Source organism: Hydrogenophaga luteola (genome assembly GCF_042648585.1).
GTDB classification, from domain to species: Bacteria; Pseudomonadota; Gammaproteobacteria; order Burkholderiales; family Burkholderiaceae_C; genus Hydrogenophaga; species Hydrogenophaga luteola.
Window position 1 is genome coordinate 1 of sequence record NZ_JBHRXX010000010.1, and the last position, 111,816, is coordinate 111,816.

A 111,816-nucleotide genomic window follows, 5' to 3' on the forward strand; every position below is an offset into this window, starting at 1 on the left:
GCGCCGATGATAGTGCGGATTCCCGTGTGAAAGTAGGTCATCGTCAGGCTATTATTGAGAAGGCCCCAAGTAGAGATACTTGGGGCCTTTGTTTTTTCGCCGCCGGCAACAACATCGCTTGTCTCGCTAGAGATCAAAGATCATTTCACCTCTGCGCTCGACGGCACGGCTGCGTTCAAGATCTCGAATCAGTTCTTCAAGCCATCTTTCAGATGCGGGCGCTTCGGACGGTGCAGCCTTGGCGACATATGGTGTTTGCTGAATCCATTGAAGCAAGTCCTGAAATGTCACGCTCTTGCGTTCAAGCAGCTTGAACTTGATGAGCACTTTGTGTGCGTGTCTCAGATGCTGTTCGGGGAACTCGACGAAGCGCTGCAGGCGGCCTCTCGCTCGCTCTAACGCCAGTTGAACGTCATCAAATGCACTGCCGTGACCAGGGAGGATGACTGCCGGCGAAAGGTCCTCGATACAGTCCAATGTCTGGCCGACTTCTTCAAACGCGGACAGGCCTTCCAGTTCCGGGAACACCACACCAAAGCCGTTTTGCCAGAGCGCATCAGCAGAAATCAGAACGCCGTTGTCGGGTTGAAAGAGCACGATGGCGTGTGGATCGTGACCCTTGGCGCCGTGAATGTCCCAAGTCCAGTCCCCTAGGCGCAAACTGTCTCCAGGGCGAAGAACGCCGTCGAATGCAAAGCGAGGACACTCCTGTCCTGTGTCTGCATAGCTGAGTGCTTCGGTGTCCCACTGACGGACAGCTTCTGCCAACCCCGAGGGGATCAGCGTATGAACACCCGGATGATTCTGCTGAAGCGCGGCATTCCCTCCGCAGTGATCGCTGTGTAGGTGTGTGTTCAGCAGCAATTCAAGGCGACGTCCTTCAAGCCCCGCTTCCACCAGATCCACGGTCTGGTCGGCGTGGGTGCAATAGCCGGAGTCGATGAGCGCTGTCGGTCCGTTGGAGCCGGTGATCAGGATGTTGTTGGATGAGAGCCAACCACGTTCAAACAGCGTGGCACCAACACGGTTGAGGCGCGCACGGGCCATTGATGAAAGCATGAGGGTCCTGAGTCAGTTGCGCAGGGCGCGGCGGAGGATCTTGCCCACATTGCTCTTTGGGAGCTCATCGCGAAACTCGACGTATTTTGGTCGCTTGTACCCGGTGAGGTTGTCGTGGCAGAACCGGGTCACATCCTCTTCCCGGAGTGTGGGATCGCTGCGAACGACAAACACCTTGACCGCTTCGCCCTGCTTGGCGTCCGCGACGCCCACTGCAGCGCATTCGAGCACGCCGGGGCACATCGAGATCACATTCTCGAGTTCGCTTGGAAAAACGTTGAAACCGGACACCAGAATCATGTCCTTCTTGCGGTCGACGATGCGGGTGTACCCGCGTTCGTCCATCACGCCAATGTCGCCGGTGCGCATAAAGCCGTCGGCCGTGAAGGCATGTGCGGTTTCCTCGGACTGTCGGTAGTAGCCGCGCATCACGTTCGGGCCACGGATGCAGATCTCGCCGGACTCGCCGACCGGCAGGCTCGCACCAGCCTCGTCCTTGATCGCGACGTCGATGCCAGGCAAGGGCAGGCCAATGGTCCCACTGAACTGTCGACTGGTCACCGGGTTGTTGGTGCCGATGGCGCAGGTTTCGCTCATCCCCCAGCCTTCGGTCATGGCGCAGCCAGTGATGGCCATCCAGTGCCGGGCCGTACCCTCGGATGCTGCCATGCCACCGGCTTGCGACATCAGCAGGGAAGAAAAATCCAACTGCCGAAAGCGCGGGTTCTGCAGCAGCGCATTGAACAGTGTGTTGACCGCCGGTAAGAGATGAAACGGTCGCTTCGACAGCGTTTCGACAAACTTCGACACGTCGCGCGGATTGGGAACCAGGGTCATGTGTGCACCCCAGCGGATCGTCAGAAGTGACAAGGTCAGCGCAAAAATGTGATAGAGGGGCAAGGCAGCAATGCCGTTGATGTTGCGTACATCGCCGATTCGACCGAGCGCTGGGCGGAACCAGGCCTCAGCCTGCAGAGTGGCGGCAATGACATTCCTGTGCGTCAGCTCAGCGCCCTTGGACAGTCCCGTGGTGCCGCCCGTGTACTGCAGGAAGGCCGTGCTCTCGTGGTTGGCCTGGCTCGCACGAAGGGATAGCCCGCCGCCCTCATCCAGAGCCTGACGGAAGCTGACGATGGTGCGCCTACCGTTGACACCGTTCAACGCTAGCCGGTAGGGCTTGACCATCTTGGAAAGGTGCCGCACGGCGAAACTGATCCAGCGCCCGTACCAGAATCCCAGCATGTCACCCATGCTCGCAACGACCACGTGGCGGATGGGGGTGTGCTCGATGACCTCCTCCAGTGTGGCCGCAAAGTTCTCCAGGATCACAATGGCTTCGGCGCCGGAGTCCTTGAGCTGGTGTTCCAGTTCCCGAGCCGTGTAGAGCGGGTTGACGTTCACCACGGTGAACCCCGCGCGGATGATCGCGGTCATCGCGACCAGAAACTGCGGAATGTTGGGCAGCATCACCGCGACGCGCGCATCGCCCGGTAGGCCGCGGGCCTGCAGCCACGCGCCCAGTGCGGCGCTGTGCTCATCGAGCTCGCCGTACGTCATCCAGCGCTCCATGCAGACACTGACCGAGCGCTGGGCGTTCTTTTTCAGGGACTCTTCAAGCAGTGCGGCCAGAGACCGGTACTGTGAGGGATCGATGTCGTGCGGAACGCCTTCTGGATAGTGGGCCAGCCAGGGGCGCGAGGAGATTTCCGGGGTAGCGAGGTCCATCCGGCGATTCTGATGGTCCCTCTCCCGTCGGGCCTCAGGGCCAGCCCTAGGGCCGTGTCGCACAAAGCTCAGCGTCTAGCGCGGCAGCGCAAGCCGAGAGGTCTTCGCCGAAGAGCGCGTCAATCCAGCGCCGTTCGCGCGTCGAGATGATCGAAAGGAAGGGCCGGGCGTCCCCCAGTTCGGCGAACGCGGCGAAACCGGCTTCGAGAAAGTGCTGCAGATCGGACAGCCCCGCTGCCTGAGCGGGGCGCCGCATCATCTTGAGCATCATCAGCAAGGATTTGCTGCGCGTGAGCCGCTGCAGTTCGAGTCCCATGTGCCCGACCACGCCCAGCTGCCGCTCACGGGCCTCTCGCCGCCCGGTCGCCCGCCAGGCTTGTACGTAGCGCTTTGCGGGGGATACCTGCGGGTCCTGCGCCAGCCAATGCACCGCCATTGAGTGATCGAGGGTCTCGGTCAGCGCGTGCATTTCGGCCAGGTCCACCGACAACTCGGCCACTGCATCCGGGAACACCCGTTCGATGGCTCCGGCGATTCGCCCGAACTGGGCATCGCGCTGGCGAAAATCGTGGTCACCGTACAGCTCGTCCAGGAAAAAGCGTGCTGCGGATCCCTGCACCCGGTGTGCGAGCACATCGGCGTAAGTGCCCTGGAAGCGCTGGGCCTGAAGGCGTTTCACCTCAGAAACCGCCGTGTGGATTCCTTTGCTGCTGGCTTGAGTACGCAGCGCGTCGACAGTGGCCAGGTGGGCACGGATGCGGTCGGCGGCGGAGGCTTGCGGCATGGTCGTTTGAGTCTATCGCCGGCGCGCATGACGCCCTAGTGACCGGTCTCTAGGGGGAGGGAGATCGTTCAGAGGACGGCCATGACATAGTGCAGTCCATGCAGCACCCACACCCTTCCGGCATGGCGGCGACGACCTCGAGCTCGATATTGGCCCGTTTGCAACAACTCATCGTGTTCGCCACCGTGGGACTGGTCGCCGGCTGGGTTGCGTGGAGCTGGGGGCGTCCGGGCTGGGTGGTGGCCGCCGGGGGTGCGCTGCTGCTGTTCGGCTATGCGCTTGTGCTGGGGCTGGAGTTCTTCGCGGTAGCCCATGTGAACCGCCGTGATCCTGCGCCCCGGGCGACCATCCGGACGCTGATGAACGCCTGGTGGCGCGAAGTGCTGGTGGCGCCGCGCGTGTTTTCCTGGCGTCAGCCGTTTCGATGGCGCGGCCTGCCGGACAACGATGCCGGGACATTGGCGGGGCAGCCTGCTGTGGTCTTCGTGCATGGCTTCGTCTGTAACCGCGGCTTCTGGCTGCCGTGGATGCGAACGCTGCGCTCACGCGGACTGCCCTACACCAGTGTCAACCTGGAACCGGTGTTTGGCTCGATCGACGACTACATCCCCCTGATTGACGACGCCGTGCGACGCGCCCATGCGCTGACCGGCGTGGCGCCGGTGCTGGTGTGCCACAGCATGGGCGGGCTGGCGGTGCGCGCCTGGCGCGTCGCGACCCCCGACGCCGACACCTTGGCGCGTCACATCGTCACCATCGGTTCGCCGCACCACGGCACCTGGCTGGCGCAGTTCAGCCACGTGCCGAACGGGCGGCAGATGCGGCAGAACGGCCCCTGGCTACGGGCGCTGCGGCAGAGCGAGGCGCAGCGCTGGCCCACGGACGCCTACGCACCGTTCACCTGCTGGTACTCCAGCGCCGACAACATCGTGTTCCCGGCCTCGACGGCCACACTGCCCGGGGCCGACAACCGCTTCGTTCACGGCCAGCCGCATGTCGCGATGGCCTTTGCGGACGAGGTGATGGAAGGGACGCTGTCCCTTCCCGCGTTCCAGGGACGGCTCAGTCTTTGAGCACGCCGCGGCGCACCTGGTCCAGCTCCATGGTCTCGAACAGTGCCTTGAAGTTGCCCTCACCAAAGCCCTGGTTGCCCTTGCGCTGGATGAACTCGAAGAAGATGGGGCCCAGCTGGTTCTCGCTGAAGATCTGCAGCAGCAGTTCGCCCGGTGCGCCGTCGACCAGGATGTTGCGCGTCTTCAGCGCCTCGATGTCCTCGCCATGGTCCGGGATGCGCTTGGGCAGCAGCTCGTAGTAGGTCTCGCTGGTGTTGAGCAGCTTCAAGCCCTCCATCTGCAGCGCGTCCACCGTGTCGTAGAGATTGGTCGAGGCCAGCGCGATGTGCTGGATGCCCTCGCCCTGGTAGCGGTCCAGGTACTCCTGGATCTGGCCGGCCTTCTCGTTGCCTTCCTCGTTGATCGGGATGCGGATCTTGCCGCAGGGGCTGGTCATGGCCTTGCTCTTGATGCCGGTCTGCTGTCCTTCCAAGTCGAAGTAGCGCACCTCGCGGAAGTTGAACAGGCGTTCGTAAAAGCTGGCCCACTCGGCCATGCGGCCGCGGTGCACGTTGTGTGTCAGGTGGTCGATCACCGTCAGACCGTGGCCCACCGGGTTCAGCTCAGCGCCCGGCAGCGGGTAGAAGTCGACGTCGTAGAAGCCGATATTGCCGATGTCGCCTTCTTTCGCACCGTTCTTGCCGCGCCAGCGGTCGATGAAATAGATGATGGAGTCGCCGATGCCCTTGATGGCCGGGATGTTCAGTTCGCCCGGGCCGGCGGCGTTGGCGTAGCCCCAGGCACCGAGCGAGATGGCGCGCTCGTAGGCGGCTTTGGCGTCCTGCACGCGGAAGGCGATGGCGCACACGCTGGGACCGTGCAGGCGCGCGAAGCGCTGCGCGAAGCTGTCGGGCTCGGCGTTGATGATGAAGTTGATACCACCCTGGCGGTACAGCGTCACGTTCTTATGGCGGTGTTTTGCAATTGGCTTGAAGCCCATGCGCTCGAACAATGCACCCATGGCCGCCGGGTCCGGTGCGGCGTATTCGATGAATTCAAAACCGTCGGTGCCCATGGGGTTGTCCCAGGTGCTCAATGCGGTCGTGGTGGATGCGGGCAGGCTGGCGTTCATGGTGGTCTCCTGTGTGGTCGGGCTGAGTGCACCACTGTAGAAGCGCAGGGTCGCACGATGGCTGCGAAATGGGGCGCACCATTGGTCCAGATTGCAATAATCCTGCAGAATCAGATGTATGCAAGCACTGGACAAGCTCGATCGTCACATTCTGCGCAGCCTTCAGATTGATGGCCGCGCCACCTACGACCAGATCGCCGAGGCGGTGGGCCTCTCGCCCAGTGCCGTGCTGCGCCGTGTGCGGCGGCTGGAAGAGACTGGCGTGATCGCCCGTTACGTCGCGCTGGTCAGACCGGAGGCAGTGGGTCTCGGCCTGACCGCCTGGGTGAATGTGCGGCTGGAAAAACACAGCGGTGCGGCCAAGCGCAACCCCATGGACGAGTTCCGCGCCAGTGTCATGGGCTGGCCCGAGGTGGTGGAATGCGCTGCGCTGACCGGAGAGATGGATTTCCTGCTGCGCCTGGTGGTGGCCGACATGGCCGCCTACTCGCGCTTCATGATGGACGTGCTGCTGCGCCACCCGTCGGTGCAGGACTGCAAGACCAGTTTCGTGATGGACCGGGTCAAGAGCACCACCGCGCTGCCCGTGTGACGCCGTTCATCGGGTATTTCCCGGTTTAGAGACGTGCGACCTTGTCGATATAGGGAAAACCCTTAAATTCCACGCCATGTCGAACGACGCCACCGCCACCCCTGCACCCGAGCGCACGCCGTCAGCCAGCAGCGCTGCGGTGCCGATCCGCTCCATTGGGCGCTCCCATGCGGCCAGCATCCTGGCGCACCTGCTGGCGCTGGAACCTCACGACCGCTACCTCCGCTTCGGCTATGCCGCCAACGACGAACAGATCGCCCGTTACGTGGACAAGCTCAACTTCAGGCGCGACGAACTGTTCGGCATCTTCAACCGCAAGCTGGAGCTGATCGCCATGGCGCACCTGGCCTACTCGGTCGATCCGAGCTGCGCCAGCTGTGCCGAATTCGGCGTGTCGGTATCGAAGTCGGCGCGTGGTCGGGGCTATGGCAGCCGCCTGTTCGAGCGCGCCGTCATGCACGCGCGCAATGAAGGCGTGAACCAGCTGTTCATTCACGCGCTGTCCGAGAACACCGCCATGCTGCGCATCGCGCGCAAGGCGGGCGCGTCAATCGAGCGCGACGGCCCTGAGGCCGAGGCGCATCTGCGCCTGCCACCGGCCGATTTCGACTCCCGCGTCACCGAGCTCATCGACGAGCAACTGGCCCTGACCAACTACCAGCTCAAGGCCCAGGCCAAGAATTTCTGGGACGCGCTGGCGCTGCTGCAGGAAATCCGCCAGGGCGTACGCGACTCGCGCGACCGGATGAAGTGACCCCCTGCGCCGCTGACGCGGCGTCTGGCTGGTGTCACGGCCTTGCGGTATCCTTTGCCGCTGTTTCAACCACCCCCTCTCCCCAGTGGCCGACAACCCCCCCAGTACGGGGCCGCAGCGCAGCCTGCGGCATGAAGACAAACGTGGATTCCTGCAGAAGCTCGCGGAATTCATCCACCCCGGGCCCGACTCCAAGGACGAGCTGATCGAGACGCTCGCCGAGGCCGAGGACAACGACATCATCAATGCCGAGTCGCGCGTCATGCTCGAAGGCGTGATCCGCATCGCCGATATGAGCGCGGGCGACGTGATGGTGGCGGCCCCGCGCATGGACGTGCTCGACATCGACGCACCGTTCGACGAGCTTCTGCATCTGGTCATCGACACCGCGCACTCGCGTTTCCCGGTCTACGAGGGCGAGCGCGAGAACATCATCGGAATCCTGCTGGCCAAGGACCTGCTCAAGCTGCAGCGGGCGCCCGAACTCAACATCCGTGCCCTGTTGCGCCCGGCCACTTTCGTTCCCGAGAGCAAGGGGTTGAACGACCTGCTGCGCGAATTCCGCGGCAACCGCAACCACCTGGCCATCGTCATCGACGAGTTCGGCCGCGTGGCGGGCCTCATCACCATCGAAGACGTGCTCGAAGAGATCGTCGGCGAGATCGAGGACGAATTCGATGTGGCCGAGGACGACGGCGACATCTTCGCACTGGCCGACGGCACCTGGCGCGTCAGCGGCGACACGGCCATCGAGCGCATCAACGAGTCCTTCGGCCTCAAGCTGGCTGAAGACGGCTTCGACACCATCGGCGGTCTGATCGCACACACCATGGGCCATGTGCCCAAGCGCGGCGAGACGCACGAACTCGACAGCCTGCGCTTTGTCGTGCTGCACACCAAGGGCGGTGCGGTGAAGTGGTTCAAGGTGATGCCGGTGCCCGCCGGCGCCTGAACACCCCCTCCGGCCCATGCGCAGCCTGTTCGGCAACCTGCACACGCCCTCGAGTCTGTCCCCGTTGACGGGCCTGCCGCCCGGTCGCCCGGCGCGGGGCTCGGGCGTGTTCTGGTTTCTGGTCTGTGTGCTGGGCGGTGCCCTGCAAGCGGCCTCGCTCGCCTGGCCCTGGCCGGCCTGGGTGCCGCCCGGTGTGGTGGCCGGGGCACCGTCGGGCTGGCTGCAGATCGTCTCGCTGGCGCTGCTGGTGTTTGCGCTGCGCCACGCCCACCGCAACGGCCAAGGCTTCTGGCGCGGCTGGGTGTTCGCCTGGGTCTGGCTGGCCGGCAGCCTCTGGTGGCTGTATGTCTCGATGCACACCTACGGTGGCCTGGCCTCGTGGATGGCGGTGCTCGCCGTGGCGGCGCTGTCCGGCGCGCTGGCCCTGTTCTACGGGCTGGCGGCGTGGGCGCTGTGCGCCTGGGCGCCGCGGCCGCGCTGGCTGCAGGCGCTGCTGTTCGCAGCGCTCTGGACCCTGGCCGAGCTGGTGCGCGGTCGCTGGCTCACCGGTCTGCCCTGGGGGGCTGGCGGCTATGCGCAGGCGGACCTGATGGCTGCGTGGGCACCCTGGGTCGGGGTCTACGGCATGGGACTGATCGCGGCGCTGCTGGCCTACGCGCTGGCGCTGCTGGTGCCGGCCGTGTGGGGCGGGCTGCTGCGGTGGCTGTTCCCCAATCTGCGCCGGATCGGCGGCCGCCTTCAGGCCCCGGTGCGCCACTGGACCACGACCCTGGGCCAGGTGGGCGCGGGCGTTGTCGCCCTGGCCTTGTTGCTCAGCGTGGTGCTGGGTGAGCACTGGCGCGACGCCGGCCTGCGAGGAACGGGCGACGCGGGGCCGCTGCGCGTCTGGCTGCTGCAAGGCAACATCCCGCAGAACGAGAAGTTCGAGACCGGCACCGGCGTCGCCACGGCCCTGTCCTGGTACCCGGCACAGATCGCGGAGGCCGCGCGCGCGAAATTGGCGGGTGCCGGGCCGAACTTGGTGGTGGCGCCCGAGACGGCCGTGCCGGTGCTGCCGCAGCAGCTGGGGCCCGAGTTCTGGGAGCCGCTGTTCGGCGTGATCGAGACGTCGGCACCGGTAGGGTCGTCGGGCCTGGGCGTCATGGTCGGCATTCCGCTGGGTTCCATGGAGTCGGGCTACACCAACTCGGCCTGGGGGGTGTCGGCCGACATGCTCAAGGGACGCGAGGACGGCTTCCCGGGCGAGCGCTTCTACCGCTACAGCAAACACCACCTGGTGCCCTTTGGGGAATTCATCCCACCGCTGTTCCGCTGGTTCACCGACCTGATGCACATCCCGCTGGGCGACTTTGCACGCGGTGAGCTGGTGCAGCCGGGCTGGGACTGGGCGGGCCAGCGCGTGGCGCCCAACATCTGCTACGAGGATCTGTTCGGCGAAGAGCTCGCGGCCTCGTTCCGCGATCCGGCCGTGGCGCCCACGGTGCTGGTCAACCTCAGCAACATCGGCTGGTTCGGCGACACAGTGGCGATCGACCAGCACCTGCAGATCTCACGCCTGCGGGCCATGGAGCTGGGGCGCCCGATGCTGCGCGCCACCAACACCGGCGCCACCGCCGCTATCGACCACCGCGGCGTGGTGACCGCGCGTCTGCCGCGGCTGGTGCGCGACCGGCTGGAGGCCTCGGTGCAGGGCCGCACGGGCCTCACGCCCTACGCCGCCTGGGCCTCGCGCTGGGGGCAGGGGCCGGTCTGGGTGCTGTGCCTGGCGGTGGTGGCGCTCGCGCTGCTGGTGCGCCGCGTGGGGACGCGCCGGCCGGTGCTCGTGGGCGGCGGCGACGCGCAGGCCGGCCCGTAAAATCCAGGGTTTTGCGCGGCCCGCCGTTGGGGCTGCCGCCGCGCCACACACCGCATCACCTTGCCGACCGACCCGCCGTCGGCACCCGACCATGTTGACCTTCCAGCAAATCATCCTGACCCTGCAGTCCTACTGGGACAAACAGGGCTGCGCCCTGCTCCAGCCCTACGACATGGAAGTCGGCGCCGGCACCAGCCACACCGCCACGTTCCTTCGTGCGATCGGCCCCGAGCCCTGGAAAGCCGCCTACGTGCAGCCCAGCCGCCGACCCAAGGACGGCCGCTACGGCGAGAACCCGAACCGCCTGCAGCACTACTACCAGTACCAGGTGGTGCTCAAGCCCGCGCCGGCCAACATCCTGGAGCTGTACCTGGGTTCGCTCGAAGCCCTGGGCTTCGACCTGAAGAAGAACGACATCCGCTTTGTCGAGGACGACTGGGAGAACCCCACGCTGGGCGCCTGGGGCCTGGGCTGGGAGGTCTGGCTCAACGGCATGGAAGTCACGCAGTTCACCTACTTCCAGCAGGTCGGCGGCATCGACTGCAAGCCCGCCACCGGCGAGATCACCTACGGCCTGGAGCGCCTGGCCATGTACCTGCAGGGCGTGGACAACGTCTACAACCTCAAGTGGACCGAGACCATGAGCTATGGCGACGTCTACCTTCAGAACGAGAAGGAGCAGTCGGCCTACAACTTCGAGCACAGCGACGCCGACTTCCTGTTCACCGCCTTCAATGCGCACGAGAAGCAGGCCAAGCACCTGATGGAGCAGCAACTGGCGCTGCCGGCGTACGAACAAGTCCTGAAGTGCGCGCACAGCTTCAACCTGCTGGACGCACGGGGTGCCATCAGCGTGACCGAGCGCGCCGCCTACATCGGCCGCATCCGCAACCTCGCGCGCAGCGTGGCGCAGAGCTATTACGAAAGCCGCGAACGCCTGGGCTTCCCCATGGCGCCGCGCGAGTGGGTGGCGCAGATCGAGAAGAAGGCCGCCTGAGCGGGAGAACACAAGAATGACAACGAAGAACCTCCTCGTCGAACTGTTTGTGGAAGAGCTGCCGCCCAAAGCGCTCAAGAAGCTGGGTGATGCGTTTGCCGGCGTGCTGGCCGAACAACTCAAGACCCAGGGCCTGGCCGCTGCCGATGCGGTGGTGACGCCGTTCGCCTCGCCGCGCCGCCTGGCAGCACACGTGACCGGCGTCGCGGCCAAGGCCGCCGACAAGGCCGTGTCGCAGAAGCTCATGCCCGTCAGCGTCGGTCTGGACGCCAGCGGTGCGCCCACGCCCGCGTTGCTCAAGCGCCTGGCCGGGCTGGGCGCCGACGCCTCGGCCGTGGCCGGTCTCAAGCGGGCCATGGACGGCAAGGCCGAAGCCCTGTTCTTCGACAGCGTGCAACCGGGTGTCGAGTTGGCCGCTGGTCTGCAGAAGGCGCTGGATGAGGCCATTGCCAGGCTGCCGATCCCGAAGGTGATGAGCTACCAGCTCGAAACCGACTGCGAGCTGCCCGGCTGGAGCAGCGTGAACTTCGTGCGCCCGGCGCACGGCCTGGTGGCGCTGCACGGCGCCGACGTGGTGCCGGTCAAGGCCCTCGGCCTGAAAGCCGGTAACGTGACGCACGGCCACCGCTTCGAGGCCGCCATGGACCCGGTGCCGCTGGCCGACGCCGACAGCTATGCCGCGACGATGGCGAAGGATGGCGCGGTGATCGCCTCATTCGCCGAGCGCAAGGATGAAATCAAGCAGCAGCTGGCCGCTGCGGCCGCGAAGGTCGGTGGTGGTTGCCAACCCATCGACGACGACGCGCTGCTGGAAGAGGTGACGGCGCTGGTCGAGCGCCCGAACGTGCTCATCTGCGAGTTCGAGAAGCAGTTCCTCGATGTGCCGCAGGAGTGCCTGATCCTCACGATGAAGGCCAACCAGAAGTACTTCCCGCTGCTGGACGCCCAGGGCAAGCTGACCAACAAATTTCTCGTGGTCAGCAACATCCGCCCCGACGACGCGAGCGCGGTGATCGGCGGCAACGAGCGCGTGGTGCGCCCGCGCCTGGCCGACGCCAAGTTCTTCTTCGACCAGGACCGCAAGAAGACCCTGGAGAGCCGCGTGCCGGCCCTGGCCAAGGTGGTCTACCACAACAAGCTGGGCACGCAGGGCGAGCGCATGGAGCGCGTCTGCGCCATCGCCGAGACGATTGGCCTGCAGCTGGGTGGCCCCGAACTGGCGGCGCGTTCGCTGCTGGCCGCGCGCCTGGCCAAGACCGACCTGGTGACCGACATGGTGGGCGAGTTCCCCGAGCTGCAAGGCATCATGGGCGGCTACTACGCGCGCCACGACGGCCTGTCCGAAGACATCGCCTTCTCCATCGAAGACCACTACAAGCCGCGCTTCGCGGGCGACGAACTGCCGCGCACGCAGACGGGTGTGGTGGTGGCGCTGGCGGACAAGCTGGAAACCTTGGTCGGCATGTTCGGCATCGGCAACCTGCCTACTGGCGACAAGGACCCGTTCGCGCTGCGCCGCCACGCGCTGGGCGTGATCCGCATGCTGGTCGAGAAGGACCTGCCGCTGGAACTCTCCGCGCTGCTGTCGGGTGCGGCACCTGCCTTCGGCGACAAGATCACGGACGCCACGCCGGCCCTGACCGACTTCATCTACGACCGCCTCGCCGGCGGCCTGCGCGAGCAGGGCGCCAGCGCACAGGAGGTCGACGCCGTGCTGGCCCTGCGCCCGCAGCGCCTGGCCGACGTGGCCCAGCGCCTGCAGGCCGTGCGAGCCTTCGCCGCACTGCCCGAAGCTCCCGCACTCGCGGCTGCGAACAAGCGCATCGGCAACATCCTCAAGAAGTCCGAAGGCGAGGGCGCGGCGGTCAACCCGGCGCTGTTCGTGGAGGCCGCCGAGAAGGATCTGTACGCTGCCATGCAGGCCACCGTGCCCGCCGCCAACACGAAGTTCGACGCGGGCGACTACACCGCCAGCCTGCAGGCATTGGCTGCGCTGCGCACGCCGGTGGACGCCTTCTTTGACGGCGTGATGGTCAACGCGGAAGACCCGGCGCTCAAGGCCAACCGTCTGGGGCTGCTGAAGTCGCTGCACGAGGCGATGAACCGCGTCGCGGACCTGTCGCGTCTCGCGGCCTAAGCCCTACGATCTGGCCGTCCCGGAACCCCGAAGGAAGCCCGCATGAAACTGCTGATCCTCGACCGCGACGGCACGCTCAACCGCAGCCGCGACGACCACGTGGCATCGCCCGACGAATGGGAGGCGCTGCCCGGCGCGCTCGAGGCCGTGGCGCGGCTGAACCATGGCGGCTGGCGCGTGGTGCTGGCGACCAACCAGTCGGGCATCGGCCGCGGCCTGTTCGACATGGCCTCGCTCAACGCCATCCACGCCAAGATGCACCGCGCGCTGGCCGCGGTGGGCGGGCGGGTCGAGGCGATCTTCTTCTGCCCCCACGCGCCCGAGGACGCCTGCCACTGCCGAAAGCCCGAGCCCGGCCTGTTCGAGCAGGTGGCGGAGCGCTTCGGCATCCCACCCGCCGAGGTGCCGGTGGCGGGCAACGCGCTGCGCCACGTGCAGGCCGGGGCAGCGGCGGGCTGTCCGACCCACCTGCTGCTGACCGGCAAATCCGGACATCTGCGCCGGGAAGTCGGCGTACCCGACTCGGCGCTGGTGCCCGGGCTGCCAACCGGCACCCTGCTGCACGACGACCTGGGGGCCTTTGCCGACTGGCTGCTGGCGCAGCCGGCGGCCACTTCATGACTTTGATTGCTCCATGATCCTGATCAACTTCCTGCGTTCGGTGCTCCACATGCTGTTCATGGTGGTGACCGTGGTGCCCTGGGCGCTGGCGGTGGTGATTGCCGCACCTTTCCTCAACAGCACGCAGATCTACTGGATGTGCGCGCGCTGGCTCAAGCTCGCGGTGGACGGAGGCACGGTGATCCTGGGCATCCGCAACAAGGTCATCGGGTATGAGAACCTGCCGGTCGGCACCACCGCGCCAGCGGTGCTGCTGGTCAAACACCAGTCGCTGTGGGAAACCTTCAGCATGGCGGCGCTGATGCCGCACCCGCTGGCCTTCGTGTTCAAGAAGGAGTTGTTGAAGGTGCCGTTCTTCGGCTGGGCCATGGCGCGCATGGACATGATCCACATCGACCGCGCGGACGGCGCGCGCGCCTTTGTGAAGGTTGTGCAGCAAGGCCAGCGCCTGCTCGACCAGGGCACCTGGGTGATCATGTTTCCCGAGGGCACGCGCATCGCCCGCGGCGAAAAGGGTATCTACAAGACCGGCGGCACCCGCCTGGCGATCCGCACCGGCGCGCCGGTGATCCCAATCGCCGTGACCTCGGCCAAGTGCTGGCCGCGCAAGGCCTTCATCAAGAAGCCGGGCACGGTGGAGTTCTCGATCGGCAAGCCGATCCCCAGCCAGGGGCGCGAAGCCGACGAGCTGATGAAAGAGGTCGAGGACTGGATCGAGGGCGAGATGCATCGCCTTGATCCCGAGGCCTACGCCAAGGGCTGACCCGACCCATGCAGCGCTTCGTCCAGCTGGCGCTTGATTTCCTGACCGGACCCGATCCGGTGGTCCCGCCGCCGCAAACGATGGAACCGGCGCCGCGCGACGACGCGCCCCCGGCCGAGCCGATGTCGGCGGTGTTCCAGCCGGGGACCTGGCACCACCCGCGCGCCAACCGCCGCGTGCGGCTGGCCGGTTGCGAGGTGGGCTACGAATTCAAGCGCGGCAAGCGCCGCACCATCGGCCTGTCGGTCGGGCCGGACGGGCTGAGCGTGCGCGCGCCGCGCTGGACCACGGTCGGTGAGGTGGAGGCCTTCATCCAGGAAAAATCGGGCTGGGTGCTCGACAAGCTGCGCGCCTCGCGCGAGCGCGCCGGGGCGCTGGAGCGCGCGAGGACCATCTGGGCCGACGGCGCGGAGTTCGACTTCCTGGGGCAGCGGGTGCGGCTGGTGCTGGACTCGGCCCATGCGTTTGCAAAGGCTGGAGCGGCGCTGGAACCAGGCGAGGGGGATGCCCTGCCGGTGCTGCGGCTGGGGCTGGCCCGGACCGCGACCGAAGTCCAGATCCGAGACGCCGCGCAGGCCTGGCTGATGCGGCAGGCGCAGCAGGTGTTCAGCGAAAGCCTGGACCGTTTTGCGCCGCAGCTGGGCGTGTCGTACAGCAGGCTGCGGCTGTCCAGCGCCGGCACCCGCTGGGGCAGCGCCAGCGCCGACGGCACCATCCGCCTGAACTGGCGGCTGATCCACCTCAAGCCCGAGATGATCGACTACGTGGTGGTGCACGAGCTGAGTCATCTGCGCCACATGGACCACAGCCCGCAGTTCTGGGACGTGGTCGCCAGCGTGATGCCCGACCACCTGGACCGGCGCCAGGCGCTCAAGCGGGTGGCTGTGCCGCTGGGCGACTGAGGTCAGCCGGCCGCAAAGCGCCAGACGCCTTCGGCATCCCGCGCGCGCTGCAGCCTGCCCTGAAACCACAGCCGGTGCAGGTGCGCCACCGATTCGCCCAATGCAAAGGTGCTCTGGTGCAGGTCCAGCGGCCGGGGGAACAGCACCGGGATCATTTCCCAGGCGCTGTGCGGCTCGCGGGCGCAGGCCGCCATCACCTCGGCCAACCGCTCGTCGTGGTGCTCCTGCAGCTGCCGGATGCGCTCGTGCAGGCCGGTGAAGGGCTTGCCGTGCGAGGGCAGCACCAGCGTGTCATGGGGCAGGGGCAGGTAGCACAGCAACGAGTCGAGGAACAGCGCCAGCGGGTCGCTCTCGGGCTCGACGTCGTAGACGCTGACATTGGTGCTGATGCGCGGCAGCACCATGTCGCCGCTGATCAGCACGCCCAGTGCCCCGCTGTGCAGCGCCATGTGTTCGGGCGCGTGACCGTAGCCCGCGATGCAGCGCCAGCCGTGGCCGCCGATGGTCACCTCCTGCCCGTCCATCAGGCGCCGGAACTGGGCGGGCACACCGGGCACCAGGCCGGGGTAGTAGCCGGCGCGGGCGCGGATCTTCTCCAGGGCGTCGGCGTCGAGCAGGCCGTTGGCGCGGAAGAAAGCTGCTGCGCCGTCGCCACCGAAGCCCGTGGTGCTGCGCGAGCCGATGCGGGCCATGTGGTAGTCGGTGCCGCTGATCCAGAGCCGGCAATCGTGACCGGGCGTGCTCCAGCGCTCGCACAGCCACTGCGCCAGCCCGATGTGGTCCGGGTGCATGTGGGTGACGATCACGCGCAGCACCGGCAGGCCGTCGAGTTCATGCGCGAAGATCTGCTCCCACTGCGCTTTCGCCTCGTCGCGTGCGATGCAGGTGTCCACCACGGTCCAGCCCTCGCGGCCGTCCAGCCGGTCGCGCAGCAGCCAGAGGTTGATGTGGTCCAGCGCGAAGGGCAGGGTCATGCGGACCCACTTCACGCCGGGCGCCACGGCGATGGCGCCGCCGGACGGGGGCAGGGCATCGCCCAGCGGGTAGTGCAGACGGGCTTCGAGCGCGTCCCTGGAGGGTGGGGTCACGGGTGTTTCCTGAAAAGCTTCCGTTAAACTGACGTTGACGTAAACGTCAAGATGCGAGGCATTCTAGGGAGCGATCCCCGCCGCCGCTGTCCGAAAGCCGACACCCCCTGCGACCACCATGGCGACCAACCCGACCTACTCCATCAGCGACCTCGCGCGCGAGTTCGACCTGACCACGCGCGCCATCCGCTTCTACGAAGACATGGGGCTGCTGCAGCCGCAGCGCGAAGGGCCGGGCGGCCGCAACCGGGTCTACAGCGCGCGCGACCGCACCCGTCTGAAACTTACGCTGCGCGCCAAGCGACTGGGGCTCTCGCTGACCGAGGCCAAGGACATCATCGACATGTACGACAGCCCGCGCGACACCGGGCCGCAGCTGCGCAAGTTCCTCACCGTGCTGGCTGACCACAAGCGCCAGCTCGAAGAGCAGCTGGCCGACCTGGTGGCCAACCTCGACGAGGTCAAGGTGCACGAGAAAGAGGCGCGGGCGCTGCTGGCCAAGGTGGAGAAGGCCGACAAGGCCTAGACTCGGCGGCTCCATCTGTTGCCGGAGTCGCTTCATGAGCCTCGTTGCCACCGCCATCATCGCCCTGCTGGCGCTGATCCACGTCTACATCCTGGTGCTGGAGATGTTCCTCTGGGACACGCCCAAGGGCCGCAAGGCCTTTGGCCTGACGCCGGAGTTTTCGGCCGCGAGCAAGGTGCTGGCGGCCAACCAGGGGCTGTACAACGGCTTTCTTGCGGCCGGCCTGTTCTGGGGGCTCTCGCTGGGCGACGAGGGCTTCGGCGTGAAGGTCTTCTTCCTCGCCTGCATTCTGGTGGCCGGCCTGTACGGCGCGGCCACCTCCAGCCGCAAGATCCTGTTTGTCCAGGCCGTGCCGGCGACGCTGGGGCTGATCGCGCTCTGGTTCAGCCGCTGAGTCCGGAGGCCGGTGGGGCCGCCGCCGCGCCGTCGGCGTACTGCGCCAGGAATTCGGGGCTCGGCGGGATCGGCTGGATCACGTCGATCAACACCCCGTTGGGATCGCGCACGATGAAGTGCCGCTGGCCGAAGGCCTCGTCGCGCAGGACCAGCTGCACGTCGAGCCCCGCGGACTGTGCGCGGGCGTATTCGGCATCGACGTCGGCCACCTCGAAGTTCAACAGCAGCCCGCCGGCCCGGCCACCACGTGCGCCCGCCGGGATGCTGCCGTGGTCGCCGTCGAGGATGGCGAGATTGACCGAGGGATCGTCGGCCGACTGCAGGTGCACGTACCAGTCGCTGCTGAACTGGCGCACAAAACGGAAATGCCGTTCATAGAACTGTGCCGTCGGTTCGACGCGGTCGGTCATGAGCACGGGGTAGTACTGGGTGATCTTCATGTCGCTGCTCCGGTTAGATACATACAATCTGCATGTATCTTCAATCTAACATACAGGCTGTATGTATGCAAAGACCCGCTGCTGCCGTTCGTCGCTCGCAGGCCGAGCGCACCGACACCACCCGTGCGGCCCTGCTGGCTGCGGCGCGCGAACTGTTTGTCAGCCGCGGCTACGCCGCCACGGGCACGCCGGACATCGTGGCGGCCGCCGGGCTGACGCGGGGGGCGCTCTACCACCACTTCGCCGACAAGACGGCGCTGTTCCTGGCGGTCGCCGAGCAGCTGGCGCAGGAGGTGGCGGACGATGTGGCTCGGGGCTCGGCCCACCACGAGCGCCCCATCGACGCACTGCTGGCGGGGGCGGAGGCCTATTTCTCCTCCATGGGGCAACCGGGCCGCGCCCGGCTGCTTTTGGTGGAGGCGCCCTCCGTGCTGTCGCCCGCGCAGGTGATGGCGCTGAGTGAGCGCGCCGGCGCGCTCGCCCTGAAGGAGGGGCTGAACCAGTTGCTCGGCGCGGCCCGTGAACCGGTGCCGCTGCACGAGCTGACCGTGTTGCTCTCCGCCGCATTCGACCGGGCGGCACTGGCCATCGCGCAGGGTGAGGCGCCCGGTCCTTACCGCGAAGCGTTCCGGCGGCTCTTCAACGGGCTGGCCCGGGGCTGACATCGTCCGAAGAACGCCTGCACTGCCCGTGTGGCCACCGCGGGCTTGCCGCCTTCCGGTGGTGTCGGTCATAATTGACGTTTACGTAAACGTAAATCAAAAACCATGAGCGAGACAACACCCGACCATGAGGCCCTGCGCCAGCGCGTACAGACCAGTCTGGACCGCCAGGGAATGATGCGGCAGCTGGGCGTGCGCCTGCTGGCCGTGGCGCCGGGCATGGTGACGCTGGCCCTGCCGTACTCCGACCGCGTGACGCAGCAGCAGGGCGGCTTCCATGGCGGCGCCATGGGCGCGCTGGCCGACATCGCGGGTGGCTACGCGGCCCTGACCGTGGCGCCCGAGGGCATGGAAGTCACGACCGTGGAATACAAGATCAACTTCCTCGCGGCCTTCCAGGGCGGCGAGCTGCAGGCCACCGGCCGCGTCGTGCGCGGCGGCAAACGCATCATCGTCACCACCGCCGAGGTGGTGCACGTGGCCCCCGACGGTCAGCGGACCGACTGCGCCGTGATGCAGCAGACCCTGGTGCCCGTGCCCAAGACCTACTGACCCCCTCAACGCATCTAACGTCCCACGGAGACCCTCATGACCAACCTGCCCGGCCTCAATTTCCAGCTCGGAGAAGACATCGACGCCCTGCGCGACGCGGTGCGCGACTTCGCACAGGCCGAGATCGCCCCGCGCGCGGCCGAGATCGACCGCAGCGACCAGTTCCCCATGGACTGCTGGCGCAAGATGGGCGAGCTGGGCGTGCTGGGCATCACCGTGCCCGAGCAGTACGGCGGCGCCAACATGGGCTACCTGGCCCACATGGTGGCCATGGAGGAAATCAGCCGCGCCAGCGCTTCGGTGGGCCTCTCCTACGGCGCGCACAGCAACCTGTGCGTGAACCAGATCAACCGCAATGGCACCGACGCGCAGAAGGCCAAGTACCTGCCGAAGCTGATCAGCGGCGAGCACGTGGGGGCGCTGGCCATGAGCGAGCCGGGTGCCGGTTCCGACGTCATCAGCATGAAGCTCAAGGCCGAGGACAAGGGCGGCTACTACCTGCTCAACGGCAGCAAGATGTGGATCACCAACGGCCCGGATGCCGACACCCTGGTGGTCTACGCCAAGACCGAACCGGAGATGGGCGCACGTGGCGTCACCGCCTTCCTGATCGAGAAGGGCATGAAGGGCTTTTCCATCGCGCAGAAGCTCGACAAGCTGGGCATGCGCGGCAGCCACACGGGCGAGCTGGTGTTCCAGGACGTCGAGGTACCGGCCGAGAACATCCTGGGCGGCCTGAACAATGGTGCCAAGGTGCTGATGAGCGGGCTGGACTACGAACGCGCGGTGCTGACCGGCGGGCCGCTGGGCATCATGCAGTCGGTCATGGACAACGTGATCCCCTACATCCACGACCGCAAGCAGTTCGGCCAGAGCATCGGCGAGTTCCAGCTGATCCAGGGCAAGGTGGCCGACATGTACACCGTGCTGCAGGCCGCGCGCAGCTTCGCCTACACCGTGGCCAAGAACCTCGATTTGCTGGGCACCGAGCACGTGCGCCAGGTGCGCAAAGACTGCGCCTCGGTCATCCTCTGGACCGCCGAGAAGGCGACCTGGATGGCGGGCGAGGGCGTGCAGATCTACGGTGGCAACGGCTACATCAACGAGTACCCGCTGGGTCGCCTGTGGCGCGACGCCAAGCTGTACGAGATCGGTGCCGGCACGTCGGAGATCCGCCGCATGCTGATCGGCCGCGAGCTGTTCGCCGAAACCTGCTGAGCTGTTTGGCCGTTCGGTTGAAAGTTCTATCCATTCGGCGGGTTTGATGTTGTTATTTAAGGGTTAACCCTTGGTTTTCGCTACGATTCCTCCACAAGGGTGCCGTCGGCACCCAGATGGAGATTTTTTTGTCGATCGAAAACGGTCGTCCGCTGAATGCCGGACGACGCAAAACCCTTGGCTGGATGGCCGCGTGTGCGACAACGACCGCATGGCCTATAAACGCTTTGGCCAACAATCCCCTGGTGGTCGGTCAGGTGGCCCCCTTCAGTGGACCGCAGGCGGTGTCCGGCAAGGCCATTCACGCGGGGATCAAGCTGTGCTTCGAGGCTGTGAACGCGCGTGGTGGTATCAATGGACGCCCCCTGAAACTGGTGACTCGCGACGACGGGCAGAAACCGGAAGAAACCGTGCGGCTGACCAGGGAGCTGATCGCCGCCGAATCCCCGGTGGCCTTGATGGGCACCATCGGCACGGCCAATCTGGAGGCTCTGCACAAGGACGGCGTGTTGCAGTCGGCGCGACTGTCGGTGGTGGGGGCGAGTTCTGGGGCCAACAGCATCGTGCAGGCGTCCAACATCCACGTTGTGAAGGCCAGCTACCACGACGAAGTCGGACACCTGTTCAAGCAACTGTCCACCAACGGGCTCACGCGTGTTGGTTTGATGTTCCAGGACGACACCTTCGGTCAAGACGTGATTGCCGGTGCGGAGGCTGCCGCTCGGAAGCATGGCATCGACATCGCGGCGCGCAGTGGTTATGCACGCAACACGGTTGCTGTGGAGAGGGCGGTCTCGGAGCTCGTGGCTGCGAATGTTCAGGCGGTGTTGCTGGCCGCGACCACGGCTCCAGCCATTGCATTTGTTCGCCAGTACAAGGCAGCTGGTGGCAAGGGCACGCTGTACGGCCTCTCGGTGATCGATACAGACGCGGTGCTCGGCGAGTTGGGGCCAGACCGTGCCAGGGGCTATGCCTTTTCGGTGGTGACGCCGCTCGCCCAGAGCACCACCTTGTCGGTGGTTCGGGAGTATCAGCAGCTCAAGGCCGCCAGCAAGGATGCCGACATCCGCTCCCGCTCGATGGAGGGCTTTATCGCGGCGAAGGCACTGGTCCGGGTGCTGCAAGGCATCGGAGATCCGACACCGGGTCGCGTGACGGATGCTCTGAATGCGGCCCGGTCGGTGGATGTTGGCGGCTTTGTGCTCGACTTCAGCGACAACAAGCGTGCGGCGTCGAGCTATGTGGACTTCGCCATGTTCGGGGCGGGCGGGCGCATTTTTCAGTAGGCGATCGCTTCGCGAACAGGGTGGCGTGCGAAGCGGTGATGGGTAACATCGCCGCATGAGTACATCCATCCAGACCCTCATCGAGAACAACCGCCGCTGGGCCGCCGAAACCGAGCGCCTGCGCCCTGGCTATTTCCAGGAGCTGGCGCAGCAGCAGACCCCCAAGTATTTGTGGATCGGCTGCTCCGACAGCCGCGTGCCGGCCAACCAGATCACGGGTCTGGAGCCGGGCGAGGTGTTCGTGCACCGCAACGTGGCCAACGTGGTGGTGCACTCCGACCTCAACGCGCTCTCGGTGATCCAGTTCGCTGTCGAGTACCTCAAGGTCGAGCACATCCTCGTGGTGGGGCACTACGGCTGCGGCGGTGTGCTGGCCACGCTGCGTGGCGCGCGTGTGGGCCTGGCCGACAACTGGCTGCGCCATGTGCACGACGTGAAGATGCGCCACCGCAAGCGCCTGGACCACCTGCCCGTGGCGGTGCAGGAAGACGTGCTGTGCGAGATGAACGTGATCGAGCAGGTGGGCAATGTGGCGCTGACGAACGTGCTGCAGGACGCCTGGGCGCGCGGCCAGAACGTGTCGGTGCACGGCTGGTGCTACGGCCTCAAGGACGGTCTGGTCAAGGACCTGGGCGTGAGCATGAGCAATCGTGAGGAGGTCATGCCCATCTTCCGCTCGGCGCTCAAGCGATACCCGCGCGCCGAAACCTGAGGCGCCTGCAGGCCATGTTCCCCCAGCGGCTGGACTCGACCGTGGCCTACGACATCGCGAAAGCGATGATGGACGGGTTCAACCGCCACTACCGCCTGTTCCGCGCTGAGTCCGCGCGCGCCAAGCACCGCTTCGAGTCGCGCGACTGGCCGGCCCAGCAGCGGGCGCAGCGCGACCGCATCGAGTTCTACGACTTGCGGGTGCGCGAGTGCCTGCAGCGCCTGGTCAAGGAGTTCAAGGCCGACCAACAGCCCATGGCGGTGTGGGAACAGGTCAAGCTGCACTACATCGGCCTGCTGGTGAACCATCACCAGCCCGAACTGGCCGAGACCTTCTTCAACTCGGTCACGACCAAGATCCTCAAGCGCGCCTACTTCCAGAACGACTTCATCTTCGTGCGGCCTGCGGTGTCCACCGAGTACATCGAGAACGACGAGCCGAAGGCGCTGCCCACCTACCGCAGCTACTACCCGACGCACGAGACCATGCGCGCCGAGGTGCGCCGCATGATCGAGGACTTCGACCTGCGCGTGCCCTTTGACGACCTCGGGCGCGACGCCGGCCTGGTGCTCGAAGCCATGCGCCAGCGCTTCGACCACTACAAGCTGCGCGCCAATTTCCAGATCCAGGCGCTGTCGGGCCTGTTCTATCGGAACAAGGGCGCCTACGTGGTCGGTCGGATCATCAACGGCTTCCAGGAGGTGCCGTTCGCGCTGCCGATCCTGCACGACCACAACGGCCGCCTGGTGATCGACGCCGCGCTGTTCGGCGAAGACGACCTGCTGATGCTGTTCAGCTTCGCGCGCGCCTACTTCATGGTCGACATGGAGGTGCCCAGCGCCTATGTGCAGTTTCTGCGCAGCCTGATGCCGCGCAAGCCGCGCGCCGAGTTCTACAACGCATTGGGCCTGGCCAAGCAGGGCAAGACCCTGTTCTACCGCGACTTCCTGGCCCACATGCGGCACAGCACGGACCAGTTCCGCATCGCGCCTGGCATCAAGGGCATGGTGATGCTGGTGTTCGACTTGCCGAGCTTTCCCTTCGTGTTCAAGGTCATCAAGGACTTCTACCCGGCGCAGAAGGACACCACGCGCGAACAGATCCGCGGCAAGTACCTGCTGGTGAAACAGCACGACCGCGTGGGGCGCATGGCCGACACGCTGGAGTTTTCCGAGGTCGGCTTCCCGCGCGACCGCTTCACCGACGAGCTGATCGCCGAGATCCAGAAATTCGCGCCCAGCCAGCTGGAGATCAGCGACCGCGACGGCGACGGCACCACCGAGGTCATCCTCAAGCACTGCTACATCGAGCGGCGCATGATCCCGCTCAACATCTACCTGCAGGAAGCCTTCGACGTATTGCAGACGCCTGACGTCCAGGATGTCTCTTTGCGGCGCGCGCGCGAACAGATCACCCGGGCCGTGGTTGAGTACGGCAACGCCATCAAGGACCTGGTGGCCGCCAACATCTTCCCGGGCGACATGCTGTGGAAGAACTTCGGCATCACGCGCCACGGCAAGGTGGTGTTCTACGACTACGACGAGATCGAGTACATCACCGACTGCAATTTCCGCCGCGTGCCGCCACCGCGCAACGAGGAAGACGAAATGTCGGGCGAGGTCTGGTATTCGGTCGGCCCGCACGACGTCTTCCCCGAGACCTTCGGACCCTTCCTGCTGGGCAACCCGCTGGTGCGCGAAGACTTCATGAAGCACCACGCCGACCTGCTGGACCCGGCGTTCTGGCAGGCACACAAGGAACGCATCGCCGCCGGACACGTCTACGACGTGTTCCCCTACGAACGTGCCCGGCGTTTCCGCGCGCAGGCGCACAAAGAGCTTCTGGACTGACTTTTCAAAGGAGATTTACATGAGCAACACCGATCCTGTCGTCATCGTCGGCGCCGCCCGCACCCCCATGGGCTCGTTCCAGAGCGACTTCGCCAGCCTGTCCGCCCACGACCTGGGCGGCGTGGCCATCAAGGCCGCGGTCGAACGCAGCGGCGTGGACAAGGCCCTTGTCGACGAAGTGCTGTTTGGCAACTGCCTGATGGCCGGCCAGGGCCAGGCGCCCGCGCGCCAGGCCGCGCTCAAGGGCGGTCTGCCGCTGTCGGCCGGCGCCGTCACGCTGTCCAAGATGTGCGGCTCTGGCATGAAGGCCACCATGCTCGCGCACGACATGCTGCTGGCCGGCAGCGCGACCGTGATGGTCTCGGGCGGCATGGAGAGCATGACCAACGCGCCCTACCTGATGCTCAAGGGCCGTGGCGGCTACCGCATGGGCCACGACAAGATCTACGACCACATGATGCTCGACGGTCTGGAAGACGCCTACGAACCCGGCCGCAGCATGGGTACCTTCGGAGAAGACTGCGCCGCCAAGTACAGCTTCACCCGCGAGCAGCAGGACGCCTTCGCCATTGCCTCGGTGACGCGCGCCAAGGCCGCCACCGAGAGCGGTGCCTTCGCCAAGGAAATCGCCCCCGTGACGGTCAAGGACCGCAGCGGCGAGCGCGTGGTCTCGGTGGACGAAGGCCCGGGCAAGGTCAAGCTCGACAAGGTCACCTCGCTCAAGCCTGCCTTCAAGAAGGACGGCACCATCACCGCCGCATCGTCGTCGTCCATCAACGACGGCGCCGCCGCGCTGGTGCTGATGCGCGAATCCACCGCCAAGGCCCAGGGCCTCAAGCCGCTGGCCCGCATCGTGGCCCATGCCACCCACGCGCAGGAACCCAACTGGTTCGCCACCGCGCCCGTGGGCGCCACGCAGAAGCTGCTGGCCAAGACCGGCTGGTCCGTGGGCGACGTGGACCTGTGGGAAATCAACGAAGCCTTCGCTGTAGTGCCCATGGCGCTGATGACCGAGCTGGACATTTCGCACGACAAGGTCAACGTCAACGGCGGCGCCTGCGCGCTGGGCCACCCCATCGGCGCCTCGGGCGCGCGCATTCTGGTGACGCTGCTGCACGCGCTGCAGGCGCGCGGCGGCAAGAAGGGCGTGGCGACGCTGTGCATTGGCGGCGGTGAAGCCACGGCGATGGCGGTCGAGCTGCTCTGATGGCCACTGTCCTCGTCATCGGCGCCTCGCGCGGTCTCGGCCTGGAATTCGTTCGGCAGTACCGCGCGGCGGGCGAGCGCGTGATCGCTACGGTGCGTGACGACGAGGGGCTGGCGCGCTTGCGGGATCTGGGGGCCGAAGCACTGCGTGTGGATGTGGCCGACCCCGCCAGCGTGAGCGGCCTGTCCTGGCAGCTCGATGGCGAGGAGATCGATGTGGCGTTGTACGTGGCCGGCGTGATCGACCGCGGCAACGCGACCTCGCCGCCCACGCAGCAGGCCTTCGACCACCTCATGCACACCAATGTGCTGGGCCTGATGCAGGTGCTGCCGCAAGTCATGCCCATGGTCGAGGCGGCGGGCGGTGCGTTCGGTGCCCTTTCCTCTGCCATGAGCCAGATCGGCCCGGTGCCGGGAAGCAACAGCTGGCTCTACCGCGTGAGCAAGGCGGCGCTGAACATGGCCGTGAGCAGCGCGCGCTTCGACTACCCGAAGGCCACCCTGGTGGCGCTGGACCCGGGCTGGGTGCAGACCGACATGGGCGGTGGCGCGGCGCCGCTGACCGCCGAGGCCAGCGTGCGTGGCCTGCGCGCCGTGCTCGCCAGCCTGACGCCCAAGGACAACGGACAACTCATCCACCACGACGGGCGCCGCGCCACGTCCTGGTGAGCTTTTTTCGATACGCATTCACCCGAAGAGACAAGCCATGCTGCTGACCCAAGACCAGGAGATGATTCGCGACGCCGTGCGCAGCTTTGCACAGGAAGAGCTGTGGCCGAACGCCGCGCGGTGGGACAAGGAACACCACTTCCCGAAGGACGTGCACCAGGGCCTGGCCGAGCTTGGCGCCTACGGCATCTGTGTGCCCGAGGAGCTGGGCGGCGCCGGGCTGGACTACCTGACGTTGGCCCTGGTGCTGGAAGAGATCGCGGCTGGCGACGGCGGCACCAGCACGGCCATCAGCGTGACCAACTGCCCCTACAACGCCATCCTGATGAAGTACGGCACACCCGCGCAGCAACAGCAGTGGCTGGTGCCCGCGGCACGCGGCGACATCCTGGGCGCCTTCTGCCTGACCGAGCCGCACGTGGGTTCCGACGCGTCGGGCCTGCGGACCACGGCGGTGCGCGAGGGCGACGAGTACGTGATCAACGGCGTCAAGCAGTTCATCACCTCGGGCAAGAACGGCCAGGCGGCGGTGGTCATCGCCGTGACCGACAAGGGCGCGGGCAAGAAGGGCATGAGCGCCTTCATGGTGCCCACGGACAACCCGGGCTACGTGGTCGCGCGGCTGGAAGACAAGGTCGGCCAGCACAGCAGCGATACCGCGCAGATCAACTTCGACAACTGCCGCATCCCGGCCGAGAACCTGATTGGCCAGGAAGGCGAGGGCTACAAGATCGCGCTCTCCGCACTGGAAGGCGGGCGCATCGGCATCGCAGCGCAGAGCGTGGGCATGGCGCGCAGCGCGCTGGACGTGGCGATCGCCTACGCCAAGGAGCGCCAGAGCTTTGGCACGGCTATCTTCAACCACCAGGCCGTGGGCTTCCGCCTGGCCGAGTGCGCCACGAAGCTGGAGGCTGCCCGCCAGCTCATCTGGCACGCCGCCGCCCTGCGCGACGCCGGCCGGCCCTGCCTGAAGGAAGCCGCCATGGCCAAGCTGTTCGCCAGCGAGACCGCCGAACAGGTGTGTTCCGCGGCCATCCAGACGCTGGGCGGCTACGGGTACGTGAACGATTTCCCGGTCGAGCGCATCTGGCGCGACGTGCGCGTGTGCCAGATCTACGAAGGCACCAGCGACGTTCAAAAAATCATCATCCAGCGAGCGCTGTAGGCGCGAGCCTCCTCCGGCGCGAAGTGCCTGATCCAGGGCTCCCGTGGAACCGGCTTCGCCGGGCCACAGGGAGCGTCCCCCTCCGGGGGGAAGCCGCGAAGCGGCGCAGGGGGGCTACCATCGGAATATGAAGATCATCATTTTGGGCGCCGGCCGCGTCGGTGAAAGCGTGGCCGAGAGCCTGGTGTCCGAGCAGAACGACATCACCGTCATCGACCAGGACCCTGTCCGGCTGCGCCTGCTCGAAGAGAAGCTCGACCTGCGCGGCGTGGTGGGCAACGGCATCCAGCCCTCCGTGTTGCAGGAAGCGGGCGCGCGCGACGCCGACATGGTGATCGCCTGCGCCGCGGCCGACGAGTCCAACCTGGTGGTCTGCAAGGTGGCGCACGACGTGTTCAACGTGCCCACCACCATCGCCCGCCTGCGTTCGCCCGAGTTTGTCGAGGGCGACGCGCTGCTGGGCAAGAACGGCTTCTCGGTGGACAACGTGATCTGCCCGGAGGAGTCGGTCACGCGCTACATCCACCAGCTCATCAGCTACCCCGAAGCCCTGCAGGTGCTGGAGTTCGCCGACGGCCGCGCCAGCCTGATCGTGGTCCGCGCCACGACGGGCAGCGCGCTGGTCAACCACAGCATCGCCGAGTTCCGTGGTCGTTTCCCGCAGGCCGAGATGCGGGTGGTGGCCATCTACCGGCAGGACACCGAGATCGAGGCGACGCCCGCGACCCGTATCCTGGCCGGGGATGAGGTCTTCGTGCTCGCCGACACGCACAAGATCCGCTTTGTGCTGGGCGCGATCCACAACATCGACAAACCGGTGCAGCGCCTGATGATCGCCGGTGGTGGCAGGGTCGGACTGCGCCTGGCGCGCAGCCTGGTCGGCCAGTGCGAGGTGAAGATCATCGAACGCGACAAGCGCCGTTGCGAGTACCTTGCCAGCCAGCTGCCGTCGAACATGCTGATCCTCCAGGGCGACGGCGCCGACGAGGACCTGCTGCTGGAAGAGAACGTGGGCGACATGGACCTGTTCCTGGCGCTGACCAGCGACGACGAGGACAACATCATGTCGGCCATGCTGGCCAAGCGGCTGGGGGCCAACCGGGTGCTGTCGCTGATCAACCGGCGGGCCTATGCCGACATGATGCAGGGCAGCACCATCGACATCGCGGTCTCGCCCTCGCACGCCGTCATCGGCGAGCTGCTGACCCATCTGCGCCGGGGCGACGTGGTGGCGGTGCACAGCCTGCGCCGGGGCTCGGCCGAAGCGCTCGAAGGCGTCGCGCGCGGTGACATCAAGACCTCCAAACTGGTAGGGCGGCGGGTTGACGAGGTCCGCCTGCCCAAGGGCACCCGCTTCGGCGCCATCGTGCGCGGCGAGGGCCGGAGCTCGCAGGTGCTGATGCCGCACCACGACACGGTGATCGAGGCCGACGACCATGTGATCATCTTCATCCCGAACAAGCGCCTGGTGCGCGAAGTGGAAAAGCTGTTCCAGGTCAGCGCCACGTTCTTCGGCTGAGGCGGTGCCATGTTGCTGCCGGTCCTCAACATCTTCTCGCGCATCCTGTTCGCGTTCTCCTTCACCTTCCTGGTGCCGCTGGCCTGGGCCTGGTTCCTGGATGCGCACCACCACACCCTGGTCTGGGAGGGGGGCTTCGCGCTGACGGCGGTCAGTGGTTTGCTGGTCTGGGCGGTCTCCCGCCGCCATCGGCGCGAGCTTCAGGCGCGCGATGGCTTCCTGCTGGTGAACCTGGTCTGGATGGTGCTGCCGGTCTACGCCGCCGTGCCGCTGATGTACACCGTGCCCGACATCACCTGGACCAAGGCCTACTTCGAGGCCATGAGCGCGCTGACAGCCACCGGCGCGACGGCGCTGTCGGGGCTGGACGCACTGCCTGTCTCGGCCAATGTCTGGCGCTGCTTCCTGCAGCTGGTGGGCGGGCTGGGCATCATGCTGCTGGTGGTGGCGGTGCTGCCCATGCTGGGGCTGGGCGGCTACCAGGTCTACAAGGCCGAAACCCCGGGGCCGATGAAGGAAGCCAAGTTCACGCCCCGCATCTCGGAGACCGCGCGCGGCCTGTGGGGCGTGTACTTCGGGTTTTCCGTGGCCTGCCTGCTGGCCTACCGCTGGGCCGGCATGGGTTGGGCCGACGCCTTCATGCACATGTGCACCACCATGGGGTTGGGCGGCCTGTCGTCGCACGACGCCAGCATCGGGTACTTCCAGTCGCCTGCGGTCGAGTGGGTGGCGACGCTGTTCATGACGCTCGCAGGCATCAACTTCCTGCGCTACTTCATCGTCATCCGCAGCCGCTCGCTGCGCCCCATCGTCAACGATCGCGAAATCCGCACCTACCTGGGAGTGCTGCTGGTGTCGATCGCAGTCCTCACCGCCATGCTGCTGGCGCACGGGGTCATTGGCGATGCGGGTGAGGCGCTGCGCACCAGCGCTTTCCATGTCCTGTCGCTGGCCACCACCACCGGCTACGCCACCACCGACTACTCGGCCTGGCCGGTGTTCGCGCCGGTGATGCTGATGTTCCTGGGCACCTTCGTGTCCTGCGCCGGGTCGACCGGGGGCGGCATCAAGATGGTCCGCATGGTGCTGCTGATCAAGCAGGCGCGGCGCGAGCTGGTGCGCATCATCCATCCGCGCGTGGTCAACCCGGTGACGCTGGGCGGCGCGGTGCTGCCACCGTCGGTGATGAACGCCACCTTCGGCTTCATGCTGATCTACGGGGCGGTGACCATGGGCCTGACCATGGTCCTGCTGTTCACCGGGCTGGACATCGTGACCGCGTTTTCGGCCGTGGTCGCCACCGTCAACAACATCGGCCCGGGGCTGGGCCTGGTGGGGCCGGCCAGCAACTTTGGTGTGCTCTCGGATGTGCAGATCTGGGTGCTGAGCTTCGCGATGCTGCTGGGCCGGCTGGAACTGCTGACGGTGCTGGTGCTGTTCACCGGCGCCTTCTGGAGGAAGTGAAGCCGGCGCCACCGGCTTCACTTCCGGCGCTCAGTTCGGCGCTGGCGGAATCGCCAGGCCCCTGGCCACGGCAGGCCGGGCCACGAAGGCGGCCAGCACGCGCTGCACCTCGGTGAATTCGCTGTAGCCCACCAGTTCGCCCGCCTTGTAGCGCTCCACCAGGTTGCGCACCCAGGGCAGGATGGCCATGTCGGCGATGGTGTACTCGTCGCCCATGATCCAGCTGCGGCCCTTCAGGCGCTGGTTCAGCACGCCCAGCAGGCGCTTGGTTTCTCCGGTGTAGCGGTCGCGCGGGCGTTTGTCTTCGTAGTCCTTGCCGCCGAAGACGGTGAAGAAACCGACCTGGCCGAACATCGGGCCGACGCCGCCCATCTGGAACATCAGCCACTGCAAGGTCTCGTAGCGGCGCGCCGGGTCGGAAGGCAGGAACTTTCCGGTCTTCTCGGCCAGGTACACCAGGATCGCGCCCGACTCCCACAGCGCCAGCGGCTGGCCGCCGGGGCCGTTCGGGTCCAGGATGGCCGGGATCTTGTTGTTCGGGTTGAGTGACAGGAACTCGGGCGTGAACTGGTCGTTGGTATCGAAGCTCACGCGGTGCACCTCGTAGGGCAGGCCGCACTCCTCCAGCATGATGGAGATCTTCACGCCGTTGGGCGTGGGCAGGCTGTAGAGCTGCAGGCGGTCGGGGTGCTCTGCGGGCCACTTGCGGGTGATGGGAAAAGCGGACAGATCGGGCATGACAATCTCCTTTGCGGCCCACACCCTAGCAGCTTGAGGGCCACCGTGCACGCCGCGCTACGATGGCCTTTTCGCACCCACCGGACAGGAGACAGCACCATGCCGATCACCAAGGGGTTTCGCGCCCTCGTCGACGAAGCCAACGCGCAGATCACCACCTACAGCGTCGAACAGGTGCGCGCCCGCATGGGCAGCGACCCGACGCTGCAGATCGTCGACATCCGCGACCCGCGCGAGCTGGAGCGCGAAGGCACGGTGCCCGGCTGCGTGCACGCGCCGCGCGGCATGCTGGAGTTCTGGGTCGACCCCGAATCGCCGTACTTCAAGCCGGTGTTCGGCGACGAGAGCAAGGAGTTCGTGCTGTTCTGCGGCGCCGGCTGGCGCAGTGCGCTGGCGACCAAGGCACTGAAAGACATGGGCATGACCAACGTGGCGCACATCGATGGCGGCTTCAGTGCCTGGGTGAAGGCCGGCGCGCCCACCGAAACGCTGGAGGCCCACAAGGCCGCGAGCAAGGCGGCGCGCGGATGAACGTGACGCAGACCGAGGTTTGCCCCTGCGGTCGCACCGATGCGCGCGGCAAGGTGCTCGTCTACGCGCAGTGCTGCGGCCGTTACCTTGACCACGACACCCCGGCGCCCGACGCCGAGAGCCTGATGCGCTCGCGCTACAGCGCCTTCGTGCTCGGCCGCGTGGCCTACCTCGAAGCCAGCTGGCACGCCAGCACCCGGCCCGCCCGGCTCGCGCTGGAGCAGGGGCAGAAGTGGCTGGGGCTGGAGGTGAAGCGGCACCGCGTGATCGACGCCGACCACGCCGAGGTTGAGTTCGTCGCCCGTTCACGCGTGGGTGGCCGCGGTGTGCGCCTGCACGAGACCAGCCGCTTCGTGCGCGAGAGCGGGCGCTGGTATTACGTTGACGGAGAAATGCATTGATGAAACAGTTTGACGCGGTCCTGTTCGACTGCGACGGCGTGCTCGTGGACAGCGAGCCCATCACCAACGGCGTGCTGCGCCAGATGCTCAACGAGGCCGGCTGGGCGCTCACGCCCGCCGAATGCGAACACCACTTCATCGGCCGCGCGGTGCGCGACCAGCGCGCCCTCATCGAAGCAGAGACCGGCAAGCCGCTCACCGAAGAGTGGATGCGCGCGTTCTATGAGCGCCGAAACCAGCGACTGATGGCCGAGCTTCAGGCGGTGCAGGGTGCGCTGGACGCGGTCATTGCCGCGCACGGCCACACCGCGGGTCGCATCGCCTGCGCCTCCGGCGCCGACCGGCCCAAGGTGGTGATGCAGATCGGCATGGCCGGCATGGCGCGGTATTTCGAAGACCGCATCTTCAGCGGTCACGACCTGCCACGCTCCAAGCCGCACCCCGACGTCTACCTCGCCGCCGCCGCCCACCTGGGCGTGGACCCCACGCGCTGCCTCGTGATCGAAGACACCGCCACCGGCGCGCAGGCGGGCCTGACCGCCGGTGCCACCGTCTGGGGCTACTGCCAGTACGGCGACGGCCGAGCCTTCGACGGCATGCCGGTGGCACGGGTGCTGCACCACATGGGCGAGCTGGTGCAGCACCTCGCCCCGCTGCGGTAAAAACAGGCCATGTCCATCACCCGCCGACAACTCCTGCTCCGTTCCTCCGTCCTGCCCCTGGCCAGCCTGGGCCTGGCCGGTTGCGCCACCGTCGACAAACCCAGCGTGCAAGCGCGGCTGCAGGGCCGCTCGATCACCGTCATCAGCACCGTGGGCACCACGCTGCGCCTGTCCTGGCGCGGCACCACGCCGTTCAACAACGAGTTCGGCGAAGCCTTCGTGCCCGGCTGGGGGCTCAAGGAACAGCTGGAAAACAGCACGGTCGAACTGCTCAAGGCCTCGGGGCGCTTTTCCAGCGTGCAGCGCGTCACCATCACCTCGACCCGCCGCGAAGAAGCGCTCAAGGAGCTGAAGGAGCTCAAGACGCCCACCGACCACGTGCTGCTGCTCTCCGCCGCACCCTCTGGCGACAGCCTCTGGGCGACGAGGGAGGGCTTCAACGGTCTGGGCATCGCGCAGCGCAGCATCGTGCGGGTGAACACCGAATCCGCCGCCCACGTCTCGCTGCGCGCCGACCTGCTGGTGCCCAGCACCTTCGGCGCGGTGCTCGGCGAGGCCACGGTGCACACCGCCCAGCGCGTGCCCGCGCCCGCGCTGCTGACTGGTCCGCGGCTCAATGACGATGTGGCGGCCGCGGCGAGGGAATCGCTCAAGGTGCAGGTGGACGCGGCGCTGCAGAGCCTGGTGAGTCAACTGGGGCTGGGCAAGGCGGTGGTGCCGGCCGCGGCACCTGCTGCGGCGCCTGCGCCATCGGCGGCGCCCGCACCGGCTTCAGTCGCTCCCGCTGCACAGCCTGTCAAGCCTTCAGCGAGCGCCCATCCGGTGGCGCCGACGACGGTGGAGGGGCGGGGGATTCCGGGGCCTGCGGGAGGCGCTGACTCAAGGCCTTGAGGGTGGTGGCTCGTGTGCTTCGGTCTGGTCATTGGAGCGGATGAGACGGAACTGAAACCGGATATAGAGACGATGAAAAAACTGTTTGTGGCGATGTGTCTGGCTGCTTCTGCGATCCTCTCAGGGTGCGGGACTGTCGATCCCTTGCGGATACGGTCGCAAGTGGGTGACAAGGGCTTGGTCGTTTTGGTGAGGGTGCCCAATGAGCTGTCGCTGTCCTGGCTGGGGACGACGCTGTTGAACAATGAGTCGGCCGTTCATGCGAACCCGGATTGGGCCATCAAACACTGGGTCGAAGAGCGCAGCGTGGCCGTGCTGCGCCAGGCTGGTCGGAAGGCTCGTGCCCTTGTTCTTCAGCCTGGAGCACAGGTCGCCCTCGCCCAGATGATCGACACGACCAACGAGGTCGTGTTGGTCATCGCCCCAGGCTATGGGCCGGACAAGGTGTTCAACCGACCGCCTTACGTCAGCGGCATCGGGCTTCGTCAGCACACATGGTTCGGCATGGAGGCTGCATCGGCAACCTACGTCCAACTGGATGCCCGCATCCTGAACCCGTCTCACCCCAAAGAGGTTCAGATCGTGTCTTCTGAGAGCTTCCAGCGCCTTCCTTTTGCGGCGCTTGAGAAAGGGCCCATCCTCCCCCCCAGGGTGGAGGGCGCTGTTCGCGATGCGATACGTGCGCAGATTGATGGTGTGGTGTTGGACCTGATCGGTAGGTTGGGGCTGTTCGAGGGCCCCATTGACAGCACGTCTCCAAGGCTGCCGTCAGTGGAAACAGGTCCTAGGGGCTAGAGCGATCACCCCGTTCTTGCCAACCCCGCCCGCAGCATCTCCACCCGCTCCCGGTTCACGCCAAAGTCCTTGCGCCCCACGCGCGAGGCCGAGCGGACCTGCACCACCTGGTGGACCGGGTCGACCCAGAGTTCCAGGTCGTCGACGAACTTCATCCAGCGCGTGGTGCACTGCGCGTACAGGTAGCCGTCGCCGTTGTCCCGGACGATCTTCACGCCGGGCATGGCCTGCAGCAGCTGCCGGAGCCTGGCCAGGGTGGCGGGGCCATCGCCGTGGAGGGGCAGCGGCGCGATCTCGGCGTAGGCGCGCATGGGGTGGTCGGGGTAGAGGTTGGCCTGGCTGCTGACGCTGTTGGGTGTGGTGGACGGCGGCTTGAGCCGGCCGTCTTTCACACCGAGGTCGTCGGGCATGCGCCCGCTGAGCAGCCCCAGTTGTCCGGCCAGTGCCGTGGCGACGGCAAGAGCAAGCAGGACGATGACGATCCATCTGAGCAGGGCCATGGGCTTTCTCCGGGGGGGTGGGTTGATGGTGGCGTGTCGAATCGCGAGGGCTGCGGTGGGGCTCAGCGCTCCTTCGGCCCGAGCCGCGGCCTCCACACGGCGAGCAGCACGTTGATGGCGGCCAGCACGACCAGCAGCCACAGGGTGTTGCGCTCGGAGCGCAGCAGGGTGTCCAGTTGCGCGGAGTCGGCGTAGGCGGCGACGACGGCGGCCTGCTTCTCCTTCGAACCGACGACCACCAGCGTGGCCTCGAACACGCCCAGGCCCAGCAGCGCCTTGAGCCAGGCCCAGCCGGCGCCCATGTACGCCCGTGTGGCGGCCAGGGCCAGCAGGCCGCTGAGCACCACCACGGCCATGGATGGCACCAGCAGATACTGCGCGATGGCGGCGTGCAGCGTCCGCGCGGCGGCGAATTCGGCCAGCGTGTCGCGGGGCACCATCTGGTTGAGCACGATGCAGGCGACCAGCGCGCCGCCGAAGGTGATGGACGCAAGGTCGTGGACGGTTTTGGCGCCCAGCCGCACCCAGCGCCTGCGCTTGTTGCTGCGGGCGTTGGCGGCGTCGTGGTCGGGCGTCGTCATGGGCGCATTGTGGCGTGTCACGGTGGAAGTCCAGAATGCGGCCCATGAGCCCCCCGAAGAAGCACCGCTCTGCACTCACCCGGCGCAGCCCCCGCCAGGAGCGGGCGCACGAAACCGTGGCCGTGATCCTGGATGCGGCGTGGCTGTTGCTCCAGCAGGGGCTTTCAGGGTTCAACACCAACCGCATTGCCGAGCGGGCCGGCGTCAGCATCGGCACGCTCTATGGCTACTTCCCCAACAAGCAGTCCATTCTGGTGGCGCTGGCGCGCCGGCTGCTGCAGGCGGACCGGCTGGCGGTGTCGGATGCGCTGCAGACCGCCGCAGCGCAGAACAGCGACCCGGTGCGCTGCATTGTTCGTGCGCTGTTCGGGCGCCACCGGCAGGATGCGGGTCTGCGCAGAACCCTGTTGGGTGCCTACCTGGGCGCCGGCCTGGCGGCGGACGACGCCGAGCAGGTGCGAGCGCAGGTGGCCATGATGGCGGCCCATCCCGGCTGGCCGCTGGCCGGCCGGTCGCTCACCGATGCCCAGCTCTTTGTGATCTCGCGCGCCGTGCTGGGGGTCGCCCGGGCATTGACCGAAAACGCGGAGGCACTGCCCGCGTCCGACCAGGCGCTGGAGGACGAGGCGGTTCGACTGGTCCACGCTTACCTGGCCGTTGCCGCGGGTGGAGCCTCTCGGGCGGCGAGCGCCAGCAGCGAGGCAAAGACGCCGTCTTCGGCCGCCAGGATGTCGGGCGTGCCGTAGTCACCCGCCGTCATGACGACCACCAGGTCGAGCCCGGGCACCACGAACAGCCGCTGCCCTCCGTTGCCGATGGCTTGGATCACCGCCAGTGATCGTCCCGCCGTCGTGTGTTCGCTGGTCCACCACTGGTAGCCGTAGCCCAGGCGGTCGCTGGCCCGGACGTGGGTCGAGGTGGTGGCCTGGACCCAGGCCGACGGCACCACCTGCCGCCCCTGCCATTGCCCACCCTGCAACACCAGGGCGCCGATCTTCAGCAGGTCGCGCGGGCGCAGGCGCAGGCCGGCGTGCGCGAGCGGGCGCCCGCGCAGGTCGCGGCCCCAGGTCCAGGTCTGTATGCCGAGGGGCTGAAACAGCTCGGTGTCGACCACTTCGGTCCAAGGGCGGCCGGTGGAGCGTTCGATGACGTCGACCAGCAGCGAGGTCAGCCCCCCGCTGTAGACAAAGGCCTCGCCCGGGCGGGTCACGGCCTCGCGTCCGAAGACGGTGGAATAAAAGGAGCCGGTCCAGACCAGGGGCGTCTGGTCGTCGTCGGTCGTGCGCCGCACGGGGGACGGTTCGTCCCACGCCAGCCCGGCGCTCATCGTCAGCAGGTCCCGGATGCGGATCGTGTTCTTCGGCGGCTGGTCGAGCGCCGGATGCTCGGGGTACAGCGACGCGACCGGCGTGTCCAGCCCGGGCACTTGCTGGCGCGCCAGCAGCACGCCGTACACCAGGCCGACCACGCTCTTGCTGATGGACCGCATGTCATGCAGGTCGTCCGGTCCGAAGTGGCGACAGGACGACCAGAGGCTGTACAGCCCGCGGTCCTGCCCGCTGCGGTAGCGCTCGGCGACGACGCGGTCGCCGCGCATCACCAGCACGCTGTGCACGTTGAGTCTCTCGGCATCGATGCGGTCCAGCACCCGGTCCCAGTCCGCCTCGGACGCCTGCGCCGGCAGCAAGGTGGCCAGCATGACGAGGACCAGGGCGCCGAGCCAGGCGCGGAGGCAGAAGAGGTGAGGCTGTCGCATCGCACGATTGTCGGCAGCGGGTTTGCGTCCGACTACTCGCATGGTCGGCGGCGGACCGAATGCCCCGGCCGAGGAAAAATGCTCAGAGAATCAAGGGCTTGCGAGATGGTGGTTGGTTTGAGCGGAGGGACACCGGCAGGTCAACTCGGGTTTGCTGTGCTCATGGTCCACGCGCATCCCGCCACTCCCCCGGCGCCACCCCGGTCCAGGCCTTGAAGGCGCGGATGAAGCTCTTTTCGTTCTGGAACCCGGTGGCGGCGGCGATCTGCTTGATCGGGCGGCGGGTGCGCTGCAGCAGGTCGATGGCGCGCTCGCGCCGCACCTCGTCCTTGAGCGCCTGCAGCGTGGCGCCTTCTTCTTTCAGTTGACGGTGCAGGGTGCGCGCCGAGGTGTGCAGCAGCGCGGCCAGGTCGTCGGCGTTGTGGGCGTCCAGCGGCTGGTTCATCAGCACCTGGCGCACGCGTTGCACCAGCAGGCGGTCGCGCCGGTAGGGGCGCACCTGGATGGGCAGCGCGCGCTGCAGCATCTGGTTCATGGCGGCCTCGTCGCGCTTGATCGGCAACGCGAGGTAGCGGGCGTCGAATCGGATCGCCGTCTCGTCGGCGTCGAAGCGCGTGGGGCCGTCGAACAGCACGCCGTAGGCGTCGGCGTGCGGCGGCGCGGCGAACGGGAAGCTGGCGCCCAGCAGCGGGATGCGCGAGTCCACGAACCAGCAGGCCAGGCCGTGCACGTTGCGCAGCACCGAGACGAAGCAGAACTCGCGCAGCGAACCGTCCCCGCCGGGTGGTCGGTGTTCGGTGAGCACGATGCGGGCCTCGTCGCCATCGGTCTGGACGGCGAGCGTGATGTCGCGCGTGAGCAGGCCGTGGTGGCGGCACCAGCGCTTGAGCGCCACGCCCAGCGTCGGCGCCGAGAGCGAGGCGCGGGCGAGCATGCCGTAGCTGCCCCAGGGCAGGGGACGACTGAACCAGCCCAGGGCCTCGTCGTCGAGCGCCTGCATGGCGGCGGCCGACAGCCACTCCATCTGCAGCGCGGTGATGCGGCCATCGGGGCGGTGAGTGTCGGCTGGCGCGATTTGTGCGGCTTCGAGCGCCGCGTTCGCGGACAGCCCGCGCAGCGCCAAGGCGTGGGAAATTGCCTTGACGAAGGCCATGGGGGTGGCCGCCACCAGAGGCCGGCGGGCGGGGGCAGTGGGGCGCGGGGTGGGCATGGCCGGAGTCTGCCACGGATGGCATGATTTGTGACCTGTTTGCCCGCCCCGAAACCGGTGCTGGCCGCTATGCTGGGGGCCGGATTTCGCCTGGACGCCAGAGGAGACACCCCCATGGACGACGCAACCACCACGGCCCTGAGCCACGCCGCGGGCCGCACCGACACGCCCCTGATCGAGCAGACCATCGGCGCCTTCTTCGACGCCATGGCCGCGCGTCACCCGCAGCGCGAGGCGCTGGTGAGCGTGCACCAGGGCCGCCGCTACAGCTACGCCGCGCTGGCGGCCGACGTGGACCGCCTGGCCAGCGCGCTGCTGGGCTTCGGTCTGCAACCGGGCGAGCGCATCGGCATCTGGTCGCACAACAACGTGGAATGGGTGCTGATGCAGCTGGCGACGGCCAAGGTCGGCCTGGTGCTGGTGAACATCAACCCCGCCTACCGCACGGCCGAGCTGGAGTACGCGCTCAACAAGGTGGGCTGCAAGGCGCTGGTGTCGATGGCGACGTTCAAGACCAGCGACTACCTGGGCATGCTGCGCGAGCTGGCGCCCGAGCTGGCGACCTGCGCGCCCGGCGCGCTGCAGGCCGCGCGCCTGCCGGAGCTGCGCACCGTGGCCTGGATCGACGTGGCGGGCGAGGGCGCCGAGCAGCCGGGCATGCTGCGCTTCTCCGCGCTGCTGGCTTCCGGAAAGACCGACGACCCGCGCGTGGCGCAGGCGGCTGAGGGGCTGACGGCCAACGACCCGATCAACATCCAGTTCACCAGCGGCACCACGGGCTTCCCCAAGGGTGCGACGCTGACCCACCGCAACATCCTGAACAACGGCTTCTTCATCGGCGAGTGCATGAAGCTCACGCCGGAAGACCGCCTGTGCATCCCCGTGCCGCTGTACCACTGCTTCGGCATGGTGCTGGGCAACCTGGCCTGCTTCACGCATGGCAGCACCGTGGTCTACCCCAGCGACGCCTTCGACCCTTTGGCCGTGCTGCAGACGGTGCAGGCCGAGAAGTGCACCGGCCTGCACGGCGTGCCCACCATGTTCATCGCCGAGCTGGACCACCCGCGCTTCAAGGAATTTGATCTGCACACCCTGCGCACCGGCATCATGGCCGGTTCGCCCTGCCCGGTGGAGGTGATGAAGCGGGTGCAGGCCGACATGCACATGGGCGAGGTGACGATCGCCTACGGCATGACCGAGACCAGCCCGGTGAGCTGCCAGAGCAGCACGGACACGCCGCTGGACAAGCGCGTGTCCACCGTGGGCCTGGTGCAGCCGCACCTGGAGGTGAAGATCGTCAACCCCGACACCGGCGCCACCGTGCCGCGCGGCGAACGCGGCGAGTTCTGCACCAAGGGCTATTCGGTGATGCACGGGTACTGGGGCGACGAGGCCAAGACCAAAGAAGCCATCGACGCCGAGGGCTGGATGCACACCGGCGACCTCGCCACCATGGACGATCAGGGCTACGTCAACATCGTTGGCCGCATCAAGGACATGGTGATCCGCGGTGGTGAAAACATCTACCCGCGCGAGATCGAGGAATTCCTCTACCGCATGCCGCAGGTGCAGGACGTGCAGGTCGTCGGTGTGCCCGACCAGAAGTACGGCGAGGAACTGTGTGCCTGGGTCATCATCAAGCCCGGCCAGAGCCTCGATGAAGACGCCGTGCGCGCTTTCTGCAAGGGCCAGATTGCCCACTACAAGGTGCCGCGCTACATCCGCTTCGTGGACGCCTTCCCGATGACGGTGACCGGCAAGATCCAGAAGTTCAAGATCCGCGACGCCATGAAGGACCAGCTGGGGCTGGCCGAAGCGAAAACCGCCTGAACCAGAGCACAAAATGCCCGCACTCGACACCAAACTCAACGCCCGTTCCGCCGACTTCCAGGCCAACGCCGCCGCCATGCGCGCGGTGGTCGACGACCTGAAGGCGCAGATCCAGAAGGCCACGCTCGGCGGTGGCGAGGCCGCGCGCGCCAAGCACACCGCGCGCGGCAAGCTGCTGCCGCGCGACCGGGTGCAGATGCTGCTGGACCCGGGCACGCCGTTCCTCGAACTGAGCCCGCTGGCCGCGATGGGCATGTACCCGGACCGCGACGGCAGCGACAGCGCGCCCTGCGCCGGCGTCATCGCCGGCATCGGCCGCGTCAGCGGCGTGGACTGCATGATCGTCTGCAACGACGCCACGGTGAAGGGCGGGACCTACTACCCGCTCACCGTCAAGAAGCACCTGCGCGCGCAGGAAGTGGCGCAGCAGAACCACCTGCCCTGCATCTACCTGGTGGACTCGGGCGGCGCCAACCTGCCGAACCAGGACGAGGTCTTCCCCGACCGCGACCACTTCGGCCGCATCTTCTTCAACCAGGCCAACATGAGCGCCCAGGGCATCGCGCAGATCGCGGTGGTCATGGGCTCGTGCACGGCGGGCGGCGCCTACGTGCCGGCCATGAGCGACGAGACCATCATCGTCAAGAACCAGGGCACCATCTTCCTGGGTGGCCCGCCGCTGGTGAAGGCCGCCACCGGCGAGGTGGTGAGCGCCGAAGACCTGGGCGGTGGCGACGTGCACACGCGCCTCTCGGGCGTGGCCGACCACCTGGCGCAGAACGATCTGCACGCGCTGGCCCTGGCGCGCCAGGCGGTGAAGAACCTCAACGCCCGCAAGGTGCCGCCGATCACCACCATCGACCCGGTGGCGCCGCTGTACCCGGCCGAGGAGCTGTACGGCGTGATCCCGACCGACACGCGCAAGCCCTTCGACGTGCGCGAGATCATCGCCCGCATCGTCGACGGCTCGGACTTCGACGAGTTCAAGTCGCGCTTCGGCACCACGCTGGTCTGCGGCTTCGCGCGCATCGAAGGCATGCCGGTCGGCATCATCGCCAACAACGGCATCCTGTTCTCGGAGTCGGCGCTCAAGGGCGCGCACTTCATCGAACTCTGCTGCCAGCGCAAGACGCCGCTGGTGTTTCTGCAGAACATCACCGGCTTCATGGTCGGCCGCAAGTACGAGAACGAAGGCATCGCCCGCAACGGCGCCAAGATGGTGACCGCCGTGGCCACCGCCGCGGTGCCCAAGTTCACGGTCATCATCGGCGGCAGCTTCGGCGCCGGCAACTACGGCATGTGCGGCCGCGCCTACTCGCCGCGCTTCCTGTGGATGTGGCCGAACGCGCGCATCTCGGTCATGGGGGGCGAGCAGGCCGCGAGCGTGCTGGCCACCGTCAAGCGCGACGGCATCGAGGCCAAAGGTGGTAGCTGGACGGCGGAAGAAGAGGCGGCGTTCAAGGCGCCGATCAAGGAGCAGTACGAGGTGCAAGGACACCCCTACTACGCCACCGCACGCCTGTGGGACGACGGCGTGATCGACCCGGCCGACACGCGCCGCGTGCTGGCGCTGGGGTTGAGCGCTTCACTCAATGCGCCGATCCCGGAAACCAAGTTCGGCCTCTTCCGCATGTGAGCACCCCCATGGACCCGATCGCCCACTTCACCCGCCAAGCGCGTTACCACGTCTGGGCCACGCACCGCCTGCTGGATGCCGTCTCGCGCGTGTCCGACGACGATTACCGCAAGGACGTGGGTCTGTTCTTCAAGAGCATCCACGGCACGCTCAACCACTTGCTGGTGGGCGAACACCTGCTCTGGTACGCGCGCTTTTCCAAAGGCGCTTCGCCGCTGCTGGCGCTGGATGCCGAAATCGAACCCGACCGCGAACGCCTGGGACAGGCGCTCAAGGGCGGCGCTGCCAACTGGGAACACCTGATCGCCACCTGGCCCGTCGAGCGGTTTGACGGTCAGCTGGACTACAAGACCATGAAGGGCGTGCCGCAGTCGCTGCCGTTCGCGGCCACGCTGGCGCACGTGTTCAACCACGCCACCCACCACCGCGGCCAGATCACCGCCGCGCTCACCGCGCTGGGGCAGCCCGGCCCCGAGCTGGACTGGGTGTACCACCTGCAACTGGAAGCTGCGGAGGCCACAAAGCCATGAGCACAGCCCTGACCATCGCGGTGCAGGACCGCATCGCCCGAATCACGCTCACCCGCCCCGAGGTGCGCAACGCCTTCAACGACGAGGTGATCCAGCAGCTGAAGGCCGCGTTTGAATCGGTCGGCGCGATGGAAGACGTGCGCGCCGTGGTGCTGGCGGCCGAAGGCCCGGCCTTCTGCGCCGGTGCCGACCTGAACTGGATGCGCCGCATGGCCGATTACACGCGCGACGAGAACATCGCCGACGCCGGGCAGCTCGCCGCCATGCTCAAGGCCATCTACGAATGTCCCAAGCCGACGATTGCCGCCGTGCAGGGTGACGTGTTCGCGGGCGGCATGGGTCTGGTGGCCGCGTGCGACATGGCGGTGAGTGTGCGCACCGCGACCTACTGCCTGTCCGAGGTGAAGCTGGGCCTGATCCCGGCCACCATCAGCCCGTATGTGATCCGCGCCATGGGCGCGCGCGCCGCACACCGGTATTTCCTCACCGCCGAGCGCTTTTCGGCCGAAGAGGCGCACCGCATCGGCTTCGTGCACGAACTCGTCGACGCCGATGCGCTGGAGGCCAAGGTGGGCGAGCTGGCACAGGCGCTGGTGAGCGCCAGTCCGGCCGCCGTGCGCGCCTGCAAGAAGCTGGTGCAAGACGTGGCCGACCGCGCCATCGACGACGCACTCGTCGCCGCGACGGTGGAAGGCATCGCCGAGATACGCGCGAGTGACGAAGGTCGCGAAGGCGTGGCGTCTTTTCTGCAGAAGCGCAGACCCGCCTGGCTGGCGGGGTAATCTGGTCCTTTCCCTTCAGGAGGACACGGCATGGACGCGATCTGGAACAGCTTCGTGGAATGGCTCAGGGGCTTCGGTGCCCAGGCCGGGCAGCAGGCGGTCGAGGCCGGCGCGCAGATCGGCGGCCAGGTCGCCGAGGGCGTGGGCGCAGCCGCCAGCCAGCTGGACATGACCAGCCTGCTCGCGCTGGCCGCCGCACTGGGCTGGGCCAGCGGCTTCCGGCTCTACGCCGTGGTGTTCCTGGTCGGCGCCGCCGGCCTGGCCGGCTGGATTCCGTTGCCCGAGGGCCTGCAGGTGCTGCAGCACCCAGCGGTACTGGTGGTCAGCGGCGCACTGCTGTTCGTCGAGTTCTTCGCAGACAAGATCCCGGGGCTCGATTCGCTGTGGGACCTCGTGAACAGCGTGGTCCGCGTGCCCGCCGGCGCGGCGCTGGCCGCGGGCGTGTTCGGCGCCGACAACGCCACCATGGCCGTGGTCGCTGCGCTGCTGGGTGGCACGCTGGCCGCGAGCAGCCAGGCCGCCAAGACCACCACGCGCGCGGCCATCAACACCTCGCCCGAGCCGTTTTCCAACATCGCCATGAGCCTGGTCGAGGACGGCCTGGTGATCGGCGCCGTCTGGCTCGCGACCAACCACCCGGTGATCTTCGGCATCCTGCTGCTGATTGCGCTGGTGCTGATGTGGGTCGTCACCTGGATGCTCTTCAAGTTCCTGCGCGCGGCGTTCCGTCGCCTGCGCAGCCTGTTCTCCCCCGACTCCGCTCCCGCATAGGAAACCATATGTGCCCCCACGTTCGACACTTCGTGTTCTCACTGCCCCCCGAGGGGGCGCAAGCCTCCTTTGAGGCGGCTCGGCAGGAGGCTTGACCATGTTCTCCAAGATCCTGATCGCCAACCGCGGCGAAATCGCCTGCCGCGTCGCCGCCACCGCCCGCCGCCTGGGCGTGCGCACCGTGGCCGTGTACTCCGACGCCGACGCGAACGCCAAGCACGTGGCGGCCTGCGACGAGGCGGTGCACATCGGCGGCAGCGCGCCCAAGGAGAGCTACCTGCAGTGGGAGCGCATCATCGCGGCGGCCCAGGCCACGGGCGCGCAGGCGATCCACCCCGGCTACGGTTTCCTGAGCGAGAACGAGGCCTTTGCCGACGCCTGTGCGAAAGCGGGGCTGGTCTTCATCGGCCCGCCCTCGTCGGCGATCCAGGCCATGGGCCTGAAGGCCGAGTCCAAGCGCCTGATGGAGCAGGCGGGTGTGCCCCTGGTGCCCGGTTACCACGGCACTGATCAGGACCCGGCGCTGCTGCAACGCGAGGCCGACCGCATCGGCTACCCGGTGCTGATCAAGGCCAGCGCGGGGGGCGGTGGCAAGGGCATGCGTGCGGTCGAGAAGGCCGAGGACTTCGCGGCCGCCCTGGCGAGCTGTCAGCGCGAGGCGCGCAACAGTTTCGGCAGCGACGCGGTGCTGATCGAGAAGTACGTGCAGCGCCCGCGCCACATAGAAATCCAGGTCTTCGGCGACACGCACGGGAACTGCGTCTACCTGTTCGAGCGCGACTGCTCGGTGCAGCGGCGCCACCAGAAGGTGCTGGAGGAAGCGCCCGCGCCGGGCATGACGCCCGAGCTGCGCCAGCAGATGGGCGAGGCCGCGGTGGCCGCGGCGAAGGCGGTGAACTACGTGGGTGCCGGCACGGTGGAGTTCATCGTCGAACAGCCGGGCGGCTACGAACACCCCGAACAGATGCGCTTCTATTTCATGGAGATGAACACGCGCCTGCAGGTGGAGCACCCGGTCACCGAGGCCATCACCGGCCTGGATCTGGTGGAGTGGCAGTTGCGAGTGGCGGCTGGCGAAAAGCTGCCGATGCAGCAGCAGGATCTGAAGATCCACGGCCACGCGATCGAGGCGCGCATCTGCGCCGAGAACCCGGACAACAATTTCCTGCCCGCCACCGGGCGCCTGGACGTGTACCGCAAGCCCGCGCACGTGGCGTTCGAGCGCGGCAGCGTCCGCTTCGACGACGGCGTGCGCGAAGGCGACACCATCAGCCCGTTCTACGACTCCATGGTCGCCAAGCTGATCGTGCACGGCGCCACGCGCGCCGAGGCGCTGGCGAAGCTGGATGCGGCGCTGGCGGCGACGCGCATCGTGGGGCTGGCGACCAATGTGCAGTTCCTGCGCCACGTGGTGCGCAGCCACGCGTTCTCGTCCGCGAAGCTCGACACCGCCCTGATTCCGCGCGAAGCCGAAGCACTGTTCAACCAGGACCCGGTGGGCCGCACCCTGGCGGTGGCCTCCGCCGTGGCCCAGACCCTGGTGCACGAGAAAGCGGGCGAGGGCACCGACCCGTTCTCCCGCACCGACGGCTGGCGGCCCTTCGGCCTGACCCAGCGCCGGTTCGACTTCGAATACCAGGGCGAGGCGCTGACCGCACAGCTCACCTACCTCCACGATGGCGCACTGCGGCTGGCGGTGGGCGATGCCGACGCGGTGCTCGCCTTCCAGTCCCAGCCGGCCGACAGTGGCACCGTGGTGGACCTGCAGTACAACGGCCAGCGCCAGACGGTGCAGTGCTGGCAGCTCGGCGAGAGCGTGCACCTGTTCTGCGACCGCGGGGCGACCGTGATCACCGAGCTCGATGCGCTGGCGCACGCGGGCGAGACCGCGGCCGAGGGCGGGCGCCTGACCGCGCCCATGCCGGGCAAGGTGGTGAGCTTCGCGGTCAAGGCCGGCGACGCGGTGAAGAAGGGCCAGCCGCTGGCGGTGATGGAGGCCATGAAGATGGAACACACCATCGCTGCACCGGCCGACGGCACCGTGGCCGAGCTGCTGTTCGCGCCGGGCGACCAGGTGGCCGAAGGCGCGGAGCTGCTGAAGCTGCAAGCCGTGACCGCATGACAGCATCGGCTTGGCGGCGGCGCTAAGCTCGGCGCATGAACATCACCTTCTGCTGCACCGACACCAAGGCCGAGCCCTGGCTGGACGGCCTGCGCGCGGCGCTGCCCGGCGCCACCGTGGACGTCTGGCAACCTGGCGCGCCCCAGGCCGATCACGCGGTCGTCTGGGCCCCGCCCCAACAGTTTCTGGACGAACAGCCCGCGCTCAAGGGCCTGTTCAACATCGGCGCTGGCGTTGATGCGCTGCTCAAACTGAAGTTGCCGCCCGGCGTGAAGATCGTCCGTCTGGACGACGCGGGCATGTCGGTGCAGATGGCCGAGTACGTGTGCCACGCGGTGATCCGCCATTTCCGCGAGTTCGACGGCTACGAGGCCGACGTGAAGACGGGCAAATGGTCGTTCCGCAAGCCGCGCGAGCGCAAGGACTTCTCCGTCGGCGTCATGGGCCTGGGCGTGCTGGGTGAGCGCGTGGCGCGCGCGCTGCGGGTGTTCGACTTTCCGGTCTTCGGCTGGAGCCGCGGCCCCAAGGCCGTCGAAGGCGTGGTGACGTTCAGTGGCGAGGTGGGTTTCGACACCTTTCTCTCGAACAGCCGCGTGCTGGTGAACCTGCTGCCGCTGACGCCCGACACGCAGGACATCCTGAACCGCAAGACCCTGGGCCGTCTGAAGCCCGGCGGCTACCTGGTCAACGTGGCGCGCGGTGCCCACCTGGTGGAGGACGACCTGCTGGCCCTGCTGGAGAGCGGGCAGATGGCCGGCGCCACGCTGGATGTGTTCCGCACCGAGCCGCTGCCCGCCGGCCACCCGTTCTGGGTCCATCCGAAGATCACCGTCACGCCCCACACCTCGGCGCGCACGCTGCGCGACGAGAGCATCGCCCAGATCGCCGGCAAGATCCGCGCGCTGGAAGCGGGTCAGCCCATCGCCGGCGTCGTTGACCCTGTCCGCGGCTATTGAAGAAGAGACTTCCCATGAGCATCCCATCCAAAGTCCGCCTCATCGACGTCGGCCCCCGCGACGGTCTGCAGAACGAGAAGCAGCCGGTGCCGGCGGCGGTCAAGATCGAACTGGTGCACCGCCTGCAGGCCGCAGGTATCAAGGAGATCGAGGTCACCAGCTATGTCAGTCCGAAGTGGGTGCCACAGATGGCGGACAACCACGAGGTGATGGCCGGCCTCACACGTCAGTCCGGTGTGCGCTACTCGGTGCTCACGCCCAACCTCAAGGGCTACGAGGCGGCGGTGCTGGACAAGCCCGACGAGATCGTCGTCTTCGGCGCTGCCAGCGAGGCCTTCAGCCAGAAGAACATCAACTGCTCCATCGCCGAGAGCATCGATCGTTTTGCGCCCGTGGTCGCCGCCGCGAAGGCTGCCGGCATCGCAGTGCGCGGGGCGATGAGCTGCACCGTGGGCTGCCCGTATGAAGGTGAGATCGCGCCCGAACGCGTGGCCTACCTCGCGGGCCTGATGAAAGGCATCGGCGTCGAGCGCGTCGATGTGGCCGACACCATCGGCGTGGGCACGCCGCGCAAGGTGCAGGCCGCCATCGAGGCGGCGCTGCATCACTTCGGCATCGACCAGATCAGCGGCCACTTCCACGACACCTACGGCCAGGCGCTCTCCAACACCCTGGCGGCGCTGGAACTGGGTGTCTGGAACTTCCAGTCGTCGGTCGCGGGGCTGGGCGGCTGCCCGTATGCCAAGGGGGCCACCGGCAACGTGGCCACCGAGGATGTGGTCTACCTGCTGCACGGCATGGGCATTCACACCGGCATCGACCTGGACGCGCTGGTCGACGCCGGTCAGTTCATCAGCGAATACCTTGGGCGGCCCAGCGGTTCGCGCGTGGCGCGGGCGCTGCTGGCCAAGCGGGCCGGGTGACCGGCATGGATTTCAGCGTCTGGCTGGCTTTCTTCGCCGCGTCTTGGGTGATCGCGGTATCGCCGGGGTCCGGCGCGGTGCTGTCCATGAGCCACGGCCTGGCCTATGGCGTGCGCCAGACCAGCGCCACCATTGCGGGCCTGCAGCTGGGTTTGGCGGTGATCCTGCTGATCGCCGGAGTGGGTGTGGGGGCGCTGCTGCTGGCCTCGGCCACCGCCTTCACCGTGGTCAAGGTGGTCGGCGCGGCCTACCTGCTCTACCTGGGGGTGAAGCAGTGGCGCGCGCCTGTCGCGCAGCAGGCTCCCGCCGCTGGCGAGGCGCTGGTGAAGCACCCTGGTCTGCCATCGGCGCGCGAGCGGGTGCTGACCGGCTTCATGACCAACGTGACCAACCCCAAGGGCATCGTGTTCATGGTGGCGGTGCTGCCGCAGTTCATCGACCCGAACCGGCCGCTCTGGCTGCAGCTGTTGATCCTGCTGGCCACTTCGGTGGGGGTGGACCTGGTGGTGATGCACGGCTACGCCTTCCTGGCCTCGCGCGCGCAACGCTGGCTCGCGACGGCGAAGGCGCGGCGCGCGCAGAACCGTGTGTTCGGTGGCGTGCTGATGGCCATGGGGGCCAGCCTGCTGCTGGTGCGCAAGGGCGGCTGAGCCCGCTACCATCGGCGGCCATGAACCTCTCTGTTTCCGAACCCCTGCCACCCGGCGTGCTGCGCGTGACCGAGGTCCTGTCCGCTCTGGGCCACCCGCATGCGCCGGTGATGCTCGACGACGCGGCACGCACCGCGCAGCAGGCCGCCGACGCGCTGGGCGTGGCCCTGGGCCAGATCGCCAAGAGCATCATCTTCCGGCGCAAAAACCACCCGTCCGGCGACGATGCGGCCGTGCTGGTCATCACCTCGGGCGACCTGCGCGTCGACGAGAAAAAGGTCCAGGCCATCGTCTGCGCGGACGGCGGCAAGCTCGGTCGCGCCGACGCTGATTTCGTCAAGGCCAAGACGGGTTTCTCCATTGGTGGCGTGTCGCCGCTGGCGCACGCCGAGCAGCCGGTCACGCTGATCGACGACCAGCTGTTCCGCTTCGACGTGGTCTGGGCCGCGGCCGGCCATCCGCACGGTGTGTTCCGCCTGAGCCCCGACGACCTGAAGCGGCTCACCGGCGCGCCGGTGCACGATGTGACAGTGCCTCCTTCCCCCTGAGCTTTTCAAGATGTTCAAGAAACTCTTCGGGCGCCGCGAGGCCCCGCCGCCACCGCGCCCCAAACCGCTGATCAACCTGGAGGACGCGCGCGCGCGCCACCTCGACCCCGAGGTGCCCTCGCCCTGCATCTCGGTCTGCCGGATGAATGCGACCACCGGTCTGTGCAGCGGCTGCTACCGCACGGTGGAAGAAATCGCCGGCTGGGGTCAGGCCGGTGAAGCACAGCGACTGGCGATCTGGGAGCGCATCGAGTCGCGGCAGGTGCCGCGCACCATCACCTGATCCTCTCCGCCGCCATGTCCGCCACCTTGCACGAGATCGACTTCTTCTACGACCCGATCTCGCCCTATGCCCACCTGGCCTTCGAGCGGCTGCCCCAGGCCCTCGAAGGACTGAGTGTGCTGGTGCGTTACCGCCCGGTGCTGTTTGCGGCGCTGCTCAAGGCGCATGGGCAGCTCGGCCCGGCCGAGATCCCGGGCAAGCGCGACTGGACCTACCGCCAGGTGCTCTGGCTGGCGCAGCACCACGGCGTGCGGCTGGACCTGCCGGCCATGCACCCCTTCAACCCGCTGCCGCTGCTGCGCCTGGGGCTGTGCACCGCCACCGACGATGCGCCCGGCCAGACCAACCGGTACGTGACCGAGCGGCTGTTCCATCACGTCTGGCACGGCGGTGCCGATCCGATCGACCCCGCGCGCCTGCAAGCCCTGCAGTCGCAGTTGCAGGACCACATGCGACAGCGCGACAAGCCCTGGTTCGGGCCCGACAGCGACGTGGTGAAGCAGCGGCTGCGCGACAACACCGAGCAGGCGCTGGCGCAGGGCTTGTTCGGCGTGCCTTCCATGGTGGCGGGCGGGCGGGTGTTCTGGGGGCTGGACGCGCTGCCGATGCTGCGCGGATACCTGGACGGTGCGGCCTGGTTCCAGGGCGATGGCTGGGAGGCGGCGCACCGCCTGCCGGTGGGCGTGCAGCGCAAGGCCTGACGCAGCCTCGTTGATCTTGCGCAGAGGCGCAGGCGCAGGATGCTACTAATATGAATGCCGTCCTGGGCCTGTCCCTGCGCCCGGGCACTCTGAGAAATGCGCTCACCCACAAGGAGATCCGACATGTTCAAGAAAATCCTCGTCCCCACCGACGGTTCCGCGCTGGCACTGCGTGCGGCTGCCACCGCCGTCCAGCTGGCCAAGTCGCAAGGCGCCCAGGTGATCGGCGTCTACGTCATCGACCCGTTCCCCTACATCGGCATCGGTGACGCGTCGGCCGCCGGCTTGCAGGCCTATCTGGCCGAGTCGCGCAGCGTGGCCGGACAGGCGCTGGATGCACTGGGCAAGGTCTTTGCGGCCGAAGGCGTGCCATTCGCCGGTGACACCATCGAGCGCAACGTGGTCTACGAAGGGGTGATCGAGACGGCGCAGGCCGAAGGCTGCGACCTGATCGTGATGGCCTCGCACGGCCGCCAGGGCGTCAAGGCGCTGGTCCTGGGCAGCGTGGCACAGAAGGTGCTGACGCACACCCGCCTGCCGGTTCTGATCGTCAAGGACTGAGCGCCCGGCGGACGCCTTTTCCGGTCAGGCGGCAAGCCTGGTGTGCGTGCAGCCGACGTGATTGTCACGTTCTGTAAATAATTCACAAAATGTAACAACGGCCGAATCCGGTCCTTCGCAGGCCGGGTTCGGCCGCCTACATTGGCGGCCCATGAACGCCATCGAGCCCCCTATCGCACTGTCCGCCCCCCCGCGCCGCCGCCTCTCCTGGCTACGGTGGCCGCTGCTGGTCGTGATGGCAGCCCTTGCGGCGTGTGGTGGTGGCGGCGAAACCGGAAACAGTGCCGATCAGGCGTCGGCACGGAAGGCGGAAGGAGCAGCAGTCCGTGACTACGAAGACGTCGCTGGCCGCTTCTCGGCCTCATCTGGCTCGACCTGGTCCAGCCTTCGCTCGACGGTTGAGGGGTCGACCGACAGTCCCCGCACGTTCTCCTCGCCCAAGGCGCTCATGACACAGGTGGACGCTGTCCGGTTGGCGAACCAGGCGACGTTCGGTCCCAGCGAATCGCTGGTGGCGCAGCTTCGCGAGCGGGGGGCTGCGGGCTGGATCGCAGATCAGATGAGCGAGCCGCGCCAGGGCATCCGAACCATCCCCAGCGGCGTGCGTGGGGTCATCACTGTGCAACATCCGCGATCCCGCTACACCAGCGGTGGTTCCAATGCTGTGCACAAGCACACCAGCCAGAGCGTGGATTTCTGCGACACCCGGGGTGACCAGTGTTGGCGCGACTGGTACTCGTCCACGCCTCTGGTATGGGACTTCTACCGCCATGCGGTGACCGGCCGGGACCAGCTGCGGCAGCGCGTCGGGCTGGCGCTGCAGCAGATGCTGGTGGTGTCCAACTACGAGGTCAGCGGCACCTACGGCTTGCGCAATTACCACAACATGCTGCTGGACCACGCCTTCGGCAACTACCGCGACCTGCTGCGCAAAGTCATCCTGTCGCCGGTCATGGGCGATTACCTCGACCATGTCAACAACGACAAGGACGCACCCAACGAGAACTTCGCTCGCGAGCTGCTGCAGTTGTTTTCGCTGGGCACCTGCCTGCTCAACCCGGATGGCTCGCTGCAGGGTGGCAACTGCACGCCCACCTACGACAACGAGCGTGTGCGCGCCTATGCCCACGCGCTCACCGGCTGGACCTACCCTCCCGGGGGCGCGACGCCATGGGGCTGCTGGCCTCGGGGCGCCAACTGCCAGTTCTACGACGGGGACATGGTGTCGGTGGCTTCGTTCCACAACACCGCAGCGCGCTCTTTGCTGTCCGGGGTGAGCCTGGCTTCGGGCAACACCGCGCCGGTGGCGCTGGAGGCGGTGCTCGACAGCATCATGGCCCATCAGAACGTGGCGCCGTTCGTGAGCCGGCACCTGATTCAGCAGCTGGTGACGAGCAACCCGAGCCCTGCATACGTGCAGCGCGTGGCCGGGGCATTCAACACCGGCCGACACGGCAGTTTTGGCACCGGACGAAAAGGCGATCTCGCCGCCACCGTGGCCGCGGTGCTGCTGGATGCGGAGGCCCGCAGCACGACAGTGGCCAGCTCGGCGGGCCGGCTGCGCGAGCCCATCCAGCTCTTCACCGGTGTGCTGCGGGCCCTCAACGGCCGGACCGACGGCGAGGCGCTCGGCTGGTGGTGGGGCGAAGACATGCGCCAGCACGCTTTCCGCCCGCCCTCGGTGTTCAACTTCTACCCGCCCGAGTACCCCGTGGCCGGGACGGCCCTGGTAGGGCCCGCGTTCGGTATCCACAACGCCAACACCGCGCTCAACCGGATCAACTACCTCAACTACCTCATCTTCTGGAACGGCTCCGGTCCGAGCGCGAGCGTGCCCGGCGCGGTGGGCACCCGGGTGGAGCTCAGCGGCTTCGAATCGGATGCTGGCGATGCTGCCCGGCTCGTGGACCGGCTGTCCTTGCTGGCGCTGGGCGAGCCGTTGCCTGCGGGGTCCCGCACGGCGGTGATCACGGCCGTCAACGCGTTTCCGTCCCGGACCACCAGCGACCGGACCAACCGGGTGCGGCAGGCTGCCTTCTTGGTGTTCGCCTCGCCCCAGTACCACCTGGTCCGCTGAAGGGATGTGATCGACATGAAAAGACAACATGCATCGCAGTGCGCGCCGATGGACCGGAGACAGTGGCTTCGCTGGGGCGGCGCCTCCCTGGCGGGCGCCCTCGGGGTGGGCAGCCTGTCGGCCCTGCTGCAGAACCCGGTGAAGGCCCAGGCCGACAGCTACAAGGCCTTGGTGTGTGTCTTCCTGTACGGAGGCAACGACGGACAGAACACGGTGGTACCGACCGACACCACACGCTACAACCAGTACGCCGCCGTGCGCGGCCCTCTCGCCCTGCCGCGCAACAGCCTGGTGTCTATGGCGGGTACGGACCTGGGCCTGCACCCGTCCATGGCCGCGCTGGCGCCGGTGTGCAACGCGCGGAAGATCGCCGCTGTGGCCAACGTCGGTCCGCTCTTCGGTCCCTTGACCAAGACCGAGTTCCGCAGCCTGCCGGGCACCTCGCCGCTGATTCCGGACAACCTGTTCTCGCACTCGGACCAGCAGATCGAGTGGGAAGCGTCCAGCGCCCGCTCACTCGAACGCACCGGCTGGGGCGGCCGTGCGACCGACACCCTGGGTACCACCAACCCGGTGATCTCGGTGGGCGGCAACGGCCACTTCGGTCTGTCGGCCCTTGGCACGCCCCTGGTGCTGCCGGGACCGGGTGACACCTTCGGGGTGGAAGGCCTGGAGGGCACCTGGGCACCCACAGTCGCCCGCAAGACCGCGCTGGAGGCGCTGTACCAGCCGGGCAACCTGGGCAGCTCCAACGTGCTGCTGGACGCCTATGCGCAGCAGCAGCGCACCGCGTTCGAGGTGTCGTCCCGGTTGGGCGCCATCGTCGGGGTGGAGCCCAACCCGGCGGCGCCGACCCTGATCGACACGGCCTTCGCGCCGCTGACCAATGCGCAGGGGGTGATCAGCACCGACCTCGGCCGCCAGCTCTACCAGATCGCCAAGCTGGTGGCCGGGCGTGCCACCGTGCAGGGCGACCGGCAGATCTTCTTTGCCCAGCAGGGGGGGTACGACACGCACAACGAGCAGATCGCAGCGGACAGCCTGAGCGGCGTGCATGCCCGCCTGCTGCAAGGCCTGGCCGACGCCATGGCCTGCTTCTACAACGCGATGGCGGCCATCGGCATGGGCAACAACGTGACCCTGTTCACCCAGAGCGATTTCGGCCGCACCTTCGTGCCCAACAGCAGCTCCGGCACCGACCACGCCTGGGGCAACCACCACCTGGTGATGGGCGGCGCGGTGCAGGGTGGGGCGGTTTACGGCATCTACCCCGAACTGGTGGCTGGCGGCCCCAACGACGTGGGGGTCTCGTCCTGGGAGCTGCACGGGCGGTGGATTCCCACCACCTCGGTCGACCAGTACGCGGCGACCCTGCTGCGCTGGTTCGGGGCCTCGGACCCTCAGCTCAACACCATCCTGCCGAACCTCACCAACTTCAGCACCAGGAACCTCGGGTTCCTGGGCTGAGGGTGCTCAGCGGCGGAACTTGCCGCCGCTGTCGATGATGGAGAGGTCGACGAAGTCCAGACCTGTGTGGTCGGCCGGCCCGAAGCCGACTTCGAGGCCGCCGATGTCCAGTTTGGACAGCCCTTCCAGTGCGTCGCGCAGCTTGGCCCGGGTCGGGTTGGCACCCGCACGCTGCAGACCCGCCACCAGCACCTTGGCCGCCGCGAAGCCCTCCAGCATCGCCGGGCTCACGCCTTCCAGCCCTTTGGCCTTGGCCAGGTCCGCCGCCTCTTTCACCATCGCCACCGAAAGCGAGCGCTCGTAGGGGAAGACCTGGGTGACGATGGTGCCCGAGGCGTGAGCACCCAGCGACTTCACGAAGCCGGCAGAGGCGTTGTTGGAGTTGGTGATGATCTGGGCGCGCGAGCCGGCCTTGCGGATGGCGGTCACGCCATCGGCCACCGCCACGCCCGAGCCGATGAACAGCACCGCCTGGGCGCCCGAACTGGCCACTTTGGGGGCGATGGCGCTGAAGTCCCATTTGGCGCGGTCGAACTTCTCGATGAACAGTGGACTCTTGCTCACTGAAGAAAAGCCCTTCTGGGCGCCTTCGAGCAGGTCGGCACCGAAGCTGTCGTCCACATGCACCACACCGATGCGGTCCATGCCGATCAGGCTCAGGTGCTGCACCGCGCGCTCGGCCTCGCGCTGGTAGGTGGCGCGCACGTTGAACAGCCAGGGGTGGACCGGCTTGTGCAGCGCCATGGCGCCGGTGGAGGGGCCGACCAGGGGTAGCTTGGCGTCCGCCAGCACCGGCAGGATCGCCTGCGTGTGCGGTGTGCCACGGTTCAGGAACAGGCTGATCACGTCCTTGTCGTTGGCCAGTGTCCGGGCGTTTTCAGCGGCCAGCTTGGGATCGAACTTGTCGTCCAGCGACACCAGCTCGATCTTCTGTCCGTTGACCCCCCCTTTGGCATTGACCGCGTCAAGGTACAGTTTGGCGCCGTCGGTGGTCTCTTTCACCCCGTCGGCCACTGGTCCGCTGAAGCCGGCGGTCTGGCCGATGCGGATCTGAGACCAGGCGGCTGCGGACCAGGTCATGGCGACGGTCAGGCCCAGGGCTCCGAGGGTCCGGCGCACGTGTTTTGTGTTGGTCATTCGTATGTCTCCTTTGGAAGTGCCAGTCTAGGCAGTGGATGGGGGCGCGGCATTGGGGGAATGACGTAGCCCCCGGACAGCCCGACGTGCGGCTCCTAGAATGTTCGGCTCCCTCTCAGGAAGGCCTGCATGTCCGACGATCTCCGCCCCGCCGACGAACCCCTGTCTCCCGCCGAGGCGCCCGCAGACGGTGGCGGCACGATCCGCATCCGGGGCGCCCGCCAGCACAACCTCAAGAACCTCGATCTGGACATCCGCACCGGCGAACTGACGGTGGTCACCGGCCCCAGCGGATCGGGCAAGTCCAGCCTCGTGTTCGACACCCTGTTCGCCGAAGGCCAGCGGCGGTATGTGGAGACCTTCAGCGCCTACGCGCGCCAGTTCCTGGACCGCATGGACAAGCCGGCGGTGGACAAGGTGGAGGGCGTGCCGCCCGCCATCGCCATCGACCAGACCAACCCGGTGCGCAGCTCTCGCTCCACGGTCGGCACCATGACCGAACTGAACGACCACCTCAAGCTGCTCTTTGCGCGCGGCGCGAACCTGTTTGACCGCGAAACGGCGCTGCCGGTGCGCCACGATTCGCCGGAGTCGATCTTTGCGGAACTGCAACGAAGAGCTTCAGAACAAGGCGACCCCCGGCTCGTCGTGACCTTCCCGGTCGAATTGCCTGCGTCCACCACGCCCGAAGAGGTGGAGCAGTGGCTCTCTGCCAGCGGCTACACGCGGGTGCAGGCCGAGCGCACCGTCCAGCGGGAGGCGAAGGAAGAAGCACCGGCCAAAGGGAAGAAGGCCAAACCGGTGATCGAGGCGGTCAAGCTGCTGGACGTCGTGGCCGACCGCTTCCGCCTGGGCAACGCCGAGCCCGCGCGGGTGATGGAAGCCATTGAGGCCGGGCTCAAGCGCGGCGCGGGCAAGCTGATGGTCTATGTCTTGCGTGAAGAGGGCGAGCCCGACATCTGGCGCTTCAGCACCGGCCTGCACTGCCCCGAAAGCGACATCCGCTACACCGAACCCACCCCTTCGGCGTTTTCCTTCAACTCCGCCGTGGGCGCCTGCGAGGCCTGCCGCGGCTTCGGTCGCGTCATCGGGGTCGACTACGGCCTGGTGATCCCGGACCAAAAGCTCACGCTGCGCAACGGCGCGATCAAGGTGTTCCAGACGCCCGCGTGGAAGGAGTGCCAGGACGATCTGATGCGCCATGCGGAAGCGTCCGGCATTCCGCGCGACACGCCCTGGAACAAGCTCACGCCTGAGCAGAAGCAGTGGGTCATCGGCGGCACGCCCAGCTACAAGGACGGTCAGTGGGGCAAGCAGTGGTACGGCGTGGCGCGCTTCTTCGAGTACCTGGAGAGCAAGGCCTACAAGATGCACATCCGGGTGCTGCTGTCCAAGTACCGCAGCTACACCGAATGTCCCAGCTGCGGTGGTGCGCGCCTCAAGACCGACAGTCTTCTGTGGCGCATCGGCACGAAGGCGCAGGCCGATGCGGTGCTGCCCGCGGACAAGCGCTATTTGCCCACCGGCGTGAAGTGGTCGCGTGGCCAGCTCGAAGCGCTGCCCGGCCTGTGCCTGCACGACCTGATGCTGATGCCGCTGACCAGCCTGCGGCGCTTCTTCGAGGACCTGGCCGCCACGCTGGCGGGCAGCGGTGGCGAAGGCGGCGAGCAGCAGGCGCTCAAGCTGCTGTTCGAAGAGATCAACACCCGCCTGCGCTACCTCTGCGAAGTCGGCATCGGCTACCTCACCCTCGACCGCCAGAGCCGCACGCTGTCGGGCGGCGAGGTGCAGCGCATCAACCTCACCACCGCGCTCGGCACCTCGCTGGTCAATACGCTCTTCGTGCTGGACGAGCCCAGCATCGGCCTGCACCCGCGCGACATGGCGCGCATCAACGACGCCATGCTGCGCCTGCGCGATGCTGGCAACACCCTGGTGGTGGTGGAACACGACCCGGCGGTGATGCTGGCGGCCGACCGCCTGATCGACATGGGTCCCGGCCCGGGTGAGCGCGGCGGGCAGATCGTGTTCGACGGCACGCCCGAGGCCATCCGCAGCGCCGACACCCTGACCGGCGCCTACCTGGGCGCGCGCAAGACCGTGGGCATGGGTTTCAAGCGCATGGTCACCGACAGCACGCCCCGCCTGATCCTCGAAGGCGCGCGCGAACACAACCTGCAGAACCTCTACGTCGAGTTCCCGCTGCAGCGCCTCACGGTGGTCACCGGCGTGTCGGGCTCGGGCAAGTCCACGCTGATCCAGGACGTGCTCGCCCCCGCGCTGCTGCGCCACTTCGGCAAGGCCACCGAAACGCCGGGCGCACACGACCGCCTGCTGGGCGCCGACTTCCTCAGCGAAGTGGTCTACGTGGACCAGTCGCCGATTGGCAAGACTGCGCGCTCCAACCCGGTCAGCTATGTGGGCGCCTGGGACGCGATCCGCTCGCTGTTCGCCGACGCCCCGCTGTCGCGCCAGCGCAGCTACACCGCAGCCAAATTCAGTTTCAACAGCGGCGATGGCCGCTGCCCCACCTGCGGCGGCTCGGGCTTCGAGCATGTGGAGATGCAGTTCCTGTCGGATGTCTACCTGCGCTGCCCGGACTGCGACGGCAAACGGTACCGCCCCGAGGTGCTGGAGGTGCGCATCGAACGCGGCGGGCGCCTGATCAACGTGGCCGACGTGCTGGAACTGACCGTGAGCGAGGCGGCCGAGCTGTTCAAGGCCGACCGCGAGGTCATCCGCGTGCTGCAGCCCATCGTGGACGTGGGTCTGGAATACGTGAAGCTGGGCCAGCCGGTGCCCACGCTGTCGGGCGGCGAGGCGCAGCGCCTCAAGCTCGCCGGCTTCCTGGCCGAGGCGGCCAAGAACAGCGCGGCCAGCCGCCAGGCACTGGCGAAAAAGGGCACGCTGTTCCTGTTCGACGAACCGACCACCGGCCTGCACTTCGACGACATCGCCAAGCTCATGCGCTCGCTGCGCAAGCTGCTCGAAGCGGGTCATTCGCTGATCGTGATCGAGCACAACCTGGACGTGATCCGCAGCGCCGACTGGCTGATCGACCTCGGCCCGGAAGGTGGGTCGGGTGGTGGGCTGGTGGTGGCCGAAGGGCCGCCCGAAGAGGTGCGCGAACACCGGACCAGCCACACCGCGAAGGCGCTGCGAGACTACGCCGCGGCCATGGACAAGGTGCACACGGTCAGTGACCGGGTGGCGGCCTACGCGGTGAAGAAGCGGCGCGCGCAGGCCGGCGGCAATGCGGTGCGCATCGTCAACGCCAAGGAGCACAACCTCAAGAACCTGAGTGTGGACATTCCGCGCGGCAAGTTCAACGTGATCTCCGGTGTCAGCGGTTCGGGCAAGTCCACGCTGGCGTTCGACATCCTGTTCAACGAAGGGCAGCGGCGCTACCTCGAATCGCTCAACGCTTACGCGCGCAGCATCGTGCAGCCGGCGGGCAGGCCCGAGGTGGACGCGGTCTACGGCATCCCGCCCACCGTGGCGATCGAGCAGCGGCTGTCGCGCGGTGGGCGAAAGTCCACCGTCGGCACCACCACCGAGGTCTGGCACTTCCTGCGCCTGCTCTACGTGAAGCTGGGCACCCAGCACTGCGTGCACGACGGTGCGGCCGTGATGCCGCAAAGCCCCGAAAGCATCGCGGCTGCCATCCTCACGCGCTACCGCGGCCGCCACATCGGCCTGCTGGCGCCGCTGGTGGTCAACCGCAAGGGCGTCTACACCGAACTGGCCGACTGGGCGCGCCCGCGTGGCTACTCGCATCTGCGGGTGGACGGCGAGTTCCTGCCCACCACCGGCTTCCCGCGCATCGACCGCTTCAAGGAACACACCATCGAACTGCCCGTGGCCGACGGTGTGGTGGACCCGGCGAACGAGGCCTGGCTGCGCACGCAGCTGACCAAGGCGCTTGAACTCGGCAAGGGCACGCTGCATCTGCTGACCGACCTGGACGGTTTGGCCCCTGCGCTGGCCGAAGGCCGTTCCACCGCAGGTCTGGGCAAGTTGGAGGTGTTCTCTACCACCCGCGCCTGCCCGGTCTGCGGCACCAGTTACCCCGAACTGGACCCGCGCCTGTTCTCCTACAACAGCAAACACGGCTGGTGCCCGGACTGTGTGGGCACCGGCGTCAAGCTTTCGCGCGAGCAGCGCAAGGCGCTGGACGATTCGGTGCGCGACGACGACCAGAAGGGGCGCGAACAGAGCTTTGCCGAGCCTGAGGTGGAAGACCTGACCGACGAGGCCTGCCCGACGTGCGAAGGCACACGTCTGAACGCGCAGGCGCGGGCCGTGAAGTTCGGCGGCATCGGCATCACCGACATCGCGCGGCTGTCGGTCAGCGAGGTGCGGCAGAAGGTCCGTGCGCTCATGGCCGAGGGAGGCTTGAGCCAGCGCGAGGCCGACATCGCGCGCGACCTGCTGCCCGAGATCGAGAGTCGTCTGGCCTTCCTCGAAGAGGTGGGACTGAGCTATCTCACGCTCGACCGCGGCGCGCCCACGCTGAGCGGCGGCGAGGCGCAGCGCATCCGCCTGGCAGCGCAGCTGGGCAGCAACCTGCAGGGCGTGTGCTACGTGCTGGACGAGCCCACCATCGGCCTGCACCCGCGCGACAACCAGATCCTGCTGGACGCGCTGCACAAGCTCGGCGACATGGGCAACACCCTGGTGGTGGTGGAGCACGACGAAGACACCATCCGCCGCGCCGACCACATCATCGACATCGGCCCCAGCGCGGGCAAACGCGGGGGGCGTGTGGTGGCGCAGGGCAGCGTGGCCGATCTGTCGGCCAGCGCCGAATCGCTGACCGGCCGCTACCTGCTGCACGCGATGAAGCATCCGCTGCAGCCGCGCCGTGCGGTGACCGCTGAGACCGAGCAACTCGAACTGCGCGGCGCCACCATGCACAACCTGCAGCAGGTGGACGTGGCCGTGCCGCTCAAGCGCCTGGTGGTCGTCACCGGCGTCAGCGGCTCCGGCAAGTCCACGCTGGCGCGCGACGTGCTGCTCACCAACGTGGCCGAGGCGGTGTCCCTGCGCAGCACCTTCGCTGGCCGCCAGTCCTGGGACAACGAGGGCGCGCGCCCCGCCTGGACCGGCTGCAGCAAGCTGCTGGGCAGCGAGACCGTGGACCGCGTGCTCGAAGTGGACCAGACGCCCATCGGCAAGACCCCCCGCTCCTGCCCGGCCACCTACATCGGTTTCTGGGACACGGTGCGCAAGCTGTTCGCCGACACGCTGGAGGCCAAGGCGCGCGGTTACGGGCCGGGCCGGTTCAGCTTCAACACCGGTGAAGGCCGCTGCCCAGCCTGCGAAGGGCAGGGCATGCGCACCATCGAAATGAGCTTCCTGCCCGACGTGAAGGTGCCCTGCGAGGTCTGCCACGGCGCACGCTTCAACCCCGAAACGCTGGCCGTCACCTGGAAAGGCAAGAACATCGGCGATGTGCTGCAGATGGCGGTGGACGAGGCGGTGGAGTTCTTCGCCAGCATGCCCGCCATCAGCCACCCGCTGCAACTGCTCAAGGACGTGGGGCTGGGTTACCTCACGCTGGGTCAGCCGTCGCCCACGCTGTCGGGCGGCGAGGCGCAGCGCATCAAGCTGGTGACCGAACTCAGCAAGGTGCGCGACGACATCGGCCGCCGCGGGCAGAAGGCGCCGCACACCTTGTACGTGCTGGACGAACCCACGGTAGGTCTGCACATGGCCGACGTGGAAAAACTGATCCGCGTGCTGCACCGCCTGGTGGACGGCGGCCACAGCGTGGTCGTGATCGAGCACGACCTGGACGTGATGGCCGAAGCCGACTGGATCATCGACCTCGGGCCGGAAGGCGGCTCGGGCGGCGGTCGCATCGTGGCGGCGGCGGCGCCCGAGGACGTGGTCAGGCTCGGTACGCACACCGGGAAGGTGCTCGCGCCGGTGCTGGCACGCTGATTTCAGGGGCGGCCGGCCCCCGGGACTGCGACCCGGGTCGTCCAGATGGCCGCCTCGCGCGTGGCCTGTCGCGCGTGCTCCAGGAAGTCCGGCGCGACGCAGATGAACAGGGTGCGGCCATCGGGGCCGCCAAGTGTGCAGGCGAAGGCGCCCTGGTCCCCGGTGGAAATGCTTTCCAGGATCTCGCCGCCCGGGGCCATGCGCACCACGCGGTGGCCCACGGCGTCGGCGAACCACACCGCGCCCTCGGCGTCCAGTGTGGCGCCGTCGGGTGCGGCCTTGAGCGCACCCAGCACGCTCGGCACGTCGGTCATCGCGGGCAGCGGACCCCAGGCGGCCCAGTCGCGGCGCGGCCCCAGCTGGCCGTCGGGCTGGATGTCGAAGGCCGAGATGCGGTTGCCCATCGTCTCAGCGACGATCAGGGTCTGGCCGTCTGGCGTGATCATGCTGCCGTTGGGGAAATACAGGCCTTCTGCCGCCGCGTGCACCGAGCCATCGGGGTCGACCCGCGCCAGCGTGGCGGTCTGCGGGGTTCCGCCGCCCATCAGGTCGAAGCCAAAGTTGCCCACGTAGGCGCGGCCCTGCGCGTCCACCACCATGTCGTTGACCGAGCCGTCCGCGATGGGCGACAGGTCGGCGTGCGTGACGAGGCGGCCGTCGGCCTCGCGGCGCAACAGCTTGCGGTCGCGCATCGAGACCACCAGCAGGCGCCCGTCGGGCAGCCAGCCCATGCCCGAGGGCTGCTGCGGCACGTCGGCGATTTTTTCCACCCGGCCCTGCCCGTCGACGCGGATGACCTGGTGGGTGTAGAAGTCCGACAGCCACAGGTGGTCGTCGTGCCAGCGCGGGCTTTCAAGGAAGGAGTAGCCCGAGACGAGCACGGAAAAACGCGGGTCGAAGCCCATGGTGTTGTCTCCTGAATGTGGTGGTGGAAGGCGCACCATAGACACGCGGCGCAGCCGAGGCAAGCCGCCAGCATCGCCTTGGCGACGCCCGTGATTGCGCTACGCTGTGGCCGTGCCGCACCAGGTCATCCACATTCACCCGGCCGCGCCGGCCCAGCCGGCCGAGGGCGCGCCCTGCAACGGCTGCGGCGTCTGCTGCCTGGCCGAACCCTGTCCGCTGGGGCGTGTGATCTCGCGCAAGCGCCACGGCGCCTGCGACGCCCTGCGCTGGGACGGGGCGCAAGGTCTCTACCGCTGTGGTGCGATCAGCGATGCCGAAGGCGTGCTCGGCCTGCACTGGCGCTGGGCCGCGCCGCTGCTGCGCCGACTGGCCCGACGCTGGATCGCGGCCGGCATCGGTTGTGACGCGAGCCTGCGCAGCGAGCGATGACAATGCCCGCATGCTGATCTGGCCGCTTCCCGCGCTGTTGACCTGGGCACTGGCCTGGGGCTTGTTCATGGGCTTTCAGGTGGCTGGTCTGGGGCCGGTGGGGGCCTTCGTGGTGGCGCTGCTGGCCGCCGGTCTGGCCGCCTGGACCGGGCGCACGCCCTGGCGGCGCCTGTTCATGCTCGCGGGCTTTCCGCTCTCGCTGCTGGCCAGCGGCGCGGCGGCGGCCGTGCCCGGCTGGGTGTGGCTGCTGCCGCTGGCGCTGCTGCTGGCCCTGTACCCGCTGGGCAGCTGGGGCGACGCGCCACTGTTTCCCACCCCCGGCGAGGCGCTGGACGGGCTGGCGCAGAAGGCGCCGCTGCCCGAAGGCGCGCGGGTGGTGGACGCCGGTTGCGGGCTCGGCGCCGGCCTGATGGCGCTGCACCGCCAGTACCCGAAGGCGCAGATTCACGGACTGGAATGGAGCTGGCCGCTGGCCCTGCTGTGCCGGTTGCGCTGCCGTTTCGCGTCGGTGCGCCGGGCCGACATCTGGGCCGAAGACTGGTCGGTCTACCAGCTGGTCTACCTGTTCCAGCGGCCGGAGAGCATGCCGCGGGCGATGGAAAAGGCCGCCGCCGAACTGGCGCCGGGTGCCTGGCTGGTGAGTCTGGAGTTCGAAGCCAACGGGTACCGACCCGAGGCGCGGCTGGAAACCGTGCCCGGCAAACCCGTCTGGCTCTACCAGATGCCTTTGCGCCGGCGCTGATCTGGATCAGTTCGCAGTGGGCGGTCCGGACTTAATATCAGTCATTGCAAATGTGCGAATGGAGTGCCGAAATGGACTGGACCGGCTGGATCGAACACTACGGAGAACCCCATGTGCTGCTGGTGTGCGGCCTGCTCAGCGGGCTGCTGTTCGGCTTTTTTGCACAGCGCTCGAAGTTCTGTCTGCGCGCGGCGGTCATCGAGTTCTGGCATGGGAAATTCGGTGAGAAGCTCGCGGTCTGGCTGCTGGCCTTTTCCACCGCGGTGGTGGCTGTGCAGCTGTTCGTGGTGTCGGGCCTGCTCGATGTGGGCACGGCGCGGCAACTCTCGTCCCGGGGCAGTCTGTCGGGGGCGCTGATCGGCGGCCTGATCTTTGGTGTCGGCATGGTGATGACGCGCGGCTGCGCCAGCCGACTGCTGGTGCTCTCGGCCAACGGCAACCTGCGCGCGCTGCTCTCGGGCCTGATCTTCGCGGTCACAGCACAGGCCTCGCTGGCTGGCGTGCTGGCCCCCTGGCGCGAGGCGGTTGCCGGGCTGTGGGTGGTGGACGGCGGGCCGGCGCGCAGCCTGCTGGCGCTGGTCGGTGTGGGGCCGAACGACGGCCTGGCCTTCGGTGCGGTGTGGATGGTGACGGCGGGCTTCTTCGCCTACTACAGCGGCTGGGGTGCCTGGAAATGGCTGGGCGGCATCGGCACCGGGCTGGCCGTGGCCCTGGCCTGGCTGTTCACCTACCAGGTGCTGGCGCATTCCTTCGAGCCGGTGCAGGTGCAGGGCATGACCTTCAGCGGCCCCTCGGCCGAGTGGCTGATGCGCGTGCTGAGCAACCCAGCCGAACCCTGGAGCTTCGACCTCGGCCTGATGCCGGGCGTGTTCCTGGGCTCGCTGATCGGAGCCCTGGTGGGCGGCGACTGGAAGCTCGAAGGTTTCGGCGGTGGCTACACCATGCCACGCTACATCGCCGGCGCCATCTTCATGGGCTTCGGCTCCATGCTGGCCGGCGGCTGCGCGGTGGGCGCGGGCATGACCGGCGGCGCCATCTTTGCCGTCACGGCCTGGCTCACGCTGGCGGGCATGTGGATCGGCGGCGGCCTGGCCGACCGGGTGCTGGACCGACCTCGCCCCGCGGCGCAAGCCGAGTCGCCCTCAGGCGCGGCCGCGGCGCCTTGAGCGCAGGCTGCGGTGCTCGCGCCGCAGCAGCCACCAACCCGGTCCGGCCACCGCCAGCAGCAGCGCCGGGAAGCCGATCACCGGCGCCCAGTCCAGCATGGCGGCACCCAACGCCGGCGCCAGCACGCCGCCCAGCGTGTACGACAGCACCAGCACCGCCGTGCTGTTGACCAGGGTGATGCCTTCTTCCCGCGAGCCGATGTCGATCATGGCAAGCGTGTACAGGCTGCCGCCCGCCCCGCCCCAGACGAAGGCCACCGCCGCGGCCAGCCAGGGCGCGCCGGCCACGAAGGGGATCAGCACCGTGGCCAGCAGGGTGACCAGGGCGCAGGCGTGCAGGATTACCACGCGGGCGCCGTGTTCGCCGCCGTGGCGCTGCTGCAGGGCGGGCCGGTCGGCCAGCAGGCCGGCGGGCAGCATCATCAGCGCGCTGCCCAGACCGCTGGCTGACACCAGCAGCGCCGCCGCAGCGGCCCCCATACCCAGTGCCAGGCCGTAGAGCGGCAGGATAGAGGTCAGGCCGCTTTCGAAGAAGCCGCCCACGAAGCCGACCGTCATGATCAGCGGGTGCGCGCGCAGCGCGTGCCAGACCCCGTGCAGGCCCACCCGCGCCTCGTGCGCGTCGGCCGCAGCTGGCAGGCGCGGAATCCAGAAGCTGCCCAGCAGGCCCAGCACCAGAAAGCCCAGCACGATCCACAGCGCCACCGGGCTGGTAGGCCCCACCAGTGCCAGCAGGGCCGGGCCGATCACGAAGGTGGTGCCGACCATGGTCTCGAACAGGCCGACCATGCGCCCGCGCTGCTGCGGCGGTGCGAACTCGGCCACCACCGCCTCGGCCAGCACCCAGCGCAGGCCGGAGGCGATGCCGGCGATGAACTCGAACAGGAACCACAGCGGCAGGGCGTCGGTGAACAGGAAACCGGTGGTGGCCACCACCGGCACCGCGGCCGACAACCACAGCGTGGGCCGCCGCCCCAGCCGCTGGGTGATGGCCGAGGCGAACGGCGTCACCACGAAGATGCCGATCCAGCCACTGGCCGCGAACAGCCCAGCCAGCGCGGTGGACACGCCCCCATCCTTCAGGCGCAGCAGCAGCCAGGGCGCGAGCATGAAGTAACCGACCAGTTCGCAGAAGGTGGCGATGAAGATCGCCCAGAGCCCACGCCGCGCGAGCGCAGGCGGTGGTGCTGCGGTGGTGCTGGACAGCGGCGGTTGCAGCGGTCCGCTCATGCGGGGACTCCGCCCGAACGTGCGGCCAGCACGGCCTGCGCCACTTCGGCAAAGCCGGCGCCGCGCTCCCCTGTGCTGACGTAGCGCGGGTGCTGCGTGAGCTGGTGCCAGAAGCGGGCGACGTTGGCCACACCGACGCTGTGCGGGAAATGGCCGAACATCCGCGCGTCGTTGGTCGAGTCGCCGACATAGACCCAGCGGTCCCGCTCGGCATCGAGGTCGCGGCCCAGGCGCTGGCGCACGATCCAGCGCGCGCCTTCGAGCTTGTGGTGTTCGCCGATCCAGCCGTTGATGTGGATGGAGCTCACGGTGGCGTTCAGGCCGCCTTCGCGCATCAGCGCCACCACGCGCTGGATGTCGGCCTCGTGCAGGTGGGCGAACTCGCTGTGGTCGATGGCGATGTCGGTCTCGCGCCCGGGGCTGTCCTGCGACAGGCGGGCGTGCGGCAGCTCGGCCAGCACCCGCTGCGCCACCGCCTGCAACTGCGCAAAGTTCCTGCGGCGGGTGGCCTCGTCCTGCAGCCAGTCCTTCTGCAGCGAGCCGTCGGCGCCGCGCCAGAGCGCCACCGCACCGTTCTCCGCCACGATGGCGTCCACCGGCCAGGCCAGCGCAAACGGCTCGCTCCAGCCTGCGGGCCGGCCGGTGATGGCGAACACGGGCAGACCCGCGGCGCGCAGGGCCTGCAGCGCGGCCAGCGCATCGGACGTGATCGCGCCGTCGGTGGTCAGGGTGTCGTCGATGTCGGTGAGCACGCCATGGATGCGGGCGCGATCGGCCAGCGGCCAGTCGGAAAGCGGGGAATGGGTCATAAAGGTCCGCCAGTTTCGCAGATGCGCAAATCCGGGTGCTGCGGTAGAATCGTGGCCATCCGAGGAGCGTTGCAGCGCACCCCCGACCCCCGGTCGGCGCGGTTCGTGAGGCTCGGACATCCATGCAACGACGCTCATCCACTTCCGTGCGATGGGCTTTTTTTTGTCCCCGTGTCGCCCGTGAAGTGGTTCATCAACCTTCAATGGAGCGAACCATGAACGCACGCATTCCCGCCGTCGCCACCGACTGCGTCATCGCCGACATCGGCCTGGCCGACTGGGGCCGCAAAGAAATCAAGATCGCCGAAACCGAGATGCCTGGCCTGATGGCCATCCGCGAAGAGTTTGCGGCCAAGCAGCCCCTCAAGGGCGCGCGCATCACCGGCTCGCTGCACATGACCATCCAGACGGCCGTGCTGATCGAGACGCTCAAGGCCCTGGGCGCCGACGTGCGCTGGGCCTCGTGCAACATCTTCTCCACCCAGGACCACGCCGCCGCCGCCATCGCCGCCGCCGGCACGCCGGTGTTCGCCGTCAAGGGCGAGACCCTGGTCGACTACTGGGACTACACCCACCGCATCTTCGACTTCGGCCCCAAGGGTTCGGAAGGCGAAGGCCCCAACATGATCCTGGACGACGGCGGTGACGCCACGCTGCTCATGCACCTGGGCAAGCGCGCCGAGAAGGACCAGTCGGTGCTGGCCAACCCCGGCAGCGAAGAAGAGCGCATCCTGTTCTCCGCCATCAAGGCCAAGCTGGCCGAGGACGACACCTGGTACAGCCGCAAGAGCGCCCAGATCATCGGCGTGACCGAAGAGACCACCACCGGTGTGCACCGCCTCAAGGAAATGTCGGCCAAGGGCACGCTGATGTTCCGCGCCATCAACGTCAACGACTCGGTGACCAAGAGCAAGTTCGACAACCTGTACGGCTGCCGCGAGAGCTTGGTGGACGGCATCAAGCGCGCCACCGACGTGATGATCGCCGGCAAGGTGGCCGTGGTCTGTGGCTACGGTGACGTGGGCAAGGGCTCGGCCCAGGCCCTGCGCGCCCTGAGCGCCCAGGTCTGGGTGACCGAGATCGACCCGATCAACGCGCTGCAGGCCGCGATGGAAGGCTTCAAAATCGTGACCATGGAGTGGGCCGCCGACAAGGCCGACATCTTCGTGACCACCACCGGCAACCGCGACGTGATCACCTACGAGCACATGGCCGCGATGAAGGACCAGTCCATCGTCTGCAACATCGGTCACTTCGACAACGAGATCCAGGTCGCCAAGCTGGAAGAGAAGTGCCAGTGGGAAGAGATCAAGCCCCAGGTCGATCACGTGATCTTTCCGGATGGAAAGCGCATCATCCTGCTGGCCAAGGGGCGCCTGGTGAACCTGGGTTGCGGCACTGGCCACCCCAGCTTCGTGATGTCCAACTCGTTCGCCAACCAGACGATCGCCCAGATCGAGCTGTTCACGCACCCCGAAGGCTATGACGTGGGCAAGGTCTACGTGCTGCCCAAGCACCTGGACGAGAAAGTCGCGCGCCTGCACCTGAAGAAGGTCGGCGCCATGCTGACCGAGCTGAGCGACGAGCAGGCCGCGTACATCGGTGTGCCCAAGAACGGTCCGTACAAGCCGGATACGTACCGGTACTGATCGCCGATGCGCGCTGACCAGTTGCTCGTCGAGCGAGGGTTGGCCGCGTCGCGTTCGCAGGCCCAGCGGCTGATCGCCGCGGGGGTGCGCTGGCGCCTGCCGGGCGGCGACTGGAAGCCAGTGGCCAAGAACGGCGAGGAGCTGCGCGAGACGGTGGAGCTGGAGCTGCTGGACACGGCAGAGTCGCGCTACGTCTCGCGGGGCGGCCTCAAGCTGGACGGCGCGCTGGCGCACTGTCGCCTCGACGTCGCCGGCTTGCGCTGTCTGGATGTGGGGCAGAGCAGCGGCGGCTTCACCGACTGCCTCCTGCAGTGCGGCGCGGCGCAGGTGGTGGGCGTGGACGTGGGCCAGGGCCAGTTGCACCCGCAGTTGCGCAGCGATCCGCGTGTGGTCTGCATCGAGAAGTGCAACGCGCGCGAGCTGACGGCGCAGCAGTTGGCGGATGCCGGTGGCGGCAGCGAGAGCTTCGACCTGATCGTCGGCGACCTGTCCTTCATTTCGCAGACCCTGGTGTGGCCGGCCATTGTGCCGCTGCTCAAACCCACTGGCCACCTGCTCATGCTGGTCAAGCCGCAGTTCGAGCTGCAGCCCGGGCACATCGGCAAGGGCGGGCTGGTGAAAGACAACGCGAGCCACGCGCTCGTGCAACAACGCATCGCACAGGCCTGCGACGACAACGGCCTGCGACTGCGGGACTATTTTGAAAGCGCCATCACCGGTGGTGATGGCAACCGGGAGTTCTTCGTATGGGCCTGCCCCTGAGTTTTGAATTCTTTCCGCCCAAGACGCCCGAGGGCGCCGAGAAGCTGCGCGTGGTGCGCCAGAAGCTGTACGCGCTGCAGCCCGAGTTCTGCTCGGTGACCTATGGCGCCGGCGGCTCCACCCAGAAGGGCACCTTCGACACCGTGCAGGAGATCCTGGCCGAAGGCGTGGACGCGGCCTCGCACTTTTCGTGCATCGGCGCCACCAAGGCCGGCGTGCGTGAGCAGCTGGCCACGCTCAAGGCCATGGGCGTGCGTCGCCTGGTGGCACTGCGTGGCGACCTGCCCAGCGGCTACGGCCTGGGCGGCGAGTTCCAGCATGCGAGCGACCTGGTGGCCTTCATCCGTGAGCAGACCGGGCGCGACTTCCACATCGAGGTGGCCGCTTACCCGGAGATCCACCCGCAGGCCAAGTCGCCCGAGGCCGACCTGCAGGCCTATGTGACCAAGGTGAAGGCGGGCGCCGACTCGGCCATCACGCAGTATTTCTACAGCGCCGACGCCTATTTCCGTTTTGTGGACGAGGCGCGCCGGCACGGTGCCGATGTTCCGGTGGTGCCCGGGATCATGCCGATCACCAGCTCCTCGCAGCTGCTGCGGTTCTCGGACGCCTGCGGCGCCGAGATCCCGCGCTGGATCCGTTTGCGCCTGCAGGCATTCGGGGACGACACCGAGTCCATCAAGGCCTTCGGGCTGGACGTGGTGACCGATCTGTGCGAGAGGTTGCGCAGCGCCGGTGTGCCCGCGCTGCACTTCTACACCATGAATCAGAGCGTGGCGACGCTGGAGATCGTGCGGCGGCTGGCGGGGCAGCAGTCTCAGCACTGACACCTGCCTGGACCTGTCATGTGGCCCCTGGATCAGGGGGAAAATCGGCCTGTGGGTGTAAGAAGATAATACCCATTGCTTGAGGGGCGGCAATGCCGACGCACCTTGAGCGCCGACTTCATCCAGGGGCCCCACATGAAAAACAAATCAACACATTCTTCCCGGTCTGGCAACGCGCGCGCCAGGCGTCGCGATCTTCGCCAGGCGGCCACCGGGCTCGCCACAGCCTCCGTTCTGGCGGTGGGGCTGCCTGCCTCGACCGTACTGGCCGGCACCGGTTCGTGTGTCGGGGCGGGCGCGATCACGGTGTCGGATGCCCGGGTCGGTGAATGCCAGCTGCAAACCGGGGATGCGCTGTCTGTCACGGGAACCGGCAGCATCACCGGCGACGGTGGAAGTTCGGTCGTAGGTGTGCGGGTGGTATCGGGGCAGACTGGCGTTCAGATCACCAACGACGGAGACATCATCGGCAACCCGTCCGACGGATTGTGGAATGAGGGGACGATCACCGAGGTCACCAACCGAGGTCGCATCGGCGCGGGGCCGTTTGCCCTGGGTGTGTATAGCACCGGCACGATCACTGTCCTGAACAACGAGGCGGGCGCCCAGATCCAGGCTGGGACTGGAAGTATCAACGCCATCGAGTCGTATGGCACGCTCGGTACTCTGAACAATGCGGGGCACATCCTGGGCGGAATACGGACCGGCAACACCACGATCAACCTGAGTGGCGGTTCGGCGCGCATCACGGGGCCGGTCAATGTTGTGGGTACGAACGGCTCCGTCAATGTTGTGTCTGGCGCTGTCTTCACCACCGAAAACACCTTCAGGTCCAACGTGTTCCGCATCCAGTCGGGCGCACGCCTGGTGGTGGGGTCGACGCTGCATGTCATTGAGGTTTTCTCCCCCACGTCGGACGCTTTCAGTAACGCTGGCACCCTGCACGTGCCCGAGGGCGTCAACGCCCAGATCACGGGCAACTACACCCAGTCCGGAGCCTTGCGCCTGGGGGCCAGCAGTTCCTCCAGCTTCGGCCGTCTGACGGTGTCTGGCGACGTGAACCTGCAACCCAGCGCCACGTTCGTGGTGGATGTCAATGGCACGAACACCCTGGCCGCAGGCGACACGCTGGAGGGCGTACTGACCGCCGGAGGCACTTTGACCAATGCCGCTTCGGCCACGAATGTGTCTGACAACAGCGCCTTGTTCAACTTCCGGTCGCAGACCAGTGGCAACCAGGTGAACCTGCTGGTCGATGCCGCAGGTACGCCCCCGCCTCCTGCGCCTCCCCCGGCTCCAGCACCCGCACCTGCGCCCTCTCCGGGCGGTGGTGGTCACGGTGGTGGTGCCACGCCCGTGCCCACGCCTGCGCCCTCACCCGGGCAGGGCATCGTGCCGGCGACCATACAGGCGGGGTTGATCAACGGGGTGCCGACCGCCCAGGTGCTGGATGGCTACATCCGCGGCGGGCGCACGGGCACCGACTGGGATGCCGTGGTAACAGCCCTGGGGCGTCTGCCCGACGACGCGTCGGTGGCGCGGGCCGTCGGACAGGCCATGCCCTCCATGCATGGCAACGCGGCCCAGGCCCTGCTGGCGCATGTGTCGAGCACCGGCTCGGTTGTGGTCGGGCAGCAGGCCGGGAGCGGTTCCGATGGGGCAGCCGCGAAGTCCGGCGCGGGACTCTGGGTTCAGCCGCTGAACCACCGGGTTGACCAGGATCGCTACCGCCAGGCCAGCGGTTATCGGGTGCGCACACAAGGTCTGGCGGGTGGTTACCAGGGCTCGATGGCGTCCGGCAGCACCCTGGGCTTCGGACTGGCTTACCTGGATGGCCGTGTGGAAGGCCGTGACTTCGCGCAGGCGCACCGCAGCGATCTGGAAAGTGTCCAGGTGCTGGGCTATGGTTCCTATGATCTCTCGGCATGGCGCCTGCAATGGCAGGCCGATGCCACGCGCAGCTCGGTCAAGTCCGCGCGCAGCCTGGGCTTCATCGGACGGTCGGCCAAGGCCAGCTACCGCGGTCATGCCTCTCACCTGGGGCTGAGCATGGGACGTCCCATGACCGTGGCCACCACCTCGGTCACGCCGTCGGTGGGTCTGGACTGGCGCCGCGCGCGCCACAACGCGTACACCGAAACAGGGGCCGGGGCGCTCGACCTGCGGGTCGCGGCCCAGAAGGCGGAGGAGCTGGTCGCCAAGCTGGGCGTGGAGGCACGCCATCCGCTGGGCGCACAGAGCCATCTGCTCGCGCAGGCCGCTGTCGGGTACGACCTGTCTGGCGGTCGCGACAGCACCGCGGCCCAGTTCGTCGGGGGTGGATCGGTGTTTTCAACCCCGGGATCGGAGCAGCGGCGCACCCTGGCCGAGCTGGGGTTGGGCGTGGTCCACAAGGTTGGCGATGCCCTGGAAATGCGCGTGCACTACGACCTGAGCCTGCGCGGGAAAATGACCGACCAAGGCGTTAGCCTGCGTCTGGACTGGCGCTTTTGAAACGCTGCGCGCGGTTCTTCGCGCTCTCTTTGCTGACGGCGGTGCTGGCAGGCTGTGCCACGCCGCCCGCCGGGCCTGTGCAGGGAGCTGCCGTCGACCCGCTGCCGGCCGTCGTGCCGGTGGTGCCACAAGGCCCCGCCAGTCCCCAGCCCCGCAGCGGCGACACCGTGACCGAGCCCGCCGGGGCCGCCGCTGCCGAACGCTCCGCTGACGGGGCTCGCAGCCCGGACGAGTCCCGCGACTCCGCAGGCGTTCTCGAAAAGGGGCTCGCCTCCTGGTATGGCAGCAAGTTCCACGGCCGCCGCACGGCCAGCGGCGAACGCTTCGATCGCCATGCCTTTACCGCCGCGCACAGGACGCTGCCCTTCGGCACCCGCGTGCGCGTGCGCAGCGTGGTCACGGGCCAGGAGGTGGTGGTGCGCATCAATGATCGGGGCCCATTCAAGCGCTCGCGCGTCATCGATCTGAGCCAGGCGGCGTTCAACGCGCTGGGGCTGCAGGGGCGCGGGGTGACCCAGGTCGAGTTGCTGCCAGAATGACCGGCTGTTCATCAACTACACCAAGGAGACCCGCATGAAACTCGAAACCCTCGCCGTGCACGGCGGCTACACGCCCGACCCGACCACCAAGGCCGTTGCGGTGCCGATCTATCAGACGGTGGCCTACGCCTTCGACAACACGCAGCACGGCGCCGACCTGTTTGACCTCAAGGTCGCGGGCAACATCTACAGCCGCATCATGAACCCCACCAACGGGGTGCTGGAGGCCCGCATCGCGGCGCTCGAAGGCGGGATTGGTGCTCTGGCCGTGGCCTCGGGCATGGCGGCCATCACCTACGCGATCCAGACCATTGCCGAGGCCGGCGACAACATTGTCTCGGCCTCCACGCTCTACGGCGGCACTTACAACCTGTTTGCCCACACCTTCCCGCAGCAGGGCATCACGGTGCGTTTCGCCGACCCGCGCGATCCGGCAGCGTTCGCGGCCCTGATCGACGAGCGCACCAAGGCGATCTACTGCGAGTCCGTCGGCAACCCGCTGGGCAACGTGACCGACATCGGCGCGCTGGCGAAGGTGGCGCACGCGGCGGGCGTGCCGCTGATCGTGGACAACACCGTGCCCAGCCCCTACCTGTGCCGCCCGTTCGAGCACGGCGCCGACATCGTGGTGCACTCGCTGACCAAGTACCTCGGCGGCCACGGCACCAGCATCGGTGGCGCCATCGTTGACAGCGGGAAATTCCCCTGGGCCGAACACAAGGCACGTTTCAAGCGCCTGAACGAGCCCGACGTGAGCTACCACGGCGTGGTGTACACCGAGGCGCTGGGCCCGGCCGCCTACATCGCCCGTGCCCGCGTGGTCCCGCTGCGCAACATGGGCGCGGCGCTCTCGCCCATGAACGCATTTCAGATCCTGCAGGGCATCGAGACGCTGGCGCTGCGCATGGACCGCATCTGCGAGAACGCGGTCAAGGTGGCGCAGCACCTGCAGAACCACGCCAAGGTGGGCTGGGTCAACTACGCCGGCTTGCCCGATCACAAGGACCATGGCCTGGTGCAGCAATACATGGGCGGCCGCGCGTCCGGCATCATCAGCTTTGGCCTCAAGGCCGACGACGCCATCGCTGCGGGCGCCCGTTTCCAGGACGCGCTGCAGCTGTTCACCCGCCTGGTGAACATCGGTGATGCCAAGTCGCTGGCTTGCCACCCGGCCTCGACCACGCACCGCCAGCTCAACCCCGACGAGCTGAAGAAGGCCGGCGTCAGCACCGACATGGTTCGCCTCTCGGTCGGCATCGAGCACATCGACGACATGATCGCCGATCTGGAGCAGGCGCTGGCGAAGGTGTGAGGGGCGACGCCCGATGCGTGCGCTGAAGGTGGTGCTGGTGCGGGTGTTGTCGGCCGTGGCGCTGCTCTGCCTGGCTGGTTGTGGGGCCTTGTACGGGTGGCAGCGCTCCTTGCTCTACCACCCGCAGCCGGCGCGGCAGGCGGGCGAATCGCTGACGTTGCCGGTGGACGGCGCCACGCTGCAGGTCAGCGTGCGCGCGCGCCCTGGCGCGCCCGCCCTCCTGTACTTCGGTGGCAACGCCGAGGACGTGTCGGCCACCCTGCCGCAGCTCGCGCGCCTGTTCCCTGACCACGCGCTGTACCTGTTGCACTACCGGGGCTATGGGCAGAGCACCGGCGAGCCCACCGAATCGGCCCTGCACGCCGATGCGCAGGCACTGTACGAACATGCGCGGCACGCGCACTCTGAGATCAAGATCGTGGGGCGCAGCCTGGGCAGTGGCGTGGCCATTCGCCTCGCCAGCGAGAGGGCGGTGACCAGGCTGGTGCTTCTCACCCCCTACGACAGCATCGAAAACGTCGCGGCCGAGCAGTTTTCCTGGTGGCCTGTGCGCTGGCTGATCCGGGACCGTTTCGACTCCGCCGCTGTGGCGGGGCGCATCGGCGTGCCGACGACCCTGATCGCGGCCGAGCGCGACACCCTGATCCGGCCGGAGCGCACGGCTGCGCTGATGGCGCGCTTCGGGCCCGGGGTGGCGCGTCTGGTGGTCATTCCGGGCGTGGGGCACAACGACATCAGTGCCAGCCCGATCTACGCGCGGGCGCTGGTCGACGCTGTGCGGTGAGCGCAGACGCCGCGCCAACTGCATGCCCTGGATGCCGGTCTTGGCGTCGATTTGATCTGGGTCAACCGCCCGCGCAGAAGCGGCGCATCGCCCGCGTCGCTGCCCACATCCATTGACATGACTCAAGCGGCAGACCGGGTCGAGCGACTCCAATGCCCGCGCGGGAATGTTCCCGTGACGAGGAAGAAGTTGATCATGTCGAAGAAGCACATCATTGCCATCGCCGCCCTCTCCACCCTGGTGGCCGCTCCCGTGCTGGCCCAGGACCTCAAGGCCGGCGACCTGCTGGTCCGAGCCCGCGCCGTTCACCTGAACAGCGCCAACAAGGACAGCACCGGTCTGGACCTGTCCGTGAACAACAAGTGGCTGCCTGAAGTGGACTTCACCTACTTCCTGAGCCCCAACCTGGCCGCCGAGCTGATCCTGACCGTGCCGCAGAAGCACACCCTCTCAGCCGGCAGCGCCGAGATCGGTACCCTCAAGCACCTGCCGCCCACCCTGAGCGTGCAGTACCACTTCCCGGCCGGTCCGGTGAAGCCCTATGTGGGCGCTGGTTTGAACTACACCCGTTTCAGCTCGGTGAACCTGCCGGCGGGCGTGGACATCAAGCGCAACAGCGTGGGTGCGTCGCTCCAGGCGGGCATCGACATCCCGGTGGGCAAGGACCTGTACCTCAACTTCGACGTCAAGAAGGTGTACATCAGCACCAAGGTCTCGGCCGGTGGCAGCGAAATCGGCAAGTTCAAGGTCGACCCCGTGCTCGTGGGCGTGGGCCTGGGCTGGAAGTTCTGATTCAGCGCTCGTCGTAGCTGACCACCAGGGTACTGGTGGTCGGCCGCGCCTGGCAGGAGAGCACGAAACCCTTCTCGGTTTCCCAGGGTTCGAGCGTGAAGTTCTTGTCCATGGTCACCGCGCCTTCCATCACCTTGGCGCGGCAGGTGCAGCACACACCGCCCCGGCAGGACCAGGGCAGATCCAGCCCGGCGTTGAGGGCAACATCCAGCACGTGCTCGTCCTTGCCCATGCGCAGCTGGTGCGGCTTGCCGTCGAGCACCACGGTCAGCGCCACCTCGCCATCGGTGCGCACGGCCGGGTGACCGAGCACGGCGGCTTGGCGCTGGCCGGCGGGCAGCGCCTCCAGCGTCGGTGAGGTGAACCGTTCGGTGTGGATGCGGTCGGGTCGCACGCCAGCGTCCAGCAGCGCGTTCTCGGTGGCTTCGATCATGGCCTCGGGGCCGCACACAAACACCTCGTCCATGCTGCCCACCGGCAGCAAGGCGGCGATGATCTCGCGCACCTTGTCGCCGTCGATGCGGCCTTCGAGCAGGGGCACTTCCTGCGCCTGGCGCGAGAGCACGTGGATCAGGGTGAGACGGCCCGGGTACTGGTCCTTGAGATCCTGCAGCGCCTCGTTGAACATCACGCTGGCCATGCGGCGGTTGCCGTAGACCAGGGTGAACTTGGCGTCGGGCGATTCTTCCAGCGTGCTGGCGATGATGGACAGGATGGGCGTGATGCCCGAACCGGCCGCAAAGCCCACGCGGTGGATGGCGCGGGGCTTGTGGATGGTGAAGCGGCCGTCCGGCGGCATGACGCGCAGGGTGTCGCCGGCCTTGAGCTGCGACGCGGCCCAGTTGGAGAACACACCGCCTTCCACCGGTCGGATGCCCAACGTGACTTCGCCGTGTTTCATCAGCCGGCTGCGTGGGCTGCTGACTGAGTAGCTGCGCCGCACGTCCTGGCCGCCGATGGTGGCGCGCAGCGTCAGGAACTGGCCGGGTTCGAAGGCGAACGTCTCGCGCAGGGCCTCGGGAATCGCTAGCGAAACGGCGACTGCGCCGGCGGCCTCGGGATCGACGCGTGCAATGGTGAGGTCGTGAAAGCGGGCGGCGGCGGTGCTCATGGTTCAGTACGGCTTGAAGTAGTCGAAGGGTTCGAGGCAGTGCAGGCAGCGGTACAGCGCCTTGCAGGCCGTGGAGCCGAAGGGTGCGGTCTGTGTCGTGTTGCGCGAGCCGCACAGGGGGCAAGGCACATCGACCGGCCGGGTCGCATGGCGGCTGAACTGCAGCACGCTGTTTCCAGTGGCGGCTGCGCTGCCACACTGCGGCGGCGCAATGCCGTAGGCCCGCAACTTGTCTTTTGCGACCTCGCTCATCCAGTCGGTGGTCCAGGCCGGCGAGAGCTGTGTCACCACCCGGCCGGGCAGTCCCGCCTCGCGAAGGGTGGCGACGATGTCGTCCTCGATCTGGCCCATGGCAGGGCAGCCACTGTAGGTGGGCGTGATGACCACCTCGGGCACGCCGTCGCCGCCCGCACGCACCTCGCGCAGGATGCCCAGCTCGCTCAGGCTGACCACCGGAATTTCCGGGTCGGCCAGATGGGCCAGTGCCCGTTCGATGGCCTGCAGTGACGACTCGGTGGTCACGCCCATGGTGTTCACCAGACGGCGGTCGGGTGGGCGCGGGCCAGGCTCTGCATCTCGGCCAGCAGAAAACCCAGGTGTTCGGAGTGCACACCCACGTGGCCCTGCGCCACGTAGCCCTCGTGCGGCTGGTCGTGGCGCGTGAGCGTGGCCTCGCTCAGCGTCTCGTCGACCAACGCATTCCAGGGCTCGCGCAGGGTGGTGATGTCCACGCCGCTGCCGTCCTGCGCCGCGGCGCGCTCGGCCGGGCCGGGCTGCCAGAAGGCTTCGCAGAAGGGCAGCAGGTGGTCCACGGCCGCCTGCGCGCGGCGGTGCGATTCCTCGGTGCCATCGCCAAAGCGCACCAGCCAGTCGCTGGCGTGCGGCAGGTGGTAGCGCACCTCCTTGAGCGACTTCGCCGCGATGCCGGCCAGCTGCGCGTCCTTCGAAGTCTGCAGCCGGTCCCACACCAGCACCATCAAGGCGCTGACCAGGAAGTTGCGCGCGATGGTCACCGCGTAGTCGCGCTCGCTCACCGCGTAGCCGACCAGCGGCCCGTGGTGCGGCAGTTCCATGACCGTGTGGTTGCGGAACTCGGCTGTGTCGCGGAAGTAGGCCAGGGTGTCTTCGGTGATGCGGCCTTCCTGGCGCGCGCCCTGCAGGTGCGCGAAGCGCTGTGCGAGTGCGCCGTCGCCGTTGATCTGCTCGGCCGCGTGCTGGTACAGCAGGCGCGCTTGCCCGATCAGATCCAGGCTGTTGTTGGCGAGGGCCAGGTCCTCTTCGAGGATGGGGCCATGGCCGCACCACTCGGCGTTGCGCTGGCCCAGCACCAGGGCGTTGTCGGCCAGGTGCAGCAAATAGTCGACCGGCGCCTTCATCACATGTGCCCCACTTTGTCGGGGATCTCGTAGAACGTCGGGTGGCGGTACACCTTGTCGGCCGCCGGGTCGAAGAAGCTGTCCTTGCTGTCGGGCTCGCTGGCCGTGATGGCGGTGGACGGCACGACCCAGATGCTCACGCCTTCCTGCCGCCGCGTGTACACATCGCGCGCCATCTGCAGCGCGTGGCGCGCGTCGCTGGCGTGCAGGCTGCCGCAGTGCTTGTGCTCCAGGCCCTGCTTGCTGCGCACGAACACTTCCCACAGGGGCCATTCTTTCAAAGCGGGCGCGTTCATGCGGCCTCCTTCTGCTGACGTTGCTGTTGCTTGGCGGCATGGGCGAGGGCGGCTTCGCGCACCCAGGCGCCCTGTTCGTGCGCCTTGACGCGGGTGGCCAGGCGTTCCTTGTTCATGGGTCCGTTGCCATTGACGGTGGCCCAGAACTCGTCCCAGTCAATCGCTCCGTAGTCGTAGTGGCCACGCTCTTCGTTCCACTTCAGGTCCGGGTCGGGCAGGGTCACGCCCAGCACCTCGGCTTGCGGCACGGTGGCGTCGATGAACTTCTGGCGCAGGTCGTCGTTGCTGATGCGCTTGATGCCCCAGCGCATGCCCTGCACGCTGTTGGGGCTGTCGGCGTCGGGCGGGCCGAACATGGCCAGGCACTTCCACCAGTAGCGGTTCACCGCGTCCTGCACCATGGCCTTCTGCTCGGCCGTGCCCTGCATCATCACCAGCAGAGCCTCATAGCCCTGGCGCTGGTGGAAGCTTTCTTCCTTGCAGACGCGGATCATGGCGCGGGCGTAGGGGCCGTAGCTGCAGCGGCACAGCGGGATCTGGTTCATGATCGCCGCGCCGTCGACCAGCCAGCCGATCACGCCCACGTCGGCCCAGTTGAGCGTCGGGTAGTTGAAGATGGAGCTGTACTTGGCTTTGCCCGTGTGCAGCGCGTCCAGCATCTGGTCCCGGCTGGTGCCCAGAGTCTCGGCGGCGCTGTAAAGGTAGAGGCCGTGGCCACCCTCGTCCTGCACCTTGGCGATCAGAATCGCCTTGCGCTTGAGGCTGGGCGCGCGGCTGATCCAGTTGCCCTCGGGCAGCATGCCCACGATCTCGCTGTGCGCGTGCTGGCTGATCTGGCGCACCAGCGTCTTGCGGTAGGCCTCGGGCATCCAGTCGCGCGGCTCGACCTTACCATCGGCGTCGATCACGGCGTCAAAGTGCGCCTGCAGCGCGGCGTCTTCGGCGCGGATGGGCGTTGCGCCCGACTTGGGCGCGCCCTTGGTATCGCCATCGGCGACGGAAAACGATTGGGTGTACATGCGCGTCTCCTGCACCACCGAAGTGGGGTGGAAGCGCAGTATAGAGAATTAACCGACCGATCGGTTGGTTAATTCGCAGGGAGTGGATTGGGATTTACCCGTGGCCCCATTTTTCGGCTTCAGGCGCCGCCCGCTTCCACCGACTGCGCTTGGCCGCGGCCCCGCCCCAGCAGCGTCACCAGCAGCGGCAGTGTGGCCTGCAGCTCGGCCTTCAGCGTGTGCGGCGGGTTGATCACGAACATGCCGCTGGCGGTCAGTCCCGGGCGTTCGCCGAGGGCCAGTGGGCCGTGGCCGATGCTCAGCGTGGCATGCAACCAAGGGCGCTTGGCGTGGTTGCACAGGGTCTTGAGCTTGCGCGGCAGGTCGTGCGCCTCGGCCCGGGGAATGATCGGGTACCACACCAGATAGGTGCCGGTGGGAAAGCGCTTGAGGCATTCCTGTATGCAGGCACTCACTTTGGCGTAGTCGCTCTTGATCTCGTAGCTCGGGTCAATCAGCACCAGGGCTCGCTTGGAGCCCGATACCGATGGCGGCGGGGGCAGCAGGGGTTTGAGGCCCTCGAAGCCGTCCTGCAGAGCGACCGCAATCTGGCGCCCGGCTTCGAGCTGGGCGATGTTGGCGTTCAGCGTGCGGCTGTCGGTCGGGTGCAGTTCGAACAGCTTGAGCCGGTCGCGCGACTCGGTGCGCATCAGGGCGTGCATCACGAAGGGCGAGCCCGGGTAGACGCGCAGCTGGCCGTCCGGGTTGAAGCCTGCGATGAGGTCGAGATAGTCATCGAGCGCGGCGGTGGACGCGGGAGGCGTGCCGGTGGCGGGGCGCATCGCCGCCATCAGCTTCACGATGCCGTCTGCAGCCTCACCTCCTTTTTCTGCGTAGTCGCCGTCCAGCCGGTACAGGCCGGCGCCGGCATGGGTGTCGACCAGGGTGATGCCCGCCTCTTTCTTCATCAGATGGCGCAGGGTGGCCAGCAGGGTGATGTGTTTGAGCACGTCGGCATGGTTGCCGGCATGGAAGGCGTGGCGGTAACTGAACATCGGGCGATGGTAGCGCCGGCCGGCCAGTTGCGGGCCCTGTTTGCCAGCTGGTGGCGAAAAATCGTACAATGTCGGGCTTCGCAGCGATTTCGTGACCCCGCGGCGGAGTTTTCACCACCACCTAAGAGCGTTCCGCCAGAGAACGACCGACCGTGGAAAAGGGTCGCAACGTTCGCGGGCTCACGTGGGGCCCGCCAAATCAGCTCGCAAGAGAAATCTCATGACCAAAACGTTCAGCGCCAAACCCGCTGACGTGAAGCACGAGTGGTTTGTGATTGACGCAACCGATAAGGTTCTCGGACGGGTCGCCAGTGAAGTGGCCCTCCGTCTGCGCGGCAAGCACAAGGCCATTTACACGCCTCACGTCGACACCGGTGACTTCATCGTCATCATCAACGCCGCCAAGCTGCGTGTGACCGGTACCAAGAACACCGACAAGATGTACTACCGTCACTCGGGTTTCCCGGGCGGTATCTACGCCACCAGCTTCCGCGACATGCAGGCCAAGCACCCCGGCCGCGCGCTCGAGAAGGCCGTCAAGGGCATGCTGCCCAAGGGTCCTCTGGGCTACGCCATGATCAAGAAGCTCAAGGTGTACGGTGGCGCCGAGCACCCGCACACCGCCCAACAGCCGCAAGTGCTGGACATCTGAGGAGCCGACGATGATTGGTGAATGGAACAATGGCACCGGCCGTCGCAAATCCAGCGTCGCCCGTGTGTTTCTGAAAAAAGGCACCGGCAAGATCACGGTCAACGGCAAGGACATCGAACAGTACTTCGGCCGCCAGACCTCGATCATGATCGCCAAGCAGCCTCTGCTGCTGACGAACAACGCCGAAACGTTCGACATCCAGGTGAACGTGCACGGTGGTGGTGAATCCGGCCAGGCCGGCGCTGTCCGCCACGGCATCACCCGCGCCCTGATCGACTACGACACCGCACTGAAGTCCGAGCTGTCCAACGCCGGCTTCGTGACCCGCGATGCCCGCGAGGTCGAGCGCAAGAAGGTCGGTCTGCGTTCTGCACGCCGCGCCAAGCAGTTCAGCAAGCGCTAATACGCCGCTCACTGCCGCAACAACCGCCTTCAAGCTCGTCTTGGGGCGGTTTTTGTTTTTGTGATCATCCGTTTCCTGAAAGGGCCTGTCCGATGAGGTTGCGTCTTCTGCGCAGACGGTTGACGGTTAGTGCCCCACGCATGGCCATCCGCAGCGCCACGCCTTGGCCGCTGCGGTGGTTGCTGGCAGCGGTGGTGCTGGGGTTCTCCGGGGCGCTGGCGCTCTGGGCCTTCGAGTTCGGCAAGGAGATTGCGGGTCTGGACCGCAACGCCAAACAGGAGCTGGAGCAGTTGCGCGCGGAAGTGAGTCAACTGCGGGAGGCGCTGGGCAAGGCGCAATCGGTGGCCAACACCTCCGAGAGTCTGCTGACCACCGAGAAGACTGCGCAAGAGCAATTGCTTCTGCAGATCCGCCAGCTGCAGGCCGACAACATGACGCTGCGCAGCGACCTTGGTTTCTTCGAGCGACTGATTCCTGGCACCGGGTCTGATGCGTTGAGCATCCGAGGGCTCCAGATCGAACGGGTCGCGGAAGCCCAGCTCAAGTGGCAGGTTCTGATGATCCAGGCCGAAAAGAATGCCCCGGAATTCAGGGGGCAGCTGGAGATCAGTTTTACCGGCACGCTGGATGGCAAACCGTGGTCGGCGCAGCACGCGGCGGCACCGCAGTCGGTGCTGATCAAGGGCTATTTGCGGCAGGAGGGGCTGGTGGACGTTCCTCCGCAGGCCATGGTAAAAACCGTGACCGCCAGAATCCTCCAGGGTGGGGCCGTGAAGGCTCTGCACACCATCAAACTCTGATTCCGTTGCACCGGAGTACGACATGTTCAACAAGAAAAAACAGCCTCCCATCAAAAGCCTGATCGCGCAAGGCACCCGGATCGAGGGAAACGTGCTGTTTCACGATGGTCTTCGTGTGGATGGTGATGTCGTAGGCGACATCCGTGCCAGCGAAGAGCAGCCCAGCATCCTTGTGATCAGCGAGTCTGCCAGCGTGACGGGCCAGATCCATGCTGATCACGTGATCATCAACGGCACGGTCAAAGGGCCGGTGTTCGCCCTGGAGCTGTTGGAGCTGCAGCCCAAGGCCCGCATCGAGGGCGATGTGTCCTACAAGTCGCTGGAGATGCACCAGGGCGCCACCATTGCGGGCCAGCTCAAGCCCATGACCGGCAGCCTTGAGGACAAACCCACACTGAAACTGGCGGCAAACAACGGCTGAGCACAATCCCGAGTGATTTGCCCTACCATTCGGGTCCTGCACGTGTGAGCCCGGCTTGCACGCCACCGTCCCACCGTACCGAGGAACACCATGAGCGCCGTTGCCGAAACCACACAGACAGAAATGCCCGCCCCGCTGATCTTCACCGACAGTGCAGCCGCCAAAGTGGCCGACTTGGTGGCTGAAGAGGGTAACCCGGACCTCAAGCTGCGTGTTTTCGTGCAGGGTGGCGGCTGTTCCGGTTTTCAGTACGGCTTCACCTTCGATGAAGTGGTCAACGAGGACGACACGCAGATGACCAAGAACGGCGTGTCCCTGCTGATCGACGCGATGAGCTACCAGTACCTGGTGGGGGCCGAGATCGACTACAAGGAAGATCTCGAAGGCGCCCAGTTCGTGATCCGCAACCCGAACGCCACCACCACCTGTGGCTGCGGGTCCAGCTTCAGCGTCTGATACCTGTTGTCAGGACCAGCAAAACAAAAGGGAGCCATCGGCTCCCTTTTGTTTTGGTCTGCGCGGACTTGTGGACGGCGCGACGCCTACTCTGCACTGGCCTGTTGCACGGTGGCGGCGGCGTCCAGCTGCATGCGCATCGACTGGGCCACGGCATCAAAACGGGCACGGGCTGCTGGGCTGACGGGGATGTTCTCGCTCTGACGGGCGATGGCCAGCGGGTCCTGGTGAACGCCGTTGTCACGGAACTCGAAATGCAGGTGCGGGCCCGTGGACAGCCCGGTGGAGCCGACGGCGCCAATGAACTCGCCCTGCGCGACCTTCTGGCCCACGCGAACGTCGATGCGGCTGAGGTGGCCGAACAGTGTGGTCTGGTTGTCGCGGTGCCGCACCTCGATGGTGTTGCCATAGCCGCGCTGCCAGCCGGCGAAGGTCACCACACCGTCGCCGATGGTGCGGACCGGCGTGCCCGTGGGCGCCGCATAGTCCACGCCTAAGTGGGCCTTCTGCTTGCCAGAGATCGGGTGGAAGCGCATGCCGTAGCCGCTGCTTACGCGGGAGAACTCCAGCGGCGAGGCCAGGTAGGACTTGCGCGTGCTCTGCCCATCAAAACCGTAGTAGGCCCCCTTGAGCCCAGGCTCTTCGAACCAGACGGCCTCGTGCTCGCGCCCGTTGTTGATGAACTCGGCGCTCAGCACGCGGCCGGCCCGAAGCGATTCACCGTCGGCTTCCAGGCTCTCGTACACCACGGAGAAGCGATCTCCCTCGCGCAGGTCGCGACGGAAGTCGATGTCGCCGGAGAACATTTCAGCCAGTTGCACCGCCACGCTGTCCGGCAGTCCGGCCTCGTCGGTGGCTGCAAAGAGCGAGCTGCGGATCACGCCGCTGGCCAGCCGCGACTGGACGTTCAGTTCGCCACTTTCGACGCGGGAACTGAAGCTGTCGCCCTGGCGCTCGATCACGAGGCGCTGGAAAATGCGACCGTCGTCGGGCAGCCAGCGGGCGGTCAGCCTGACCAGTTCCTGCCGGCTGTTGGCTTCCACCGTGACCAGCTTGCCTGCCCGGCCGGCAAACAGCTGGTGCGCGGTGCTGTCGGTGCGCAACATGGCCGCTGCCGCGGCATCGTTTACACCCAGGCGCTGCAGCAGGGTCTGAGGGGTGTCGTCGCGCCGAAGGGTGTCGCTGCGAAAGAGGGACCAGGCATCAAGCGTGGCGCCATTGAGAGGGGCGAACGGCTGGGCCTGGATTTCCTCGACGACCTGTTGCACAGGCAGAAGGGACGCGTCAGGGGCCAGCGGGGCAATGCCAAAGGCCGTGACGCCAGTGCCCAGCAACAGCACACCGATGCCCGCCATCACGCGGCGAGGATGGCGGGTAAGGCCGGACAGCAGGGAGTTGCTGGTGGATCGCGCCAGGGTGGGCAGTCTGTTGCTGTGGTGCGTGAGCTTCAAAATCGGTGTCCGGCAAAAAGCGGCGAACAAAGCCGCCTGTCGTCAGAAGAACCTGCTATGGATCGGTCGCCATGGAGCAGACCCAAAGCGCGGGCCCACTAAAATCCGGGCTCGCCAAACCCGCAATTGTAGCCCCGCGAGGGGTGTCCGCATCTGAAAAAACCCTTATGAATCACAGCGATACCGATGTTTCAGGTGTGTCTTTGCCGGTCGGCGGACGTGTCCAGCCGACGGACGGCGTGCGGGAGGCGCTGGCGGTGACTTTGAGGGGGTGCGACGAGCTGATCCCGCAGGACGACTGGGTGAAGAAGCTGATGAAGTCGGAGACGACGGGCGTGCCGCTGCGCATCAAGCTGGGCCTGGACCCGACGGCGCCGGACATCCACATCGGTCACACGGTGGTGCTCAACAAGATGCGCCAGCTGCAGGACCTGGGGCACCAGGTGATCTTCCTGATCGGCGACTTCACCAGCCTGATCGGCGATCCCTCGGGCCGCAACAGCACCCGCCCGCCGCTCACGCCAGAGCAGATCAAGGCCAACGCCGAAACCTATTACAAGCAGGCCAGCCTGGTCCTGGACCCCGCGAAAACCGAGATTCGGTACAACAGTGAGTGGTCGCTCCCATTGGGATCGATGGGCATGATCCAGCTGGCGGCCAAGTACACGGTGGCGCGCATGATGGAGCGCAACGACTTCCACCAGCGCTTCACCGCCGGCACACCGATCAGCGTGCACGAGTTCCTGTACCCGCTGATGCAGGGTTACGACTCGGTGGCGCTCAAGGCCGACCTGGAGCTGGGCGGCACGGACCAGAAGTTCAACCTGCTGATGGGGCGCCACCTGCAGCAGGAGTACGGCCAGGAGCCGCAATGCATCCTGACCATGCCGCTGCTCGAAGGCCTTGACGGCGTCGAAAAGATGTCCAAGTCCAAGAACAACTACATCGGCATCACCGAAGAGCCCAACACCATGTTTGCCAAGGTGCTGTCGATCTCGGACACGCTGATGTGGCGCTGGTACACGCTGCTTTCGTTCAAGTCGATTGCCGAGATCGAGGCGTTGAAGAAGGAAGTCGAAGGCGGCCGAAACCCCAAGGACGCCAAGGTGATGCTGGCCAAGGAGATCACCACGCGTTTCCACAGTGCGGCCGCGGCCGATGCGGCCGAACAGGACTTCATCAACCGCAGCAAGGGCGGTGTGCCGGACGAGATTCCCGAGGTCACCTTGTCGGGCGCGCCGATGGGCGTGGCGGCACTGCTGAATGCGGCTGGGCTGGTGGCGTCCAACGGCGAGGGCAACCGTCTGATCGACGGCGGCGGTGTGCGCATCGACTCGTCGGTGGTCAGCGACAAGGGGCTGAAGCTGGGCGCTGGGGTTTACGTGGTGCAGGTGGGCAAGCGGAAGTTTGCTCGGGTCACGCTGTCCTGATTTTTCACATCTGCGTTGCTTCGGGATCGTGACGGCTGGGCGCCCTGCGCCGCTCATGTCCCCCGGACCGGGCTGCGCCCGGTTCTCCTCCTTTACTTCGCTCTGCAGGACGCCCAGCCGTCACGATCTGCGGATGTGTTGGCACTCGACCGTTGGAGCAGCTGCCGGTGGGCGGTTGGAAGGGCTGGGGTGGCTGACGCAGCGAAGTAAAGGAGGAGGGGCCGCGAAGCGGCCCCGGGGTACATGAGCGGAGTCGGCCACCCCAGCCCTTCCAACTATGGAGGAGGTGCTGGAGTGAGCAAGGCTCAACGCGCCCCAGCCTTCTCCAACATAGAAACCATGGCCGTGAACCCACGGGCCTTCGCCAACGCCAGAGGCGTCTGACCGCCGCGGTCCGTCAGCTGCAGATTCGCCCCCGCGTCGATCAGCGCCTTGAGCGTTGCCTGATGCCTTGCACCGCCATCGCCCAGCACGATGGACTCGATCACCGCCGTCCAGTGCAGATTGTTCACATGGTCCAGCGGTGCACCGGCGGCGATCAGCTGCCGCACCACACCGTCGTGTCCCAGATGCGCCGCCGCGATCAGCGCCGTGCCGTCGTAGCGGCTCGTCACCTGCTTCGCGCTCGCCCCCAGTTCCAGCAGCACCTTCAGCGTGGCCTCGTCGTCCGCGACCGAGGCAATGGTCACGGCGTCGTAGCGGTCGTTCTCGAGCCCGTTGAGGTCGGCGCCGGCTTTCGCCAGCGCCCGGATCACCTCCCGCTGGCGTGCAAACGCCGCCACGTGCAGCGATGTGCGACCGTATCCGTCGGTGGCGTTCAGCGCCGCATCCGAGGCCGCCAGGCGCTGGACCTTGGCCACATCGCCTTTGTGCGCCGCCAGGTGCAGCCCGGTGTAGGCCGCGGCCTCGGCCGAGCTGGGCGCGACCTGGGCCACCGCGCCGGCGCTGACGAACGCCAGCGACAGGGCCAGCGAAAAGACCTGCAGCGTCTTCATTTCAGCAGGTCCGCGACCTTGGCGATGCCGGCGTTCGCGCACTGCTCGTCCAGATGGCCACCGGGCGCACCGCCCACGCCCACCGCGCCGATCACTTCATTGCCGACCTTGACCGGCACGCCGCCGCCCAGCACCAGGAAGCCCGGGATGTCCACCAGCGTGGCCGCGCCGGGGTTCTTCTGCACGTTCTCCAGCATCGCGGCTGTGGTGTTGCGGGCGGAAGCCGAGGTGTAAGCCTTGCCCTGCGCGGCACCCACCGTGTGCGGGCCGGCGTTGTCGGCGCGCTGCAGCGCGCGCAGCACGCCGGCGCGGTCGACCACTGCGGCGGTCACGTTGTAGTTGTTCGCGGCACACGCAGCCACAGTGGCGGTGGCGATCTGGTTGGCCAGTTCCAGCGACATGTTCTTTTCAGTGCGCACGGCCTGGGCGCTGGCGGCGGTAGCGATCAGGGACAGGGCGACGGCGGATGCGGAAACGGTGGTTTTCATGGGTTCTCCTTCGGGGTTATGCGGTTCGATCAACCGTGGGAGAACTGTAGAAATTTGCGCCTGTTCGCAACATTCGGACGGCTACGCGCCAGGCTCCGTAGAACTACGGAGTGGCCCGGGGGCCTCAGCCGGCAGACGCCTCGTCCACCAGCGCCGCGTAGTGTCGGATCAGCTGCGCCAGCGACTCGGCCTGCAGCTTGGCGAACAGGTTGGCACGGTGCGTCTCGACGGTGCGTGGCGAGAGGTCGAGCGCGCGGCCGATTTCCTTGTTGGTCAGGCCCGCGACGATCAGGCCCAGCACCTCACGCTCGCGCTCGGACAGCTGTGCGTAGCGCTCGCGCGCCGCTCGGTCGGCCTGGTGGCGTTCGCGGGTGCGCACATGCTGGCGCACCGCGTTCTGCAGCGCCTCGATCAGCAGCTCGTCGTTGACCGGCTTCTCCAGGAACTCGGCCGCACCCGACTTGAAGGCGCGGCGGCACATCTCCACCGTGCCGTGGCCGGTGAGCATGATCACCGGCTGGTCCACGCCCTGCGCGACCAGGGTGTCGAGCACGGTCAGGCCGCTGATGCCGGGCATGCGCACGTCCAGCACGATGGCGCCGATGCCTTCGCGATCGAAGCCGCTGAGGAAGGCCTGCGGGTCGGCCCAGGGGGTCACACGCAGGCCCACGGTGCCGATCAGCAGCGCCAGGCCCTCGCGCACCGCTGCGTCGTCGTCGATCAGATGGATGGTCGGCGAGAGGCTGGTCATGCGGTGCTCTTGGTCAGCGGCAGGCGCAGCGTGAACACCGCGCCGCCGTCCGGACGGTTCGCGGCGGTCAGCGTTCCGCCCATGCCCTGGGCCAGCGTCTCGCACAGCGACAGGCCGAGACCCAGGCCGCCGTCGCGGGTGGAGAAGAACGGTTCGAACAGGCGTGGCAGCGCCTCGGCAGCGATGCCCGGGCCGCGGTCGGCCACGGCCAGCTCGCCCACGTCCCCATCACGGTGCAGCGTCAGCAGCAGCGCGCGCTGCGCCGCAGGCACCGCATCCATGGCCTGCAGGGCGTTCATCAGCAGGTTGTGCACGATCTGGTCGACCGCCACCGGGTCGCCGGCGACCAGCACCGGTGCGCCGGCCTGCACCTGCGGCGCCACACCGCGCCGACGGCATTCGGGTTCGAGCAGGTGGGCTGCCCGCCGCGCCGACTCGGCCAGGTCCAGCGACAGCACGGCGGCGGTCGGCGCACCGTCCGGCGTGCCGGGTCGCTCCACCGTGCGCCGCAGGCGGCCCACCACCTCGGCCGCGCGCCGCGACTGGCCCACCGCCTGAGCCATGGCCTGGCGCGCCGTGTCCAGCTCGGGCGGGTCCTCGGCCAGCAGGCGCTGCGCGGCCTGCGTGTTGGCAAGCACCGCGGTCAGCGGCTGGTTGAGTTCGTGCGCCATCCCGGCCGCCAGTTCGCCCAGGGTGTTCAGGCGCGCCACCTGGCCCAGACGCAGCAGTTCCTCGGCGCGCTGTCGTGCAGTGCGCTGGCGCTGCCACTGCGCGCCCAGCGTCAACGCAGTCGCGACCAGGGCGGTCCACGCCAGCATGAGGCCCCAGGGCAGCTGCGCCCAGCCCAGCCGCCGCTCGGCCACCACGTCAAAGGGCTGGCTGGCCGCAGCCAGGTGCTTGTGGAATTCGAAGCGCCAGCCGCCGGGGCTGGCGAGTGCGGCCGGGTCCCCGCTTTGCAGTTCGACGCGTTGTCCCTGGTGCTCCAGCACCACGCGCACCGGGCTGCTGTCGACATTCATCGGCCACTCGTCCCAGGGCACCATGCCACGCAGGTCGATGGTCAGCGCGTAGGCGGTGGGCTGGGCGGCCAGCACCAGGCGGTAGCGGCCCGAGGCCAGGTCCGGGCGGGCCAGCGCCGGCCGTCGGTCCTGCGTCGAGCGCTGCTCCGCCGCGGCCAGGTCGGGGTCGGCCCAGGCTGCGCCGCGCTCGCGCCGCTGCACCGAAAGGATGTGGGAGTAGAGCGAGGGCAGGCGCTGCTCCGGCGTGGCCATGCCGGGTGCTCCGGGCGCGGGCTGCAGCAGGGCCAAGGTGTCGAGGATGGCGTCGTGCTGCACCACCTGCTGGCTCAGCAACCGGTGCACGATGCGGGCGTCGGTCTCGAACAGCGCGCGCTGTTCGTCGATGGCCTGGCGGGCGATCACGACCGCGCCGGCGGCGGACAGCACCACGCCGCCGAGCCACCACCACCGCCACCGCCACAATCCGCCGCTGGTCCGCATGCGGCGGATTCTGTCATGCCTCAGTCGAAGAGCGGCTTCACCTTCCAGATGTCGTCGGCGTATTCGCGGATCGTGCGGTCGGACGAGAACATGCCCATGCCGGCGACGTTGAGGATCGCCTGTCGCGCCCATTCGTTCGGGCGGCGGTAGAGCTCGTCGACCTTGTGCTGGGTGGCGATGTAGTCGGCGTAGTCGGCCAGCAGCAGGTAGTAGTCCGACTCCAGCAGCGTGCGCGTGATGTCGTGGAAGCGGTTGGGCTGCTCGGGGCTGAACGCACCTTCGGCGATGCGGTCGATCGCGGTCTTGAGGTCGTAGTTGTGGTCGTAGTAGCGGCGTGGGTTGTAGCCGCTGGCGCGCAGGGCCGCGACCTGTTCGGTGCGGTTGCCGAAGATGAAGATGTTGTCCAGCCCGACGTTCTCTGCGATCTCGATGTTGGCGCCGTCCCAGGTGCCGATGGTCAGCGCGCCGTTGAGCGCGAACTTCATGTTGCCGGTGCCCGAGGCCTCGGTGCCGGCGGTGGAGATCTGTTCCGACAGGTCGGCGGCGGGGATGATCACCTCGGCCAGCGAGACGCGGTAGTTCGGCAGGAACACCACCTTGAGCTTGTCGCCCACGCGCTTGTCGTGGTTGACCACGCGCGCCACGTCGTTGATCAGCTTGATCACCAGCTTGGCCATGTAGTAGGCCGAGGCCGCCTTGCCGCCGAAGATCACTGTGCGTGGCACCCAGTTGTGGTTGGGGTGGGCCAGGATCTGCTGGTAGCGCGTGACCACGTGCAGCAGGTTGAGCAGCTGGCGCTTGTACTCGTGCATGCGCTTGATCTGCACGTCGAACAGGCTGTCGGTGCTGACGACGATGCCGGTCTCCTGCGCGATGCGCTCGGCCAGTCGCTTCTTGTTCTGCGTCTTGGCCAGGCGGAAGGCGCTCTGGAACTCGACGTCGTCGGCCAGCGGGCGCAATGCGCTGAGCTCGTCGAGGTTGCGACGCCAGGTGGTGCCGATGCGCGCGTCGATCAGCGCCGACAGCGGCCGGTTGGCCTGCGAGAGCCAGCGCCGCGGCGTGATGCCGTTGGTCTTGTTGTTGAAGCGCTCGGGCCACAGGCGCGCGAAGTCGGCGAAGATGGTCTTGACCATCAGGTCGCTGTGCAGGGCCGACACGCCGTTGATCTTGTGGCTGGCCAGCACCGAGAGGTAGGCCATGCGCACGCGGCGCTGGCCGTGTTCGTCGATCAGCGAGACGCGGCGCAGCAGGTCGTTCTCGTTCGGGAAGCGGTCGTGCACCTCGGCCAGGAAGCGTGCGTTGAGGTCGTAGATGATGCGCAGGTGGCGTGGCAGCAGCCGGCCCATCAGGTCCACCGGCCAGGTCTCCAGCGCTTCGCTCATCAGCGTGTGGTTGGTGTAGCTGAAGATGCGCTGGCACAGGGCCCAGGCGGCGTCCCACTCGACCTGGTACTCGTCGACCAGCAGGCGCATGAGCTCGGGCACGGCCAGCGCGGGGTGGGTGTCGTTGAGGTGGATCGCGACCTTGTCGGCCAGCTGCTCGAAGCTGCCATGGCTCTTGAGGTAGCGGCGCAGGATGTCCTGCAGCGAGGCGCTGACAAAGAAGTACTCCTGGCGCAGGCGCAGCTCCTTGCCGTGCTCGGTGGAGTCGTCGGGGTAGAGCACGCGCGAGACGTTCTCGGATTCGTTCTTGGCCTCGACCGCTCGCATGTAGTCGCCCTTGTTGAAGGCGTCGAGGTTGATGCCGCTGGTCGCGCGGGCGGTCCACAGGCGCAGGGTGGACACGCTGGTGAGTTCGTGGCCCGGCACCCCGGTGTCGTAGGCGGTGGCGATCACGTCGTCGGTGTCGACCCAGCGCACGTGGTCACCCTCCTGCACCAGGCGTCCGCCGAACTGCACCTCGTAGCTGAACTCGGGGCGCATGAATTCCCAGGGGTTGCCATTGACCATCCAGTAGTCCGGCTCCTCGACCTGGCGGCCGTCGACTATCTTCTGCGCGAACATGCCGAAGTCGTAGCGGATGCCGTAGCCCATGCCAGGCAGGCCGACGGTGGCCATGGAGTCGAGGAAACAGGCCGCCAGGCGACCCAGGCCGCCGTTGCCCAGGCCAGCATCGGTCTCCAGGTCGATCAGCGCGTCGAAGTCGGCGCCGAGCTGGGTGCAGGCCTCCCTGGCATCGTCGTAGATGCCGACCGAGAGCAGGGCGTTGGTGAGCGCGCGACCGGTCAGGAACTCCATCGACAGGTAGTAGACGCGTTTGGCATCGCTGTCCTGCGAGACCGCGAGGGTTTCGCGCCAGCGGTGCATCATGCGGTCGCGCACGGCGTGGAACAGGGCGAACAGCCAGTCGCGGCGGGTGGCCGAGCGCAGGTCCTTGCCGACGGCATAGACCAGCCGGTTGGCGATCGACTTGCGCAGCGCCGCGACGCTGTTTTCCAGCTGGTCGTATTCGAAGGGGGCGGTGGCGGTGCCGACGGTGGAGGGCAAGAGCGTGTTGGGCATGTCGGTGCGGTCCAAAGGCGGAAGGTGGTGGGGTCAAGCAGATGCCGTGCCAGTGGCGTCGGAACGGGCAAGTGCGTAGACCTTGAGGGTGTCGCTGGCGGCGCGCGCCCAATCGAAGCGCAGCGACATGGCGTGGCGCTGGACGGCGCGCCAGTCGGCCTCGCGGCGGCGCAGGGCGAAGGCGCGGCGGATCGCCGATAGCAGGGCGGCCTCGGACAGCTCATGGAAGACGAAGCCGCTGGCGCTGCCGTCGTCGATGTTCTCCAGGCGGCTGTCGGTGACGGTGTCGACCAGTCCGCCGACGGCGCGCACCAGCGGCAGCGTGCCGTAGCGCAGGCCGTAGAGCTGGGTCAGGCCGCAGGGCTCGAAGCGCGAGGGCACCAGGATCACGTCGCTGCCGGCGATGACCGTGTGGGCCAGGCCCTCGTCGTAGCCGATGTGCAGCCCGACCGCTCCTGGGTGGCGCTGGGCCGCGTGCTGCAGCGCCTGCTCGATCAGCGGGTCGCCCGCGCCCAGCACGGCGAGCTGGCCGCCGCGGCGCACCAGCTCGTCCACGACGCCGGGCAGCAGGTGCAAGCCCTTCTGTTCGGTCAGGCGGCTGACCACGCAGAACAGCAGCGCGTCGGGGTCGGTCCTGAGGCCCAGACGCTGCTGCAGTCGTGCCTTGGCGGCGGCCTTGCCGCGCTGGTCGTCGGCGCTGTAGCCGGGCTGCACGAGGGCGTCGTTCGCCGGGTCCCAGACCGCGTCGTCGACGCCGTTGAGGATGCCGTGCAGGCGGTCGCGCCGCTCGCGCAGCACCCCGTCCAGGCCGCAGCCCTGTTCCTCGCCGGTGATTTCGCGCGCGTAGGTCGGGCTGACCGTGGTGATGGCGTCGGCGAACTGCAGGCCGGCCTTCATGAACGAGACCTGGCCGTGGAATTCCAGGCCGTGCAGGTGGAAGAGCGCATCGGGCAGGCCCAGGCGCTCACGCACGTGCGGGCCGAACACACCCTGGTAGGCCAGGTTGTGCACGGTGAACACGCTGGCGGGGCGGCGGTGGCCGGCGGCCACCAGTCGGTTCAGATAGGCGAAGGCCAGGCCGGTGTGCCAGTCGTGGCCGTGCACCACATCAGGGACCCAGCCGCTGTCCAGACCGGTGCCCAGCAGGGCGGCGGCCCAGCCCAGCCAGGCGAACTGCTCTGCGGCGTCGGGCCAGGGCTTGCCGCTGGCGTCCTGGTAGGGGTTGCCCGGCCGGTCGTACAGGCCGGGTGCGTGCAGCAGCCACACCGGCAGGCCCGACGCCTCGATGCGCCCGCGCCGCAGCCAGGGCGTGGGGCCGTTCGTGGTGTCGGGCCGCGGGCCGACGCCATGCGGCAGCCCCACGGTGTCGCCGCCGGGCACCAGCAGGCTCGGCCCCTCGGGCGCCACGCCCGCCACGATGGACGGAAAGGCCGGCAGCAGCAGGCGCACGTCCGCTCCCTGCGCCGCCAGGGCGGGCGGCAGGCCCGCGCTCACGTCGGCCAGACCGCCGGTCTTGAGCAGCGGAAAGACCTCGGAGCAGGCGTAGAGGACGCGCAGGCTCACTTCAGGGCCTCAAGCATCGCGCGTGTCACCAGCACCACGCCGCCCTCCGAGCGGTAGAAGCGCTTGGCGTCTTCGTCCGCGTCGTAGCCGATCTGCATGCCCGGCGGGATCACACAGCCGTTGTCGATGACCACCTTGCGCAGCTTGCAGCCTCGGCCGACGTCGACCTCGGGCAGCAGCACCGCCTCGTCAACCTCGGCGTATGAATGGATGTGCACCTTGGAGAACAGCACCGAACGGTTCACCGAACCGCCCGAGATGATGCAGCCACCCGAGACCAGCGAGTCCACCGCCATGCCGCGGCGCCCGTCGTCATTGAACACGAACTTGGCCGGCGGCAGCTGCTCCTGGTAGGTCCAGATCGGCCAGTCGCGGTCGTACATGTCCAGTTCGGGAATGGTGTTGGTCAGATCGAGGTTGGCGGCCCAGTAGGCCTCCACGGTCCCCACGTCGCGCCAGTAGGCGGGCGCCTCGGGCGAGCTCTTGACGCAGGACATGCCGAAGGGGTGGGCCACGGCCTGGCCCTCGGCCACCATGGCGGGGATCACGTCCTTGCCGAAGTCGCGGCTGGAGCCGGGCGTGGCGGCATCTTTCTCCAGCGCGGCAAACAGCGCCTGGGCGTCGAACACGTAGATGCCCATGCTGGCCAGCGACACTTCGGGCTTGCCGGGCATGGCCGGCGGGTTCGCCGGCTTCTCGACGAACTCGACGATCTGGCGCATGGGGTCGATGGCCATCACACCGAAGGCGCTGGCCTCGGCAATCGGCACCTCGATGCAGGCCACCGTGCATTTCTTGCCCAGCGCCACGTGGTCGGCGATCAGCTCGGCGTAGTCCATCTTGTAGATGTGGTCGCCGGCCAGGATGAGGATGTACTCCGGGTTGTGGGCACGCAGGATGTCCAGGTTCTGGTAGACCGCGTCGGCCGTGCCCAGGTACCAGCTGTCTTCGTCGATGCGCTGCTGGGCGGGCAGCAGGTCGATGAACTCGTTGAACTCGTTGCGCAAAAAGCTCCAGCCGCGCTGCAGGTGGCGCAGCAGCGAGTGCGACTTGTACTGGGTCAGCACGCCGATGCGGCGCACTCCCGAGTTCAGGCAGTTGGACAGCGCGAAATCGATGATGCGGAACTTGCCGCCGAAGTACACAGCCGGCTTGGTGCGCCGGTCGGTCAGGGCCTTCAGGCGCGAGCCGCGGCCGCCGGCGAGCACCAGGCCGATGGTGCGCCGGGCCAGTTGCTGGGGGGAATGCTTGTCCATGGGTTGTCTCCGGTGGTTGTTGTGGTTAAGGGGGGTCAGTGTTCTGGCCAGCGGCCGTGCGCGCGTGTCATTGCGGCCAGGCGTTCGGCCGGCTCGTGGTTGACCTGGCTCCATTCGAAGCGCCACTCCCAGCAGCCGGTGGCCATGCCGGGCGTGTTCATGCGGTGGCGGGTGTCCAGGCCGAGTACGTCCTGGAACGGCACCACCACGGTGTTGACCACCGACTGCGAGGCCGCGCGCACCAGGGTCCAGTGCGGCTCGGTGGCAATGCAGGGGCCCAGGTAGTCCAGCGCCGAGTGGCGCTCGCCGATGGGGGCGCTGTTCCACCAGCCCACCGTGGTCTCGTTGTCGTGGGTGCCGGTGTAGGCCACGGCGTGGCGTTCCAGGTTGTGCGGCAGGTAGGGATTCTTCGGCCCGCTGCCGAAGGCGAACTGCAGGATGCGCATGCCCGGGAAGCCGCAGGCCTCGCGCAGCGAGGTGACCTCGGGCGTGATCAGGCCCAAGTCTTCCGCAATGATGGGCAGCGGACCGAGTTCGTCGGTGATGGCCTCAAAAAAGCGAAGGCCCGGCCCGGTCTGCCACTGGCCGGCCACCGCCGTCGGTTCGCTGGCGGGGATCTCCCAGTGCGCCTCGAAGCCGCGGAAGTGGTCCAGGCGCACGATGTCGACCTGTCGGAACTGGTGTGCCAGCCGGTCCTTCCACCAGCGGTAACCGTGGTGCGCCATGGCGTCCCAGTTGTACAGCGGGTTGCCCCAGCGCTGGCCGGTGGGGCTGAAGTAGTCGGGCGGCACGCCGGCCACCACGTTCGGCTCCATGCGCTCGTCCAGCAGGAACTGGTCGGCGTGGGCCCAGACATCGGCGCTGTGGTGGGCCACGAAGATCGGCGCGTCCCCGACCACCTGCACGCCCTGCGAGCGCGCGTAGTCGCGCAGGCCCTGCCACTGGACCCAGAAGCGCCACTGCACGAAGCGCCAGAAGCCCAAGGCGTGGGCCGATTGCGCGCGCACTTCGTCCAGGGCCGCCGGGTCGCGGTGCGCCAGCGGCTGAGGCCAGCGCGACCAGGGGCCGCCGTAGCGCTCGTCGAGCACCATGAAGAGGGCGTAGTCGTCGAGCCAGTGCGCGTGTTCGGTGCAGAAACCGTCCAGGGCAGCGCGGCATTCTTCGCTGGCACGTTCGGCAAAGCCGTTCCAGGCCTTGCGCAGGCAGGCCATGCGCCAGGGGGCGACGCGCTCGAAGTCGCAGCGGTGGTGGTCGAAGCCCTGGCGCGCGGTCCACGGCAGCCAGCCCTGGCGCACCAGGTCGTCAAGGTCGACCATCAGCGGGTTGCCGGCGAAGGCCGAGACGCTCTGGTAGGGCGAGTTGCCGGGGCCGGCGGGCGAGAGGGGCAGCACCTGCCAGAGCGACTGGCCGGCAGCCGCCAGCCAGTCGACGAAGTGGCGGGCCGCAGGGCCGAGGTCTCCGCAGCCATGGGGGCCGGGCAGGCTGGTGATGTGCAACAGCACGCCGCTGGTGCGGCGCGCGAGCAGGGGGTGGACGGTGGTGTTCATGAAGCGGTGTCGGTTGGGTTCGACGGGCCATGCAAGGCCCGGACCAGCACGCACACCGTCGGCTCGCTGAGCACCAGCCGGTCGTTGATCCACGGGCCGGCTTGGGCGCCGGAAGCGTCTGCCACCAGCGCCCGGGCACTGTCCAGCCGCAGCGCCCAGAGCCCTGGTGGCAGCTGCAGTTCGGCGCCTTCGCCCGCGTGCCAGACCACCAGCAGGGATTCCTGCGCAGGCCGCGTGCCTTCGCCGACCGTGATGACCGCGGCCAGCGTGCGGTGCTCCTGGCTGCGCCAGGCGGCGGCACTCAGCGGGGCTCCGTCGGTGTCGAACCAGGCGATGTCCGGCGTGGAGCCGTCCGCAGGCGGCCGGCCGTCGAACCAGCGCGCTTGCCGCAGGCCCGGGTGGGCGCGGCGCAGGGCAGCCAGGCCGGCCACGAAGCTTTCGAGCGCCGGGTCGACGCGCGGCCAGTCCAGCCAGGTCAGGGCGTTGTCCTGGCAGTAGGCGTTGTTGTTGCCACGCTGGCTGTGGCCCATCTCGTCCCCGGCCAGCAGCTGCGGCGTGCCCTGGGCGCAGAACAGCGTGGCCAGCAGTGCGCGGCGCCAGAGCGCGCGCCGGTGCAGCACGGCCGGCTGGTCGGTCGGCCCTTCGGTGCCGCCGTTGGCCGACAGGTTGTGGCCGTGGCCGTCGCGGTTGTCTTCGCCGTTGGCCCGGTTGTGCTTGCGCGCGTAGGCGGTGAGGTCGGCGAGGTTGAAGCCGTCGTGGGCGGTCAGCAGGTTGACGCTGGCCAGCGGCGTGCGGGCGCTGTGGCGGAACTTGTCGCTGCTGCCGCAGACGCGGGTGGCGAGTTCGCCGCGCGAGGCCGGGTGGCCGAGCCAGAAGGCGCGCACGCCGTCGCGGAAGGCGTCGTTCCATTCCAGCCAGCCGGGCGCGAAGCCGCCGGTGCGGTGGCCATCGGGGCCGATGTCCCAGGGTTCGGCGATCAGGCGCACGCCGCGCAGCAGCGGGTCCTGCTGCATCGCGGTCAGCAGCGGTGCTTGGCGGTCGAAGCGATGGCCCTGCGCCGCCACGCGACCCAGCGACACCGCCAGATCAAAACGGAAGCCGTCGACGCCGAAAGCCTGCACCCACCAGCGCAGACTGTCCATGACCCACTGCACCACCCGCGGCTCGCTCACGTTCAGGCTGTTGCCGGTGCCGCTGAAGTTGTGTGGCACACCGCGCTCGCCCATGAAGTACCAGTGGTTCTGTCCGAGCCCGCGCCAGCTCAGCGTGGGGCCGTCGAGGTCGCTTTCGGCCGTGTGGTTGAACACCACGTCCAGCACCACCTCGATGCCGTCGCGGTGCAGGGCGTCGACCATGGCGCGGAACTCGTCGCGCACCGCCCGGGCCTCGCCGGCATCCACCGGGTCGCGCCCCGCCGTGCAGGCCGCGTAGCCGGCGTGCGGCGCGAAGGCGTTGAGTGTGTTGTAGCCCCAGTGGTTGGTGAGGCCGCGCGCCAGCAGGTGGCGTTCGCTGATGAAAGCGTGCACCGGCAGCAGGCAGACCGTGGTCACGCCCAGGCGGCGCAGGTGGTCCCGCATCGCCGGTTGGGCCAGACCGGCGTAGGTGCCGCGCAGCGCGGGCGGGATCTCGGGATGCAGCCGGGTCAGGGCCTTCACATGGGCCTCGTAGAGCACGACGCGGTCTGGTGCGGTGCCGGGACCGGGCGTGATAGTGGCGCCAGCAGACAGCTCGGCTGCGGTGTCGACCACCAGGCAGCGGGGCATGGCCGCTGCGTTGTCCGCCCGTTCGGGTGCGTGCTCCGCCCAGGGCTGCACCGGCTGGAGCGGATTGGCCACCGCATGGCCTGTCTGCAGCGCCAGCCGCGAGGTATCGCCCACGAAACCGGTTGCCCAGGGGTCCATCAGCAGCCGGGCCGGGTTGAAGCGGTGTCCGGTCTCGGGATTCCAGGGGCCGTGCGCACGCAGTCCGTAGGCTTGGCCGGCGCCGATGCCGGGCACGAAATACGACCAGACGCCATCCCCCGCCGCGTCCAGCGCCACGCGGCCGGTGGGTTCGCGGTCCGTGCCGAACAGCTGCACCTCCACCGCCGTGGCCTCGGGCGCCCAGACGGCGAAACGCACGCCGTCGGTGCCGTTCTGGCGGACGAGGTGTGCGCCCAGCGCCGGTGCCGCCGCGTGTGTCATGTCTTCTCGGGCTGCAGAAAAAGCACGCCCAGCGGCGGCAAGGTCAGCGGTGCCGACCAGCCCTGGCCGTGCATCGGCTGGGGTTGCGCCTGCACGCGCCCATGGTTGCCCACGTTGCTGCCGCCGTAGTGGCTCGAATCCGTGTTCAGGCGCTCGGTCCAGGCGCCGTCGTGCGGCAGGCCGACGCGGTAGTCGTGCCGAACCACGGGTGTGAAGTTGGCCACCGCGACCAGGGTGTCCTCCAGCGCGCGCCCGAAGCGCACGAAGGCCAGCACCGACTGGTCGGCGTCGTCCACCACCAGCCAGCGGAAGCTGTCGGGGTCGGTGTCGCGCGCATGCAGGGCCGGCTGCTGGCGGTAGAGCATGTTGAGGTCGTGCACCAGGTTCTGCACGCCGGCGTGGGCCGGCTGCTCCAGCAGGTGCCAGGGCAGCTCGGCGTCGTGGTTCCACTCGGTCGGCTGGGCCAGCTCGGCGCCCATGAACAGCAGCTTTTTGCCCGGGTGCGCGTACATCCAGGCGTAGAGCGCGCGCAGGTTGGCCAGCTTCTGCCAGGGGTCGCCGCTCATCTTGCCCAGCAGCGAGCCCTTGCCATGCACCACCTCGTCGTGTGAGAGCGGCAGCACGTAGTCTTCGCTGTAGGCGTACATCATCGCGAAGCTCATCTTGTGGTGGTGCCAGCGCCGGTGCACCGGGTCCTGCGACATGTAGGCCAGGGTGTCGTGCATCCAGCCCATGTTCCACTTGTGGTCGAAGCCCAGGCCGCCGTGCTGCACCGGGCCGGTGACCTGCGGAAACGCGGTCGACTCCTCGGCGATGGTCGTGGCCTGTGGCGCTTCGCGCTGCAGCACTTCGTGAACCTCGCGCAGGAAGGCGATGGCCTCGTAGTTCTCGCGCCCGCCGTCCTTGTTGGGCACCCACTCGCCCGCAGGCCGGCTGTAGTCGCGGTAGAGCATGGAGGCCACGGCGTCCACGCGCAGGCCATCGATGCCGAACTGCTCGACCCAGTACAGCGCATTGCCGACCAGGAAGTTCTTCACCTCGTGGCGGCCGAAGTTGTAGATCAGGGTGTTCCAGTCGCGGTGGAAACCTTCGCGGGGGTCGGCGTGTTCGTAGAGCGGGGTGCCGTCGAAGCGCGCCAGCGCGTGTTCGTCGGTCGGGAAATGGGCTGGCACCCAGTCCAGGATGATCTTCAGGCCGGCGGCGTGCGCGGCCTCGACGAATCGGCGGAAGCCGTCGGGCCGGCCATATCGTGCGGTGGGGGCGTACAGGCCGGTGGGCTGGTAGCCCCAGGAGGCGTAGAACGGGTGTTCGTTGACCGGCAGCAGTTCGATGTGGGTGAAGCCCAGGCTGGTGGCGTAGGGCACGAGGTGCTGCGCGAGGTCGTCCCAGGTCGGCATCACATCCCAGCCGCCAGGGCGCTTCCAGGAACCGGCGTGCACCTCGTAGATCGCCATCGGCACGGCCGGCCGCTGGTGCGGTGCGGCGTGTGCGTGCGAGGCGCGCAAGGGTTCGCAGACGCGGGCCGCATTGCCGGGCGGCAGCTCGGTCTCGCGCGCGTAGGGGTCGGTCTTCAGGACGGTGCGGCCGTCGGCGCCTTCCACCTGGAACTTGTACCAGGCCCCCACGCCAGCGCCGGGTACGAAGAGCTCCCAGACGCCGCACTCGGGGCGGTGGCGCATGCCCTGCGCCTGCCAGCCGTTGAAGTCACCGCTGAGTCCGACCCAGCGGGCGGCCGGCGCCCACACCGCGAAAGCCACACCCGCCTGTCCACCCATCGTGGTCGGGTGGGCACCCAGCTTCTGCCAAGGGCGCAGGTGTTTGCCCTCGGCCAGCAACCAGGCGTCGGTGGGACCGATCCAGAACGTGTCGTCGGAGGGTGTGTGGGTGTTCATGCTTGTCTCGCTCTCGGGGCATTCTGGCACCGAATGGATACCGTGTGGTTACAAAATTACACGTTTATGGCGTTAAGGTTTCATCGGATCGCCGGGCGACAATCGGGCCATGACTGCCTCTGTTTCATCCTGGCTCACGCCCCGCCGCCTGCTGATGGCGTCGGTGGTGGTGGCCTTGATCACGATCACCCTCAAGACCCTGGCCTGGTGGGTCACCGACTCGGTCGGTCTGCTGTCCGACGCCATGGAGTCGCTGGTCAATCTGGCCAGCGCGGTGTTCGGCCTGGTGATGGTCACCATCGCCGCCCGTCCGGCCGACGACGACCACCCCTACGGCCACCACAAGGCCGAGTACTTCTCGTCCGGGTTCGAGGGCATTCTGATCATCGTTGCGGCGCTGGGCATTGTCTGGACCGCCGGACAGCGCCTGCTCGACCCGCAGCCGCTGGAACAGGTGGGCTGGGGCCTGGCGCTGTCGGTGGCCAGTTCGGCGCTCAATGGCCTGCTGGCTTGGGTAATGTTCCGGGCCGCGCGGCAGCACCGCTCGATCGCGCTGGAGGCCGACGCCAAACACCTGGTGACCGACGTCTGGACCTCGGCCGGCGTGGTGGCGGGCATTGCGCTGGTGCAGGTCACGGGCTGGATGTGGCTGGACCCGGTGGTGGCCATCGGGGTGGCGCTGAACATCCTCAAGGAAGGCTTCCACCTGATCTGGCGCTCGACCCAGGGCCTGATGGACGAGGCGGTCGAGCCCGAGGTGCTGGCCACCATTGAACAGACCCTCGCCGGTTTTGCCCACACGCGTGGCGAGACCGAGATCATCCGCTTCGACCACGTCAGCACCCGCAAGGCGGGCCAGCGGCGCTTCGTGGACCTGCACATGCACATGCCCGCGGCCTGGACCCTTGGGCGTGCGGCGGCCCTGCGCTCGAGCGTGGAACAGGCGCTGATGAGCGCCGTGCCCGGGCTGCGCGCCAGCATCCAGCTGCTGCCCTCGGATGTGGAGGCGCATTTCTACGATGAGGCGGACCTCAAATGATCGCGCTGCTGCAACGGGTGAGCGAGGCCCGCGTTGACATCGCGGGCGAGACGGTCGGGCACATCGGCGCCGGGTTGCTGGTGCTGGTGTGCGCCGAACCGGAGGACACCGAGGCGGTGGGCCAGAAGCTGCTGTCCAAGATCCTGAAGCTGCGCATCTTTGCCGACGAGGCGGGGAAAATGAACCGCAGCGTGCAGGACGTGGGCGGCGGGCTCCTGATCGTCAGCCAGTTCACCCTGGCCGCCGACACCAGCGGCGGCAACCGCCCGGGCTTCACCGGCGCGGCGCCACCGGCCCTGGGCGAGGCGCTGTACGACCGCTTCGTGGCGCTGGCGCGGGCCCAGCACCCGCAGGTCGCCACCGGGCGCTTTGGCGCCGACATGCAGGTGTACCTCGTCAACGACGGCCCGGTGACGATCCCGATGCGCATGCACTGAGCGCGTTCTTCCTGTTTTTTTCGCTGTTGACCGCATGAGCCTGTCGCTCCTGAGCCCTCGTTCCTTTGCTTCGTTGCCACCCGGGCAGGTGCTCGGCGGCTTTCACGTCGGCGCCGCGTTTCCGCCATCGGTGGCATGGCCGCTGCAGCACCTGTCGACCCCGGTGCTGCACGGTGGTGATCCATTGCTGGAGTGCTGGGTGGTGCCGGACGGTGCGCCGATGTTGATTGGTGAGCACGAGGGCGTGGCCTGGCGCCGCAGCGGCGATCTGCTGTTCGGGGTGGTCGACGTGCAGGAGGCCGGGCTGGCCTTCGAACCCGGCCGAAGCGCCCTGCAGCAGGCCGCCTTCGACATCTACGCGCGCATATTCCGCCTGCTCGACGCCCAGGGCCTGCCCCACCTCTGGCGGCTGTGGAACTACATGGCCGACATCAATGGCGAGGCCGACGGCCTGGAGCGCTACCGCCAGTTCAACATGGGCCGCGGCGACGCCTTCGAGGCCGGCGAGCGCAGCGTCGTGGGCCGTGTGCCGGCGGCCTGTGCGCTGGGCGTGGCGTCCGGCCCGCTGACGGTCGCCTTCCTGGCTGGGCCGACGCCCATCGTGCCGGTCGAAAACCCGCGCCAGGTCAGCGCCTTCCACTACCCTGATCGCTACGGTCCACGCAGCCCGACCTTCTCGCGCGCGGCGCTGGTGCACCCGCCGGGGCAGGAAATCCTGTTCGTCTCGGGCACCGCCAGCATCGTGGGGCACGAGACTGTGCACCGGGGCGATGTGCGGGCGCAGACCGCGGAGAGCCTGGACAACATCGCGGCGGTCCTGGCCGAGGCTTCGCTGAAATCGCGCAGCGGCGCGTTCGCACTGGGCGATCTGGGCTACCGCGCCTACGTGCGCCACGCGGCCGATCTGGCCACCGTGCGCGAGGTGGTGGCGCAGCGCCTGGGCGATGCGCCGGTGAGCTACGTCCTGGCCGACGTCTGCCGCGCCGATTTGCTGGTCGAGATCGAAGGGCAGTGCGTCCGTTGATCAGTACGGGTTCTTGATGCCCAGGCCCGCAAGGATCTGAATCTCCCGCGCTTCCATCGCCTCGGCGTCTTCTTCGCTGGTCTCGTGGTCCCAGCCCTGGGCGTGCAGGGTGCCGTGCACCAGCAGGTGCGCGTAGTGGGCGGCCAGCGTCTTTTTCTGTTCCTTCGCTTCGCGTGCCACCACCGGCGCGCACAGCACCAGGTCGGCCATCACCACCGGCTCGGTGGCGTAGTCGAAGGTCAACACATTGGTCGCGTAGTCCTTGCCGCGGTAGCCGCGGTTGAGCGCCTGGCCTTCCTCGGCGTCGACGATGCGCACGGTGATTTCGGCGTCGGCCTCCAGCGCGTGGCGGATGCAGCGGGCGACGGTGTGGCGCGGCAGCGCGGCGCGGTGGCGGGCGGCGTCTTTCAAGTCGCCGAACTGCAGGGACAACGAGAGCGAAGGCAGGGCCATGGTCGGGGTGTCGGTCGAGGGGTCAGGCCGACTTGCGGCGGGTGCGGGCGGGCGCTTCGGCCACGCCCGGGCTGCGCGCGTCGTAGGCGTCGACGATGCGCGCCACCAGGGGGTGGCGCACCACGTCGGCGCTGGTCAGGCGGTTGAAGGCGATGCCGGTCACGCGCTTGAGCACGCGTTCGGCGTCGATCAGGCCCGAGAGCTGCGTCACCGGCAGGTCGATCTGGCTCACGTCGCCCGTCACCACCGCCTTGCTGCCGAAACCGATGCGGGTGAGGAACATCTTCATCTGCTCCACGGTCGTGTTCTGCGCTTCGTCGAGGATCACGAAGGCGTGGTTGAGCGTGCGCCCGCGCATGAAGGCCAGCGGCGCGATCTCGATCTGCTGGCGCTCGAAGGCCTTCTGCACCTTGTCGAAACCCATCAGGTCGTAGAGCGCGTCGTACAGCGGGCGCAGGTAGGGGTCGACCTTCTGGCCCAGGTCGCCGGGCAGGAAGCCCAGCTTCTCGCCGGCTTCGACGGCCGGGCGTGTCAGCACGATCTTCTGCACCGCGCTGCGCTCCAGCGCATCGACCGCGCAGGCCACCGCTAGGTAGGTCTTGCCAGTGCCGGCCGGACCGATGCCGAAGGTGATGTCGTGCGTGGCCATGTTCTCCAGGTAGCGCGCCTGGTTGGGCGTGCGCCCGCGCACCTCGCCGCGGCGCGTCTGCATGGCGGTGGCCTCGTCACCGCCGGGCGGCAGCGCGGTGTCGCCGGCCAGCATCAGCTGCACCTTCTCCTCGGGAATGGGCTTCTTCGCCATCTCGTACAGCGCCTGGATCACCTCCAGCGCCTGGTTGGCCTTGGCCTTGGGACCTTCGATGCGGAACTGTTCGAAGCGGTGTGCGACCTTGACCTGCAGCGCCGCCTCGATGCTGCGGATGTGGCTGTCCATCGGTCCGCACAGGTGGGCCATGCGGGTGTTGTCGGGCGGCGAGAAGGTGTGGCGGAGGATCAAAACAGATAATCCCGGACTGATTGGTGAAAGGCCCCCAATGATAGGCAAGCTGACCGGCACGCTGCTGGAGAAGAACCCGCCCCAGATCCTGATCGACTGCCACGGCGTCGGTTACGAGGTCGACGTGCCGATGAGCACCTTCTACAACCTGCCGGCCGCCGGCGAGAAGGTGTCGCTGCTGACGCACTTCGTGGTGCGCGAGGACGCGCAGATCCTCTACGGCTTCGGCAGCGCGGCCGAGCGCGAGGCGTTCCGCCAGCTGGTGAAGATCTCCGGCATCGGCCCGCGCACCGCCCTCTCGGTGCTCTCGGGCCTCTCGGTGGCCGAACTGGCGCAGGCGGTCACGGCGCAGGAAGCCGGACGCATCGTCAAGGTGCCGGGCATCGGCAAGAAGACCGCCGAGCGCCTGCTGCTCGAGCTCAAGGGCAAGCTGGGCGCCGACCTGCCGCTGCCGGGCGCGGCCGCCGCGGTGGGCGACGCGGCCAGCGACATCCAGCAGGCGCTGATGGCCTTGGGCTACAGCGAGAAGGACGCCGCGGCGGCGCTCAAGGCGCTGCCGGCCGGTGTGGGCGTGAGCGAGGGCATCAAGCTGGCGCTGAAGTCGCTGGCGAAGTAGGCAGGCACAGGCCGGACACGGCCAGGGGAGTGGAAATGAAAAAAGTCATGTGGTCGCTGCACCTGGTGGTGCTGGCGCTGTCGGGTTGTGCGTTCACGCCCAGCGGCAAGATGGAAGAGGCGCTGAAGTCCGGCCGCGCGGTGGTCATCAGTCCGGGGTTCACTGCTGGCGGGGCGCTGTGGGTGCGGCAGGGCAACCCGGACCAGCGGTTCACGCTGACGATCATGGCCGAGGCCAAGACCCGCATCGGCACCGCCTACCAGATGGCGGTGGTAGAGCCGGGCACCTACCACCTGGTGGGCGTGTCCGGCTACGCCGGGCCCGGGCGGGCGGTCCCCGGGGCCCTGCCGGCGCCGGGCGCCGTCGGGGCGGTGGGGCAAGTCATCATGCTCAACCGGATGTACAGCGAGCCGTACATCGAGCGGGTCTGGAAGGACCGCGTGGTCGAGCGGGGGATGATTCCCGGAGCCTCCTACTGCGCGTCCGCGGGGCGCTACGGCGACTGCCTGGTGTGGGGCCAGAACCCGCCCACCTATTACGAACGCATCGCCCAGGAGGCGGGCTGGTACGAGGAGAAGCGCTACCGCCCGGCCGTCAACGTGGTCGACCGCGTGCTGGCCTTCGGCATGCGGGGGCCGCTGGCCACGCTGGAGGTCCGCGCCGGGGAGGCCCTGCTGATCAACACGGTCCGAGTGCCGGTGCAAGACATCGGTTACGACCCGCAGCGCTGCGCCCCAGGGGAGGAGAAGGAGGAGGTGGTCTGTCCGCTGGACCGGGTGGTGGTCGAGTCGGGACAGATCAGCATGGATTTTTTCCGCGAGCAGGCGAGCACCGGTCGCGCGCCCCTGGACCCGGCCCTGCTGGCGCGCGTGAAGGCCCACCCGATCGAGCCGGTGGGGCGGTACGCCGGCCGCAGCGCGGACGGGCTGGCCCAGTACGAGTTCAGCGGCACCACGGCGGTGGCGCCGCGGCTCACATCCCCTCGCGCACGACCCGCCCGTTGAGCGCCTGCACCGGGCGGGCATTGTTCGGGAAGATCTGGGCAAACAGCTTGAGCTGTTCCCGGCTCACCGTCACCGGGGTTTTGAGCACGTTCCACAACACGCCCTCGGTGCAAGGCGGGGTGGTGAGCGAACCCATGAACTGGTAGTAGCGCTGGTCGGTGGGCAGCAGTTCGCGCAGGTCGATCAGGCCCGCGGGCAGGCGCACCCGGTCGCCGCTGTCCAGCGGCATGTGGGTCCACACCTTGTGGATGAGCCCGTTGGCCGCGCCCGGGTCGATCAGCACCGCCACCACCGCCAACTGGCCTTCGTGGTTCTTGTGCACCAGGTGCGCGACCATCGCGAAACTTCGGTGGTTGACGCGCTCTTCCGACGGGTGGTGGAAGTGGAACTGCAGCAGCTCGTAGGTGGAGCCGCGCACGCTCAGCGTGTTGCCCGGTTCCAGGTCGACCTGGATGGTGTGGCCGTTGTTCACCACGCTGCCGCCAGTGGGTCGGTAGTCGAACTGCAGCGGTTCGGCCGGGCCCTGCAGCGTGACGGACTCCTGGATGTGTACGGGCGACTGGCGCTTGCCGATCGCACAGACATTGAACTCGGGTTTCACGCGGGCCCAGTGCTCGGGGCCGTACTCCCCTTCGTAGGACCAGTGCGGGTCGTGCCCTTTGGCCGCCAAGCCGCCATGGGCCTCGGGCGCGGCGTGGCCGTCTCGGATGGCCTTGACCACCCGTTTGGATGTCTGGTGGGTCGAGGGCGGTGCGACCTCGGTGCCGCGGTGCTTGTCCAGTACCGCCTTGATCTTGGCTGCCACCGCTTGCGGGTCGGAGGCGGACGCGGAAGCGGCAGCCGGCTCGGCTATGGCGGCTTTGGGCTGGGCGCCGGGTTTGGCGGTGCCTACAGGCAGCGAGATCGGGGCGGGCGGTGGCGGGGCAGCGGCCGCTGCACCGCCGGTCGCCCGAGCCGTGCCCGGCGCCGTCAGGAACCAGGCCGCTGCCATGAGCAACGCCGAAGCGAGGGCGGTCCGGGTCAGCACCGAGGTCGCTGGACGGTGGGCGGTGGTGGAGCGGTGCATGGTGGGTGAGGTCGGACAACAGGGGGTGTTTCGGGTATCGGCAGGCGGCGCTCCCGACTTGAGCCACGCCTCGGAAACGGGCCTGTATAGTCGGCTCCGTGAGCATCCAGACCGACGATTTCGCCCCCGCACCACGGGTCGTTTCCGCCACCACTTTTTCGCCCAAGGAAGAAGCGATCGAGCGCGCCCTGCGCCCCAAGCTGCTGGACGAGTACGTGGGCCAGCAGAAGGTGCGCGAGCAGCTGGAGATCTTCATCGGCGCGGCGAAAAAGCGCGCCGAGGCGCTGGACCATGTGCTGCTGTTCGGCCCGCCTGGCCTGGGCAAGACCACGCTCTCCCACATCATTGCGCAGGAGCTGGGCGTGAACCTGCGCCAGACCAGCGGGCCGGTGCTGGAAAAGCCCAAGGACCTGGCGGCGCTGCTGACCAACCTCGAGCCCAACGACGTGCTGTTCATCGACGAGATCCACCGGCTCAGCCCGGTGGTCGAGGAAATCCTCTACCCCGCGCTGGAGGACTACCAGATCGACATCATGATCGGCGAGGGGCCGGCGGCCCGTTCGATCAAGCTCGACCTGCAGCCCTTCACCCTGGTCGGCGCCACCACCCGCGCCGGCATGCTCACCAACCCGCTGCGCGACCGCTTCGGCATCGTGGCGCGGCTGGAGTTCTACACCGCCGAAGAGCTCTCGCGCATCGTCACCCGCAGCGCCGGCCTGCTGAACGCGCCGATCGATGCGGCCGGCTCGTTCGAGATCGCGCGCCGCTCGCGCGGCACGCCCCGCATCGCCAACCGCCTGCTGCGCCGCGTGCGCGACTACGCCGACGTCAAGGGCGACGGCCGCATCACGGCGGACATCGCCGGCCGCGCGCTGACCATGCTGGATGTCGATCCGCAGGGCTTCGACCTGATGGACCGCAAGCTGCTGGAAGCGGTGATCCACCGTTTCGACGGCGGCCCCGTGGGGCTGGACAACATCGCGGCGTCCATTGGCGAGGAGCGCGACACCATCGAGGACGTGATCGAGCCCTACCTGATCCAGCAGGGCTACCTGCAGCGCACGCCGCGTGGGCGCACCGCCACGCTGGCGGCCTACCGCCACCTGGGCGTGGCGCCGCCGGCCTCGGGCGACCAGCTGTTCCAGGACGCGGGCTGACGTGAATACCGGGCAGAACGATCCGACCGGACTGCCCCTCAGCGCGGCTTCGCTGTACCGCGCGGCCCTGGGCCCGGCCGGAGCCAGCGCCTACCTGCCCGTCATTGCGCGCTTTGAGGAACGCGGGCGCTCGGCCCTGGTCTGGAACACGCGTGCGGCCCTGGGCCAGCTGGCCTGGCTGGCCTACTGGCGGTTGTGGGGCGCCGCGTTCGCGCAGGCCGGCTTGGCGCTCGCCCTTGCCGCAGCCCTGGGCTGGCTGTGGGCGCGCGCCGAGGGCGTGCCCACGGGCATCCGGGTCGGGCTGACGGCGTCGGCTCTGGTGCTGTGGTGCGCGCTGCCCGGTCTCTGGGGCATGGCCTGGCTGCACAGGGGGCTGCGCGAGCGTGTGGCCGCCGCTGTGGAGCAGGCCGACAGTTTCCAGGAGGCTGTGGAGCGGCTGGAGCGCTCGGAGTACGGCTGGCGCGTGGCGGGCCTTGTGGCCGCGGCGGCGACCCTGGTGGTCGTGGCCTTGCTGGCCGGGGCGGTCGGGCAGCAGTGGCGTACTGCGGTGGCGCAAGCGGCACAGGCCCAACTGCCCGTGCCGCCGCAGCAGCAGGCTCCGCGGGTTGTGCCACCGCCCGTCGCATCGCCCACCGAGGTACCGCCGGCCCCGCCCGCCGTGCCGCCGGTTCAGGACCCTGTCGAACCCGTGGCAGCCGTGCTCGCAGCGCCGGCGGCCGAACCCACCCCGGCGGGGCCCGAGCCGGTGCTCCGGCCCCGGCCGCGCGGTTTCGGCGTCAATGTGGGCATGTTCGCCAGGGAAGCGAATGCCCAGCGGGCCAGGACCCTGCTGGTCGAGGCCGGTCTGCCCGTGCTGGAAGACCCGATCGAGTCGGCGCGGGGGCCGCTCACCCGCGTGCGGGTGGGGCCTTTCGAGCGGCGCGAAGAGGCCGAGGCGGCCGCGGCGAAGGTGCGGGCGCTGGGACTGGAGGCCCGGGTCTACGCGCCCTGAGTCGTGCCCTCTCGCAGCAGGCCGGCCACCATCAGGCACTGCGCCGCGTAGTAGGTCGAGAGCACCAGCAGGTCGCGCGCCGGCAGCGGCACCAGGAAGCGGTCGGTCGCCAGCAGGGTGTCGCTGAGCATGAAGCACACGGCGCCTGTGGCCACGCGCCAGGCCGCCGGGCTCGCGTGCACGCGGGCCCGGCCCAGGGCCTGCGACGCCATCAGCGCGATGGCCAGCACGTAGGCCGCCACCGGCGCCCGAAGACCCGCTGGCAGACCATCGCTCCACGGCCCTCCACTCCAGAGCAGCGCGTACATCGCCAGTCCCACGGCGCCCACCGCCACCAGCGCCCTCCGATCGGCGAACCAGGGAGCGTCGGACTTCAGGCGGGCAATGTAGGCGAGGTGCGCCAGCAGGAACGAGGCGAGGCCGGCGATGAAGAAGCCATCGAACATCAGGAAGGCGTCGCCCGCGAGCGAGCCGGCCAGCGCGACCAGCAGCCAGCCCCGGCCGCGCCCGTCCGTGCGCAGCACCAGCGCAATGGCGATCAGCATGGTCAGTGGCTTGAACACCCGGTGCAGCACGGTCCAGCCTTCGGCCGCGGCGAGCGTGGCCACGGCGGCGCTGAGCAGCATCAGCACCAGACCGGGACCGATGCGCCCTTGCAGCAGTGCGCCCTGCGCCCAGAGCCCGGCCAGCAGGGCGGCGGCCCAGGCCAGGTTGCCGGGCAGGGGGCGCGCGTCGGCGGTCCAGAGGAAGAAGGCCACGCCGCCGAGCAGCAGCACGAACATCAGCGCCGCGAGTGCCCGCGCGCCGCGGGTGGTGGGCGGGTCGAAGCGCTGCACCGTGGCGATCTCGAAGGCGGGGGCTGGCCAGCGGACCGCCACATCGGCCGCTTGCCAGCCTGGCGGCCGCAGCCAGGTGCGCAGCCGGTCGCCCCAGCTGCCGGTGCGCGCGCTGTCGCGGGCCAGCCCCGCATAGACCTCGGCATTGGCCCAGACCGGGTCCCAGCTCTGCAGCGGCTTGCGTGTGCCGTAGACGCAGGGCTCTTTCGGGTCCTCCGGCTCGAAGCTGCCGAACAGGTGGTCCCAGAGCATCAGGATGCCGCCGTAGTTCTTGTCCAGGTAACGGTCGTTCACGGCGTGGTGCACGCGGTGGTTGGAGGGCGAGGCGAACCAGCGGTCGAAGCGGCCGAGCGAGCCGATCTGCTCGGTGTGGATCCAGAACTGGTAGAGCAGGTCGATCAGCCCGACCACGGCAAACACCAGCGGCGGCACGCCGGCCAGCGCCATCGGCAGGTAGAACACCCAGCCCAGCAGCGCGTAGCTGGCGGGCTGGCGCAGCGCGGTCGAGAGGTTGTAGTGCTGGCTCTGGTGGTGCACCACGTGCGCGGCCCAGAGCACGCCCACCTCGTGGCCCAGGCGGTGGTTCCAGTAGTAGAGGAAGTCGTAGAACACCAGGGCCAGCAGCCAGCCGGCGGGCGAGGTCCAGAAGGCGTCGTTGTTCCACAGCGCGGCGTGGTCCTGCACCCAGACGTAGATGCCCAGGCGCAATGCGAGCGTAAACACGTCGGCAATGCGGCTGAGCATGCCCAGGCCGATGCTGTTGAAGGTGTCGGCCAGCGCATAGGTGTTGCGCCCGCGCCGCCGGCCGACCCAGAACTCGATGGCGATGAGCAGCAGGAACACCGGTGTGGCGAGCACGATGACCTGGTTGGGGCTCATGGGCGGCGGGGGCGGTTCAGGTGGTGCTCTCGTCCAGCGCCCCGTCCTGCAGGTGGCCGGTGTCGGCCCAGCCGACCAGGCCCAGGCCTTCGGGCGTCCAGAGCAGGCGGTTGACCGCGGTATTGCTCAGGTCCCAGGTGCGCGGTGCCTGCAGCTCCAGCCGCGTGGCGGCGCGGTAGAGGATGTCCAGCACCCCGCCGTGGGCGACCAGCATGAGCTGTTCCCCGGGGTGGCGCGCCGCGATCTCGTCGACCGCGGCGACCACGCGTTCGCGCAATTGCAGCAGCGACTCGCCGCCAGGGGGCGCGAAGTCGGGCACGCGCTTGCGCCAGGCCAGCGCGTCCTCCGGATGGTGGGCCTCGATCTCGGCCCAGGTCAGGCCTTCGAAGCGGCCGAAGGCGCGTTCGCGCAGGCCCTTGTGGGTGTGCACCAGCTTGCCGTGGGCGCGGGCCGTGGTGCTGGCGGTGTCGAAGGCGCGCGATAGATCGCTGGCGTAGAACGCGGCGATGGCTTCGTCGCGCAGCGCCTGGGCCAAGCGCTCGGCCTGCCAGCGGCCCTTGTCGGACAGGGCGATGTCGGTGTGGCCCTGGATGCGGGTGTCGCGGTTCCAGGCGGTTTCGCCATGGCGCACGGCGATGATGCGGGTGACATGCAAGGAATGGTCCTCGGGGAGAAAACGGCCACTGTAGC

General features: G+C 67.9%; 106 protein-coding genes and 1 riboswitch. Of the genes, 69 read left to right on the top strand and 37 right to left on the bottom strand.

What is annotated here, in order from left to right:
* Window positions 1-126: 126 nt before the first annotated feature.
* From ACFOPI_RS21830 to ACFOPI_RS21840, 3 genes are read right to left on the bottom strand one after another with little or no spacing between them, the layout of a single operon-like run.
* Window positions 127-1,059, bottom strand: coding sequence for an MBL fold metallo-hydrolase (locus ACFOPI_RS21830; protein ID WP_382178789.1), 933 nt, complete (start codon window positions 1,057-1,059; stop codon window positions 127-129).
* 12 nt (window positions 1,060-1,071) lie between these two features.
* Window positions 1,072-2,784, bottom strand: coding sequence for an AMP-binding protein (locus ACFOPI_RS21835; RefSeq protein WP_382178792.1), 1,713 nt, complete (start codon window positions 2,782-2,784; stop codon window positions 1,072-1,074).
* 46 nt (window positions 2,785-2,830) lie between these two features.
* Window positions 2,831-3,568: an FFLEELY motif protein gene (locus ACFOPI_RS21840; RefSeq protein WP_382178795.1), complete on the bottom strand. Its 738-nt coding sequence runs from the start codon at window positions 3,566-3,568 to the stop codon at window positions 2,831-2,833.
* 98 nt (window positions 3,569-3,666) lie between these two features.
* Here ACFOPI_RS21840 and ACFOPI_RS21845 point away from each other — a divergent pair, with 98 nt between their 5' ends.
* Complete coding sequence (locus tag ACFOPI_RS21845; RefSeq protein WP_382178798.1) at window positions 3,667-4,641, top strand: esterase/lipase family protein; 975 nt, start codon at window positions 3,667-3,669, stop codon at window positions 4,639-4,641.
* Here the strand turns inward: ACFOPI_RS21845 and hppD are convergent.
* Window positions 4,631-5,752, bottom strand: coding sequence for a 4-hydroxyphenylpyruvate dioxygenase (gene hppD / locus ACFOPI_RS21850; protein WP_382178801.1), 1,122 nt, complete (start codon window positions 5,750-5,752; stop codon window positions 4,631-4,633). The genes ACFOPI_RS21845 and hppD overlap by 11 nt on opposite strands.
* Window positions 5,753-5,870: 118 nt before the next feature.
* Here hppD and ACFOPI_RS21855 point away from each other — a divergent pair, with 118 nt between their 5' ends.
* From ACFOPI_RS21855 to ACFOPI_RS21895, 9 genes are all read left to right on the top strand, one after another.
* The gene (locus ACFOPI_RS21855) at window positions 5,871-6,344 is read left to right on the top strand and encodes an Lrp/AsnC family transcriptional regulator (protein WP_382178804.1); all 474 of its coding nucleotides are present in this window, start codon (window positions 5,871-5,873) and stop codon (window positions 6,342-6,344) included.
* Window positions 6,345-6,420: 76 nt separating this feature from the next.
* Window positions 6,421-7,098 carry a GNAT family N-acetyltransferase gene (locus ACFOPI_RS21860; protein ID WP_382178806.1) on the top strand — a complete coding sequence of 226 codons (678 nt, stop codon included), beginning with the start codon at window positions 6,421-6,423 and terminating at the stop codon, window positions 7,096-7,098.
* A gap of 85 nt (window positions 7,099-7,183) precedes the next feature.
* Window positions 7,184-8,050, top strand: a complete 867-nt coding sequence (locus tag ACFOPI_RS21865; RefSeq protein WP_382178809.1) for an HlyC/CorC family transporter — start codon at window positions 7,184-7,186, stop codon at window positions 8,048-8,050.
* A 16-nt stretch (window positions 8,051-8,066) separates the two neighbouring features.
* Window positions 8,067-9,905, top strand: a complete 1,839-nt coding sequence (gene lnt / locus ACFOPI_RS21870) for an apolipoprotein N-acyltransferase (RefSeq protein ID WP_382178813.1) — start codon at window positions 8,067-8,069, stop codon at window positions 9,903-9,905.
* Between the two features lie 91 nt (window positions 9,906-9,996).
* Window positions 9,997-10,902 carry a glycine--tRNA ligase subunit alpha gene (glyQ, locus tag ACFOPI_RS21875; RefSeq protein WP_127806849.1) on the top strand — a complete coding sequence of 302 codons (906 nt, stop codon included), beginning with the start codon at window positions 9,997-9,999 and terminating at the stop codon, window positions 10,900-10,902.
* A 16-nt stretch (window positions 10,903-10,918) separates the two neighbouring features.
* Window positions 10,919-13,039 (top strand): glycine--tRNA ligase subunit beta, encoded by a 2,121-nt coding sequence (glyS, locus tag ACFOPI_RS21880; protein WP_382178816.1) that lies wholly within the window; start codon window positions 10,919-10,921, stop codon window positions 13,037-13,039.
* A gap of 42 nt (window positions 13,040-13,081) precedes the next feature.
* A complete protein-coding gene (gmhB, locus tag ACFOPI_RS21885; RefSeq protein ID WP_382178818.1) occupies window positions 13,082-13,660 on the top strand; it encodes a D-glycero-beta-D-manno-heptose 1,7-bisphosphate 7-phosphatase in 579 nt (192 codons plus the stop codon).
* A gap of 22 nt (window positions 13,661-13,682) precedes the next feature.
* On the top strand, window positions 13,683-14,423 hold the full coding sequence (locus ACFOPI_RS21890) for a lysophospholipid acyltransferase family protein (protein ID WP_382179805.1): 741 nt from the start codon (window positions 13,683-13,685) through the stop codon (window positions 14,421-14,423).
* A gap of 8 nt (window positions 14,424-14,431) precedes the next feature.
* Window positions 14,432-15,325: a M48 family metallopeptidase gene (locus ACFOPI_RS21895; protein WP_382178821.1), complete on the top strand. Its 894-nt coding sequence runs from the start codon at window positions 14,432-14,434 to the stop codon at window positions 15,323-15,325.
* A 2-nt stretch (window positions 15,326-15,327) separates the two neighbouring features.
* On the opposite strand, the gene ACFOPI_RS21900 is transcribed toward ACFOPI_RS21895, so the two are convergent.
* Window positions 15,328-16,413 carry an MBL fold metallo-hydrolase gene (locus ACFOPI_RS21900; protein ID WP_382178824.1) on the bottom strand — a complete coding sequence of 362 codons (1,086 nt, stop codon included), beginning with the start codon at window positions 16,411-16,413 and terminating at the stop codon, window positions 15,328-15,330.
* A 118-nt stretch (window positions 16,414-16,531) separates the two neighbouring features.
* Between ACFOPI_RS21900 and ACFOPI_RS21905 the strand changes: the two genes are divergently transcribed.
* Together ACFOPI_RS21905 and ACFOPI_RS21910 are read left to right on the top strand one after the other, a co-directional pair.
* Window positions 16,532-16,939, top strand: coding sequence for a MerR family transcriptional regulator (locus ACFOPI_RS21905; protein WP_382178827.1), 408 nt, complete (start codon window positions 16,532-16,534; stop codon window positions 16,937-16,939).
* A gap of 34 nt (window positions 16,940-16,973) precedes the next feature.
* A complete protein-coding gene (locus ACFOPI_RS21910; protein WP_382178830.1) occupies window positions 16,974-17,333 on the top strand; it encodes a DUF1304 domain-containing protein in 360 nt (119 codons plus the stop codon).
* Here the strand turns inward: ACFOPI_RS21910 and ACFOPI_RS21915 are convergent.
* Window positions 17,323-17,775, bottom strand: a complete 453-nt coding sequence (locus ACFOPI_RS21915) for a VOC family protein (RefSeq protein ID WP_382178833.1) — start codon at window positions 17,773-17,775, stop codon at window positions 17,323-17,325. The genes ACFOPI_RS21910 and ACFOPI_RS21915 overlap by 11 nt on opposite strands.
* A 65-nt stretch (window positions 17,776-17,840) precedes the next feature.
* Here ACFOPI_RS21915 and ACFOPI_RS21920 point away from each other — a divergent pair, with 65 nt between their 5' ends.
* The 11 genes from ACFOPI_RS21920 (at window position 17,841) to ACFOPI_RS21970 (ending at window position 30,078) form a co-directional block, all read left to right on the top strand.
* Window positions 17,841-18,437 (top strand): TetR/AcrR family transcriptional regulator, encoded by a 597-nt coding sequence (locus ACFOPI_RS21920; RefSeq protein WP_382178836.1) that lies wholly within the window; start codon window positions 17,841-17,843, stop codon window positions 18,435-18,437.
* Between the two features lie 105 nt (window positions 18,438-18,542).
* Window positions 18,543-18,989, top strand: coding sequence for a PaaI family thioesterase (locus ACFOPI_RS21925; protein ID WP_066155340.1), 447 nt, complete (start codon window positions 18,543-18,545; stop codon window positions 18,987-18,989).
* A gap of 36 nt (window positions 18,990-19,025) precedes the next feature.
* On the top strand, window positions 19,026-20,207 hold the full coding sequence (locus ACFOPI_RS21930; RefSeq protein WP_382178840.1) for an isovaleryl-CoA dehydrogenase: 1,182 nt from the start codon (window positions 19,026-19,028) through the stop codon (window positions 20,205-20,207).
* A 128-nt stretch (window positions 20,208-20,335) separates the two neighbouring features.
* Window positions 20,336-21,493 (top strand): ABC transporter substrate-binding protein, encoded by a 1,158-nt coding sequence (locus tag ACFOPI_RS21935; RefSeq protein WP_382178843.1) that lies wholly within the window; start codon window positions 20,336-20,338, stop codon window positions 21,491-21,493.
* Window positions 21,494-21,548: 55 nt separating this feature from the next.
* Window positions 21,549-22,205, top strand: coding sequence for a carbonate dehydratase (gene can / locus ACFOPI_RS21940; RefSeq protein ID WP_382178846.1), 657 nt, complete (start codon window positions 21,549-21,551; stop codon window positions 22,203-22,205).
* Between the two features lie 14 nt (window positions 22,206-22,219).
* Window positions 22,220-24,055, top strand: coding sequence for a bifunctional isocitrate dehydrogenase kinase/phosphatase (aceK, locus tag ACFOPI_RS21945; protein ID WP_382178849.1), 1,836 nt, complete (start codon window positions 22,220-22,222; stop codon window positions 24,053-24,055).
* 19 nt (window positions 24,056-24,074) lie between these two features.
* Window positions 24,075-25,262, top strand: a complete 1,188-nt coding sequence (locus ACFOPI_RS21950) for an acetyl-CoA C-acyltransferase (protein WP_382178852.1) — start codon at window positions 24,075-24,077, stop codon at window positions 25,260-25,262.
* Window positions 25,262-25,930 carry an SDR family oxidoreductase gene (locus tag ACFOPI_RS21955; protein ID WP_382178855.1) on the top strand — a complete coding sequence of 223 codons (669 nt, stop codon included), beginning with the start codon at window positions 25,262-25,264 and terminating at the stop codon, window positions 25,928-25,930. Before ACFOPI_RS21950 ends, ACFOPI_RS21955 begins: the two co-directional genes overlap by 1 nt.
* A gap of 37 nt (window positions 25,931-25,967) precedes the next feature.
* A complete protein-coding gene (locus ACFOPI_RS21960; protein ID WP_133157752.1) occupies window positions 25,968-27,095 on the top strand; it encodes an acyl-CoA dehydrogenase family protein in 1,128 nt (375 codons plus the stop codon).
* A gap of 127 nt (window positions 27,096-27,222) precedes the next feature.
* Window positions 27,223-28,614, top strand: a complete 1,392-nt coding sequence (trkA, locus tag ACFOPI_RS21965) for a Trk system potassium transporter TrkA (RefSeq protein WP_382178858.1) — start codon at window positions 27,223-27,225, stop codon at window positions 28,612-28,614.
* Between the two features lie 9 nt (window positions 28,615-28,623).
* Entirely contained in the window at window positions 28,624-30,078 is a 1,455-nt protein-coding gene (locus ACFOPI_RS21970; RefSeq protein ID WP_382178861.1) for a TrkH family potassium uptake protein, read from the top strand.
* A 30-nt stretch (window positions 30,079-30,108) separates the two neighbouring features.
* On the opposite strand, the gene ACFOPI_RS21975 is transcribed toward ACFOPI_RS21970, so the two are convergent.
* Window positions 30,109-30,816, bottom strand: coding sequence for a glutathione binding-like protein (locus tag ACFOPI_RS21975; protein ID WP_382178864.1), 708 nt, complete (start codon window positions 30,814-30,816; stop codon window positions 30,109-30,111).
* A 99-nt stretch (window positions 30,817-30,915) separates the two neighbouring features.
* Here ACFOPI_RS21975 and ACFOPI_RS21980 point away from each other — a divergent pair, with 99 nt between their 5' ends.
* From ACFOPI_RS21980 to ACFOPI_RS22000, 5 genes are all read left to right on the top strand, one after another.
* On the top strand, window positions 30,916-31,347 hold the full coding sequence (locus ACFOPI_RS21980; RefSeq protein ID WP_382178867.1) for a rhodanese-like domain-containing protein: 432 nt from the start codon (window positions 30,916-30,918) through the stop codon (window positions 31,345-31,347).
* Window positions 31,344-31,748: a YchJ family protein gene (locus ACFOPI_RS21985; RefSeq protein ID WP_382178870.1), complete on the top strand. Its 405-nt coding sequence runs from the start codon at window positions 31,344-31,346 to the stop codon at window positions 31,746-31,748. Before ACFOPI_RS21980 ends, ACFOPI_RS21985 begins: the two co-directional genes overlap by 4 nt.
* On the top strand, window positions 31,748-32,410 hold the full coding sequence (locus ACFOPI_RS21990) for an HAD family hydrolase (RefSeq protein ID WP_382178873.1): 663 nt from the start codon (window positions 31,748-31,750) through the stop codon (window positions 32,408-32,410). The genes ACFOPI_RS21985 and ACFOPI_RS21990 overlap by 1 nt, the downstream gene beginning before the upstream one ends.
* Before the next feature lie 9 nt (window positions 32,411-32,419).
* Window positions 32,420-33,301, top strand: a complete 882-nt coding sequence (locus tag ACFOPI_RS21995; protein WP_382178875.1) for a hypothetical protein — start codon at window positions 32,420-32,422, stop codon at window positions 33,299-33,301.
* Between the two features lie 72 nt (window positions 33,302-33,373).
* Window positions 33,374-34,096, top strand: a complete 723-nt coding sequence (locus tag ACFOPI_RS22000; RefSeq protein WP_382178878.1) for a hypothetical protein — start codon at window positions 33,374-33,376, stop codon at window positions 34,094-34,096.
* Between the two features lie 5 nt (window positions 34,097-34,101).
* On the opposite strand, the gene ACFOPI_RS22005 is transcribed toward ACFOPI_RS22000, so the two are convergent.
* Entirely contained in the window at window positions 34,102-34,596 is a 495-nt protein-coding gene (locus tag ACFOPI_RS22005; protein ID WP_382178881.1) for a DUF1499 domain-containing protein, read from the bottom strand.
* 62 nt (window positions 34,597-34,658) lie between these two features.
* The gene (locus ACFOPI_RS22010) at window positions 34,659-35,177 is read right to left on the bottom strand and encodes a hypothetical protein (RefSeq protein WP_382178884.1); all 519 of its coding nucleotides are present in this window, start codon (window positions 35,175-35,177) and stop codon (window positions 34,659-34,661) included.
* 44 nt (window positions 35,178-35,221) lie between these two features.
* Between ACFOPI_RS22010 and ACFOPI_RS22015 the strand changes: the two genes are divergently transcribed.
* Window positions 35,222-35,923: a TetR family transcriptional regulator gene (locus ACFOPI_RS22015; RefSeq protein WP_382178887.1), complete on the top strand. Its 702-nt coding sequence runs from the start codon at window positions 35,222-35,224 to the stop codon at window positions 35,921-35,923.
* On the opposite strand, the gene ACFOPI_RS22020 is transcribed toward ACFOPI_RS22015, so the two are convergent.
* Together ACFOPI_RS22020 and ACFOPI_RS22025 are read right to left on the bottom strand one after the other, a co-directional pair.
* Window positions 35,824-36,933, bottom strand: a complete 1,110-nt coding sequence (locus ACFOPI_RS22020; protein ID WP_382178890.1) for a serine hydrolase domain-containing protein — start codon at window positions 36,931-36,933, stop codon at window positions 35,824-35,826. The two genes, ACFOPI_RS22015 and ACFOPI_RS22020, sit on opposite strands and share 100 nt — an antisense overlap.
* Before the next feature lie 160 nt (window positions 36,934-37,093).
* Window positions 37,094-38,143 (bottom strand): AraC family transcriptional regulator, encoded by a 1,050-nt coding sequence (locus ACFOPI_RS22025; protein ID WP_382178893.1) that lies wholly within the window; start codon window positions 38,141-38,143, stop codon window positions 37,094-37,096.
* 114 nt (window positions 38,144-38,257) lie between these two features.
* On the opposite strand from ACFOPI_RS22025, the gene ACFOPI_RS22030 reads away from it, so the two are divergent.
* The 15 genes from ACFOPI_RS22030 (at window position 38,258) to ACFOPI_RS22100 (ending at window position 53,980) form a co-directional block, all read left to right on the top strand.
* Window positions 38,258-39,973, top strand: a complete 1,716-nt coding sequence (locus tag ACFOPI_RS22030; protein ID WP_382178896.1) for an AMP-binding protein — start codon at window positions 38,258-38,260, stop codon at window positions 39,971-39,973.
* Between the two features lie 13 nt (window positions 39,974-39,986).
* Window positions 39,987-41,609 carry a carboxyl transferase domain-containing protein gene (locus ACFOPI_RS22035; protein WP_382178899.1) on the top strand — a complete coding sequence of 541 codons (1,623 nt, stop codon included), beginning with the start codon at window positions 39,987-39,989 and terminating at the stop codon, window positions 41,607-41,609.
* Window positions 41,610-41,617: 8 nt separating this feature from the next.
* Window positions 41,618-42,139, top strand: a complete 522-nt coding sequence (locus ACFOPI_RS22040; protein WP_382178902.1) for a DinB family protein — start codon at window positions 41,618-41,620, stop codon at window positions 42,137-42,139.
* Window positions 42,136-42,921 carry an enoyl-CoA hydratase/isomerase family protein gene (locus ACFOPI_RS22045; protein ID WP_382178904.1) on the top strand — a complete coding sequence of 262 codons (786 nt, stop codon included), beginning with the start codon at window positions 42,136-42,138 and terminating at the stop codon, window positions 42,919-42,921. The genes ACFOPI_RS22040 and ACFOPI_RS22045 overlap by 4 nt, the downstream gene beginning before the upstream one ends.
* 30 nt (window positions 42,922-42,951) lie before the next feature.
* On the top strand, window positions 42,952-43,692 hold the full coding sequence (locus ACFOPI_RS22050) for a DUF4126 domain-containing protein (protein ID WP_382178907.1): 741 nt from the start codon (window positions 42,952-42,954) through the stop codon (window positions 43,690-43,692).
* A 97-nt stretch (window positions 43,693-43,789) separates the two neighbouring features.
* Entirely contained in the window at window positions 43,790-45,814 is a 2,025-nt protein-coding gene (locus tag ACFOPI_RS22055) for an acetyl/propionyl/methylcrotonyl-CoA carboxylase subunit alpha (protein ID WP_382178910.1), read from the top strand.
* 35 nt (window positions 45,815-45,849) lie between these two features.
* The gene (locus ACFOPI_RS22060; RefSeq protein ID WP_382178913.1) at window positions 45,850-46,770 is read left to right on the top strand and encodes a 2-hydroxyacid dehydrogenase; all 921 of its coding nucleotides are present in this window, start codon (window positions 45,850-45,852) and stop codon (window positions 46,768-46,770) included.
* A 14-nt stretch (window positions 46,771-46,784) separates the two neighbouring features.
* Complete coding sequence (locus ACFOPI_RS22065) at window positions 46,785-47,693, top strand: hydroxymethylglutaryl-CoA lyase (protein WP_382178915.1); 909 nt, start codon at window positions 46,785-46,787, stop codon at window positions 47,691-47,693.
* A gap of 5 nt (window positions 47,694-47,698) precedes the next feature.
* Complete coding sequence (locus tag ACFOPI_RS22070) at window positions 47,699-48,343, top strand: LysE family transporter (RefSeq protein WP_382178918.1); 645 nt, start codon at window positions 47,699-47,701, stop codon at window positions 48,341-48,343.
* A gap of 20 nt (window positions 48,344-48,363) precedes the next feature.
* On the top strand, window positions 48,364-48,891 hold the full coding sequence (locus ACFOPI_RS22075) for a YbaK/EbsC family protein (protein WP_382178921.1): 528 nt from the start codon (window positions 48,364-48,366) through the stop codon (window positions 48,889-48,891).
* A 10-nt stretch (window positions 48,892-48,901) separates the two neighbouring features.
* The gene (locus ACFOPI_RS22080) at window positions 48,902-49,174 is read left to right on the top strand and encodes a DUF1289 domain-containing protein (protein ID WP_382178923.1); all 273 of its coding nucleotides are present in this window, start codon (window positions 48,902-48,904) and stop codon (window positions 49,172-49,174) included.
* Window positions 49,175-49,188: 14 nt separating this feature from the next.
* Window positions 49,189-49,875 carry a 2-hydroxychromene-2-carboxylate isomerase gene (locus ACFOPI_RS22085; RefSeq protein ID WP_382178926.1) on the top strand — a complete coding sequence of 229 codons (687 nt, stop codon included), beginning with the start codon at window positions 49,189-49,191 and terminating at the stop codon, window positions 49,873-49,875.
* A gap of 123 nt (window positions 49,876-49,998) precedes the next feature.
* Window positions 49,999-50,436, top strand: coding sequence for a universal stress protein (locus ACFOPI_RS22090; RefSeq protein WP_382178929.1), 438 nt, complete (start codon window positions 49,999-50,001; stop codon window positions 50,434-50,436).
* Window positions 50,437-50,884: 448 nt separating this feature from the next.
* A complete protein-coding gene (locus tag ACFOPI_RS22095) occupies window positions 50,885-52,513 on the top strand; it encodes a DUF1800 domain-containing protein (protein ID WP_382178932.1) in 1,629 nt (542 codons plus the stop codon).
* 15 nt (window positions 52,514-52,528) lie between these two features.
* Window positions 52,529-53,980 carry a DUF1501 domain-containing protein gene (locus ACFOPI_RS22100; RefSeq protein WP_382178935.1) on the top strand — a complete coding sequence of 484 codons (1,452 nt, stop codon included), beginning with the start codon at window positions 52,529-52,531 and terminating at the stop codon, window positions 53,978-53,980.
* Window positions 53,981-53,986: 6 nt separating this feature from the next.
* Here the strand turns inward: ACFOPI_RS22100 and ACFOPI_RS22105 are convergent, their stop codons facing one another.
* The gene (locus tag ACFOPI_RS22105) at window positions 53,987-55,117 is read right to left on the bottom strand and encodes an ABC transporter substrate-binding protein (protein ID WP_382178938.1); all 1,131 of its coding nucleotides are present in this window, start codon (window positions 55,115-55,117) and stop codon (window positions 53,987-53,989) included.
* Window positions 55,118-55,246: 129 nt separating this feature from the next.
* Here ACFOPI_RS22105 and uvrA point away from each other — a divergent pair, with 129 nt between their 5' ends.
* Window positions 55,247-61,063 carry an excinuclease ABC subunit UvrA gene (uvrA, locus tag ACFOPI_RS22110; RefSeq protein WP_382178940.1) on the top strand — a complete coding sequence of 1,939 codons (5,817 nt, stop codon included), beginning with the start codon at window positions 55,247-55,249 and terminating at the stop codon, window positions 61,061-61,063.
* Window positions 61,064-61,065: 2 nt separating this feature from the next.
* On the opposite strand, the gene ACFOPI_RS22115 is transcribed toward uvrA, so the two are convergent.
* Window positions 61,066-61,968, bottom strand: a complete 903-nt coding sequence (locus tag ACFOPI_RS22115; RefSeq protein ID WP_382178943.1) for an SMP-30/gluconolactonase/LRE family protein — start codon at window positions 61,966-61,968, stop codon at window positions 61,066-61,068.
* A 112-nt stretch (window positions 61,969-62,080) separates the two neighbouring features.
* On the opposite strand from ACFOPI_RS22115, the gene ACFOPI_RS22120 reads away from it, so the two are divergent.
* The 3 genes from ACFOPI_RS22120 (at window position 62,081) to ACFOPI_RS22130 (ending at window position 64,306) form a co-directional block, all read left to right on the top strand.
* Window positions 62,081-62,398: a hypothetical protein gene (locus tag ACFOPI_RS22120; protein WP_382178946.1), complete on the top strand. Its 318-nt coding sequence runs from the start codon at window positions 62,081-62,083 to the stop codon at window positions 62,396-62,398.
* Between the two features lie 10 nt (window positions 62,399-62,408).
* Window positions 62,409-63,140, top strand: a complete 732-nt coding sequence (locus tag ACFOPI_RS22125) for a class I SAM-dependent methyltransferase (RefSeq protein ID WP_382178949.1) — start codon at window positions 62,409-62,411, stop codon at window positions 63,138-63,140.
* A 71-nt stretch (window positions 63,141-63,211) separates the two neighbouring features.
* Entirely contained in the window at window positions 63,212-64,306 is a 1,095-nt protein-coding gene (locus ACFOPI_RS22130) for a YeeE/YedE family protein (protein WP_382178952.1), read from the top strand.
* Here the strand turns inward: ACFOPI_RS22130 and ACFOPI_RS22135 are convergent.
* Window positions 64,283-65,536, bottom strand: coding sequence for an MFS transporter (locus ACFOPI_RS22135; protein WP_382178955.1), 1,254 nt, complete (start codon window positions 65,534-65,536; stop codon window positions 64,283-64,285). The genes ACFOPI_RS22130 and ACFOPI_RS22135 overlap by 24 nt on opposite strands.
* Window positions 65,533-66,345, bottom strand: a complete 813-nt coding sequence (locus ACFOPI_RS22140; protein ID WP_382178958.1) for an HAD-IIB family hydrolase — start codon at window positions 66,343-66,345, stop codon at window positions 65,533-65,535. The genes ACFOPI_RS22135 and ACFOPI_RS22140 overlap by 4 nt, the downstream gene beginning before the upstream one ends.
* Before the next feature lie 55 nt (window positions 66,346-66,400).
* Window positions 66,401-66,488, top strand: a riboswitch (S-adenosyl-L-homocysteine riboswitch).
* 72 nt (window positions 66,489-66,560) lie between these two features.
* Here ACFOPI_RS22140 and ahcY point away from each other — a divergent pair.
* The 8 genes from ahcY to ACFOPI_RS22180 all read left to right on the top strand — a co-directional run bounded on the left by ahcY (window position 66,561) and on the right by ACFOPI_RS22180 (window position 75,503).
* Complete coding sequence (gene ahcY, locus ACFOPI_RS22145; RefSeq protein ID WP_382178961.1) at window positions 66,561-67,994, top strand: adenosylhomocysteinase; 1,434 nt, start codon at window positions 66,561-66,563, stop codon at window positions 67,992-67,994.
* Between the two features lie 6 nt (window positions 67,995-68,000).
* Window positions 68,001-68,756 carry a TlyA family RNA methyltransferase gene (locus ACFOPI_RS22150; RefSeq protein ID WP_382178964.1) on the top strand — a complete coding sequence of 252 codons (756 nt, stop codon included), beginning with the start codon at window positions 68,001-68,003 and terminating at the stop codon, window positions 68,754-68,756.
* Entirely contained in the window at window positions 68,741-69,583 is an 843-nt protein-coding gene (gene metF / locus ACFOPI_RS22155; RefSeq protein ID WP_382178967.1) for a methylenetetrahydrofolate reductase [NAD(P)H], read from the top strand. Before ACFOPI_RS22150 ends, metF begins: the two co-directional genes overlap by 16 nt.
* Window positions 69,584-69,718: 135 nt before the next feature.
* A complete protein-coding gene (locus tag ACFOPI_RS22160) occupies window positions 69,719-72,076 on the top strand; it encodes an autotransporter outer membrane beta-barrel domain-containing protein (protein WP_382178970.1) in 2,358 nt (785 codons plus the stop codon).
* On the top strand, window positions 72,073-72,615 hold the full coding sequence (locus tag ACFOPI_RS22165; protein WP_382178973.1) for a septal ring lytic transglycosylase RlpA family protein: 543 nt from the start codon (window positions 72,073-72,075) through the stop codon (window positions 72,613-72,615). Before ACFOPI_RS22160 ends, ACFOPI_RS22165 begins: the two co-directional genes overlap by 4 nt.
* A gap of 34 nt (window positions 72,616-72,649) precedes the next feature.
* On the top strand, window positions 72,650-73,927 hold the full coding sequence (locus tag ACFOPI_RS22170; protein WP_382178976.1) for an O-acetylhomoserine aminocarboxypropyltransferase/cysteine synthase family protein: 1,278 nt from the start codon (window positions 72,650-72,652) through the stop codon (window positions 73,925-73,927).
* Between the two features lie 13 nt (window positions 73,928-73,940).
* Window positions 73,941-74,711 carry an alpha/beta hydrolase gene (locus ACFOPI_RS22175; protein WP_382178979.1) on the top strand — a complete coding sequence of 257 codons (771 nt, stop codon included), beginning with the start codon at window positions 73,941-73,943 and terminating at the stop codon, window positions 74,709-74,711.
* Between the two features lie 195 nt (window positions 74,712-74,906).
* On the top strand, window positions 74,907-75,503 hold the full coding sequence (locus tag ACFOPI_RS22180; RefSeq protein WP_382178982.1) for an OmpW/AlkL family protein: 597 nt from the start codon (window positions 74,907-74,909) through the stop codon (window positions 75,501-75,503).
* Window position 75,504: 1 nt separating this feature from the next.
* On the opposite strand, the gene ACFOPI_RS22185 is transcribed toward ACFOPI_RS22180, so the two are convergent.
* From ACFOPI_RS22185 to ACFOPI_RS22210, 6 genes are all read right to left on the bottom strand, one after another.
* Window positions 75,505-76,614 carry a 2Fe-2S iron-sulfur cluster-binding protein gene (locus ACFOPI_RS22185; RefSeq protein WP_382178985.1) on the bottom strand — a complete coding sequence of 370 codons (1,110 nt, stop codon included), beginning with the start codon at window positions 76,612-76,614 and terminating at the stop codon, window positions 75,505-75,507.
* A 3-nt stretch (window positions 76,615-76,617) separates the two neighbouring features.
* A complete protein-coding gene (paaD, locus tag ACFOPI_RS22190; RefSeq protein WP_382178988.1) occupies window positions 76,618-77,142 on the bottom strand; it encodes a 1,2-phenylacetyl-CoA epoxidase subunit PaaD in 525 nt (174 codons plus the stop codon).
* 5 nt (window positions 77,143-77,147) lie between these two features.
* Window positions 77,148-77,990, bottom strand: coding sequence for a 1,2-phenylacetyl-CoA epoxidase subunit PaaC (paaC, locus tag ACFOPI_RS22195; RefSeq protein WP_382178991.1), 843 nt, complete (start codon window positions 77,988-77,990; stop codon window positions 77,148-77,150).
* Entirely contained in the window at window positions 77,990-78,286 is a 297-nt protein-coding gene (gene paaB / locus ACFOPI_RS22200) for a 1,2-phenylacetyl-CoA epoxidase subunit PaaB (RefSeq protein ID WP_079366626.1), read from the bottom strand. Before paaB ends, paaC begins: the two co-directional genes overlap by 1 nt.
* Window positions 78,283-79,305 carry a 1,2-phenylacetyl-CoA epoxidase subunit PaaA gene (gene paaA / locus ACFOPI_RS22205; protein WP_382178995.1) on the bottom strand — a complete coding sequence of 341 codons (1,023 nt, stop codon included), beginning with the start codon at window positions 79,303-79,305 and terminating at the stop codon, window positions 78,283-78,285. Before paaA ends, paaB begins: the two co-directional genes overlap by 4 nt.
* Window positions 79,306-79,424: 119 nt before the next feature.
* Window positions 79,425-80,339, bottom strand: a complete 915-nt coding sequence (locus ACFOPI_RS22210; RefSeq protein ID WP_382178998.1) for a 23S rRNA (adenine(2030)-N(6))-methyltransferase RlmJ — start codon at window positions 80,337-80,339, stop codon at window positions 79,425-79,427.
* A gap of 220 nt (window positions 80,340-80,559) precedes the next feature.
* Here ACFOPI_RS22210 and rplM point away from each other — a divergent pair, with 220 nt between their 5' ends.
* The 5 genes from rplM to erpA all read left to right on the top strand — a co-directional run bounded on the left by rplM (window position 80,560) and on the right by erpA (window position 83,071).
* Window positions 80,560-80,991: a 50S ribosomal protein L13 gene (gene rplM / locus ACFOPI_RS22215; RefSeq protein WP_066155189.1), complete on the top strand. Its 432-nt coding sequence runs from the start codon at window positions 80,560-80,562 to the stop codon at window positions 80,989-80,991.
* Between the two features lie 10 nt (window positions 80,992-81,001).
* Complete coding sequence (rpsI, locus tag ACFOPI_RS22220) at window positions 81,002-81,394, top strand: 30S ribosomal protein S9 (RefSeq protein ID WP_066155186.1); 393 nt, start codon at window positions 81,002-81,004, stop codon at window positions 81,392-81,394.
* A 140-nt stretch (window positions 81,395-81,534) separates the two neighbouring features.
* Complete coding sequence (locus ACFOPI_RS22225; RefSeq protein WP_382179003.1) at window positions 81,535-82,194, top strand: DUF6776 family protein; 660 nt, start codon at window positions 81,535-81,537, stop codon at window positions 82,192-82,194.
* Between the two features lie 22 nt (window positions 82,195-82,216).
* The gene (locus tag ACFOPI_RS22230) at window positions 82,217-82,615 is read left to right on the top strand and encodes a bactofilin family protein (RefSeq protein ID WP_382179006.1); all 399 of its coding nucleotides are present in this window, start codon (window positions 82,217-82,219) and stop codon (window positions 82,613-82,615) included.
* 90 nt (window positions 82,616-82,705) lie between these two features.
* A complete protein-coding gene (erpA, locus tag ACFOPI_RS22235) occupies window positions 82,706-83,071 on the top strand; it encodes an iron-sulfur cluster insertion protein ErpA (RefSeq protein ID WP_382179009.1) in 366 nt (121 codons plus the stop codon).
* Window positions 83,072-83,157: 86 nt separating this feature from the next.
* Here erpA and ACFOPI_RS22240 read toward each other — a convergent pair whose 3' ends face one another.
* Window positions 83,158-84,525, bottom strand: coding sequence for a peptidoglycan DD-metalloendopeptidase family protein (locus tag ACFOPI_RS22240; RefSeq protein WP_382179808.1), 1,368 nt, complete (start codon window positions 84,523-84,525; stop codon window positions 83,158-83,160).
* Between the two features lie 164 nt (window positions 84,526-84,689).
* On the opposite strand from ACFOPI_RS22240, the gene tyrS reads away from it, so the two are divergent.
* Window positions 84,690-85,952: a tyrosine--tRNA ligase gene (gene tyrS, locus ACFOPI_RS22245; protein WP_382179012.1), complete on the top strand. Its 1,263-nt coding sequence runs from the start codon at window positions 84,690-84,692 to the stop codon at window positions 85,950-85,952.
* 305 nt (window positions 85,953-86,257) lie between these two features.
* Here tyrS and ACFOPI_RS22250 read toward each other — a convergent pair whose 3' ends face one another.
* From ACFOPI_RS22250 to glgB, 10 genes are all read right to left on the bottom strand, one after another.
* Window positions 86,258-86,947, bottom strand: a complete 690-nt coding sequence (locus ACFOPI_RS22250; RefSeq protein ID WP_382179015.1) for an ankyrin repeat domain-containing protein — start codon at window positions 86,945-86,947, stop codon at window positions 86,258-86,260.
* Entirely contained in the window at window positions 86,944-87,435 is a 492-nt protein-coding gene (locus tag ACFOPI_RS22255) for a GlcG/HbpS family heme-binding protein (protein WP_382179018.1), read from the bottom strand. The genes ACFOPI_RS22250 and ACFOPI_RS22255 overlap by 4 nt, the downstream gene beginning before the upstream one ends.
* Window positions 87,436-87,559: 124 nt before the next feature.
* Entirely contained in the window at window positions 87,560-88,186 is a 627-nt protein-coding gene (locus ACFOPI_RS22260) for a response regulator transcription factor (protein ID WP_382179021.1), read from the bottom strand.
* Window positions 88,183-89,685 carry a sensor histidine kinase gene (locus tag ACFOPI_RS22265; protein ID WP_382179024.1) on the bottom strand — a complete coding sequence of 501 codons (1,503 nt, stop codon included), beginning with the start codon at window positions 89,683-89,685 and terminating at the stop codon, window positions 88,183-88,185. The genes ACFOPI_RS22260 and ACFOPI_RS22265 overlap by 4 nt, the downstream gene beginning before the upstream one ends.
* A gap of 20 nt (window positions 89,686-89,705) precedes the next feature.
* Window positions 89,706-92,186, bottom strand: a complete 2,481-nt coding sequence (locus ACFOPI_RS22270; protein ID WP_382179027.1) for a glycogen/starch/alpha-glucan phosphorylase — start codon at window positions 92,184-92,186, stop codon at window positions 89,706-89,708.
* Window positions 92,187-92,219: 33 nt separating this feature from the next.
* Entirely contained in the window at window positions 92,220-93,749 is a 1,530-nt protein-coding gene (gene glgA, locus ACFOPI_RS22275; protein ID WP_382179030.1) for a glycogen synthase GlgA, read from the bottom strand.
* Window positions 93,746-95,005, bottom strand: a complete 1,260-nt coding sequence (glgC, locus tag ACFOPI_RS22280; RefSeq protein ID WP_382179033.1) for a glucose-1-phosphate adenylyltransferase — start codon at window positions 95,003-95,005, stop codon at window positions 93,746-93,748. The genes glgA and glgC overlap by 4 nt, the downstream gene beginning before the upstream one ends.
* 35 nt (window positions 95,006-95,040) lie before the next feature.
* The gene (gene malQ / locus ACFOPI_RS22285) at window positions 95,041-96,552 is read right to left on the bottom strand and encodes a 4-alpha-glucanotransferase (protein ID WP_382179036.1); all 1,512 of its coding nucleotides are present in this window, start codon (window positions 96,550-96,552) and stop codon (window positions 95,041-95,043) included.
* On the bottom strand, window positions 96,549-98,735 hold the full coding sequence (gene glgX, locus ACFOPI_RS22290; RefSeq protein WP_382179039.1) for a glycogen debranching protein GlgX: 2,187 nt from the start codon (window positions 98,733-98,735) through the stop codon (window positions 96,549-96,551). The genes malQ and glgX overlap by 4 nt, the downstream gene beginning before the upstream one ends.
* Entirely contained in the window at window positions 98,732-100,627 is a 1,896-nt protein-coding gene (glgB, locus tag ACFOPI_RS22295; RefSeq protein ID WP_382179042.1) for a 1,4-alpha-glucan branching protein GlgB, read from the bottom strand. The genes glgX and glgB overlap by 4 nt, the downstream gene beginning before the upstream one ends.
* Window positions 100,628-100,736: 109 nt before the next feature.
* On the opposite strand from glgB, the gene ACFOPI_RS22300 reads away from it, so the two are divergent.
* From ACFOPI_RS22300 to ACFOPI_RS22310, 3 genes are read left to right on the top strand one after another with little or no spacing between them, the layout of a single operon-like run.
* Window positions 100,737-101,666 carry a cation diffusion facilitator family transporter gene (locus tag ACFOPI_RS22300; RefSeq protein WP_382179045.1) on the top strand — a complete coding sequence of 310 codons (930 nt, stop codon included), beginning with the start codon at window positions 100,737-100,739 and terminating at the stop codon, window positions 101,664-101,666.
* Window positions 101,663-102,103 carry a D-aminoacyl-tRNA deacylase gene (dtd, locus tag ACFOPI_RS22305; RefSeq protein WP_382179048.1) on the top strand — a complete coding sequence of 147 codons (441 nt, stop codon included), beginning with the start codon at window positions 101,663-101,665 and terminating at the stop codon, window positions 102,101-102,103. Before ACFOPI_RS22300 ends, dtd begins: the two co-directional genes overlap by 4 nt.
* A gap of 34 nt (window positions 102,104-102,137) precedes the next feature.
* Complete coding sequence (locus ACFOPI_RS22310; RefSeq protein ID WP_382179051.1) at window positions 102,138-103,127, top strand: chorismate transformation enzyme, FkbO/Hyg5 family; 990 nt, start codon at window positions 102,138-102,140, stop codon at window positions 103,125-103,127.
* Here ACFOPI_RS22310 and ybeY read toward each other — a convergent pair whose 3' ends face one another.
* Window positions 103,128-103,580: an rRNA maturation RNase YbeY gene (ybeY, locus tag ACFOPI_RS22315; RefSeq protein ID WP_382179054.1), complete on the bottom strand. Its 453-nt coding sequence runs from the start codon at window positions 103,578-103,580 to the stop codon at window positions 103,128-103,130. It lies immediately after the preceding gene.
* Between the two features lie 22 nt (window positions 103,581-103,602).
* The gene (locus ACFOPI_RS22320) at window positions 103,603-104,577 is read right to left on the bottom strand and encodes a PhoH family protein (RefSeq protein ID WP_382179057.1); all 975 of its coding nucleotides are present in this window, start codon (window positions 104,575-104,577) and stop codon (window positions 103,603-103,605) included.
* A gap of 37 nt (window positions 104,578-104,614) precedes the next feature.
* On the opposite strand from ACFOPI_RS22320, the gene ruvA reads away from it, so the two are divergent.
* Together ruvA and ACFOPI_RS22330 are read left to right on the top strand one after the other, a co-directional pair.
* Window positions 104,615-105,193 carry a Holliday junction branch migration protein RuvA gene (ruvA, locus tag ACFOPI_RS22325; protein WP_382179060.1) on the top strand — a complete coding sequence of 193 codons (579 nt, stop codon included), beginning with the start codon at window positions 104,615-104,617 and terminating at the stop codon, window positions 105,191-105,193.
* Window positions 105,194-105,228: 35 nt separating this feature from the next.
* Window positions 105,229-106,197: a hypothetical protein gene (locus tag ACFOPI_RS22330; protein ID WP_382179063.1), complete on the top strand. Its 969-nt coding sequence runs from the start codon at window positions 105,229-105,231 to the stop codon at window positions 106,195-106,197.
* Here ACFOPI_RS22330 and ACFOPI_RS22335 read toward each other — a convergent pair.
* Window positions 106,166-107,263: a carbonic anhydrase gene (locus tag ACFOPI_RS22335; protein ID WP_382179066.1), complete on the bottom strand. Its 1,098-nt coding sequence runs from the start codon at window positions 107,261-107,263 to the stop codon at window positions 106,166-106,168. The genes ACFOPI_RS22330 and ACFOPI_RS22335 overlap by 32 nt on opposite strands.
* A gap of 98 nt (window positions 107,264-107,361) precedes the next feature.
* On the opposite strand from ACFOPI_RS22335, the gene ruvB reads away from it, so the two are divergent.
* Window positions 107,362-108,420 carry a Holliday junction branch migration DNA helicase RuvB gene (gene ruvB / locus ACFOPI_RS22340; RefSeq protein WP_066258096.1) on the top strand — a complete coding sequence of 353 codons (1,059 nt, stop codon included), beginning with the start codon at window positions 107,362-107,364 and terminating at the stop codon, window positions 108,418-108,420.
* Window position 108,421: 1 nt separating this feature from the next.
* Entirely contained in the window at window positions 108,422-109,411 is a 990-nt protein-coding gene (locus ACFOPI_RS22345; RefSeq protein ID WP_382179071.1) for an SPOR domain-containing protein, read from the top strand.
* On the opposite strand, the gene ACFOPI_RS22350 is transcribed toward ACFOPI_RS22345, so the two are convergent.
* Both ACFOPI_RS22350 and ACFOPI_RS22355 read right to left on the bottom strand, forming a co-directional pair.
* Window positions 109,399-111,126, bottom strand: coding sequence for a lysoplasmalogenase family protein (locus ACFOPI_RS22350; RefSeq protein ID WP_382179074.1), 1,728 nt, complete (start codon window positions 111,124-111,126; stop codon window positions 109,399-109,401). The two genes, ACFOPI_RS22345 and ACFOPI_RS22350, sit on opposite strands and share 13 nt — an antisense overlap.
* Window positions 111,127-111,142: 16 nt before the next feature.
* Window positions 111,143-111,781 carry a histidine phosphatase family protein gene (locus ACFOPI_RS22355; RefSeq protein WP_382179077.1) on the bottom strand — a complete coding sequence of 213 codons (639 nt, stop codon included), beginning with the start codon at window positions 111,779-111,781 and terminating at the stop codon, window positions 111,143-111,145.
* Between the last annotated feature and the right edge of the window lie 35 nt (window positions 111,782-111,816).

Coding starts and splice junctions, on each gene's coding strand:
- ACFOPI_RS21830 (WP_382178789.1), bottom strand. CDS start 1,059: ATGCTTTCATCAATGGCCCGTGCGCGCCTCAACCGTGTTGGTGCCACG.
- ACFOPI_RS21835 (WP_382178792.1), bottom strand. CDS start 2,784: ATGGACCTCGCTACCCCGGAAATCTCCTCGCGCCCCTGGCTGGCCCAC.
- ACFOPI_RS21840 (WP_382178795.1), bottom strand. CDS start 3,568: ATGCCGCAAGCCTCCGCCGCCGACCGCATCCGTGCCCACCTGGCCACT.
- ACFOPI_RS21845 (WP_382178798.1), top strand. CDS start 3,667: ATGCAGCACCCACACCCTTCCGGCATGGCGGCGACGACCTCGAGCTCG.
- hppD (WP_382178801.1), bottom strand. CDS start 5,752: ATGAACGCCAGCCTGCCCGCATCCACCACGACCGCATTGAGCACCTGG.
- ACFOPI_RS21855 (WP_382178804.1), top strand. CDS start 5,871: ATGCAAGCACTGGACAAGCTCGATCGTCACATTCTGCGCAGCCTTCAG.
- ACFOPI_RS21860 (WP_382178806.1), top strand. CDS start 6,421: ATGTCGAACGACGCCACCGCCACCCCTGCACCCGAGCGCACGCCGTCA.
- lnt (WP_382178813.1), top strand. CDS start 8,067: ATGCGCAGCCTGTTCGGCAACCTGCACACGCCCTCGAGTCTGTCCCCG.
- glyQ (WP_127806849.1), top strand. CDS start 9,997: ATGTTGACCTTCCAGCAAATCATCCTGACCCTGCAGTCCTACTGGGAC.
- glyS (WP_382178816.1), top strand. CDS start 10,919: ATGACAACGAAGAACCTCCTCGTCGAACTGTTTGTGGAAGAGCTGCCG.
- gmhB (WP_382178818.1), top strand. CDS start 13,082: ATGAAACTGCTGATCCTCGACCGCGACGGCACGCTCAACCGCAGCCGC.
- ACFOPI_RS21895 (WP_382178821.1), top strand. CDS start 14,432: ATGCAGCGCTTCGTCCAGCTGGCGCTTGATTTCCTGACCGGACCCGAT.
- ACFOPI_RS21905 (WP_382178827.1), top strand. CDS start 16,532: ATGGCGACCAACCCGACCTACTCCATCAGCGACCTCGCGCGCGAGTTC.
- ACFOPI_RS21910 (WP_382178830.1), top strand. CDS start 16,974: ATGAGCCTCGTTGCCACCGCCATCATCGCCCTGCTGGCGCTGATCCAC.
- ACFOPI_RS21915 (WP_382178833.1), bottom strand. CDS start 17,775: ATGAAGATCACCCAGTACTACCCCGTGCTCATGACCGACCGCGTCGAA.
- ACFOPI_RS21920 (WP_382178836.1), top strand. CDS start 17,841: ATGCAAAGACCCGCTGCTGCCGTTCGTCGCTCGCAGGCCGAGCGCACC.
- ACFOPI_RS21925 (WP_066155340.1), top strand. CDS start 18,543: ATGAGCGAGACAACACCCGACCATGAGGCCCTGCGCCAGCGCGTACAG.
- ACFOPI_RS21930 (WP_382178840.1), top strand. CDS start 19,026: ATGACCAACCTGCCCGGCCTCAATTTCCAGCTCGGAGAAGACATCGAC.
- can (WP_382178846.1), top strand. CDS start 21,549: ATGAGTACATCCATCCAGACCCTCATCGAGAACAACCGCCGCTGGGCC.
- aceK (WP_382178849.1), top strand. CDS start 22,220: ATGTTCCCCCAGCGGCTGGACTCGACCGTGGCCTACGACATCGCGAAA.
- ACFOPI_RS21950 (WP_382178852.1), top strand. CDS start 24,075: ATGAGCAACACCGATCCTGTCGTCATCGTCGGCGCCGCCCGCACCCCC.
- ACFOPI_RS21955 (WP_382178855.1), top strand. CDS start 25,262: ATGGCCACTGTCCTCGTCATCGGCGCCTCGCGCGGTCTCGGCCTGGAA.
- ACFOPI_RS21960 (WP_133157752.1), top strand. CDS start 25,968: ATGCTGCTGACCCAAGACCAGGAGATGATTCGCGACGCCGTGCGCAGC.
- trkA (WP_382178858.1), top strand. CDS start 27,223: ATGAAGATCATCATTTTGGGCGCCGGCCGCGTCGGTGAAAGCGTGGCC.
- ACFOPI_RS21970 (WP_382178861.1), top strand. CDS start 28,624: ATGTTGCTGCCGGTCCTCAACATCTTCTCGCGCATCCTGTTCGCGTTC.
- ACFOPI_RS21975 (WP_382178864.1), bottom strand. CDS start 30,816: ATGCCCGATCTGTCCGCTTTTCCCATCACCCGCAAGTGGCCCGCAGAG.
- ACFOPI_RS21980 (WP_382178867.1), top strand. CDS start 30,916: ATGCCGATCACCAAGGGGTTTCGCGCCCTCGTCGACGAAGCCAACGCG.
- ACFOPI_RS21985 (WP_382178870.1), top strand. CDS start 31,344: ATGAACGTGACGCAGACCGAGGTTTGCCCCTGCGGTCGCACCGATGCG.
- ACFOPI_RS21990 (WP_382178873.1), top strand. CDS start 31,748: ATGAAACAGTTTGACGCGGTCCTGTTCGACTGCGACGGCGTGCTCGTG.
- ACFOPI_RS21995 (WP_382178875.1), top strand. CDS start 32,420: ATGTCCATCACCCGCCGACAACTCCTGCTCCGTTCCTCCGTCCTGCCC.
- ACFOPI_RS22000 (WP_382178878.1), top strand. CDS start 33,374: ATGAAAAAACTGTTTGTGGCGATGTGTCTGGCTGCTTCTGCGATCCTC.
- ACFOPI_RS22005 (WP_382178881.1), bottom strand. CDS start 34,596: ATGGCCCTGCTCAGATGGATCGTCATCGTCCTGCTTGCTCTTGCCGTC.
- ACFOPI_RS22010 (WP_382178884.1), bottom strand. CDS start 35,177: ATGACGACGCCCGACCACGACGCCGCCAACGCCCGCAGCAACAAGCGC.
- ACFOPI_RS22015 (WP_382178887.1), top strand. CDS start 35,222: ATGAGCCCCCCGAAGAAGCACCGCTCTGCACTCACCCGGCGCAGCCCC.
- ACFOPI_RS22020 (WP_382178890.1), bottom strand. CDS start 36,933: ATGCGACAGCCTCACCTCTTCTGCCTCCGCGCCTGGCTCGGCGCCCTG.
- ACFOPI_RS22025 (WP_382178893.1), bottom strand. CDS start 38,143: ATGCCCACCCCGCGCCCCACTGCCCCCGCCCGCCGGCCTCTGGTGGCG.
- ACFOPI_RS22030 (WP_382178896.1), top strand. CDS start 38,258: ATGGACGACGCAACCACCACGGCCCTGAGCCACGCCGCGGGCCGCACC.
- ACFOPI_RS22035 (WP_382178899.1), top strand. CDS start 39,987: ATGCCCGCACTCGACACCAAACTCAACGCCCGTTCCGCCGACTTCCAG.
- ACFOPI_RS22040 (WP_382178902.1), top strand. CDS start 41,618: ATGGACCCGATCGCCCACTTCACCCGCCAAGCGCGTTACCACGTCTGG.
- ACFOPI_RS22045 (WP_382178904.1), top strand. CDS start 42,136: ATGAGCACAGCCCTGACCATCGCGGTGCAGGACCGCATCGCCCGAATC.
- ACFOPI_RS22050 (WP_382178907.1), top strand. CDS start 42,952: ATGGACGCGATCTGGAACAGCTTCGTGGAATGGCTCAGGGGCTTCGGT.
- ACFOPI_RS22055 (WP_382178910.1), top strand. CDS start 43,790: ATGTTCTCCAAGATCCTGATCGCCAACCGCGGCGAAATCGCCTGCCGC.
- ACFOPI_RS22060 (WP_382178913.1), top strand. CDS start 45,850: ATGAACATCACCTTCTGCTGCACCGACACCAAGGCCGAGCCCTGGCTG.
- ACFOPI_RS22065 (WP_382178915.1), top strand. CDS start 46,785: ATGAGCATCCCATCCAAAGTCCGCCTCATCGACGTCGGCCCCCGCGAC.
- ACFOPI_RS22070 (WP_382178918.1), top strand. CDS start 47,699: ATGGATTTCAGCGTCTGGCTGGCTTTCTTCGCCGCGTCTTGGGTGATC.
- ACFOPI_RS22075 (WP_382178921.1), top strand. CDS start 48,364: ATGAACCTCTCTGTTTCCGAACCCCTGCCACCCGGCGTGCTGCGCGTG.
- ACFOPI_RS22080 (WP_382178923.1), top strand. CDS start 48,902: ATGTTCAAGAAACTCTTCGGGCGCCGCGAGGCCCCGCCGCCACCGCGC.
- ACFOPI_RS22085 (WP_382178926.1), top strand. CDS start 49,189: ATGTCCGCCACCTTGCACGAGATCGACTTCTTCTACGACCCGATCTCG.
- ACFOPI_RS22090 (WP_382178929.1), top strand. CDS start 49,999: ATGTTCAAGAAAATCCTCGTCCCCACCGACGGTTCCGCGCTGGCACTG.
- ACFOPI_RS22095 (WP_382178932.1), top strand. CDS start 50,885: ATGACACAGGTGGACGCTGTCCGGTTGGCGAACCAGGCGACGTTCGGT.
- ACFOPI_RS22100 (WP_382178935.1), top strand. CDS start 52,529: ATGAAAAGACAACATGCATCGCAGTGCGCGCCGATGGACCGGAGACAG.
- ACFOPI_RS22105 (WP_382178938.1), bottom strand. CDS start 55,117: ATGACCAACACAAAACACGTGCGCCGGACCCTCGGAGCCCTGGGCCTG.
- uvrA (WP_382178940.1), top strand. CDS start 55,247: ATGTCCGACGATCTCCGCCCCGCCGACGAACCCCTGTCTCCCGCCGAG.
- ACFOPI_RS22115 (WP_382178943.1), bottom strand. CDS start 61,968: ATGGGCTTCGACCCGCGTTTTTCCGTGCTCGTCTCGGGCTACTCCTTC.
- ACFOPI_RS22125 (WP_382178949.1), top strand. CDS start 62,409: ATGCTGATCTGGCCGCTTCCCGCGCTGTTGACCTGGGCACTGGCCTGG.
- ACFOPI_RS22130 (WP_382178952.1), top strand. CDS start 63,212: ATGGACTGGACCGGCTGGATCGAACACTACGGAGAACCCCATGTGCTG.
- ACFOPI_RS22135 (WP_382178955.1), bottom strand. CDS start 65,536: ATGAGCGGACCGCTGCAACCGCCGCTGTCCAGCACCACCGCAGCACCA.
- ACFOPI_RS22140 (WP_382178958.1), bottom strand. CDS start 66,345: ATGACCCATTCCCCGCTTTCCGACTGGCCGCTGGCCGATCGCGCCCGC.
- ahcY (WP_382178961.1), top strand. CDS start 66,561: ATGAACGCACGCATTCCCGCCGTCGCCACCGACTGCGTCATCGCCGAC.
- ACFOPI_RS22150 (WP_382178964.1), top strand. CDS start 68,001: ATGCGCGCTGACCAGTTGCTCGTCGAGCGAGGGTTGGCCGCGTCGCGT.
- metF (WP_382178967.1), top strand. CDS start 68,741: ATGGGCCTGCCCCTGAGTTTTGAATTCTTTCCGCCCAAGACGCCCGAG.
- ACFOPI_RS22160 (WP_382178970.1), top strand. CDS start 69,719: ATGAAAAACAAATCAACACATTCTTCCCGGTCTGGCAACGCGCGCGCC.
- ACFOPI_RS22170 (WP_382178976.1), top strand. CDS start 72,650: ATGAAACTCGAAACCCTCGCCGTGCACGGCGGCTACACGCCCGACCCG.
- ACFOPI_RS22175 (WP_382178979.1), top strand. CDS start 73,941: ATGCGTGCGCTGAAGGTGGTGCTGGTGCGGGTGTTGTCGGCCGTGGCG.
- ACFOPI_RS22180 (WP_382178982.1), top strand. CDS start 74,907: ATGTCGAAGAAGCACATCATTGCCATCGCCGCCCTCTCCACCCTGGTG.
- ACFOPI_RS22185 (WP_382178985.1), bottom strand. CDS start 76,614: ATGAGCACCGCCGCCGCCCGCTTTCACGACCTCACCATTGCACGCGTC.
- paaD (WP_382178988.1), bottom strand. CDS start 77,142: ATGGGCGTGACCACCGAGTCGTCACTGCAGGCCATCGAACGGGCACTG.
- paaC (WP_382178991.1), bottom strand. CDS start 77,990: ATGAAGGCGCCGGTCGACTATTTGCTGCACCTGGCCGACAACGCCCTG.
- paaB (WP_079366626.1), bottom strand. CDS start 78,286: ATGAACGCGCCCGCTTTGAAAGAATGGCCCCTGTGGGAAGTGTTCGTG.
- paaA (WP_382178995.1), bottom strand. CDS start 79,305: ATGTACACCCAATCGTTTTCCGTCGCCGATGGCGATACCAAGGGCGCG.
- ACFOPI_RS22210 (WP_382178998.1), bottom strand. CDS start 80,339: ATGTTCAGTTACCGCCACGCCTTCCATGCCGGCAACCATGCCGACGTG.
- rplM (WP_066155189.1), top strand. CDS start 80,560: ATGACCAAAACGTTCAGCGCCAAACCCGCTGACGTGAAGCACGAGTGG.
- rpsI (WP_066155186.1), top strand. CDS start 81,002: ATGATTGGTGAATGGAACAATGGCACCGGCCGTCGCAAATCCAGCGTC.
- ACFOPI_RS22225 (WP_382179003.1), top strand. CDS start 81,535: ATGGCCATCCGCAGCGCCACGCCTTGGCCGCTGCGGTGGTTGCTGGCA.
- ACFOPI_RS22230 (WP_382179006.1), top strand. CDS start 82,217: ATGTTCAACAAGAAAAAACAGCCTCCCATCAAAAGCCTGATCGCGCAA.
- erpA (WP_382179009.1), top strand. CDS start 82,706: ATGAGCGCCGTTGCCGAAACCACACAGACAGAAATGCCCGCCCCGCTG.
- tyrS (WP_382179012.1), top strand. CDS start 84,690: ATGAATCACAGCGATACCGATGTTTCAGGTGTGTCTTTGCCGGTCGGC.
- ACFOPI_RS22250 (WP_382179015.1), bottom strand. CDS start 86,947: ATGAAGACGCTGCAGGTCTTTTCGCTGGCCCTGTCGCTGGCGTTCGTC.
- ACFOPI_RS22255 (WP_382179018.1), bottom strand. CDS start 87,435: ATGAAAACCACCGTTTCCGCATCCGCCGTCGCCCTGTCCCTGATCGCT.
- ACFOPI_RS22260 (WP_382179021.1), bottom strand. CDS start 88,186: ATGACCAGCCTCTCGCCGACCATCCATCTGATCGACGACGACGCAGCG.
- ACFOPI_RS22265 (WP_382179024.1), bottom strand. CDS start 89,685: ATGCGGACCAGCGGCGGATTGTGGCGGTGGCGGTGGTGGTGGCTCGGC.
- ACFOPI_RS22270 (WP_382179027.1), bottom strand. CDS start 92,186: ATGCCCAACACGCTCTTGCCCTCCACCGTCGGCACCGCCACCGCCCCC.
- glgC (WP_382179033.1), bottom strand. CDS start 95,005: ATGGACAAGCATTCCCCCCAGCAACTGGCCCGGCGCACCATCGGCCTG.
- malQ (WP_382179036.1), bottom strand. CDS start 96,552: ATGAACACCACCGTCCACCCCCTGCTCGCGCGCCGCACCAGCGGCGTG.
- glgX (WP_382179039.1), bottom strand. CDS start 98,735: ATGACACACGCGGCGGCACCGGCGCTGGGCGCACACCTCGTCCGCCAG.
- glgB (WP_382179042.1), bottom strand. CDS start 100,627: ATGAACACCCACACACCCTCCGACGACACGTTCTGGATCGGTCCCACC.
- ACFOPI_RS22300 (WP_382179045.1), top strand. CDS start 100,737: ATGACTGCCTCTGTTTCATCCTGGCTCACGCCCCGCCGCCTGCTGATG.
- dtd (WP_382179048.1), top strand. CDS start 101,663: ATGATCGCGCTGCTGCAACGGGTGAGCGAGGCCCGCGTTGACATCGCG.
- ACFOPI_RS22310 (WP_382179051.1), top strand. CDS start 102,138: ATGAGCCTGTCGCTCCTGAGCCCTCGTTCCTTTGCTTCGTTGCCACCC.
- ybeY (WP_382179054.1), bottom strand. CDS start 103,580: ATGGCCCTGCCTTCGCTCTCGTTGTCCCTGCAGTTCGGCGACTTGAAA.
- ruvA (WP_382179060.1), top strand. CDS start 104,615: ATGATAGGCAAGCTGACCGGCACGCTGCTGGAGAAGAACCCGCCCCAG.
- ACFOPI_RS22330 (WP_382179063.1), top strand. CDS start 105,229: ATGAAAAAAGTCATGTGGTCGCTGCACCTGGTGGTGCTGGCGCTGTCG.
- ACFOPI_RS22335 (WP_382179066.1), bottom strand. CDS start 107,263: ATGCACCGCTCCACCACCGCCCACCGTCCAGCGACCTCGGTGCTGACC.
- ACFOPI_RS22350 (WP_382179074.1), bottom strand. CDS start 111,126: ATGAGCCCCAACCAGGTCATCGTGCTCGCCACACCGGTGTTCCTGCTG.